Source organism: Candidatus Villigracilis saccharophilus, assembly GCF_016711665.1.
Genome location: NZ_JADJSO010000049.1, coordinates 57672 through 143480, shown reverse-complemented (window position 1 = coordinate 143480; position 85809 = coordinate 57672). Strand labels below are relative to the sequence as shown.

The 85809-nt window shown below is 48.9% G+C and carries 79 protein-coding genes, 2 tRNA genes and 1 pseudogene (1 of these 82 cut by a window edge); 34 read left to right on the top strand and 48 right to left on the bottom strand.

What is annotated here, in order from left to right:
* From IPL17_RS15590 to IPL17_RS15565, 6 genes are all read right to left on the bottom strand, one after another.
* A partial coding sequence (locus IPL17_RS15590; protein ID WP_345308000.1) for an RtcB family protein occupies nt 1-462 on the bottom strand: 462 nt, incomplete at its 3' end.
* A gap of 255 nt (nt 463-717) precedes the next feature.
* Complete coding sequence (locus tag IPL17_RS15585) at nt 718-924, bottom strand: hypothetical protein (RefSeq protein WP_345307999.1); 207 nt, start codon at nt 922-924, stop codon at nt 718-720.
* A 57-nt stretch (nt 925-981) separates the two neighbouring features.
* Nucleotides 982-1320: a hypothetical protein gene (locus tag IPL17_RS15580; RefSeq protein WP_345307998.1), complete on the bottom strand. Its 339-nt coding sequence runs from the start codon at nt 1318-1320 to the stop codon at nt 982-984.
* Between the two features lie 12 nt (nt 1321-1332).
* Nucleotides 1333-3198: an ABC transporter ATP-binding protein gene (locus IPL17_RS15575; RefSeq protein WP_345307997.1), complete on the bottom strand. Its 1866-nt coding sequence runs from the start codon at nt 3196-3198 to the stop codon at nt 1333-1335.
* 53 nt (nt 3199-3251) lie between these two features.
* Entirely contained in the window at nt 3252-4994 is a 1743-nt protein-coding gene (locus IPL17_RS15570) for an ABC transporter ATP-binding protein (RefSeq protein ID WP_345307996.1), read from the bottom strand.
* 305 nt (nt 4995-5299) lie between these two features.
* Nucleotides 5300-6970: a glutamine--tRNA ligase/YqeY domain fusion protein gene (locus tag IPL17_RS15565; RefSeq protein ID WP_345307995.1), complete on the bottom strand. Its 1671-nt coding sequence runs from the start codon at nt 6968-6970 to the stop codon at nt 5300-5302.
* A 171-nt stretch (nt 6971-7141) separates the two neighbouring features.
* Here IPL17_RS15565 and IPL17_RS15560 point away from each other — a divergent pair, with 171 nt between their 5' ends.
* The 3 genes from IPL17_RS15560 to IPL17_RS15550 all read left to right on the top strand — a co-directional run bounded on the left by IPL17_RS15560 (nt 7142) and on the right by IPL17_RS15550 (nt 8055).
* Nucleotides 7142-7498 carry a hypothetical protein gene (locus tag IPL17_RS15560; protein ID WP_345307994.1) on the top strand — a complete coding sequence of 119 codons (357 nt, stop codon included), beginning with the start codon at nt 7142-7144 and terminating at the stop codon, nt 7496-7498.
* A gap of 51 nt (nt 7499-7549) precedes the next feature.
* Nucleotides 7550-7620 (top strand) — tRNA-Gln (locus tag IPL17_RS15555).
* A 99-nt stretch (nt 7621-7719) separates the two neighbouring features.
* Nucleotides 7720-8055 carry an FKBP-type peptidyl-prolyl cis-trans isomerase gene (locus IPL17_RS15550; protein WP_345307993.1) on the top strand — a complete coding sequence of 112 codons (336 nt, stop codon included), beginning with the start codon at nt 7720-7722 and terminating at the stop codon, nt 8053-8055.
* A 132-nt stretch (nt 8056-8187) separates the two neighbouring features.
* Here the strand turns inward: IPL17_RS15550 and IPL17_RS15545 are convergent, their stop codons facing one another.
* The 8 genes from IPL17_RS15545 to IPL17_RS15510 all read right to left on the bottom strand — a co-directional run bounded on the left by IPL17_RS15545 (nt 8188) and on the right by IPL17_RS15510 (nt 20073).
* On the bottom strand, nt 8188-12189 hold the full coding sequence (locus tag IPL17_RS15545; RefSeq protein WP_345307992.1) for a S8 family serine peptidase: 4002 nt from the start codon (nt 12187-12189) through the stop codon (nt 8188-8190).
* Nucleotides 12190-13115: 926 nt separating this feature from the next.
* Entirely contained in the window at nt 13116-13802 is a 687-nt protein-coding gene (locus IPL17_RS15540; protein ID WP_345307991.1) for an endo alpha-1,4 polygalactosaminidase, read from the bottom strand.
* Between the two features lie 230 nt (nt 13803-14032).
* Nucleotides 14033-14983: a protein translocase subunit SecF gene (gene secF / locus IPL17_RS15535; protein WP_345307990.1), complete on the bottom strand. Its 951-nt coding sequence runs from the start codon at nt 14981-14983 to the stop codon at nt 14033-14035.
* An 11-nt stretch (nt 14984-14994) separates the two neighbouring features.
* Entirely contained in the window at nt 14995-16395 is a 1401-nt protein-coding gene (gene secD, locus IPL17_RS15530) for a protein translocase subunit SecD (protein ID WP_345307989.1), read from the bottom strand.
* Nucleotides 16396-16463: 68 nt separating this feature from the next.
* The gene (locus IPL17_RS15525; RefSeq protein ID WP_345307988.1) at nt 16464-17951 is read right to left on the bottom strand and encodes a M1 family metallopeptidase; all 1488 of its coding nucleotides are present in this window, start codon (nt 17949-17951) and stop codon (nt 16464-16466) included.
* Complete coding sequence (locus IPL17_RS15520) at nt 17948-18313, bottom strand: AAA family ATPase (protein WP_345307987.1); 366 nt, start codon at nt 18311-18313, stop codon at nt 17948-17950. Before IPL17_RS15520 ends, IPL17_RS15525 begins: the two co-directional genes overlap by 4 nt.
* The gene (locus tag IPL17_RS15515; RefSeq protein WP_345307986.1) at nt 18306-19373 is read right to left on the bottom strand and encodes an NAD-binding protein; all 1068 of its coding nucleotides are present in this window, start codon (nt 19371-19373) and stop codon (nt 18306-18308) included. The genes IPL17_RS15520 and IPL17_RS15515 overlap by 8 nt, the downstream gene beginning before the upstream one ends.
* Complete coding sequence (locus IPL17_RS15510; RefSeq protein ID WP_345307985.1) at nt 19366-20073, bottom strand: SpoIIE family protein phosphatase; 708 nt, start codon at nt 20071-20073, stop codon at nt 19366-19368. Before IPL17_RS15510 ends, IPL17_RS15515 begins: the two co-directional genes overlap by 8 nt.
* Before the next feature lie 277 nt (nt 20074-20350).
* On the opposite strand from IPL17_RS15510, the gene IPL17_RS15505 reads away from it, so the two are divergent.
* A complete protein-coding gene (locus tag IPL17_RS15505) occupies nt 20351-22444 on the top strand; it encodes a multicopper oxidase (protein ID WP_345307984.1) in 2094 nt (697 codons plus the stop codon).
* Between the two features lie 132 nt (nt 22445-22576).
* Here IPL17_RS15505 and IPL17_RS15500 read toward each other — a convergent pair whose 3' ends face one another.
* The 6 genes from IPL17_RS15500 to IPL17_RS15475 all read right to left on the bottom strand — a co-directional run bounded on the left by IPL17_RS15500 (nt 22577) and on the right by IPL17_RS15475 (nt 28596).
* Nucleotides 22577-22969 carry a VOC family protein gene (locus IPL17_RS15500; protein ID WP_345307983.1) on the bottom strand — a complete coding sequence of 131 codons (393 nt, stop codon included), beginning with the start codon at nt 22967-22969 and terminating at the stop codon, nt 22577-22579.
* Between the two features lie 9 nt (nt 22970-22978).
* Nucleotides 22979-23383 carry an alternative ribosome rescue aminoacyl-tRNA hydrolase ArfB gene (arfB, locus tag IPL17_RS15495; protein WP_345307982.1) on the bottom strand — a complete coding sequence of 135 codons (405 nt, stop codon included), beginning with the start codon at nt 23381-23383 and terminating at the stop codon, nt 22979-22981.
* Between the two features lie 91 nt (nt 23384-23474).
* Nucleotides 23475-24803 (bottom strand): MFS transporter, encoded by a 1329-nt coding sequence (locus IPL17_RS15490; RefSeq protein ID WP_345307981.1) that lies wholly within the window; start codon nt 24801-24803, stop codon nt 23475-23477.
* Between the two features lie 75 nt (nt 24804-24878).
* Nucleotides 24879-25934: a 2-oxoacid:ferredoxin oxidoreductase subunit beta gene (locus IPL17_RS15485; RefSeq protein ID WP_345307980.1), complete on the bottom strand. Its 1056-nt coding sequence runs from the start codon at nt 25932-25934 to the stop codon at nt 24879-24881.
* Between the two features lie 79 nt (nt 25935-26013).
* Nucleotides 26014-27738, bottom strand: coding sequence for a 2-oxoacid:acceptor oxidoreductase subunit alpha (locus tag IPL17_RS15480; protein WP_345307979.1), 1725 nt, complete (start codon nt 27736-27738; stop codon nt 26014-26016).
* A 171-nt stretch (nt 27739-27909) separates the two neighbouring features.
* The gene (locus IPL17_RS15475; RefSeq protein ID WP_345307978.1) at nt 27910-28596 is read right to left on the bottom strand and encodes an FCD domain-containing protein; all 687 of its coding nucleotides are present in this window, start codon (nt 28594-28596) and stop codon (nt 27910-27912) included.
* A gap of 99 nt (nt 28597-28695) precedes the next feature.
* On the opposite strand from IPL17_RS15475, the gene IPL17_RS15470 reads away from it, so the two are divergent.
* Nucleotides 28696-28869 carry a hypothetical protein gene (locus IPL17_RS15470; RefSeq protein WP_345307977.1) on the top strand — a complete coding sequence of 58 codons (174 nt, stop codon included), beginning with the start codon at nt 28696-28698 and terminating at the stop codon, nt 28867-28869.
* 30 nt (nt 28870-28899) lie between these two features.
* Here the strand turns inward: IPL17_RS15470 and IPL17_RS15465 are convergent, their stop codons facing one another.
* Nucleotides 28900-29289, bottom strand: coding sequence for a c-type cytochrome domain-containing protein (locus tag IPL17_RS15465; protein ID WP_345307976.1), 390 nt, complete (start codon nt 29287-29289; stop codon nt 28900-28902).
* 155 nt (nt 29290-29444) lie between these two features.
* Between IPL17_RS15465 and IPL17_RS15460 the strand changes: the two genes are divergently transcribed.
* The 15 genes from IPL17_RS15460 to tatA all read left to right on the top strand — a co-directional run bounded on the left by IPL17_RS15460 (nt 29445) and on the right by tatA (nt 42595).
* Complete coding sequence (locus tag IPL17_RS15460; RefSeq protein WP_345307975.1) at nt 29445-31010, top strand: hypothetical protein; 1566 nt, start codon at nt 29445-29447, stop codon at nt 31008-31010.
* Between the two features lie 2 nt (nt 31011-31012).
* A complete protein-coding gene (locus tag IPL17_RS15455; RefSeq protein WP_345307974.1) occupies nt 31013-31426 on the top strand; it encodes a hypothetical protein in 414 nt (137 codons plus the stop codon).
* A gap of 45 nt (nt 31427-31471) precedes the next feature.
* Nucleotides 31472-31544, top strand: a tRNA-Arg gene (locus IPL17_RS15450).
* Nucleotides 31545-31584: 40 nt separating this feature from the next.
* Nucleotides 31585-31983, top strand: a complete 399-nt coding sequence (locus tag IPL17_RS15445) for an Hsp20/alpha crystallin family protein (RefSeq protein ID WP_345307973.1) — start codon at nt 31585-31587, stop codon at nt 31981-31983.
* Between the two features lie 4 nt (nt 31984-31987).
* Complete coding sequence (gene lon / locus IPL17_RS15440; protein WP_345307972.1) at nt 31988-34615, top strand: endopeptidase La; 2628 nt, start codon at nt 31988-31990, stop codon at nt 34613-34615.
* A complete protein-coding gene (locus IPL17_RS15435) occupies nt 34581-34946 on the top strand; it encodes a response regulator (RefSeq protein ID WP_345307971.1) in 366 nt (121 codons plus the stop codon). Before lon ends, IPL17_RS15435 begins: the two co-directional genes overlap by 35 nt.
* A gap of 6 nt (nt 34947-34952) precedes the next feature.
* On the top strand, nt 34953-35375 hold the full coding sequence (locus IPL17_RS15430; RefSeq protein WP_345307970.1) for a GNAT family N-acetyltransferase: 423 nt from the start codon (nt 34953-34955) through the stop codon (nt 35373-35375).
* Nucleotides 35372-35866, top strand: a complete 495-nt coding sequence (locus IPL17_RS15425; protein WP_345307969.1) for a MogA/MoaB family molybdenum cofactor biosynthesis protein — start codon at nt 35372-35374, stop codon at nt 35864-35866. The genes IPL17_RS15430 and IPL17_RS15425 overlap by 4 nt, the downstream gene beginning before the upstream one ends.
* 161 nt (nt 35867-36027) lie before the next feature.
* Nucleotides 36028-37602, top strand: a complete 1575-nt coding sequence (locus tag IPL17_RS15420; protein ID WP_345307968.1) for a hypothetical protein — start codon at nt 36028-36030, stop codon at nt 37600-37602.
* A 105-nt stretch (nt 37603-37707) separates the two neighbouring features.
* Nucleotides 37708-38265 carry an elongation factor P gene (efp, locus tag IPL17_RS15415; RefSeq protein ID WP_345307967.1) on the top strand — a complete coding sequence of 186 codons (558 nt, stop codon included), beginning with the start codon at nt 37708-37710 and terminating at the stop codon, nt 38263-38265.
* Nucleotides 38266-38333: 68 nt separating this feature from the next.
* The gene (locus IPL17_RS15410; RefSeq protein ID WP_345307966.1) at nt 38334-38663 is read left to right on the top strand and encodes a hypothetical protein; all 330 of its coding nucleotides are present in this window, start codon (nt 38334-38336) and stop codon (nt 38661-38663) included.
* Between the two features lie 27 nt (nt 38664-38690).
* Entirely contained in the window at nt 38691-39881 is a 1191-nt protein-coding gene (locus IPL17_RS15405) for a DinB family protein (RefSeq protein ID WP_345307965.1), read from the top strand.
* A gap of 118 nt (nt 39882-39999) precedes the next feature.
* On the top strand, nt 40000-41241 hold the full coding sequence (gene fabF / locus IPL17_RS15400) for a beta-ketoacyl-ACP synthase II (RefSeq protein WP_345307964.1): 1242 nt from the start codon (nt 40000-40002) through the stop codon (nt 41239-41241).
* Nucleotides 41242-41251: 10 nt separating this feature from the next.
* Nucleotides 41252-42355 (top strand): beta-ketoacyl-ACP synthase III, encoded by a 1104-nt coding sequence (locus IPL17_RS15395; RefSeq protein WP_345307963.1) that lies wholly within the window; start codon nt 41252-41254, stop codon nt 42353-42355.
* Nucleotides 42356-42412: 57 nt separating this feature from the next.
* Nucleotides 42413-42595, top strand: a complete 183-nt coding sequence (gene tatA / locus IPL17_RS15390) for a twin-arginine translocase TatA/TatE family subunit (RefSeq protein ID WP_345307962.1) — start codon at nt 42413-42415, stop codon at nt 42593-42595.
* 498 nt (nt 42596-43093) lie between these two features.
* On the opposite strand, the gene IPL17_RS15385 is transcribed toward tatA, so the two are convergent.
* The 5 genes from IPL17_RS15385 to IPL17_RS15365 all read right to left on the bottom strand — a co-directional run bounded on the left by IPL17_RS15385 (nt 43094) and on the right by IPL17_RS15365 (nt 51382).
* Nucleotides 43094-43291, bottom strand: a complete 198-nt coding sequence (locus IPL17_RS15385; protein ID WP_345307961.1) for a hypothetical protein — start codon at nt 43289-43291, stop codon at nt 43094-43096.
* 34 nt (nt 43292-43325) lie between these two features.
* Nucleotides 43326-45380 (bottom strand): thioredoxin domain-containing protein, encoded by a 2055-nt coding sequence (locus tag IPL17_RS15380; protein ID WP_345307960.1) that lies wholly within the window; start codon nt 45378-45380, stop codon nt 43326-43328.
* Between the two features lie 482 nt (nt 45381-45862).
* Nucleotides 45863-48763 (bottom strand): MFS transporter, encoded by a 2901-nt coding sequence (locus IPL17_RS15375; protein WP_345307959.1) that lies wholly within the window; start codon nt 48761-48763, stop codon nt 45863-45865.
* A 49-nt stretch (nt 48764-48812) separates the two neighbouring features.
* Nucleotides 48813-49892, bottom strand: coding sequence for a DUF2652 domain-containing protein (locus IPL17_RS15370; protein ID WP_345307958.1), 1080 nt, complete (start codon nt 49890-49892; stop codon nt 48813-48815).
* Nucleotides 49893-50236: 344 nt separating this feature from the next.
* On the bottom strand, nt 50237-51382 hold the full coding sequence (locus IPL17_RS15365) for a major facilitator superfamily domain-containing protein 6 (RefSeq protein ID WP_345307957.1): 1146 nt from the start codon (nt 51380-51382) through the stop codon (nt 50237-50239).
* A gap of 317 nt (nt 51383-51699) precedes the next feature.
* Between IPL17_RS15365 and IPL17_RS15360 the strand changes: the two genes are divergently transcribed.
* The gene (locus tag IPL17_RS15360; RefSeq protein ID WP_345307956.1) at nt 51700-52203 is read left to right on the top strand and encodes a hypothetical protein; all 504 of its coding nucleotides are present in this window, start codon (nt 51700-51702) and stop codon (nt 52201-52203) included.
* A gap of 43 nt (nt 52204-52246) precedes the next feature.
* Here the strand turns inward: IPL17_RS15360 and pabB are convergent, their stop codons facing one another.
* Complete coding sequence (gene pabB, locus IPL17_RS15355; protein WP_345307955.1) at nt 52247-53995, bottom strand: aminodeoxychorismate synthase component I; 1749 nt, start codon at nt 53993-53995, stop codon at nt 52247-52249.
* Between the two features lie 12 nt (nt 53996-54007).
* On the opposite strand from pabB, the gene IPL17_RS15350 reads away from it, so the two are divergent.
* Nucleotides 54008-54397: a VanZ family protein gene (locus IPL17_RS15350; RefSeq protein WP_345307954.1), complete on the top strand. Its 390-nt coding sequence runs from the start codon at nt 54008-54010 to the stop codon at nt 54395-54397.
* A complete protein-coding gene (locus IPL17_RS15345) occupies nt 54372-55802 on the top strand; it encodes an FAD-dependent oxidoreductase (protein WP_345307953.1) in 1431 nt (476 codons plus the stop codon). The genes IPL17_RS15350 and IPL17_RS15345 overlap by 26 nt, the downstream gene beginning before the upstream one ends.
* A gap of 56 nt (nt 55803-55858) precedes the next feature.
* On the opposite strand, the gene IPL17_RS15340 is transcribed toward IPL17_RS15345, so the two are convergent.
* Nucleotides 55859-56632 carry a segregation/condensation protein A gene (locus IPL17_RS15340; protein ID WP_345307952.1) on the bottom strand — a complete coding sequence of 258 codons (774 nt, stop codon included), beginning with the start codon at nt 56630-56632 and terminating at the stop codon, nt 55859-55861.
* A 34-nt stretch (nt 56633-56666) separates the two neighbouring features.
* Here IPL17_RS15340 and moaC point away from each other — a divergent pair, with 34 nt between their 5' ends.
* The 5 genes from moaC to fabF (IPL17_RS15315) all read left to right on the top strand — a co-directional run bounded on the left by moaC (nt 56667) and on the right by fabF (IPL17_RS15315) (nt 59842).
* The gene (gene moaC, locus IPL17_RS15335) at nt 56667-57143 is read left to right on the top strand and encodes a cyclic pyranopterin monophosphate synthase MoaC (RefSeq protein ID WP_345307951.1); all 477 of its coding nucleotides are present in this window, start codon (nt 56667-56669) and stop codon (nt 57141-57143) included.
* A gap of 21 nt (nt 57144-57164) precedes the next feature.
* Nucleotides 57165-57413, top strand: a complete 249-nt coding sequence (gene moaD, locus IPL17_RS15330; RefSeq protein WP_345307950.1) for a molybdopterin converting factor subunit 1 — start codon at nt 57165-57167, stop codon at nt 57411-57413.
* Between the two features lie 36 nt (nt 57414-57449).
* Nucleotides 57450-57923 (top strand): molybdenum cofactor biosynthesis protein MoaE, encoded by a 474-nt coding sequence (locus IPL17_RS15325; RefSeq protein ID WP_345307949.1) that lies wholly within the window; start codon nt 57450-57452, stop codon nt 57921-57923.
* Between the two features lies 1 nt (nt 57924).
* Complete coding sequence (locus IPL17_RS15320; protein ID WP_345307948.1) at nt 57925-58476, top strand: GNAT family protein; 552 nt, start codon at nt 57925-57927, stop codon at nt 58474-58476.
* Nucleotides 58477-58597: 121 nt separating this feature from the next.
* Entirely contained in the window at nt 58598-59842 is a 1245-nt protein-coding gene (gene fabF / locus IPL17_RS15315; RefSeq protein ID WP_345307947.1) for a beta-ketoacyl-ACP synthase II, read from the top strand.
* A gap of 38 nt (nt 59843-59880) precedes the next feature.
* On the opposite strand, the gene IPL17_RS15310 is transcribed toward fabF (IPL17_RS15315), so the two are convergent.
* From IPL17_RS15310 to cysK, 3 genes and pseudogenes are all read right to left on the bottom strand, one after another.
* Nucleotides 59881-65862 carry a PAS domain S-box protein gene (locus IPL17_RS15310; RefSeq protein WP_345307946.1) on the bottom strand — a complete coding sequence of 1994 codons (5982 nt, stop codon included), beginning with the start codon at nt 65860-65862 and terminating at the stop codon, nt 59881-59883.
* 226 nt (nt 65863-66088) lie between these two features.
* A complete protein-coding gene (gene cysE / locus IPL17_RS15305) occupies nt 66089-66796 on the bottom strand; it encodes a serine O-acetyltransferase (protein WP_345307945.1) in 708 nt (235 codons plus the stop codon).
* 64 nt (nt 66797-66860) lie between these two features.
* Nucleotides 66861-67800 (bottom strand): annotated as a pseudogene (gene cysK / locus IPL17_RS15300) (cysteine synthase A).
* A 484-nt stretch (nt 67801-68284) separates the two neighbouring features.
* Here cysK and IPL17_RS15295 point away from each other — a divergent pair.
* Nucleotides 68285-68758 carry a low molecular weight phosphotyrosine protein phosphatase gene (locus IPL17_RS15295; RefSeq protein WP_345307944.1) on the top strand — a complete coding sequence of 158 codons (474 nt, stop codon included), beginning with the start codon at nt 68285-68287 and terminating at the stop codon, nt 68756-68758.
* Between the two features lie 79 nt (nt 68759-68837).
* Here IPL17_RS15295 and IPL17_RS15290 read toward each other — a convergent pair whose 3' ends face one another.
* The 3 genes from IPL17_RS15290 to IPL17_RS15280 all read right to left on the bottom strand — a co-directional run bounded on the left by IPL17_RS15290 (nt 68838) and on the right by IPL17_RS15280 (nt 71247).
* Nucleotides 68838-69989 (bottom strand): acyl-CoA dehydrogenase family protein, encoded by a 1152-nt coding sequence (locus IPL17_RS15290; protein WP_345307943.1) that lies wholly within the window; start codon nt 69987-69989, stop codon nt 68838-68840.
* Nucleotides 69990-70212: 223 nt separating this feature from the next.
* Nucleotides 70213-70407 carry a hypothetical protein gene (locus tag IPL17_RS15285; RefSeq protein WP_345307942.1) on the bottom strand — a complete coding sequence of 65 codons (195 nt, stop codon included), beginning with the start codon at nt 70405-70407 and terminating at the stop codon, nt 70213-70215.
* A gap of 9 nt (nt 70408-70416) precedes the next feature.
* Nucleotides 70417-71247: a YwiC-like family protein gene (locus IPL17_RS15280; RefSeq protein WP_345307941.1), complete on the bottom strand. Its 831-nt coding sequence runs from the start codon at nt 71245-71247 to the stop codon at nt 70417-70419.
* Between the two features lie 83 nt (nt 71248-71330).
* Between IPL17_RS15280 and IPL17_RS15275 the strand changes: the two genes are divergently transcribed.
* On the top strand, nt 71331-72065 hold the full coding sequence (locus tag IPL17_RS15275; RefSeq protein ID WP_345307940.1) for a peptidylprolyl isomerase: 735 nt from the start codon (nt 71331-71333) through the stop codon (nt 72063-72065).
* A gap of 83 nt (nt 72066-72148) precedes the next feature.
* On the opposite strand, the gene IPL17_RS15270 is transcribed toward IPL17_RS15275, so the two are convergent.
* The 14 genes from IPL17_RS15270 to IPL17_RS15205 form a co-directional block, all read right to left on the bottom strand.
* The gene (locus tag IPL17_RS15270) at nt 72149-72421 is read right to left on the bottom strand and encodes a hypothetical protein (RefSeq protein WP_345307939.1); all 273 of its coding nucleotides are present in this window, start codon (nt 72419-72421) and stop codon (nt 72149-72151) included.
* A 67-nt stretch (nt 72422-72488) separates the two neighbouring features.
* Entirely contained in the window at nt 72489-73274 is a 786-nt protein-coding gene (locus IPL17_RS15265; RefSeq protein WP_345307938.1) for a DUF1349 domain-containing protein, read from the bottom strand.
* Nucleotides 73275-73403: 129 nt separating this feature from the next.
* Nucleotides 73404-74738 (bottom strand): class I SAM-dependent methyltransferase, encoded by a 1335-nt coding sequence (locus IPL17_RS15260; protein WP_345307937.1) that lies wholly within the window; start codon nt 74736-74738, stop codon nt 73404-73406.
* A gap of 31 nt (nt 74739-74769) precedes the next feature.
* Nucleotides 74770-75447, bottom strand: coding sequence for a hypothetical protein (locus IPL17_RS15255; protein WP_345307936.1), 678 nt, complete (start codon nt 75445-75447; stop codon nt 74770-74772).
* 47 nt (nt 75448-75494) lie between these two features.
* Nucleotides 75495-76772: an FAD-binding oxidoreductase gene (locus IPL17_RS15250; RefSeq protein WP_345307935.1), complete on the bottom strand. Its 1278-nt coding sequence runs from the start codon at nt 76770-76772 to the stop codon at nt 75495-75497.
* Nucleotides 76773-76781: 9 nt separating this feature from the next.
* Entirely contained in the window at nt 76782-77465 is a 684-nt protein-coding gene (locus tag IPL17_RS15245; RefSeq protein WP_345307934.1) for a hypothetical protein, read from the bottom strand.
* Nucleotides 77462-78136 (bottom strand): hypothetical protein, encoded by a 675-nt coding sequence (locus tag IPL17_RS15240; RefSeq protein ID WP_345307933.1) that lies wholly within the window; start codon nt 78134-78136, stop codon nt 77462-77464. Before IPL17_RS15240 ends, IPL17_RS15245 begins: the two co-directional genes overlap by 4 nt.
* A gap of 16 nt (nt 78137-78152) precedes the next feature.
* Complete coding sequence (locus tag IPL17_RS15235; RefSeq protein WP_345307932.1) at nt 78153-78779, bottom strand: hypothetical protein; 627 nt, start codon at nt 78777-78779, stop codon at nt 78153-78155.
* A 141-nt stretch (nt 78780-78920) separates the two neighbouring features.
* Nucleotides 78921-79145, bottom strand: coding sequence for a hypothetical protein (locus IPL17_RS15230; protein WP_345307931.1), 225 nt, complete (start codon nt 79143-79145; stop codon nt 78921-78923).
* Between the two features lie 127 nt (nt 79146-79272).
* On the bottom strand, nt 79273-80334 hold the full coding sequence (locus IPL17_RS15225) for a phosphotransferase (protein WP_345307930.1): 1062 nt from the start codon (nt 80332-80334) through the stop codon (nt 79273-79275).
* A gap of 228 nt (nt 80335-80562) precedes the next feature.
* Entirely contained in the window at nt 80563-80685 is a 123-nt protein-coding gene (locus tag IPL17_RS15220; RefSeq protein WP_345307929.1) for a hypothetical protein, read from the bottom strand.
* Between the two features lie 3 nt (nt 80686-80688).
* Nucleotides 80689-81096, bottom strand: a complete 408-nt coding sequence (locus tag IPL17_RS15215) for a hypothetical protein (protein WP_345307928.1) — start codon at nt 81094-81096, stop codon at nt 80689-80691.
* A 144-nt stretch (nt 81097-81240) separates the two neighbouring features.
* Nucleotides 81241-81783 carry an HNH endonuclease signature motif containing protein gene (locus IPL17_RS15210; protein ID WP_345307927.1) on the bottom strand — a complete coding sequence of 181 codons (543 nt, stop codon included), beginning with the start codon at nt 81781-81783 and terminating at the stop codon, nt 81241-81243.
* A gap of 118 nt (nt 81784-81901) precedes the next feature.
* Entirely contained in the window at nt 81902-83224 is a 1323-nt protein-coding gene (locus IPL17_RS15205; RefSeq protein WP_345307926.1) for an endonuclease NucS domain-containing protein, read from the bottom strand.
* Between the two features lie 227 nt (nt 83225-83451).
* On the opposite strand from IPL17_RS15205, the gene IPL17_RS15200 reads away from it, so the two are divergent.
* The 4 genes from IPL17_RS15200 to murI all read left to right on the top strand — a co-directional run.
* Nucleotides 83452-83691 (top strand): hypothetical protein, encoded by a 240-nt coding sequence (locus IPL17_RS15200; RefSeq protein ID WP_345307925.1) that lies wholly within the window; start codon nt 83452-83454, stop codon nt 83689-83691.
* A gap of 63 nt (nt 83692-83754) precedes the next feature.
* The gene (locus tag IPL17_RS15195; RefSeq protein WP_345307924.1) at nt 83755-84270 is read left to right on the top strand and encodes a hypothetical protein; all 516 of its coding nucleotides are present in this window, start codon (nt 83755-83757) and stop codon (nt 84268-84270) included.
* A gap of 98 nt (nt 84271-84368) precedes the next feature.
* Nucleotides 84369-85637, top strand: a complete 1269-nt coding sequence (locus IPL17_RS15190; protein WP_345307923.1) for an MFS transporter — start codon at nt 84369-84371, stop codon at nt 85635-85637.
* Nucleotides 85638-85664: 27 nt separating this feature from the next.
* Nucleotides 85665-85809 carry the start of a glutamate racemase gene (gene murI, locus IPL17_RS15185; RefSeq protein WP_345307922.1) on the top strand. It continues 677 nt past the right edge of the window, so only the first 145 of its 822 coding nucleotides appear in the window; its start codon is at nt 85665-85667; its stop codon lies off the right edge, out of view.

Below are 85809 nucleotides of genomic sequence, written 5' to 3'. Positions count from 1 at the left end.
CGGCTTATAAGCCTGCGGAGATTCGTCCATGCCGCCGCCGAGCAAGGTGACGTTATTCTTTTTGAGATACTCTTCCCGCGCAACCCTGCTGATCGAGTTGATCGCAACCCTCCGACTCATCTGTCTGCCCGCGCCATGTGACGCAGACTCCAGCGACGATGCGACTCCCTTGCCGCGCACAAGATAACCCGCATCTCCCATGGACCCTGGAATGATTCCCAATACACCAACGCCGGCAGGTGTTGCGCCCTTGCGATGAACAATAACCGTTCTGCCATCAGACAGTTTTTCCTTCCAGGCGAAGTTGTGATGATTTTCAACCACGGCAACTTCCTTGAGGCCGACTGCGGCTGCAACACGGTGGTGAATAATGTTGTGATTCGCCGACGCAAACTTTCCCGCGAGTTCCATCGAAAGCCAATATTCCTGACCATCTTCTGAATCAAGCGACAGCCATGCCAAGTAGCGTCACTCTTATCGAGATCGGGATGCTTCTCTCTTGCCAACTTGCTATAGCGGTCTGCGATTTTTGCGCCGACACCCCTTGAGCCGCTGTGCGAAAGAAGCGCAAGATAAATACCTGGCTCCAAACCAAACATGGACTCGTTTAGTTGAAACGAGCCCCATTCAACAAAGTGATTGCCCGTTCCGCTTGTACCGAGCTGATTCATTGCCGTATCCTTCAACATCTTAAGTTGAGGGGTGGCATACCAGGAGTCATCGTCCAGGACCATGCTGTGCCTTCTTACTGCCTGTCCATTTTGCGCCCATTCCAAAGGCGGTTTCGTTCCACAAGGAATCTTCGAATAAACCTTTCTTTTGTCCAAGCAAATGTGGTGAGACATCATACAGTGAGAGTCTCATCCGGCAGGCAATATCCACGCCAACGGCATACGGGATAACCGTGTTATCTGTTGCAAGCACGCCGCCATGGGAAGCCCATAACCAACATGGGCGTCGGGCATTAATGCACCAGCCACTCTAACAGGCAAAGCCGCATGGTGCTGTCCATTTGCTCGACTGCTTCATCGTCAATTTGCTCCCGCCCCAAATTGGGAAAGATTGGGCCTCTAGCGTGTGTATATCGGGTGAAGGCTCAGCCTTTTGAGTCAACCGAATGCACTCGCGCGCGAGGTCTGCCAGTAATGGATCGGCGAGAAAGGGGCCGGGGTCTTGCCGAACAGCATCCAGTTGACTGAGAACCGCTTCGCGACTTAACCCCTGAGCTGATAACTGCTCCGAAATACTTTTTGCGATCCCGATAATTTTTCCGTCGGGCCAGTTATTTAACTTTAAAATCTTGCCAGTGATAATGTCCATTTTTGTTTTCCTTCATGTCATGGAGAGGCGCGCGAAGCAATCAACTTTTTGGAGGCTGTCGGAAAAGCCCCCTCGCACGATATTCCATTTTTCTTCCAATTTCCACAGCTCGCGCATTTCTGAGCTGGTTTCGAGTAATTCATCCAGCGTGCCTTCGGATTCGACTCTTCCGTCTTTCAGCACAATGATGTGGTCTGCACGTCGTAGAAGCGGACGGCGATGGGAGACAACGAGACAAGTTGTATTTTGTTTCTCGAAGATGCGTTCCCATAGCAGCTGCTCGGTTTCGACATCCAGCGCGCTGGAGAGATCATCGAAGACGACGAGTTCGGGTTCGCGGATGAACATGCGCGCGGCCGCGGCTCGCTGCGCCTGTCCACCCGAAAGTTTCACGCCGCGCGCTCCGACCAGAGTTTCGAGATTGTCGTCCATTTGCTCAAGGTCACGATCCATGACGGCGAGTTTTGTCGCTATGTAAATTTCATCGTCGCTTTTGTTCAGGCCGAGCAATATGTTGTTACGCAGGGTATTGCTGAACAGTCGCGGAACTTGTGCGGTGTATGCGCAGCGCGGCGGGATGAGAAAATCTCCGGGGGATGTAAGTATGTTTTCATTCCAGCGTATCTCTCCTGATTCAAGCGGAAGTAATCCGAGCAGGGCGCGCAGTAAGGTTGTCTTGCCAGAACCAATGCGGCCAGTGATCACTGTCAGCGTGTTGCGTTTTATTTTGAGCGATATGTCATCGATGCCGTTCGATGACCCAGTGTAGTGAAATGTCAGATGGTCAGCGGACAGTTCATTCAGTCGGTCTGATTCGCTCTTTGTTGGGTAGATCACTTCGGGCAGTGGACCTTCCAAATTAATGAGGCTATGCTCGACCAAGGCATCCAGCGGTGCATTTTCCATGAGGTGATACATGCGCTGGACGGAGACGTTGAGTTGTTTGTAACGCGCCCATAACATACCGCCAAAAGTAGTGAGATCACCCATGCTTTGAAGCAGATAAACGAAGAGCGAAAAATCGCCGAGAGTGAAATTGCCCGTGCGCATGGATTGGCCAACGAGCACGAGAATAACGCCCGTGCCAAGCGTGGACATGTTGCGATAGATCGAACCGAGCACTTCGTCGAAAAGTTTTTCACGGATGGTCAGAATGCGGCGCTCGTCGTTGAGCTTGTGAAAGTAGCCAATGACATTTTTTTCAGCGGTTGCAACTTTGACAGCCTGCACGGCGCCGAAGAATTCACCGATGAAGCCAGTCACTTTGCCGCCAGCCTGACGCGATGTTCGGCGATAATGTTCGATGCGGCTTGTTGCGAGATTTGCGACGATGCCGACGATCACCAAAGGAATCAATGCCATGACGGTCACCGAAGGGCTGATCTGTGTCATGAGAACAATGGCGACAGCGATGATGACAAGCCCAACCATGACATCGTTGATCAAAATAACGAACAACGGGATTTCATCCACATCCTTTTTAAAACGGCTTACTGCTTCCCCAGGCGAATCAGGGAGTTGTGACGCGCCGGGCCGCTTCAAGATATAGCGTAAAAGATTCTTGCGCAACAGGGTGTTCATGTCGGCAAAGATGGGTACATCGGCATAGTAAAAACCGTAGCTTGCGATGACGCGTCCGATCCATGTGGCGGCTAAAAATGCGACGATGGCCCAGATGCCAAAGGTTAATTGCGCTTCGCCCGTGACCATGTCGAAGAAGGCTTTGATGATGAGCGCAGGCGCGACCTGCCAACAGAAGCGAATGAGTGACACGCTGATCAAGTCGACAAACCATAACCACGGTCGAAAACGCAACATTTCCCAGATGACTTTCCATGCGGGGAGCGCGGGGATTTTTTGTGTGAAGGTTGTTTCCATGATATTGTCCTTGTAGGGGCGGATTGCGATCCGCCCCTACGGATGATGGCATATTAAGCCAAAACTTCTTCCATGCCAGTTTGCAGCAGTTGATAAAAACGCGAGGTTGGGTCTGCGGCCAATTGTTTGCGCTCGCCATATTCGCTCGCTTTACCGTTATCCAGGATCATGATTTCGTCAGCGCGATGGATCGTGTCCAGCCGATGTGCGATGATGATGGCGGTTCGGTTTTGCAGCAACTTGTCAATCGCGCGTTCGAGTTTTTGTTCTGTTGCAGGATCGAGACGCGACGAAGCTTCGTCGAGAATCACCAGTCCCGGATTTCTTAAAAAGACTCGTGTGAACGCCAGCAACTGCGCTTCACCTGCGGACAGGGATCTTGATCCTGTGTCGAGTTCAGTGTCCAAGCCTTTGGGCTGACTCCGCAGCCAATCGCCGAGTTCCAATTCTTCGAGAGTCGCGATGATCTTTTCATCAGGTATCGAGCGGTCAAAGAAGGTCAGGTTGTCGCGGATGCTGGCGCGGAACAATTGAACATCCTGTGTGACGATGGCGATGTTGCGCCGCAATGTTTCGAGATGCGCTTCACGCAGATCCGAGTCGTTGACTTTGATCCTGCCAGCGTTGACATCGTAAAGGCGGAAGATCAATCGTCCGAGTGTGGTTTTGCCGCTGCCTGTGCGGCCGAGCAGCCCAAGGATGGAGCCAGGTTTCAGGTCAAAGGAAAGATCGCTGAGAACTGAGTCCGCTCCGTTGTAGGAGAAAGATACATCTTCAAAACTCAAGAAAGCGGTTTGAAGGGATCTCCACGCCATGCCATTGACTACTTCCGCTTTGAAGTTGCGGAACTCGGTGAGGCGCTCGACACACGCGCCGATGGTTTGGAAACTTTCGATCTCATGCGTCATTGCCCAAAAGGTTCTTCGAGCAGATTGATGTAATGTACAAATAAATATACAGTGCCGATAGTGACCAAGCCTGCGGAGAAAAGCCAATATCCGCTGGTGATGGCGAGCAGAGTTCCCAGAGTGAGCGCAAAGCCCATTGCGTTTTCGATGATCCAGCGTTTGAAATGCGACTTGCGGTTGTGACCAAGGATCGTGCTTTGGTGGCGGAACAATTCGCGGATGGAAAAGTCCACTGCGCCGCTGGAGCGGATATCTTCCGTGCCAGCCAGTTGCTCTTCGATGAAAGCCGTATAACTGCGCTTCTGCTTCACGGCGGGCCTTTTGGTGCGGAACGGCAATATCCTTTAGCCGACCAAGAATAGTGATGGTCAGGAATGAGTAAACAGTAAAGGCCAGGCCTGCGCGCCAATCTTCGATGAATAAGGCGATCAAAATTCCGATGAGGAGTAGCCCATTCGCGATCAGGTTCAATGCGAACTGCGAGAAGAAGGTCGCCAGCTCGGTGACGTCACCGTCTATGCGCTCGATTAGTTCACCGGGAGTGTGGTCATTGTGGAATTTCATATCCAGGTGCAGGGCATGTTCTGCCAGTTCTGCGCGCAGGTCATTGGTGGCTGTCCATGCGACATTTTCGCCAAGGTAGGTCACGCTCACTGCAACAGCTTGCTGAATCAATGCGATACCGATAAAGGCCACCGCCGTCCATGTGAGGGTTTGTAAAGCTTCACCAGCCAAAGCTGAGTCGATAAATTTCCGCATGATCTGAGGCGCATAGATGCGCAGACCGATACTGCCGAACATCAAGATAGCCAGCAGGACAAACCGTCCCTTTTGCGGGCGGATGTGGTCGGAGAGTAAGTTCCAATAAGATTTGAATGATATGTTCATGATGTTATTCCGTTTACTACGTCATTGCGAGGGCGACCCGCCAATGTTGGTCAAGCGACTTGGTCAATTCTGACGGGTCGCACCCCTGCGTGAATTACACAATAAAAGCCACGGTGCAGAAGCGCACCGTGGCTAAAAAGACACAGAAGATGAAGACCTTTTAATGGTCTACAGGCGCACTTCGAGATGGATTCATTTTTCGTTCACGTTTAGCTATGATGATATGTTTCTGCATTTGAAGCGCGCTCCTTTCTTTAGATTTAATTACGCTGTCAGTTTACATTAGAGCAGGATGAGTGTCAAGGCTATTTGCCTTTTTTCTCGAGTTTTGCCCATGCATCCTTGAGATTCACTGTCAGATTGAATACTGGCTTCTCGGATGTCGAGTCGGCGTCAACGCAGAAATATCCCTGGCGTTCAAACTGATAACGGGAACCAACTTCCGGTGAAGAAAGAGACGGTTCCACATAGCCCGTTGAAATGATCAGCGAATTCGGGTTGATGCACGCGAGGAAGCCCTCATCGCCTTCCTCGGGATCTTCTTTCGTAAAGAGACGGTCATAGAGTCGTATCTCCGCTTCTTTGGCGTGTTGCGCAGAAACCCAATGGATCGTTGATTTTACTTTGCGCCCATCGGCCGAGTCACCGCCGCGTGTGGTGGGGTCGTATGTGGCATGGACTTCGATCACTTCGCCTTTGTCATCTTTGACAACGTGCGTGCATTTGATGAAGTACGCATAGCGCAGTCTCACTTCATTGCCGGGGAACAGTCGATAATACTTCGGCGGGGGAGTCTCGCGGAAATCATCCTGCTCGATGTAAAGCACTTTCGAGAACGGAACTTTACGGGTGCCAGCATTCGGGTCTTCTGGATTATTGACCGCGTCCATCTCTTCGGTTTGGCCATCGGGATAATTATCGATCACCACTTTCAAGGGTTTGATGACAGCCATGCGGCGCAGGGATGTTTTATTTAAATCTTCACGTACGCATGCTTCAAGCAAGGACACATCACTGACGCTATAATTTTTTGCCACGCCCACTTTGCGAATGAATTCAAGAATGGCATTTGCGGTATATCCGCGGCGGCGCATGGCACGCAGGGTCGGCATGCGCGGATCGTCCCAGCCGTTGACGACTTTCTCTTCCACAAGCCGTCGCAGTTTGCGTTTGCTCATTACAGTGTAGGTCATATTCAAACGCGCAAACTCGATCTGACGCGGCTTGAACACGCCCAACTGTTCAGGGAACCACTCGTACAGCGGACGATGATTTTCATATTCCAACGAACACAACGAATGGGTGATACCTTCCATCGAGTCGTTCTGTCCGTGTGTCCAATCGTACATCGGGTAGATCTTCCACTTCTCGCCTGTGCGGTGATGCGGCTGATGCACAATGCGATACATGGCAGGGTCGCGCATATTGATGTTCGGATGCGCCATGTCTATTTTGGCGCGCAAGATGCGTGAACCGTCAGGGAACTCGCCATTCTTCATGCGCTCGAGCAAGTCCATGTTTTCTTCCACATCGCGGTCGCGGAATGGCGAGTTTTTTCCTGGTGTGGTCAATGTGCCGCGGTTGGCGCTGACCTCTTCGGGCGTTTGATCGTCCACGTAGGCTTTGCCCATCAACACCAGTTTCTTCGCCCACTCATACAACTCGTCAAAATAATCCGAGGCGTAAGTCACCTTCACCCATTCAATGCCGAGCCAGCGCGCATCATCTTCAATCGCTTCCACAAACTCTGTCTCTTCCTTCGCGGGGTTGGTGTCATCGAAGCGCAGGATCAACTCACCGTTATTTTCCTTCGCGATGAGGTAGTCGATCATGAACGCCTTGACATGTCCGATGTGTAAATAGCCATTCGGTTCAGGAGGCAGGCGTGTGCGAACGTAATTGAAGCGTCCGCTCTTCAAATCTTCCGCAACCGCCTCCCGGATAAAATCTGTGGGTCTGGTTTCTTCGTCACTCATGGATGGATTGCCTTCAAAATGAATTTCAGGGAGATGTGGAACCGCCTCTTTATAACCTTTGATTTGATACGCTAAAGAGGAATATTCTCTGCCCTGATGGTTGGTGTGTTATCGTCCGCAATTATAACAAACGACAGGGATGATTTATAATTTCAAGCGGAGGAACATCCCATGACTGAATCTGATAATTCAAAGACAAATTTTGCGGGTACATATTTTGACCGCGACTCTGTCCTGCGCATTGCGCGCCTCGCCAATATTTTTGCCTGGGCTTCGTTGATCTACTATGCGGTGCAGGTTGGGCTGGCGTTGACTGTCTTCACGCTCCAGATCTTGCGCGGATTGATCACTCTCCCAGGTTTCACTGATATTATCCAGCAACTTATGTGGATACTTCAACCCGCGCTGCCCGCTTTATGGAACTTTATCGGTTTGCAGGCGGTTGGCAAAGTACTGCTCATCTTCATGGATATGGAAGACAACACTCGCCGCGCCGCGCGCGCTGTCCGCTCTGACGCGGGCAAATAAATCCCTTGCCTATGCCCTGACTGCATGATAAAATACCGTCCGCTGGTTTATTGGGGAATCGTACAACGGCAGTACACGTCCCTCTGGAGGATGGTATCTTGGTTCGAATCCAGGTTCCCCAGCTAAGAGACTCTCTTTTTTTGGAGAGTCTCTTTTATTTTTAAGCTTGTATATGCTAAATACGCAGGTAAAATAACTCAAAATTATAAACAGGAGAATTCATGAAAACTGAAAGCGGTTTGGAATACGTTGAGATCGAAGCAGGCACAGGCGATCAGGCCAAAGCGGGGAAAACTGTCCGCGTACATTACACAGGGAAATTCCTTGACGGTAAAGTCTTTGACAGCTCGGTCACTCGCGGCGATCCGCTTGAATTTCCGCTCGGCGCGGGGCGTGTGATCAAAGGCTGGGATGAAGGCATTGCCTTGATGAAAGTCGGCGGCAAGGCGCAATTGACCATCCCGCCGCAACTGGCCTATGGAGCGAGCGGCGCTGGCGGCGTTATTCCGCCCAATGCCACACTTGTTTTTGATGTGGAATTAATTTCCATAAAATAATCGACTGCTCTACCTTACATAACTTATATCGCGATATTTAAAAAATCCACTATGTGAAAAAAAAATAATGGCTATGCTGGTAAAACAGCATAGCCATTATTTTTACATATTATAAAAGACGATCAAAATCTACTATGGGATGGGGAGTCCATCCCAGTTTCCTGCGATCGGTACATCGCCAGGCAGGCCAAAGGCGAATGTGACATCTGCAAAGCCAAGCGTGTTCGAATTTCGCAGATAGAATGAGCCGTTACGATAAATTCCGATCGTATCTAACCCATCATTGTTCCAATCGCCGACAATTGGTTGGTCGCCCGGCAAGCCGTAGCTGATCGCTATATCCGCAAAACCGCTTGCGTTCGTATTTCGCAGGTAGATTGCGCCGTTGCTCGGCCGGAATACGCCGGCAGTATCAAAGCCGTCACCATTCCAATCGCCCGCGACAGCTACATCTCCCGGATTACCGAATGTGAAACTTACATCAGCTATTCCGGCATTATTACTGTTGCGCAAAAGGAATGAGCCATTGCGGTAAACGCCGATCGTGTCAACTCCGTCGTTGTTCCAGTCTCCCACCACGGGCTGGTCGCCAGGCAGGCCAAAGGCAAATGAAATTTCTGCAAAGCCGACTGTGTTGGAGTTGCGCAGGTAGAACATACCGTTCCGGTACACACCGATCGTGGATGTGCCATTACCATCCCAATCACCGACTACTGGAACATCTCCAGCGAGACCGTAATTAATCGCTACATCCGCAAATCCTGGCGTATTATCGTTCTTGAGGTACAAAAGGCCATTGGTTGGGCGGAATACCCCGACTGTATCTTTGATAACGGTAGGTGTGATGAAGCGCAGAACTTCGGCAGTATTGACCGCATTGTGTTGATGCAGCAGCAACAAGCCTTTGGAATGATTTACCACGATATTGGTCTTGTTGTAGCTGATATCAAGTGTGGGCGCGTAGAGCGCGTTATCGTCCCAGGCTGGTGATCCGAAAATTCCGCTGGTAGAGAAGGATTGATTTGCGACATCGTAATGCATGATGTCGCTCATGTCCACCACGCCAGCTGCTTCACGTGTAAATGTCACCACGTAGAAGTCGAAATCAGTATTAACACCTTCTGCCAGACCAAGGCTTTCCAAATACACATTCATGGTCATGGCGTTGTTGTTGAAAGCGTTGGTGTTGGTTGCGCCGCCAAACCAATTAATGAAATCTTCAATACCGCAGACAAAGGATGGGATTGAGCACAGCACTGAAACCATTGTGTCTGTGCCGCCGGTGTTGGTATTGTAAAGCACGTAATCGTCAAAACCATCCTCATTGGTATCGATATAGATATCGAATTCAACTGCGCTAAGGGTGTCCCAATCGCCATGGGTGGCAATGCTAAAGAACGCAGCTTTGCCAACGACCGTGGATGTGAAATCGGAGGTTGCGCCGATATATTTCAGGTCCCCCGCGTTATTGGAGAAAGTGCTCGAAGGTTCATTGGGGCTCTCTCCCATCAATTCGCTGATATAAACCAGGGATCCGTCATCCACTGTGTCTACCGGGATGCCGCTCGGGGTCAAGCTCAAAGTTCCAATTTCAGGGGCTGGCAAAGTGATGGTGGTTTCAGCTACGCCCATGTTAGAAGCGGGTCGCGCGGCAATATGGACCGGCACACGCACCATTGGGGAGGAGCCTGTTGAAGTCAAGACAACATAGCCGCCGCCTTCGCTGAAGCGCTCACGTCCGGTTACGATCGTTGCGTCGCGGGCACGGGTGAGCAGGGCAGCGTCAAGGCTTACTTGAACCTTGATTTCTACTGTGCCATAAGCTGGGATGGTTACAGGGTTGGAAATTGCAACATTGCCGGCGCTTAAAAGTGTGAACGTAAGTCCGGGGTTCGCTGCTGAAAGATAGCGTGAATCAAAGGTCACGTTGTAGCTTTCTGAAGCACCGCCCATATTGGACAGGGTGATGCTTTTTACGATGGTCTTGTCAACGCCGGTCAAACTATTTACTACTTCAACGGAACCAAAGGAAACATTGACCTGTCCGGGATCGTTCTTGTAGTAAGCCACTACATTCGATAACGCGGCATTGGGAACATTCACACGGCCGGCGCCTACACGGGTGGGTGTGTGTTTGTTTCCGGTTAGGCTTGGCCCGGTAAAAAGATCATTGGTGGCGGTATTCATGGCCAGAGCCTTGAGTTCAGCCACAGTCCAGTCTGGGTGGATTTCCCTTAGGAGGGCCATCACGCCTGCAATATGCGGCGCAGCCATTGATGTTCCGCTAAAGTTGTCACCTTTATTGCCCGTACCGGTCGCTGTTGAGAAAATAGTATCACCAGGGGCGGAGATATCAGGCTTTAGCATCGTGCCGCCGCGTGCTGGTCCGCGGGAACTGAACGATGAAACGGTGTCCGTAATGGTCGGATCTGACATGATAACTGAATTCGGGTAAGCAGTTGTCAACAAAACAGTGACCGTACCGGCTAACATATCAGCTTTGAGGGCCGTGCCGATAGCCTGGGTTGTCATCATGACCGGAATTGTTGGGTTAGCCACCGTGCCGCTGGCTCCCATACCGCCGGGGAATCCGTTGTTATTGTTGGCAAGCAATACGCCAATCGCGCCCGCGTTTTGAGCGTTTGTTACCTTGACATCAAAGGAACAGCTGCCGCGGTTGATCAGCGCGATTTTGCCGGTAAATGTGCCGGCTGCGTAGGCTGAACAGCCAAGGTCCGTTGGCGTGGAATAAGTTAGATCGCCGGATTGGTTAAAGCTTTGGGGCCCAAAGGAGGCTGTCGAGGCAGGGTAAAGGTCAACAGGTGCCTGTGGAGTTAGGGCCGTCGTTGCTGTTACTTCGAACGCGCTCAAGACCGCGCTTGAATCGACGCTGCTGGCAACGCTGATTGCGTAAGGTGCAACGGCCGGGGAACCGGTAACATAGTACACATCGCCGCTATTGCCGGCCGAAGCTACCACGATCACGCCGGCTTTCGCGGCATTGTCAGAAGCGACTGCGTCTGGGTCTGTGACAGAGCCGTAGGATGAACCCAAGGACATGTTGATCACGTCCAAATGATCGCTAAGATCACCATCATTATTGGGATCCATGGCCCATTCGATTGCTGAAACAACTACATCCGTTGAACCATCGCAGCCGAAAACGCGCAGGGCATACAGATCAGCTTTGGGAGCTACACCAGGACCAATGCGGAATTTGGAAATATAGTTACTCGAAGTCAGGTCCTTAAGCGCTGCGTAAGTATCAGGGCCGGCTTCCACATAGGTGCTTCCGTCTGCATTGACACCAAAACCAGCCGCAGAGCCTCCTACATGGCTGCCGTGCCCGTTACAGTCCATTGGGTCTGCGTCAGGAACAGGAATAGGATCATAGGTGGGTGAAGTGGGATCCGCATTGTAATTATCGCCGACAAAGTCCCAACCACCGACAACTTTGGCTGTCGGGAAAAGGTTGCCCGTTTCGCCAAGTGTTGTGAAATCCTGTCCGGTGTAAATTCCTGAACCGCCAAAGTTGGTGTGGATATAATCGACGCCGGTATCAATGATGCCGATCGTGATATTGTCTCCTTGATAAGTACCCGAACCGCCCCATACTTGCGGTGCGCCGATCAGGGGTACGCTGGTGGAGTGATCCACTTCTTTGGAGATGATGGGGTGGATTGCCTTAACCCCAGGCATGGCTGCCAGTTTTTTCAGGACGGAGGTGTCAACCCGCATCCAGATACCATTGTACGCTTTTTGCGCTCGGAACATTTCAGTGGATTGAATGCCCGCTTTTCGAAGCGCGCTCATAAAGCTTGTTTGTTGTTCTTTGATTAAATTTACCTGGCTGATGGTGGCCTGCGCCTCTCTTTGATTTTTATCAAAGAGGACTGCGGCAGGTGTATCAGTCATTTCAACCACAATGCCGACCGGGCCTTTTCGGGTTGCCAGACTTCCGTAAAAATTTTGTACCTCATCCAAGGTAACCTGGGAAATTGGTGTTTTTTCCCTTACTGGCGGGGTCGCCCCTTGTGCGTTCGCCACACCTGCGACTTGTGATAATGCCATGACAAACACGATCATGGCCGCAAGGATGCGAAAAAGCCTTTGGGAGGTTTGTTGCTTAATCATAGATAATTCTCCTTGTTACGAAAAATATGAACCAGTGATATTCGAACTCCGCGCATAGCCTATCTTCTTGTTCTACGGACGCGTACCTCCTTGATTAAATTAAGTTTTTAAATTCTCCTGCCGGTCAAGGCAAGATCAACTCACTGGTAAAAATCATATTTATTAATGGATTTACCAGAAAATTTAATATAAACGAAAAAAACAATTACCTGACAGGGAATTGTTTTTTTGATGAGTTTAAATTTTCACACAGAGGGTTAAATCCTCTGAAAATAATAATGGAAGAAATAGATAGGAAATCAAATAAAATCAAAGCGTCTCCCAAATAAGCTCGACTTTTGTTGCTTTTGCCAACAGATCAATAATATTTTTTGCTTGCGCCAATAATAGATTTTTCTAGATACCTGTCCGAGAAAACTCAGATATTCTTTTAAAAAATAGGTTAACTTCCCACTTGCCTATATTGTCTGCCAATTAATAAAATCGATAAAAATTGATACCACTTCTGTTTGTAGTCAGGTCAATTTTTAATTCTAACCTTACGATTTTGCAAGTATAACATAAGAGATAATTGCTTACAAACATTTGACTGAGGCGGTATTTTGATGGTTTTGTATGCGGGGGACACCCAAATTCCCGTAAACAAAATCCAATATCCTCAATTTCTTCCGGTCAGGAAATCAGCGCGAAGAACCCAAAGCTGAATATGATTAAACCCGAGGCACGGTTTATCCATAGCGAAAGGTTTTGGTTTAAATGATCGCGTATCAAGCCTGCGCCGAAGCTGAGTGCCAGCCACCAGTATGATCGGAGAGTTTGTGTTGCCTATGAACATGGTGCCCGAAAAGATCGCCGCGAAGGAAAGATGGTCATTTGGAAATTCCAATAATTACCCCGCGTAGAAAAACGGAAAGTTATCTGTCATATCAATTGCAGGGAATGCGAAATGCATCCAGCTCCCAATGTTTTTGTAACGCGTTGAAATTCAACTTGTTTGCCTGCGGACAAAAATCCTCCGCCTTGGTCTCGTATTCGATCACAAAGACAGGCTTCCCTGCTTGTATGAATGGCAAAAGCATTTGACATTCATTAAAGGAGAAACATTCTTCGTTGAGCGCCCAATCAAAATAGCGGAGCAGGTCGGGAATTTGTGCGAGATCGTTTTTTAGCCCGATTGCCAGCCCGCGTTCGTGAGCCGCATTTGCGAGGAAGATATTAAAGCTGAGCTGGTCTTCGTAAGTCAACGGGAACCCCGTGTCATTCTCGTATCCGTTTACATTGTCCGGGTCAACACCGTCACAATTTTTTTGTAACGCAATTTTGAGACGGGCTGTCATGATTGGTTTCAAAATTTCGATTTGACGAATGTCCAGCCATTTTTCACCCGGCCAGCCTTTCAGATCCTTTCCCAAAATCGCTTGTGGGAATTGGCTGGCGTCTCTCCGCCAATCTTCAAATGAACCGCCGCTGAAATAGCACATGACAAAAATTCCACGTTCATGCAGTTGGGCAATGATAGAACTGTCAGTGTCAAACAGGTCGAGGTTGTAAATATCCACATCAAGGATCGGCTCGATCTCGCCTGAATATTGGATCTGCCAGGAGCTATTCACGGGCAGGATTGGGATAATTTTTTCACTGGGATTGATCGCAGTTAAAGATGCGGAAGGATTTATTTTAATTGGCGGTGTCTCTGTATATTCAGGCGCAGGCGTGCACGAACTAATCAGGCAACAGGCCGCAAATAGAATTTGTGCAGGCATTTTCATGTCTGGATTTTATCAAACAACGCGCAGGATGATAAAAAAGAGACATCGGGTCTCGATGTCTCTTTTTGAACGAATTATGCAGCTGGCGCTTCTTCTTTTCGCTTGAACCAGGTGGTCCATTCGCGGTTTTCCCAGACGACCAGGATCGGAGCTGCGTTGAAGATGGAGGAGTAAGTACCGCTGAAGATACCGACCAGCAGGATGATCACAAAGTGACGGATGCTGTCACCGCCGAACAAGACCAGCGCGAACAATGTGAACATCACAGTGAGCTGCGTGGTGATGGAGCGGTCCAGTGTTTGGACGATGGAGTGATTTACCATTTTTTCATATTCAACACGGCGATAGATCAATGAGTTTTCGCGCACACGGTCAAATACCACGATGGTGTCGTGTACCGAGAAGCCGATAACGGTCAGGAGCGCGGTTAAGAAGAGGGCGTCCGCTTCCCAGCCGAGGAGATAGCCGAGAATGGCTTCCACGCCGATAACAACCAGGACATCGTGCAGCATGGCGATGATGGCGGCTGTGCCGTAGCGATAGGCATGTTCCACGCTGCGGAATGCCCACCAGATATATCCCAGGATCGCGGCGGCGGCTAACAGGATGGCGTATCCAGCCGCGCGCGTTACTTCGGCTCCTACTGAAGCGCTGACGGAGGTAAAGTTAAGCACGATCACCTTTGAGGAAAAACGGCTTTCCATTTCCGCAACGATCTTGCCTTTGGTCTCATCGGTCATTGTTCTGGAGCGGATGGAAAAACCATCTTCTCCAAGGGATTGGACCAGCGGGTCGGCGATCGGTTCCTCGGAAGTTGAAAATTCCTCATACAGCTTTCCAATCTCTGCGTTGAGCGGACGCGCCCCTTCGAATTGCACTTCGAGCAGGGAACCGCCGCGAAAGTCAACGCCGAGGATCAATGGACTGGCTGATTTCTGCAAGTTCAACCCCATAAAGATAATGCCGGGGATGATCACGAGCAGGGAGATGAAAAAATAAACGTAACGATTCTTAATGATATTCATTGCGCGCTCTCCTAAAGACCGAACCAGCGCGGGTGCTCCGCGAGTTTGAGATTGTCCATCACGGTGTGCAGGAAGGTCCGCGTAACGATGATGGCAGTGAATAAGCTGATCCCAACGCCCAGAGCCAGTGTTACAGAAAATCCCTTTACCATACTGGCGCCAAATGTATTACCGAACAGGAACAGGATCACACAGGTGATGAGCGTGGATGTGTTTGAGTCGCGAATGGATGGCCATGCGCGGCTCCAAGCCAGGTCAATTGCCTGACGGAGATTTCGTCCGCCGCGTAGTTCCTCTTTGAGACGTTCAAAGATCAGCACATTCGCATCCACTGCCATGCCCACGCTTAGGATGAAACCGGCAATGCCAGGCAGGGTCAGTGTGACCGGAATTAGTTTGAAAAGCATCAAGCTGAATAAGGCGTAGCAGATCAAGGCCAGGTCTGCTACGAGGCCAGGCAGACGGTAATTGAAAGCCATGAAAAGGATGACAACCACCAAGCCGATGATGCCGGCCAGTACGCTCTTGCGAATGCTTTCTTCGCCGAGGGTCGCGCCAATGGTGCGGCTTTCCACCACTTTGATCGGGATGGGCAAAGCGCCGGAGCGAAGTTGGACCGCTAACGTTTGAGCTTCTTCTTGAGTGAATTGTCCGGTAATGACGCCCTCGCCGCTTGTGATCGGATCGTTGATGGTCGGGGTGGAGATGACCTGTTTATCCAGCACGATCGCAAGATACTGTCCGCGATGCGAGGTGGTGTATTCGCCAAAGACATTGGTTGAGTCAGGCTTTAAGACGAAGGAGATTTGATACTGGCCGGCGGTGTTTCTGGTCACACTTGCGGTTTCCAAACCAGCGCCGGTCATGACCGTGTTGTAGATGATCTCTTCTGGCGCGGCAGCGGGATCCGTCGGCGCGGCCGCTGGATCGATTGGGGTGGGAACAGCGGTCGGCGCTGTGGTAGACGCGCCACCGGCATCTGTTTTGATAATTGTTCCAACCGGGACAGGGCTTGTACCCATATCAACAAATTCCAATAAAGCGGTCTGTTTCAGGGTTGCGACAACTTCTTCAGGGTTTGTAATGCCGGGGAACTCCGCCACAATACGGCGGTCGCCCGCGGTTTGCATGGTGATCTCGCTTACACCGAGGGCGTTCGCGCGATTTTGCAGGATGTTCTTGGCGTTGGTAAGTTCTTCTGTGGTGATAACCGTTTCGGCTGGCACATCAGCTTCAAGCAGAGCCTGAAGCCCGCCGCGTAGATCCAGACCGAGTTTCACATCCACGTTGCGTTCTACCAGCGGCTTATCGTTAAATGGATTGATGATCGCTATATTTTTGCTTAGATCAATCCAAAGGGAAAAAGCCACCAGTATTACAATAAAAATCAACCAGTTATTTCGATTTCGCATATCTCACTCCATCCAAAAAAAATGCCAGTCGTTGACTGCGCGGACGCCATTATACTCGGTTGATTGGTTTACGGGAATATCCAATCGTTAAATAGGTCAGTCAGGTCGCAGCCACAGACCAGTTCGGCCTGTGACTGAAATTTTTGCGGCGTGGCGATATCCCAGGCATTTGTTTTGACGTATTCTTTCATGAACGCATCGAATTTCTCACTTCCCATTTCATCACGCAGGGCTTCGAAGAATAATCCGCCGCGGCCATAGACGATGCCGCTATACTCCGAGCCTGTGTAATCGCGTACGGGCAGTCCCACTGGAATTTCCGCCTGCCCGATCGAATTCCACCGTCCCTCCAAATCCAGACGAAAGCCTAGTGCGCCAGTTTGTCCGTATGTGTCGGAAAAATATTCCAGGGTGGCAAACTGTGACAGGGACTCGTCCAGCCACGGGTCATCTAATTGATCGTTGCCGACCAGGTTGTAGAACCATTGATGCGCGATCTCGTGCGCGACTGTGGCTTCCAAATAACTATTATCTGGGTCCACGATCCATTCTGTAATGGCGATCATGCCGGGATACTCAATTCCAAGCGCATAGGTGGGTGTGGTGACAAAATCCAATTCTGAATATGGATAGGGCGCGTATCTTTTTCCAAAGACTTCGAGTGACTTTGCCGCCGCCTCTAAAGCGGATTCTGCGCCGCGTTGAAAATTGTCGGGGGCATAAAAGCGGAGCGTAACGCCATTAACTTTTTTGGATACAACTTCATAATCTGGACTTGCCGCCAGATAAAAATCGCGTACCGGTCCCGCTTCATATCTGACCGTTTGCCTGTTCCCGGTTCGCTCCGCGTGACGGCTGATTTCCCGCCCCGAGCCGACAAGCGTTAGATTCTTTGGCGCTTCCACGGTGACGAGGAAGAAGGACATATCTGCATAGGTCACATCGCCGGATTGCGGGGGGATCTCCGCGTTCCAGCCTTCGTCATCATAGACCGAGATCATGGGGTAGGCATGGGCGAGGGCGAGTACATTTCCATAGTAGGCCAGCACCCCATAATTTAAGTCAATGGATTGCGGTACAGTGATATTGAACTCCATTCTCAGCGTGGTGTTCTCTTTGGGTTGAAGTGGTTTTTTTAAAGGCACGGTCAGCAGGCTGTCGTCCAGGGTGTAATTAGGAATGATCGCTTCATCATTAACAAAGACTTCATTCACATGCATATCGCCGCCGAGGATGTTGGGGAATAAACGGAACTTTACTTCTTTCAGTTCAACATCTTCGGCGTTGCTGTAGATCACGGTTTCACTGCCAGTGATATGGAACAGGTCATCTGCGATATTGAACCTTATGTCATACATGCTCGCGTACGGCAATTGATCTAGTATGGGTTGATATTCAGAAGTGAGCCCGTCTCTGTAAATGCTGCGGTCATTGGGAGATGTGGCGGTTGCTGTGGGTGGGATCTGCCCGGGCGTGGACTCTGTCGGTTTTGAAAAGAGCAGGCACGAGGTCAGGAAAAGAAGCGTCAGGTTTGAGAATAGGAATATTGGTTTCATGAAAAGTATCCCTGTAAATACGATAATGCGCTGGCGAAAACATCATCCGCATTTAATTTGTTGGTGTCAATAATGAGATTGGCGTGTTCGAACGCATGTGATAGTCTGCGGAGTTGTTCTTCGTGATCCGCGCGTCTCCAATTTAAATTTCGGCGTGTAGTGGAGTTTTCAAATGAGCATTGTAGATAGATCAAGACATCAGGTTTGGTGATGACCTGCCACATATGCTTGACATAAGAATGTTCCTGGGCGATATGGCGGCAGTGATAGCCGCGTTCTTCAAGCTTGTTTATAAGCGTGGACTTGCCTGAGCCGCAAGGCCCGACAATACCGATCAATAATTGTTTATCAGGCTCATTCATTATCGTGAACTAGGCGATGCAGTTCATCGGGTCCGCCAAGCACAGCCAGGGTGTCGCCCGCGTGAATCGGGCTGTTATCGGTGGGGTGCATTTCAGATTGATGGTCGTGGCGGATCAACACAATGCTGAGATGATAGTGATCTTCAAGATAGCCGACGGTCTTGTTTACAAAGGCTGCGTTATCGGATGTGACGATGCGTGCCAGGCTGAGTAATTGACCTTCAATTGAAATTGGATTGGTGACATCAGTTCCAGTGGCGGCGGCGGCAAAAACCGGAGCCGCCATTTCAGTGGCACTTAAAGCAATAAAACCAAATTGTTCCTGAAGCGAGTGCGCAAAATCCTCATCAAAGATTCGGATGACCACTTTGATGTTTTTATTCATACTGCGCGCCTTGAGGGCGATCTGTAAATTCATCGCGTCATTTTGGCTGGCCAGGATGATGGTGCGCGCATCTTTGATGTTGGCCGCTTCGAGTGCGGCAGGGCGGGTGGCGTCATCGTGGATGACGGGAATCCCCAGTTCGCGCACCGCGCTAAGCGTATCTATGTTTGCGTTGAATTCGACCACTGATATCTGTTCGCCTGTTTCATGCAGTTTGAGAGCCACACGATAGCCGAGATGTCCCAGACCGACGAGGATGACATGCTTATTTAATGTGGATGCGACTGCCATTTCCCATTCCTTATTGCGCGTGCGGCGATTGAAGATCAAGCTTCCGAAATCTGCCAATCCCTGCGCGAGCATGACGACCCCGACCAGCGGCATGATAAAGTGAAATGATTGTAAAACGAGATTCTGTGGAAAGTCACGGTTGGGGGGCTGTAAAAATGTGATGGTGAGAACGATGTAAATTGCTTCGGTCAAACTGCCGACCGGCTCGTTAAAAAGATTTGAGAGAAAATAAAAAAGTGCGCCGCCGCCCAGGATTGCAAATGAGAACCATAACAGCGCCGAGCGAAACTCGCTCAGTAAAATAGTCGTATCTCGCAGGGATGCGCGCAGGTGTTGCCAGCGATGACGGCGCGAACCCGATTTAGCGTGTCGCGTTTTAGGCATTGATGGGTAATCTAACACTCATGCGCCGGACATCGTCGCCTCTGCGGGCTGAGACTTTGAACACGAGCACGCTGATATCGTCAGCGGGGCGGTTGTCATCCAGGATGACAGCGTGCGCGAGCAGGGAGTCGGCGAGCTGCTGTGGCGTAGGGTCTTGGTCTTCCATGATCGAGCGGATGGTTTCTCCGACATTCATGGGTTGTCCGCGTCTTTTGCCGGCGTGAATGATACCGTCGGTGAAAAGCACAATGGTAAGGTCGGGCTCGATCTGCAGTTCAGTAATGACCGGACGGACATTCCTTGATGTACCAAGCGATAGGCTGTCTTCACTATGTGAATCGATTTGCTCACCACGGCAGATGAACATGGGCGAGGGGTTGTTGCGTGTTAGTACGATGGTTTTGCTATGAAGGTCCACGGAGGCGATATTTAATGTGCAGGTTACTTTGCCTGCTTTATCCGTGAATAATGCGTCTGAAGCGGCGCGCGCTGCAGCGCCATCACGGACGCCTTCAGCCAGCAATCCGATCACTTTGCGAACAACAAGCTGGGAGACAGCCTTCGCGCCGCGTCCGCTGGTCTGTCCGTCTGCAAGCACAACAGATAATCCGCCGGTGGGGCGCTCGATGACTTCAAGCGTATCGCCACTTTCAGAAACCGCATACTTGTTGATCTTTGCAACCGCGATTTGTATTTCCATGTTGGTAAGTATACATTCTGAATCGTAAAAGCGTAAAGCAGTTTATTCAAAAAATGTGATCAATCAAAATTATTGCAAGCGGCAGTTAATTTGTCATATGACAAGGGATTAATCCTTTGTGTATAAATTCACTAAAAACGCCTACCTATATCCCATCACGGATTAATTACAGAATATTACATCCCATTGTTCTAACTATGCGTATAATTTTCATTGGTTAGATTCATTTGATTAACCGATTTAAATTCATCTGCTCTCATATAATTTTGGAGGAATCATGATAACTAGAAGAGATTTCATAAAAGTTGGTGCTATTAGTGGTGCGGTAGGTTTATTGGTTGCTGTTGGATATACGGTTGGTGAAAAATTAAAACCATCCGGCCTTAAATTTGTCCCGGTTGATCTGCTTGGACCTGAACAGATCAATAAGTTCAAAGCGGCTCTACTCATCCCGCCAGTCATGCCGAAAGCCGGTACGGTTGGTTCAGGTAGTTCTGAGATCGATTATTACGAGATCTCAATGCGGCAGTTTGAACAGCAGATCCTGCCTGACAATATGCCAAAGACAACAGTTTGGGGCTATGGTGCGGTCAAGTCGGCCAGTCCGAATGGTTTATTGCTGCATAATGCCCCATCCCTCACTATTGAGGCTGCGTCAGGAAGACCCGTGCGTATTAAGTGGATCAATGAACTCGTGGATGAAAAGGGCAACTACCTTCCTCATATTCTTCCGGTTGACCCTACTTTACATTGGGCTAACCCGGGCGGTGGCGAAGCGGAGCGCGATTTTCGTCCGAAATTTGCGGTCACTCCTGAAAGCTATACTGGTCCCGTTCCGATTATTGCGCATGTTCATGGAGCGATCGGTGTGGAAGATGACAGTGACGGCTATGCCGAAGCTTGGTATCTTCCTGCGGCTGCAAACATCCCGAGTGACTTTGCAAAGGTTGGTACTTGGTATGACTTCTTTGCTGACAAGGCCGGGAAAGGATATGATGTGCAGTGGGAGCCCGGGTCAGCCGTTTTTCAGTATCCTAATCTTGGACGCGCGGCCACTATTTGGTATCACGATCATGCATTAGGTATGACCCGCCTCAATGTTTACGCAGGGCCGGCAGGATTCTTTATTATTCGTGGTGGGGCGGCGGGCGATGATGTTATTATAGATAGCCGTACAGATAAAAAAGCCGTACTGCCCGGGCCTGCTCCAAAAGATTCAGATCCATTCCCCCCAGATAAGACATATTACGAAATTCCCATGGCCATTCAGGATAGAGCCTTCAACGCCGATGGTTCATTATTCTATCCCAATAGCCGCGAATACTTTGATGAATACGAGGGACCATACATCCCAGAGACAGATGTTTCGCCCATTTGGAATCCTGAGTTTTTTGGAAATACTCTTATCGTCAATGGGAATACTTGGCCGTTCCAGACTGTCGAGCAGCGTCGCTACCGTTTGCGCATGCTCAATGGCTGTCAGTCGCGTTTCTTGATCCTGGACTTTGCCGGCATCCCCGGCGTGGAAGTCTGGCAGATCGGTAACGAGGGCGGTTTGCTGGTCGAGGCGGTTAACTTGACCGGCGCAAATGAGAATCGACTTTTGATGTCGCCAGCCGAACGCGCTGACCTGATCGTGGACTTCACAAAAGTTCCGTTGGGAAATTTTGTTCTGCGGAATCTCGGTCCAGATGAACCGTATGGCGGCGGCATACCCGGTGAAGATTTTGAGATCGCTGACCCCGAGACAACTGGGCAGATCCTTGAGTTCCGTGTGGTCGCAGCCACAGGGAAGGATGAAAGCACTCCACCGCAATACCTTAGGATGCCAGTGATCCAGGAGTTGCCCACACCCACTTTCACCCGTCGCCTGGCGCTGATGGAGGAGATGTCCATGGTCCACGATGGTCCTTCTGAGGCCAAGTTAGGCGTTGTTTCTGATGACGGGAAGCCCACTGCGCAAGAATGGATGGAGGAAGTCTCTGAAAATCCAGCCGTCGGCGCCGTTGAGGTCTGGGAATTCTACAATTTCACAGCTGATGCTCACCCTATGCATGTGCATGAGATCGCCTTCCATGTGATCAACCGTGAGAAGCTTGTGCTGGATGAAGAATCGGGCGAGGTCAAACTTCCGGTCCAGTTGAGCGGGGAAGTCCGACTTCCTGAGCTGTGGGAAAATGGTTTGAAAGATACCGTCATTGCTTATCCGGGTGAGGTGACCCGCATCCATGCTCATTTTGAAAAAGCGGGTCAGTTCGTCTGGCACTGCCATATTGTTGAGCATGAAGATAACGAAATGATGCGTCCATATCGTATTGGACCCCTGCAGCCGGGCCAGCCTCTCGCCCGTGTTCGTGGGCAGGGAATGTAGAGACTCTATATAGAAAAAAATCAAAAATATATTCAAATAAAGTGCCTCCCCTTGAGTTTTTATCAGGGGAGGCACTTTATGGATTCTTGAATGCTGGTTATAGCCAAAACACGATTCTTGTACTGTCCGGATTTATCTGGTTGATTTGAGCAGGTCCCATTTGTTTCCGTAAAGATCTGAAAACACTACTACCATTCCATAAACTTCCTGGCGCGGCTCTTCAATAAACTGTACGCCCCTGGATTTCATCTCGTGATAATCCCGCCAAAAATCATCAGTGTGTAGAAATAAAAATACCCTCCCGCCTGTTTGATTTCCAATACGCTCTTCTTGTTCGGGCGAATCTGCCTTGGCAAGCAGCAAACAGATGCCGTTTGACCCGCGCGGAGAGACGCGTACCCAACGCTTCCTGTCGCTGAGTGGAGTATCTTCGGTCAATTCGAAATTCAATTTTTGAGTGTAGAACTCGATCGCTTCATCGTAATCTCGAACGACCAATGTGATGTTTATTATGGATTGTTGCATGATAACTATTCACTCAAAAATATTTTTTGATTTTTCGCGATTCTTTTTTGTTTCACCCCGCTTCTTTTTTCCCTTCAATCTTGCTTCTTTTGACGCCTTTGTTGGTCTTGTCTTTTGGCGTAGTATTGGTTTTTCGCTTGCTTTTCTAACCAGTTCTTTTAGCCGGTCAATTGCGTCTTCGCGATTCTTTTCCTGCGTTCTGTACTTGCTTGCCTCAATGATCAACACCCCGTCATTTGTCATGCGTTTGCCGGCCAGTTTGATCAGGCGCGTTTTTACATCTGATGGGAGGGAGTGGGAGTTTTCTACGTCGAAGCGTAACTGTACAGCCGTGGCAACCTTATTTACATTCTGCCCCCCAGGCCCGGATGCACGGATATATTCCAATTGAAATTCAAGATCCAAGGATTGCATGGGTAAATTATACGTGTAATAGGTGCATAAGTAAAAGCATGGGAGAGCGTTCGGCTATTCCATGCTTTTGCTTGCCTAAATTTCCAATTTTTTATTTCGTTGCTTTTACCACCCTGGGTGCGTATAACCATAGAATTGCAAGTATCCCTCCACCGACCAAAAATGGAACAGGTCCGCCAAACCATTGGAATAGCACGCCATAGAATAAGGGGGCGACTGCATTTGCCAGACTGTAGACGGAGGTGGCTACGCCCAGCATTCCGCCGACTTCGCTTTTATCTGATGCCTTTGTGATCAAGCTGTTGATTGCAGGGTGGAGAACACCTCCGCCAAGTGCGGCAGGAAAACTTGCGATCATGAGCCATATAATTCCCAGCCAGCCGCGGGCTGATTCGTCAGGTAGGTGAATGTTAATGCTTGAAATCGCCACGCTGAATTGGCCTTCCCCGGCCATGCTTTCCAGCACTTTGGCTTTGTCATACCACGGGACCGCTACTGGGGGAGTCAGCCCGGTTCCGATCAACCCAATTGCCAGCGTGGAAAGACCGAGCAATACCAGCCAGCGGTCTCCTTTTTGTTTCGACCATTTTCCGATCAATCCGCCCTGCACCACGATGATGAACAGTCCGGCCAAAACAAATAACCCCGATGTATCGCGTGCGTCCATTCCCAATCGAGTCAGCGTAAATAATGAAAAAAGTTGTTCGTATCCGCCGAATGCGATCTGATAGAAGAACATGATGATTAAGAGAAACCCGATGGCGGGACGTCCCAATGCTTGCCTGATCGCGCCAAGTGAGAACGGCCTCTTGCGTGCGGCGGCGGGGTCCACACTATCGGTCAGTGTTTCGTGAAACCAGAATGTGGTTAGAAGGATGGATGTCAGCGAGAAGAATGCCGCAGTGAATGCGACCGCCTGATAATTTTGTCCTGTTGCGGCAAGCACAACGAACGCGATGATCGGACCCAGTACGAACCCTACCCCAAACGCCGCGCCCACCAATCCGAGTCCTTGCGTGCGTGTTTTTTCATTCGTGCTGTCTGCGATGGCTGCTTGCGCGGTGGAGATGTTCGCGCCTGAAAGTCCGTCAATAATGCGGGACAGGAACAACAGCCAAAGTGAATTTGCAAAACCGAGCAGGATGAAGCCCGCGAATGTTCCGATCTGACTCGCGACCAGGATTGGTTTGCGTCCGAAGCGGTCTGAGAGACGGCCTAGAATTGGTGCTCCCAAAAATTGCATCAGCGGATAGGCGGCTTGTAAGATTCCGATCACCAGCGGGGATGACCCAAAGCGCGCCGCGTATAACGGCAAAAGTGGAATGATGATGGACAATCCCATCAAATCAACAAGAACAATGACCAGCACAGGAAGAATGCGTTTGAAGTTAAGTTTTTCGGAATCCGTTTCAGTTGTCATATTTTTTCTCATAGAAAAACCCTCCCCCAGATCCGCTCTTTGGATTTGGGGGAGGGCAGGGTGGACGGTGTTTGTTTAGAACATCAAAGCGTTGACTTTATCGATCGCAGAACGCTCAGGTCTCAGGTCCGCTTCGGTCAGGCGGTTAAGAGGTGTGTCAACAAGGTTGTATTGTGAAGTCAGGTTTGGCTTGGATGTATCCAGATACAGCAACCCGGTCAGCATCCATTTGTTGCTCTGTGCTTCTTCCATCACTCGCAAAGCTTCGATGCGGCTGGAGGTGTCATAGCCTTTTTCAAGATTTTTCAAGATCACAGTTGAACCGTCATGCATGGCAACTTCGCGTACTTCACCTTCCGCCATTTCACGCTCAAGCATGATCTCACTGCGCGGTGCGATGTAGGAGATTTCCTGCAAGGGTTCTTCGTGATCTTTGCCCCACGCGTAGGAGTGGAAGGCATTTACCTGATTGTTGAACGTAACGCATGGGCTGATGATGTCCAGCAATGCGATACCGTCATGCGCCAACGCCGCCTTGATCAATTCCTTGACCTGTTTGGGGTTGCCCGCGAACGAACGCGCAACAAATGTCGCATTCGATACAAGCGCTTCCATGCAGATGTCGATCGGCATATATGGGTTTTCGCCCTGCTTCTTCAGGCTCAGACCTTTTTCGGCGGTTGCAGAGAACTGCCCCTTTGTGAGTCCGTACACGCCATTGTTTTCGACGATATAGACCATGTTCACATTGCGGCGCATGACATGTTTGAATTGGCCCATGCCAATGCTGGCCGAGTCGCCGTCACCGGAAACGCCAATGCCTTTGAGTCTGTGATCTGCGAACAGAGCGCCTGTTGCGATGGATGGCATGCGTCCGTGCAGGCTATTGAACCCGAAGGAGCGGTTCAAAAAGTAAGTCGGTGATTTGGATGAACAACCGATACCGCTGAACTTGACAACATCTTCAGGTACCACGTTCATTTCATACAATGCGGTTACGATCTGATTTGAGATCGAGTTATGTCCACAGCCCTGGCATAGTGTGCTGGGAGCGCCGCGATAATCATTTTTTGAGAGGCCGGCGAAATTGACGTTTGCCGTTGCGCCAGCCATGGGAAGAGTTTCTGTCATTTGTAATACTCCTTCTTAATCTACTTTCGCTTCGCTTTTGACTTTTGGCCTGCTACGGCTTTCTTTGTCACTTTCTTAGCTAAAACCTTTTTGCGGGCGCAGCTTTCTTGGCGGCTGCTTTCTTTACGACTTTCTTTTTACCGCTCACTGCCTTCTGTTTTCCGCCAACATACTTGGCGAGGATGCCTTCACGTACCCATTTTGCAGAAGCAGGCATGCCATCACCGAATGCCACAGATTTCAGGTTTGGCGCATATTGCGCGTATTCGGTCAAAAGAATTTGGTGCATTTGACCATCACGGTTCATTTCCACAACGAAGACCTGATCGTATTTGGCGAGGAACTCGTCTACTTCCTTGGTGAAGGGCAGGGCGCGGATGCGCAGGAATTCGGTCTTGATGCCATGTTCTGTTTCAAGTTGATGTCTCGCTTCTAGCACTGCCGCTTCCGTTGAGCCGTAGGCAATGATGCCGACTGTCGCGCCTTTCATCGAGTGCAGAACAGGAGCGGGAACATATTGCTTGGCAGTTTCATGTTTTCTCTTTAAGCGGTCCATGTTACGTAAATAAGTATCGGGTTCTTCCGTGTACTTGGCGTACTCATCATGCCCTGTGCCGCGTGTGAAATATGAACTTAATGGATGTTTATTGCCGGGGAATGTGCGATATCCAATTCCATCGCCATCTTTGTCAAGATATCGTCCCCAATTCCCTTTGAGTTCTTCAAGATCGCTTTCCATTAACACTTTGCCGCGGTCCATGGGTGTATCGGGATATTGGAATGGTTTGCTGATCCACTGGTTCATGCCCATGTCCAGATCGCTTAATACAAATACAGGAGTTTGGATCCGTTCGGCGACATCGAAGGCTTTCCAGCCGAATTCAAAACATTCATAAACATCCCCGGGCAGCAGAATTACTGAATGCGAGTCGCCGTGTCCGATGAAATGTGTGAAGGTCAGATCGCCTTGTGATGTGCGTGTCGGCAAGCCTGTGCTGGGTCCGATGCGCTGCACATCCCAAATTACCACAGGCACTTCAGCGTAATACGCGAGTCCTGCAAACTCGGTCATCAGGGAAAGGCCCGGACCTGAGGTGGATGTCATGGAGCGTAATCCAGCCCAGCCCGCGCCAATTGTCATGCCTAACGCGGCGAGTTCATCTTCCGCCTGTATAACTGCGTATGTGTGTTTGCCGTCTTCACGTTTACGCAGTTGGGGCAGGTATTCATTCAATCCTTCAGCAAGAGAGGAGGCAGGGGTGATCGGATACCAGCCCACGAATTGCACTCCGCCGAAGATCGTGCCAAGCGCGGCGGCGGTGTTGCCGTCTGCCATGATCAATCCATCCGTTTTGTTCATCGGCTCAAGATAGAACGGGTCTTTCTTTACAAGGTTTGCTTTTGCCCACTCAGCGCCAGCCTTGAGCGCGTTGTAGTTCATGTCGATCGGTTTTTGTTTCCCTTTGAAATGGAAGGTCAACGCGGCAAGGATCTTGTCCATATCCATATCGATCATTTGCGCGAGAACGCCCACGTAAACCATGTTACCGACTAGGTCGCGATAATCCGTTGGGATGTTCGGATCATTTCGGACGATGGATTTTATCGGCATCGGGTAAACAGCGATGTCATCCCGGTTGATGGACAGCTTGATATCATCAGCGTAGTAAAATGCTCCGCCGGGCGTGACAGATGCCAGGTCGCGTGCGAACGAGTTGACATTCAAAGTGATCACAATGTCTCGTTTTTCATCGTGCGCGATAAATCCATCCTTGTTCGCGCGGATGGTGTACCAGGTCGGCAATCCCTGAATATTGGAGGGAAGAGGTTCTTGCCCGATACAGGGATGCCCATTTTGAAAATGGTGCGCAGGATCGTGTTGTTGGCCGTGGAACTGCCTGAGCCATTTACTGTGCCGACTGTAATTGAAAAATTGTTGACGATCTTATTCATGTGTCTCCTATTATTGGATTCGTCATTGCGACGAAGAAATTAATTGATGGATCAGATCGGTATGTTCCGAGAGGGCTTTATAGCCTGCCTCGACATCGTTTGTGCAAATGGCGTCAACCATTTGTTGATGATAATTCCAGACTTCTGTAAGATAGTTGTAATCGGTAAAGAAGTTCAATCCAACCGTTTCGTAGGCGTTCCAGTAGGATTGTAATAATCCTGCTACAAAAGGATTGTTTAGGCGGTGATAAATGGTCAGATGTAATTCGCGATGCTCAGAGTGGGGGATCTCAATTGGGGTGCCGCGCAGTTTTTCCCAGGCGCGCTTCACCAGTGCTTTTAATTTTTCGTGGTCTTCACTGGTCAGTAACTTCACCGCCTCATGCCAGTATGCGGTTTCGATATGCTGACGTAAATCTGCGAAAGCGATGAAATGATCCTTATTTAATGCGATTGCATAATCCAGGCTATTTAATACAGCCGGTGTAAAAGAATACGGTTTTCTTCTTATGCCAGTTCGTGGTTTTACTTCTACAAGGCCAAGTGCGCGTGCTACTTCCAGCTGTTCTCGTAATCCCGCCAGGCTAATTCCCAGCTCGCGGCTTAGATCATTTAAGGATGGCAAGCTGCCTTCTGCTTCTTCGTGTGAAGCCAGATAGCGTAGGAATTCGGAGATCTCTGGGGAAGTTCGTTCGCGTAATATCGTCATAGTAATCTGATTAATCTGATTAATTGCATTTTACGACCGGCTAGGTGAAAAGTCAAGAGAACATACGTTACTGAATTGTCACAAAAAGAGAACAGGAGAATGGATTGGTCATCCTCCATTATCCTGTTCTCTGACTTTGAAACAAATTTGACCCCCAAAAAAATTTTATTAAAAAGAAAAAAAAAAAAAAAAAAAAAAAAAAAAAATTTTAAAAAAAAAAAAAAAGAAACCTTTGGTGCACCCCCCCACCGGGGGGGGGGGGGGAAAAAATAAACTTAATTAAGCAAGAGATCTTTTTTATAATTAATTATTTTCCGCTCCAGAGTTAACCCAATCAATAAACAGCTGTGTCTCTTCAGGGGTAAGCTTGTTTCCGCGTTTTGGCATTTTTTTATTCACGATGGATTCGATGAGCGGGCTATTATCAGCGTTGCCTGGCTCGATTACAACTCCATTGGTGGATCCTTTCATTACCCCTTCGTAGGTTGTCATGTCAAGGCCTTTCTTCACTGATTCTCCGCCATGGCATTTAACGCAGCGGCTTTCAATGATCGGCATCACATCATTGGCGAAACTTACGTTGCTGTTGGTTGGCACAGTGGATACCAGCGGAGCTTGGGTGGCTTGTCCGCCGCATGCAGATAATATGGTTAATACAAAGAATGCCGTAACCAATAATAATTTTTTGTTCATCTCGTCTCCTGATTGAAATTTACTTTATTTTGTTTCAAACTGGATGTGAAAATCATGTGTTTTCTTACCCGTGATTTTTTTCGCAATAACAAAAAAGGTAAGGTATAATTCGTAACTACGCATGGTTATCGCGTAATTTCATTTCAAGGCTGAGTATGTCAGGCGCATTTAAACTTCCCAACGATTTTTGGTCTTCGCTTCAAGTCACCCCGCAGGATGTTGAAAATCTACACAGCTTTTTATTTGAGCGTGAGACTCCACTGACTCTGCGTGATCTCACTGCTGAATTTGTAGATGCCCGTATCAAGGAAGAACGAGCTGCTGCAGAACTTAAACAAAAAGCCAATGGTAGGAGCTTTCTTCCGAAAGAAACTTATCAGGTTGGTGATCAGATTGTGTTTCCAGCATTGGATTGGAAACCAGGTAAGGTTATTGGAGTTCGCGAAGGAGTTAATCCATCGATAGGTGATTTTGACGTACTAACTGTGATGATGGATGATCAATCTGAGCGGATGTTTGCCTCAAACCTTCGTTCGCACTTCCTCAACGAGGCTCCAATTCCTGTGCCCGAAAATGATGATCTGGTGCCTGCCGCTATTTTGCGTGAGTATGGCGATGTGATCGATAAAAAACTGGAAGCTGCCTTTCACGCAGATGAAAGTCTTGTCAAGATTGCCGGGCGTTGGTTCCCAAGCGCGCTGTTGGTCGATATTAATCGCGGACAGTTGAATCTGGCAGAAGCTGTGTTGGATATGTCGGGCGGGGAACCGCTTCCGACAGCGGCATTGATCAAGGATATTGAACTTCCTGCCGGCATAAATACCAAGCTGGCCGAATTCTCTTTGAATTATGCTCTGCAGGATGATGATCGCTTTGATGAAGTTGGCCCCGCTGGTCAGGTGCTTTGGTGCTTGCGCCGCCTTGAGCCCGATTATGTCCGCGAAATTCCACCGCCATTGCAATATACCCCAATTGAACATGACCGCGATGTATTGAGCGGAGCGATGAAAAATCTTGAGGCGCAATTGGACGATGAGCTGACTCCTGTTGCGGAGGGTGACCTGCGCGAAGATATTTCGGTTGTTACGATCTCTTTGATCTACCCCCATTTACGTGCAGGAACCTTGCCCATGTCTGCCAGAGCGCGCAGGTTATTTCCTACCGCCTATGAATCAGAACGCGTGCGCTTTACACTGGTTGATGGTAAAACCAAACAACGCATCCCGGCCTGGGTTGTGCTTGAACATGGTTATGTATATGGCTTGCGCGAATGGTACAAGTCTCATCAGTTGATCCCCGGGTCTCTTGTTCAGGTAAAACGCGGCGAAAACCCTGGTGAAGTGATCGTTGAAGTCAAAAGCCAGCGTTCTTCAAAAGATTGGGTGCGCACTGTTATGGTCGGTAAAGATGGCGGCTTTGTCTTCGCAATGTTGAAACAGGCCATTACCGCTGAATTCAATGACCGTATGACCATTCACGTTCCAGACTTCAAATCCCTTGACCCTGTTTGGGAGAAGAAACGTTCCTTTGATGAGCTCGTTTTGTTGGTAATGCGTGAACTGACAAAATCCAACCCGCAAGGTCATGTGCATGCTCAGGAGTTATATGCCGCAGTGAATCTTGTGCGCCGCGTTCCGCCTGCGCCGCTCTTTTACCTGCTGGAGACTAATCCTGTTTTCAAGCACGTAGGCGACTTGCATTATCGCCTGGATGAGGAATAAGAATGAGTCTTCTAAAACCTTCAGTAAAGACACCCTTTCATATTGATTTTGATTGGTGGAAGAAAAATGAAAGAGATTGGCACGTCTTCCTGCGCTCCCTGTTATGTCCTGAACATCAGGCCGTTTTCGCAGATGCAGAGGAAGGTACGATGATCGATTGGGTCGATCTCCAAACTGCGGAAGTTAAGCCTGTGGATGGAGTTCAGCACGCATTGATGAGTCATTGCGCCCTGCTTCCCGATTTTTCGGATGCTCATACCGCCTTGGTGGAGGCTGTCTTTAGAATTTTCCTGGTAAATGGAAACATCCCCATGTCAGCCGAGGATCTTGCAAAAAAACTTAATAGATCTGCGGATACCATTTTGCGAACGATTTCCGGTCCGCGTGTCTATCGAGGATTAAGGCCTTACCAATAACTTGTTCTTTATAATTGAAAAAAGAGGACAGTGTAATTAACAAAAGCCCCCGTAGCTCAACGGACAGAGCGCCTGCCTTCTAAGCAGTAGGTTGAAGGTTCGATTCCTTCCGAGGGCACTATAAATTAAATCCATCGTGCATAGTAAGGAGAAAACCTATGCCTACGGTTATTCGTAAGTCAAGCGCAACACTTTTGGATACCCGACGTGAAGTTCTACATGCCGTGAGTTGGCAGGTTCGCTCTCATGTATGGAGTCCGCCCACAGACGAATATGAGAATGAAGAGACATATGTCGTTCTCGTTGAAATAGCGGGGATGCGTGACGATGATTTTGAAATCTCCCTTGAAAACAATATATTGCTGGTTTCGGGCACACGTCCCGATTTTCTTGAACGACGCGCTTATCAGCAAATGGAAATTCGTTTTGGAAAATTTGAGACCTCGGTACACTTACCCGGCCCTGTAGATATAGAGCAGGCGCGCGCAGAATATCAGGATGGGTTTTTAACAATTATCCTCCCTAAAGAAATTTCAGATCGAAATAAGGTTGAATAACACTATGGCCGCAGAACGCTGGCAATCAGGTATCCACGAATTCTTTCAATCCATTGGCGAGACTGACGACGAGCTAACCAGGATGTTCATGTCGTCGGCATTTTCGCGCATCCCGAAAAAAGATGACGCATCTCCCGCCCCGGAAAATGGCGAGAAAAACGAAGAGCAGAAGTTCCCCGATATCATTCCCATTCTTCCATTGCGCGGAGTTGTGGTATACCCCAATACTGCGGTCCCGTTGACGGTTGGGCAGGCTCGTTCGATCAGATTGGTGGATGATGTTGTCGGTGGGGATAAGCTGGTTGGTCTGGTGGCGGCTCTTGACCCCGAAAAGGAAACGCCGGGCCCGAACGAACTCTATCAGATCGGCACCATTGCGACGGTTCATCGCTTATTGCGTGCGCCGGATGGCACCGTGCGCCTGCTGGTTCAGGGCATTGAACGCTTCCGTCTTGGCGAGTTTGTCGCGGAGGAGCCGTATCTAAAAGCGCATATACACCTGCTTCCTGAGACCGATGAAGATAACCTTGAGACCAACGCCTTGGCGCGTAATGCGCGGGATCAATTCCAACAGATCACGCAGATGATCCCTTCTTTTCCGGATGAACTGGTTGGCTCGATCACTTCTCTTGAAGACCCATTACAAACTGCGTATACCATCGCCAATTTTCAGCGCATTAACTTGAAGGATGCGCAAGAGATTCTTGAGTTGGATTCAGTTTATGAAAAATTAAAAAAACTGATCGGGCTGCTAGTGCGCGAATCTGAAGTACTGACGATCGGACAAAAGATCCAGAACGAAGCGCGCGGAGAAATAGAAAAAGTACAGCGCGAATATTTTCTGCGCGAGCAAATGAAAGCCATTCAACGGGAATTGGGCGAGCGGGATGATCAGTCTGAAGAGGCGGAAGAGTTTCGCAAGAAGATCGAAGATGCGAAAATGCCCGAAGAAGCGCTAAAACAGGCCAAACAGGAGTTGGATCGTTTATCCCGTTTACCGACCGCCGCTGCTGAATACGGAGTCATCCGTACTTATCTGGATTGGCTGGTGGCGCTTCCATGGACAAAATCTACAGAAGATAATCTTGATATTTCCCATGCGCGCGAGATTTTAAATAAGGATCATTTCGGACTTGAAGATGTGAAAGACCGTATCCTTGAGTTCCTTGCGATCCGAAAATTGCGTATTGACCGGAAAGATGACAAAAAGGAAGCTTCGACCGATGAAATCCGTCATGAGCGCGAAGGTGTAATTCTGTGCTTTGTTGGTCCGCCTGGGGTCGGCAAAACATCCTTGGGACAATCCATTGCGCGCGCCATGGAGCGCAAGTTTATCCGCGCATCTTTGGGCGGCGTGCGTGATGAGGCCGAGATCCGCGGACATCGGCGTACTTATATTGGCGCGATGCCGGGGCGGATTTTGCAATCCCTGCGGCGGGTTGATTCCAAGAATCCTGTCTTTATGCTCGATGAAGTGGATAAGCTTACTTATGATTTCCACGGCGATCCCGCTTCGGCATTGCTTGAAGTGTTGGATCCTGAACAAAATGTTGAGTTTCGAGACAATTATCTCGAAGTCTCTTACGATCTTTCGCAAGTTTTCTTTATTACCACCGCCAACACGCTGGAAACCATTCCGCGCCCATTGCTTGACCGCATGGAGCTTATTTTCCTGTCGGGTTATACTGAAAATGAAAAGCTGGCTATTGCGCGCGGGTATCTTATTCCGCGTCAGATCCGAGAGAACAGTTTGCGGGCTGGGGAGATTACTTTCACAGACGATGCCTTGAAAATGATCATCCGTCAATATACGCGCGAAGCGGGCGTGCGTAATCTGGAGCGCAAGATCGGCGCGGTCTGCCGCAAAGCGGGTACAAAGATTGCGGAAGGTAAAATTGAACAATTTGATATTACCCCTGAACTTTTAGATGAATATCTTGACCACCCAATTTTCTTTGGGCCGGAGGAATTGAATAAACGCACATCCATTCCTGGCGTGGTGCCTGGTCTTGCATGGACTTCCTTTGGCGGGGATATATTATTCATCGAATCAACCGCCATGCCTGGCGGGCGTGGTTTTCAGGTGACAGGCTCGATTGGGAATGTTATGCAGGAATCAGCGCGCGCGGCATTGTCATATGTTCGTTCACGCGCCCCGTCGCTGAAAATCCCGCAGGAATTTTTTGAGAAATTTGACATCCACATGCATATTCCATCTGGGGCGCAGCCGAAGGACGGGCCGTCTGCCGGCGTGACCATGGCTACCTCCCTTGTGTCGTTGATCTCAGGACGTAAGGTCAAACCTCAGGTTGGCATGACTGGAGAGATCACATTACGAGGTCAGGTTCTTGCGATTGGCGGCGTCAAAGAAAAGGTACTGGCGGCGCATCGCAATGGTCTTAGGACCGTGATCCTGCCCAAGCGTAATGAACTGGACCTTGATGATGTCCCTGACGAGATCAGGCAATCCATGAAATTTATTTTCGCAGAATCAGTCGATGAGGTTATCAATGCCGCGCTGGAAAAAGCTAAGCCTGTAAAGAAATTGACAGCGAAGCCGCAAAAGAAAAAAATCACAAAAACGAGAGCGAATAAGAATGGCAAAGTCAAAGGTACTGCTCGCAGAAGATGATGTGACAATGGTCGCCTTATTGAAGATCCTGCTAAAAATGGAAGACTTCGATGTGGTGGCACTTCAAGCGGATGCTGATGTCCTGGCGTCTGCTCGTATTGAGAAACCAGACGTGCTCCTGCTTGATCTTCATCTGGCAAATCAGAATGGATTGGATATTTTGGACCAAATTCGAGGCGCGCAGGATGTTTGTGATCTGCCCATCATAATTTCCTCGGGGTCAAATTCGAAGGAAGAATGCCTTAGGCATGGCGCAAATGGTTTTGTGTTAAAGCCCTATATGCCTGACGAGTTGATCACTGCCTTGAAGCAAACGATCAAGGCTTTGTAATGTTCCGTGAAGATACGCGAATTTTGCTTTCCTGAAGACCATGAAGGCGCGCTGGGACTATGGCGCAGCATGGAGATTGGCGTGCAGGTGGGGCGTTCAGATACACTTGAAGAGATAAAGAAAAAACTTCAACGCGATCCCGATCTTTTTTTAATTGCAGAAATTGATAATGAAATTGTTGGCACAATTATCGGCGGCTATGACGGCCGTCGCGGAATGATCTATCATCTTGCGGTTAAGTCAAATTTTCGAAAACATGGGATCGGAACCATGCTTCTCGAGGAAGTTGAAAAACGATTGCGGGATAAGGGCTGCAAAAAATGTTATTTGCTCATCACTGCTGAAAATGCGGCCGCTGCTCAATTTTATGAACGAAACAACTGGCGTGAAATGAAAGAGGACCGTATCTTCGGAAAAGAATTTCCATGACAATTCGATTTGGGATTTTGACTCTCTCTGACCGCTCTGCGCGCGGGGACCGCCCAGATACTTCTGGTCCCGCATTGGCGGATCTGCTCCGCGCTCAAAATTGGGCTGTCGTTGAACAGCTGATCCTTGCCGATGATGAATCCGCCATCCGCGTCAAGCTCGCAGAATGGGCAGACAGTGCTCGATTTGACGTGATCCTGACCACAGGCGGTACAGGTTTTGCGCCGCGTGATGTCACTCCGGAGGCCACTCGTGCAATCATTCAACGTGAAGCTCCAGGGCTTGCTGAATGTATGCGTGCAGAAAGCCTGAAGAAAACTCCCCACGCCATGCTTTCCCGGGCTGTTGCGGGAATTCGCGGAAGGACGTTGATCGTAAATTTGCCGGGCAGTCCAAAAGGTGCCGTAGAGAATCTACAGACCATCCTGCCGATATTGGCTCATGCAGTTCAATTGCTGGGGGATGACCCTGCTTCAGAAGCGACTCATTAAAATTTTAATTTAATTAAATAGAAGGTTGCAATATAGGGAATAAAAAAACAGCAACCGCTTACAATGGTCCATGCAGAAAATGTGATGCGCACTGGAAATTATTTCCCCATTCTGGAACGATACAAAAAACTTTTTCCACCCAACGAATCGGAGTCTACTAAATGGCAGTCGATCAAAAACATTTCTCGAACAGGATGATATTCTGGTTGTTGTGGGTAATGTCTATATCGGTTTTGATTCGTACTGCGTGGTTGGGAGATGATTCATTTATTACCATGCGCACAGTTGACAATTGGATTAATGGGTACGGGCTGGTTTGGAATATTGGAGAAAGAGTACAAACATACACACATCCGATGTGGATGTTGATGTTAAGTGTGGTTTATTTCTTTGTTCGTGATGGATATTTTACATTGTTGATTTTAAATATCTCGGTTTCTATTTTTGTCTTTGCCATTTTCTTCAAATATTATTCAAACGATGATTTTTCCCTCTTGTTCGGTTTTGGAATTCTTGTTTTGTCAAAGGCCTTCATTGATTATTCAACTTCCGGGTTGGAAAACGCATTGACTCATCTCCTACTATTAATATTTGCAATAGAGTTCCTTAAGCCTGTTATTTCCAATAAATCCTCCCATTTATTTATGCTTTCCCTGGTCGCTGGCCTGGCTGCCACAAATAGAATGGACTCTGTTTTGTTTTTCATTCCCGCCTTGATATATGCTTGGGCTAAAGATTTTCGCAATGTTCGCGGAACTGGTTTGTTGTTGGCTGGTTTTTCACCTTTCATGCTTTGGGAGGCGTTTTCTCTCTTTTATTATGGATTCCTTTTCCCAAATACTGCATACGCCAAACTTAATTCAGGAATTCCTGAGCAGGAGTTGCTCCGTCAGGGCATTCTCTATTTTATTAATTCTATTACATGGGATCCCATGACATTAATGGTAATTAGCATAGCTTTGCTGGTTACGGTTGTTTCGAGAGGGAGCGGTGAAAAAATGCTGGCGGTAGGCATTGGTTTGTACCTGATGTACATTTTATATATTGGTGGCGATTTTATGAGCGGCCGTTTTTTTTCGTCAGTGTTTATCCTGAGCGCCTTTCTGTTGACAAAATATGTCAAAGAATTAGATATGAGAAACAGACTGATAATTTCAGGTCTCCTGTTGGTTGCTGGGATTCTATCCCCGGCTTCAACGGTTACCTATTTTTTGAAAGTGCCTGGCTCGACAAACAATCTAAGAGATAATATAGATGCATACAGCATGATTGCCGATGAAAGACAATCCTATTATCAAAGCACAAGCCCGCTTCTGTTGGATAGAGGTATGGAGATGCCAAAGCATCCATGGGTGGAAAATGGAGTTCAATACAAAAAAAATAAAAGTTTGGTGGCTGTTGAAGAAGCGGCTGGGTTCGTGGGGTATTTTGCAGGCCCAGATGTTCATATTATAGATATTTATGCTCTTGGAGATGCTTTATTGTCCCGTCTTGAAGTTGTGGATTACAAACCTTGGCGTATTGGACATTTCCAGCGCGATTTGCCGAATGGATATATTGATACGATAAAAATCGGAAAGAATAAGATAAAAAATCCGGATCTGGCACAATTCTATGACAAATTAAAAATAATTATCAGCGGTGATTTGTACTCAATTGAACGAATAAGGACGATTTTTGAAATGAACACAGGAAAATATGATTACCTAATTGAACGGTATGGACAACTTCCATAGAGTATCGAAAAATATTTTGTGTGATTTGACCTAGCCACGACCCGCAACTCGTTGGTATAATCCGCCCGCTAAAATAAAAAATCAAACAACAAGGAAAGTGCAAGCATGATAGATGTAAATGAACTTCGCAAGGGCGTCACGTTTGAATTGGACGGCAATCTCCTGAAAGTATTGGATTATAGCCATAACAAGACCGGACGCGGTAATGCCAACATTAAAGTAAAAGCCCGTAATTTGTTAACCGGTTCCACCATTGAGCGGACTTTCAGTTCAGGCCAATCTGTGCAGGATGTAAGCCTTGATTTTGCAAATGTCTCGTATTTATATAACGATGGCGATCTGTACTATTTTATGGATAATGTGACCTTCGAGCAGCCCGGCATTAAGAAGGAATCCTTGGGCGAAGCTGCCCAATATCTCAAGGAAGGCATGGAAGTCAAACTCACCTTTTATAAGGGTGAGGCGATTGATGTTGAGATCCCCACCTCTGTCGATCTTAAGGTCGTTGCCGCCGATATGGCGATCCGCGGCGATACTGCCACGGGTGTTACAAAGAAAGTCACCACAGAAACCGGGATTCAGGTGCAATGCCCGAATTTTGTTAACGTAGGTGATACTATTAAAGTAGATACACGTACAGGTGAATATCTAACGCGCGTGTAAATTAATGACCATGGTAAATAAGGAAATTAGTAGGCAGGTACTGGTGCTTGTCTGCTTAAATATGTAATATGAAAACCCCATCTGGGCGTGAATGCCCGCATTTTTTTGGAGATTATTATCGCGGCCGTAATATCGAAGAATGTCGCTTGTTGAAACTTCATGGTCAGGCATGGTCTTCTGACTTGTGCAAGACCTGTCCAGTGCCTGATATTGCGCGCGCCAACTCCTGTCAATATATGCAGTTGAGACTTACAGTGGTGCGCCCCATCACTGCTATGTTTCAGCGCCGTGTTCAAGTGACAGCATTTTGCGAAAAATCCAACAGTAGTGTTGCTGAACCTCAAATAGGCTGTAAAGATTGTCACTCCATGCTGTCAACGTTTGAAGTAATCGAATAATCCCTGCTTCCGGGGGAGGCAAAATAAATGACGCTTACACTGCTGTTGGACCTCGATGATACTCTTCTCGACACAAATCTAGATTCTTTTATCCCGGCTTATTTTCAGGCTTTGGCGAAATATCTCACACCGCAGGTCGCGCCTGAGAAAATGTTTCGCGCCTTGATCTCCGGTATGCGTTCTATGAGCGAAAGTGAGGATTTCTCCCGCACATTGGCGCAGGTTTTTTACGATGATTTTTACTCACAGATCAATGTTCAGCGCGAAGAACTTGATTTTGCCATAGAAAAATTTTACGATAATATATTCCCCACTCTTTCAACTTTGACAGCTCAAAAACATGATGCGAAGCCGTTTGTTGATTGGGCGTTCGCTCAGGGGTTTCGAATTGCTATTGCCACCGATCCGCTGTTGCCGCGCAAAGCCACTCATCATCGCTTGCGTTGGGCCGGATTTGAGCCTGAACAATTTGAGATCGTTTCGACATTTGATCATTTTCATTTTTCGAAGACGCATCCAGCGTATTATGCCGAGATGCTTGGGCGCATGGGCTGGCCGGAAGGTCCCGTGCTTATGGTGGGCAATGATATGGAGCGCGATATCCTTCCCGCGCAAAAGCTTGGATTGGCAACTTATCATATTGACTCCGAATCCGCTTCCAGTCCCAGCCCCGAGACGGGTGCGCGTGGTAAATTGCAGGATCTGCGTCCCTGGCTTGAATCCTCCGATCTCTCATTCTTGATTCCATCCTTTAAGACCGTTGATTCCATCCTTGGAATATTAGCGGCAACCCCAGCCGTGCTGAATGGATTTTCGTATCCTCTCGATACATCTAGTTGGACACATGAGCCAACTTCCGAGGATTGGTCCTTAACTGAATTGGTTTGCCACTTGCGGGATACCGAACGTGAAATACATCATATGCAGATCAAGCCGTTCAAGGAGCAAAGTGAGCCATTTATTCCGCGCCCGGATACGAGTATATGGGCAAGCCAAAGAGATTATCTACATGAAGATGGCAGGCTTGCGTTGGCGGAATTTAATGATGCTCGGCGGGAGTTATTGGTGTTGCTTAAGAATATTGAGGTGGATGAATGGGGGCGCAAAGCACGTCACGCGATTTTTGGCCCGACGGATTTCCTCGAAGTGGTCGGTTTTATTGCTGAGCATGATCGAATGCACATCCAGCAGGCATGGAATACTCTGAAGAATATGTAGAATTTTGGCGTGTCTTCCAGGCGGAATCAGTGTTATAAGCACAGCAAGGGACGAGTTAACCTCTTGTCCCTTTTTTATTTTATTTGAAGATTACTGTTTATTTTTAAGGAGAACTTGTATGACAAGACGTGTAGTTGTAACAGGGCTGGGTTGTATAAGCCCGGTGGGAAATAATGTAAATGATACGTGGCAGGCGCTGCTGGCTGGGAAATCTGGCGCTGCTCCTATCACTGCTTTTGATGCGAGCGCGCATAAAACAAAATTTGCCGCAGAAGTAAAGGGGTTTGATCCTGTGGCATTATTTGGCACGCGTGATGCCCGCAAGATGGACCGCTTTGCGCAGCTTGCGACTGCCGCTACTGTGCAGGCTATGGAGCAATCTGCGTTAAAGATAGACGATGCCAATCGTGACCGCGTCGGCGTTTTGATCGGTACAGGCATTGGCGGCATCATGACCATGTTGGAGCAGTACGAAGTAATGCGGGAACGCGGCCCCGAGCGCGTCAGCCCATTTCTTATTCCCATGATGATCTCTGATAACGCGGCTGGCAACATCGCCATCCGCGTAGGTGCGCGTGGTCCCAATATGGCAATTGCAACTGCATGTGCTTCTGGAACAAATGCTCTGGGCGAAGCCGCTGAAATGATTCGCCGCGGTGCTGCAGATGTGATGATTGCCGGAGGGGCTGAAGCTGCCATCACTGCGCTTTCCATGGCTGGCATGAATGTGATGACCGCTTTGTCCACTCGCAATGATGATCCACAGACAGCTTCGCGCCCTTTTGATAAGAACCGTGATGGATTTTTGATGGGCGAAGGCGCAGGTATGCTGATTCTTGAATCTATTGATTTTGCCCTGGCGCGTGGCGCGAATATCCTGTGTGAATTTTCAGGCTATGGCACAACTGATGATGCGCATCATATCTCCGCCCCCGCTGAAAATGGGGCAGGCGCTGCGATATCAATGAGCCTTGCCCTGCAAAGCGCGGGGTTGATGCCTGCGGATATTGGATATATCAACGCGCATGGAACTTCCACATATTTAAATGACAAAAGTGAGACTGCCGCGATCAAAACGGTATTTGCGGAACAAGCCTACAAGATCCCTGTCTCTTCTACAAAATCCATGACAGGTCATTTGCTGGGCGCATCTGGCGCGGTGGAAGCCGTGTTCAGCGCGATGGCGATCATTAATAATATTTTGCCACCTACGATCAATTACGAGACCCCCGACCCTGTTTGTGATCTTGATTATGTACCCAATCAACCGCGCACAGCTGAGCCAGATTATGTTATGTCGAATTCATTTGGGTTTGGCGGTCATAACGCCACGCTGATCTTGGGTCGTTACAACCCCTAAAGGAGTAAACATGCCATTTGCGCATATTACGGGCTGGGGCATGTTTGTCCCGGAACCGGTATTGACCAATCATGATCTTGCCAAACTCATAGATACCAATGACGAATGGATTCGTGATCATACTGGGATTGGCGAGCGCCACATTGCCCGTGAAAATGAGTTTCCGTCCACGCTCGCGGTCGAGGCATCCCTCAAAGCGTTAGCAGTTGCCAATCTCGCCCCGACCGAACTCGATCTGATTATTTGCTCGACTTCTTCGCCTGAATATATTTTTCCAGCGACGGCCTGTCTAATACAAGACCAGATCGGCGCCACCAGGGCCGGGGCATTTGACCTGCTGGCTGCCTGTTCGGGTTTTATCTTCGCATTGAACATGGCCGCTCAGGCTATTCGCAGCGGTTCCATAAAAAGTGCACTGGTGATCGGATCGGAGACATTATCCCGATTTGTGGATTGGAAGGATCGCAATACCTGCATCCTCTTTGGAGATGGGGCGGGCGCTTTTGTTTTACAGGCAAGCGACAAACCCGGTGGGGTTTTATCCGCAGTAATGCATTCCGATGGCTCGGGCGCGGATTCTTTGACATTGCTTGGAGGCGGTTCCCATCATCCTGCCACAGAACTGACGCTGCGCGAGGGCAAGCATTTTGTCCAAATGGATGGGAAGGCGGTATTCCGTTTTGCCACGCGTGTTATGGGGCGGGCCGTCATAGAAGCGTTGGAAGCAATAGGAATGACAACCAGTGATGTGCAATGGATTATCCCGCATCAGGCGAATTTTCGAATTATTGAAACAGCTGCAAAATTCTTAAAAATGCCGCTTGACAAATTCGTCATCAATGTGGAGCATTATGGAAATACTTCCACAGCCTCAATCCCGATCGCAACTGTGGAGGCTGCTCAAAAGGGACAGCTTAAATCCGGTGACAAAGTTGTGTTTGTCGGTTTTGGCGCGGGTCTTACCTGGGGAGCCATGGTTGTTGAGTGGACTGGACCTATCCCGACCAAGAAACACATTAACCCTGAGCAATATCGGTTCTTCGCGCGTTTGCGCAGATTCGTTCGCCGCGCTATCCGTTACATAGAAAGCTTCTACTCGCGCAAGGAAGTTTAATCATTTTTTTAATCAATTGTGGTAGCATAAGGTCGAAATAAAAAAAAGGAGTGTACTATGGGACTACCACGTGGTGCTGAATGGATCATCATTCTTGTTATCGTCATTCTCTTGTTTGGACCTGGCCGCATCGGCAAGATCGCCGGTGAACTCGGAAAGGGAATTAAAAACTTCCGTGAAGGGCTGGGTGCAAAAGATGAGCAGGTGGCGGAGCCTGAGAATAAAGAAGAAAACAAGTGATTTGCAAAATAAGGCTCTCTGAAAAGAGAGCCTTATTTTTTATTTTGGGCATGTTTTACGCAGCGGATATTTTAAGCTCTTAATTGAGTTACAAGCTCTTCAGGATCTGTAGCAGGCAGCTTGCAAACAAAGTCCTCACAAATATATGCATTTGGTTTTCCATCTGCTGGGCGCCGTTCGGGTCGGTAAATTTTCTGTTCATTTCGTCGGTCAGTTCATGGGCAGATACGAACCATTTATTATTAAAATCTGTTTGATATAGCTCAAGTAATCCCAATATGAGGCGTAGTCTTCAAGAAAAACCGCGCTTGTTGCTGCGTAGTTGTGCCATGCGCGGACCAATTGATTATTTGGTCTCAATGCGGAAAGCAGAAAATCTGCGCTGCGGGTAGCCACCTTGTAGTATTTGTTCTCAGGTGGAGAAACATTTTTTTCTGTATCGGAATATTGGGGGGATCGCCAGTTTGGCGGGGACACTTCGTTGATCTTGAAGCGGCTTCAGCAAAAGTTGCTAGTATAAGACCATTCCATCTCGCGCATGACAAAGTCGAGGGTTGCTTCAACGATCCGTTTATAGGCGGGATCCTTGGTGACCTGCCATGCCCGCAGATAAATTCGTGCGAGCATGGCATTGTCATAAAGCATTTTCTCGTAATGGTGTACCCAATCGCACAAACGGAGTTTTGTTTTCAGCACGATTATCTGTCGGTAGTTATGGTCTAATGGCTCACTAAGGATTTGAGATACCAGCCAGTTGTGTCTCCATCTCAGTTGGCGAATTGACTGGCTGTAAACAAACAAATCCTTGACATACGTATGCTGTTGGAAGATCATTCAATAGAGGTCTATCTTTCAGCAAGGCTGGCGCATCCGGCTCCGGCGGGTAATTGGAAATCGCAGTTACCTGTCGGGGTCGGAACGTTTTCCAAAGGGTGTTCAATAATTCTTTGGTTTCGGTATGCTGTGAGTCGCCGATAATTGCCACTTCACGAGTCGGACCAACGGCAAAATCAGCCGCGCACAACCATTGTGCGAAGGCAGTTGGATAACGTAGCATGGCTCCATATACTGAGGAAAGCATCTCCTCGGCAAGATCTCGCCAATCCGTCCTATCCCCATACGCTGCCAGCTCGAGTAGGGCAGTAGCGGCGAGTGCATTCCCAGACGGGGTGGCATTGTCCTGAATATCTTTCGGACGTACAAGGAGGGTTTCATGGTCGTCGCGGGTATCGAAAAAACCTCCATTGGGATCAACGAAGTGTTCAACCATTTCATCGGCGAGTTTCAAAGCCGAAAGATACCATTCTTTATTCGGATCGGATTGGTACAACGCCAAAAGCGCCAAGATCAGACCGGCATAGTCTTCCAGGTAGGCATTGTGCTTTGCCTGTCCCTCCCGCCAGGATCGGTGTAGCCTATTATTTACATATAGATTATTCAACAAGAACTGTGCGTTACGAATGGCAACCTGTAAATAATCCAGCCTATTAAGATAACGTCCTGCCTCTGCAAAGGCTTTGAGCATCAGGGAATTCCACATCACCAGCACTTTGTCGTCGGTGGCGGGGCGGATGCGTGAACTTCTTGCTTCTAAAAGTCTTGCATGACATTTGGATAATTTCTGCCAAAGTTCTACTTGCTCCATTTTGAAGCGGGCTGCGAGTGTCGAATCATCCAGGGCACGTTGCAGGATGGTGTTGCCTTCCCAATTCCCTGAAGGGGTAATGCCATATGCGGCTTTGAAAAAGTCGAAATCAGAACCTAGGACTCCTTCAAGTTCGTCCTGTGTCCAGACATAGAATTTCCCTTCTTCACCATCTGAATCGGCATCCAAGCTGCTGAAAAATCCACCATCTGAATGCGTCATTTCGCGCAGGACAAAATCCAGCGTCTCCTCGCAAACCCTGCGATAGTCGGTGTTGCCAGTGACCAAATATCCATGTAGATAAGCCAAGGCTAACTGGGCATTATCATATGTCATTTTTTCAAAATGTGGTGTTCTCCAAAAATTATCGACGCTATAACGGGAAAATCCGCCGCCGACAACATCATACATCCCGCCGCGTGACATTGCACTTAAGGTATGAATGACAGCCTTTATTATTTGTTCGCGTTGAGTTGTATCGATGGTAGCTCGACGTAAAAGAAATTCGATGGTCATGGGTTGCGGAAACTTTGGCGCCGAACCCCAGCCTCCATATCCCCAATCGTAAGATTCAATCAGGTTCTTTATAGCTGCTTGGAGAGCATCTGTAGTTATTTCATTTCTATTCTCAGGCTTGTGTATGGGCGGACGAATGTGTTCGAGTACCTGATTCCCAACTCGATCCACTTCCTGAACATCTTCATGCCATGCCTTGGCGATGTTTGATAATACTTCTTTGAAGGAAGGCATGTTATATCGACGAACAGGGGGGAAGTATGTGCCGGCGTAAAATGGACGCAAGTCAGGTGTTAAGAAGACAGACATTGGCCAGCCGCCAGATCCGGTCATGGCAACGGTAGCTTGCATATAAATTCCATCCACATCTGGGCGTTCTTCTCTATCCACCTTGATGCTGATAAATTCTTGATTCATTAGCGTAGCGGTTTCACGGTCCTCAAAACTTTCCTCCCTCATGCGGTGGCACCAGTGGCAAGCTGCATAGCCAATACTCAGAAAAATGGGTTTGTTTTCTGCCTTTGCCTTATCGATGGCTTCCATGCCCCACGGATGCCAATCCACGGGATTATTTGCGTGTTGAAGCAGGTAAGGAGAATTTTCCGAGGCAAGATGATTAGGCATAAGATACCTCTATGAGTAAAATCAAAATTAACTTTTAAAAGATTATAGCCCATGCTGATAAAGTGTAAGTGAGAATGTTGATTCAAGATTAGTTCTGGATGTTGTTTATACGGGTACTTATACCCGTATACCAGATTTGTGCCCCGCCAGCCGGATCCGATTGCGGTTGTGAGATGGAAAAATACAGCGTTTATGAAAGCTTGTTGTTAAATATAACCAAAATCGTTCACTTCAAGACGAGGAGGTGCATGTTTGGAATTCTGTCTGCAAACAGGTTAGCCATAATCACTTGGAAACACGGCTACTAGAATTACCTGATCGTTTTCTGAATAAGTTTAATTCAGGAATTTTCAATGATACGTTTCTGGCTCGCTATGGCCACACTGTTTGTCCGTTGTTTATTTGATTTGTCCATTAGAAGTTGCCCTATCATCAATTTCGGATGAGAATTCAATTACCTATTCAAGTCTATGATCCCGGCGTTAACCTCTCTCCTTTAATCTTTTGCAAAGCTCACGCATTACAGCCAGGCTTACTTCCGGGCGTTCACGCAGCAGGCTTTCGAAATTCAATCGGTCAATGCATAGCACACGCACATCGCCGAGGGCGATCACTGAAGCAATGCGCGTGTCGCCGCTGATGAGCGACATCTCGCCGACCACATCGCCTGTTAGGCGGCGGGCAATTTCCTTTTCAGTCTGGCTCTCATTGTTCACCACGATCCGCACTTTGCCGGAGACGATCAGATACATTTCATCTCCCGCCTCCCCTTGTTCGCAAATGATTTCATCATTCACAAAATCGTACTCGGTGGCGATCGCGGCCACACGCTGCAAGTCTGCGGGGGAAAGATCGACGAGCAGGGGCACGCGGCGCAGCAACAACACACGTTCCATTGTTGAAAGGGTGGTTAAAGTTTCCATGGGTTCCTCCTTTGCAAAATTCGCGCAGGCACACAGCCAGCCATCTTTTTCGTTTGTCAATTCTGCAAGCGCATCATCCACGCTCATCGTGGGGCGCGTATTGTCAACACTTTCCCAAACGCGAAACAACGGACGAATGAGCGCAGCCTCGCGAATCGATTCGAGAGTTTCGAGTGCATTCGAAACTTGATGATTCAAATTCTCGATCGCCACCAAGATCGTTTCGCGGTTATCGAGCAGGCTCAATGCTTTCAATGCAAAAGTCCCATCGCGGCGGGCGCGGTTCTGTAATGAATCGGCCAGCATCTGGATTCTTTCATTTTTATTTTGATGAATGGCTAGCCGCAGATCTTCGAACCGAAGCGACGACTCGACGCGGAGTTTGATATGCTTGCGGATTTGTCCCGCTTCTTTCCACGCCGATAATTGATCCAGCGCAAGGAGCGCTCCCTCTTCTGAATCGAGTTTCGCCAAAGAACCCAGCACCGCGGGCAGACTTACATCTCCGATCTTTCCCAATGCGGATGCCGCGCCAGCTTTGAGCGAGGTATGTTCTGCGGCTAATGAGGTTATTAGTTCTGGAATGGCGAAAGTTCCGCACGAAGCCAATGCTGAAGCCGCGGCGCATCGCACAGCAATTGGCGCATGTTCATCACTAAGTTCAGTGGAGAAAAGCACGAGCGCGTCAGGGTCGCCAACTTCTGCGAGCGCGTTCAAGGCCATGACGCGTTCATCCACATTTCCGAGCATGGATAATTTACGGAGCTGGCTTCGGGACGGATGAGTTGGGTCCACCGAAAGCAAGGCGACGATGGCGCGCACTTTCACAAGCGGATCTTGGTCATCAAGCATTTTTGTGAGCAAGGCGCTCAGGCCGCGCGGATAGGGAGTCAGTGCCCGAAGGGAATCCACTGCCTGGGCGCGGAGAGCAGGCTGAGGGGCGGAAAGAAGCGCGGCAATATCGAGCAGGGCGGAAGATGCTTGCAGGCGTGAAAGTCCCTTTAATGCGGAAATGCGAACATCGGTGTCTTCATCAAAAAGCGCATGAACGAGTGTGTCGGCTGCGGAAGAGTGTGATGCGATGATTTCCGTCGAGACACGGCGCACAATTGGGTCGGGATTCTTCATGCCGTCAAGTGCGGCGTGGATCGCAACCGCGTCAGGACGATTGCTTGCATTGAAGAGTGTGGGACGTCCCTTGCGCAGAGAATCAACGAGGGCGAAGTTATAAGCGCGGCTCGCAGACCAAATGATAAAAGTCGCGATAATCGCTGAGGCAAGCCCAACAAGGGCGAGTTGATGTGATGCAAAAACGATGGTGACGAGACCCGCGAGGAATGTCCCTGCCTGCTCGGGGATACCGCCAATGAAAGCGCGAACTTGATCACGCCTTGCGGGTGGAATCGCGTTGAACATGGCTTGATAGGCTGAATCTGCAATGCCCAAAAGCCAAAGCATTTGTATGAAACGAAATGCAATAATGACAGCGAATGTATTTGAAATGACGAGGCCGCCAAAACCGATCAGGTAAATGACAGGCAGGGAAAGGATGGCGTTCATGATGCCGAAGCGCACATACAGGCGATTGGCAATGAAGGTGGATGCGAGAAATGCTGCAGCGGTGCAGATGCCTTCGAAGAGACCGAGGAAACCCGCCAATGCTTTTTCATCTCCCAGATATTGCGATGTGGCGGCTTGCGCAAAAGGCAGGTCAATACAGCGATATAAAATGGAAAATAGAATCGCGGCGATGGAAATCCATTTCATCAGCGGGGAACCGCGCACGAATAGGTAGCCTTGCTGCATTTCTTGAATTAGAGTGAGTTGTTTTTGTTTGCCATGCGCTTTGCGAGGCTGCTCAACAGGGACTCGGTCTCTCATCAGGGCGCGGGTAAGGGCGAATGCGAGGAGCAGCATCCCCACCCAAACCAACAGAAGGTTTTGCGTTCCGATTTGGTTGACCAAAAAGCCTGTGCCAAATCCGCCGATGACCGCGCCGAGAATGCGCCCCGCGCTGAACAGCGGAAAGAGCCGCTTCGATTGGCGCGTATCGCAGACGGTGCTCGCGATTCCCCACACCACCAAACTGACGAGTGAGTTGATGACTTCCTTGCCAAGCCACAAAATCGGATAGATGATTCTCCATGTGCTGAAAAGAGCCAGCCACGCGAAAACGGTCAAGATGGCAATACCGATGGGAATGAAGATGTACAGTGTTTCGCGGCGGACTCTCCCAAGCAGGGCGGTGATCCCCAATGATGTGACGAGGGAAATAATTCCCAATGGCAGATACATGTAGGGCAGATATTCCACGCCATAGCGCGTGAGAAATAATGTCCCGATGCTGGTGCTGCCCAATGTGAATCCAGCCGAGGTCAGCAGCATCACACCGATGACGAGCAAAGCCATTCGGCTTTCGTCTGCGTGGATGTTTAAGAGGGTGCGGATTCGGGATGGCATTGAATTAGTGAATGGATATCAGTCGGCAGTAGGAAGGAATCAAAGCACGTTATGAGTTTGTTCTCATCAGGTGCTTAATGCTCTCAAACCATGTGAGGTACGGTTTTTCTATGGCAAACATCATTTTGACCATGATGCGGGCCAGCCATAAGGGTTTAGGTCGGAAGAGTTTCATACGCAATTCAACATGTGTCCGATGTCCATCATCGAGCGGTGTGAAAATATACATGCTGCGATATTCGCTGCTGCCATCCACGCTGTGGCAGGTGGCGTATTCGAACGGCCTCCAATCCACCATAACTTCCTCGGTGGCGCCTTTGCCATGCGCGCAATGATTCTTCGCGCCGATCCCGTTCCTTCCATTTGGGCGAGCAATAGCCGACCAATGGCCGTTATCCCCCATGGCCTGCGAGCGGCGCTGGATGTCCATTAGCCAATCCCAGACAATGTGAGGCGGCGCATCGAAATCAAATTCGAAGCTGTAATCCGCCTCCTCGGGCGAAATGATCACGCGGTTGGCCACGACCATTTCATAGTACCGCGGATGAATATCCATGCTGAGAGTTGAGATATCGCCAAGATGTTCGTAGGATTCAATCTGCGCGTGTAAGCCTTCGGGATGGATGTTGATATGTTCCAGTGCTTTTTCGGTGAACAATGTGTATGCGCGCCAGCCTGTCTTTTCGACAATATGATTTTTAGTCAGGCGGTGGATCAGGTTGATATCCGAGCCGACCAGTTCGCGGATCCCTGAAATATTCTGGGTAATGTAATCGCCGTGATGAACGAAGAATTTGAGATCGAGAGATGGGATGGCTGCGCAGGCGCGGCAGGTGCAGGTGGTTTGCCGTTCGCACATATCACGGCGTTGGCGAAAAGCGAAATAGGTACCTTCGATTAATTCTAAAAGCCGCTCGCCATTGGGCAGGTTGGATTCGTTTACGTTAGCGAAGATCGCGTCACCCTCCAACTTGGATATGGTCAGCGCCTGCTTGAATTGGTCAACGATGGTTGCGAGCAGATCGGTCAGGATTTCCTGCGCATGTTCGAGTTCCACCTGCGCGAGGTAGGATGTGTAGCCGCTGATGTCAGCGAGGACAAGATAGCCGTGCTCGGTTTCAGATGTCATTTTTCCTCGTGATGGAATAAATAAAAAATTGTCATATGCATCTTTTCAAGGTCAATAAGACAAACCAGTCTGCAGGCGCGGCGCTTCCTTAAGTTTTATCGGTTCTTCAATGTCGCTGAAAAGGAAAGTGACTGTTCCAATTGGAGCATGAGATATTATGACAAGTTTGTGTTTGCGAGATGGTTGACCATAAATTACCTTTTAAGAATCTGTAAGAATTATTCCTGCATTATAGCGTGGTCTGTTTTTGGATGGAGAATTACCCGATGCTCAACTTTATTTCGATCGGATTTTACATTACAAATCAGATTGAAATTAGTTTCATTTGGAGCGAGGTGCAAAATTTAGAAATGGTGTGATTTTTTGATCTTTCCTTCGAGCAACAGATATGTTATTAGGGTGACCAACATCATTACGCCAAAGATCGTGTACATTTGTGCGCCGCCCGCATTCTCAAACAGGAGTGCGCTAAGGTAGCCCCCGCCTGCTGATCCAAAGCCAAAAAGCATGGCGCTAAAAACTCCCTGTGCAGTCGCGTTTAAACCAGCTGGTGCATTTTCATTTGCGTAAGAAACACCGGCTACCCATAAAGCCGAAAATGTAACCCCATTAATTAGTTGGAAAACGAGAATACCCTCGGCAGAATCAAATATGACATACAGGAATAGCCGTAGTGTTGTTGCGATCATGGCAATGACCAATAGCCCATGTGGTTTGAATCGCGCAAGCAGGCGGTCTGAAAAAAATAGGACGGGTAATTCAGAAATTGTGGCGATGCCCAGGGCGGCGCCCATCAGGCTTTTGCTGATTCCGAGTTCATCCATGTATGCAAACAAATATAGATTGATGCTCGTGAATGCGATACCGCAAATAAGGGTGGTAATAAGAAAAAGGATCAGCCTCTTATTTGAAAATAAAGCGCGCAATCCATTTCTATAAGATGTGTCCTGCTTGATTGGATTGAAAACAAATTTCTGGCTGACCAGAAAGCCAAGGAACATTAGGAACGCGTAGGACCAGAATGCCCAATTCAATCCCAGTTTGCTGATCAATATGCCTGCAATTGGTGCGGCGATACCCCAACCAAACGTTCCGCCCACCCGCACACGCCCATACATATGTTTATCGCCCCCGAGCATGGAAATGGTGGCGGTATCTGCCAGTGAATTAACAGGCGCTCCCAAAAAAGAAAACACCGCTATAAGCAAAAAAACAGCCGTAATCGTTTTTATGGATGGAAATATTAGAACCAAAGCCAGCGAAAGCAGCAGTGTGGAACTCAGTACAAGTTTATAGCGGTGGCTTATATCGGCGATTCCCGTCCAAAACGGTGCGCCGACCAAAGTGATCAATGGAGAAATTCCAAAAAGCAATCCGATCTGGGAGCCCGTAAAATTCAGACTCTGATAATACAAAACCAGATAGGGTAAAAAGCTGGCGTTTGCGGCAAAGTACAGGAAATAAAAGGAGAATGGCCAGATTTTCTTCATTGTGAGTCAGGGGCTTGTAGTTGTCCGCGTGATTTAATGGTGGCAATGGATTTCGTTATAAGGCGGCAGGCTTGAAAAGACTGCGGATTGAAAGTTATGGACATTTTTGTCTCCATGTAACCAGAATTATATGTTCTGTGTGAATTTTCTTGACACTCGGATTATGCCGTGCGTTGCCGCCTTGCGGATTCGTTTTCTTTACTCGTAAACGAAGTTTACCCGTAAAATTATTTTTGACAGCCTAACTATATGGGGGATTAACAATCGATGGCATTTGGCTATAATTACACTATCTTATAAACCCTGAGGAGAAAGAAATGAAGAAAATTAATATATTGTTCGCGGTCATCGTTCTTGTTCTGGCGTCCCTTGCCTGCCAAACTGTAATGGGTGGCGGCGATGAGGATGGCGGGAATAATAGTTTTGAGATTCCAGATTTGCCCGAGATCACTGAAGTTCCCCAAAGCAATGGAAATGACGCCGAAGTCCCTCCGACGCTTCCTCCTGAACTTGGCGGAGATGGTTTTACTCTGGGTGGTGAAACGGATTTCCCTTTGCCCGATGATGCCTCCAACCTGATCAATATGGGCAATGATATTGTTAACTTCCAGACGAATTTATCTCTTGCTGATGCGATGAATTTTTACCGTGATGAATTTGGCAAGCTGGGTTATACCGAAAGGGATGGATTGACTGTGACTTCAGACACCACATTCAGTATGGTCTATGATGGACATGAAAGCGGTATGGCTGTCACAGTTCAAGGTGTGGACCTTGGGGATGGCACAGTTAATATTTCCATTACGCTTGTAGATATGTAGCTCTTGTACGAAAACAGGGTCGGCTTATCGTTGCTCTGTTGTATCATGATTTTGATAGGCCGCCCCTGCTGCCACTCATTTCGACTTTGACCCATTGTCGTACCGAGTTGACCAGGAATATTTTTGAGCATTTCGATAATTCCTTCAGATGGATAATCCGCTCCCGGATCTGTTTTGTTTCTAGCAGGTATCCACGGAATGTCCCAGCCAGCACTCCGCAGGAAATTGGAGGTGTTAGTAATTCGCCATTGATTTCGACGACAAGATTGCCAATGCTGAATTCGGTCAACTCTCTTTTTTCATTGTAAAGTAAAGTGCCGTCCATACCCGGCTGGGTGGTGGGCGGGTAGAAGTTTCGATTTGTAGTTTTATGATATAGAAAAATTTCATCTGAATTCACAGGATGCTTGGCCAGGCATGCTTTGAATGACTTTTCCGTTGTCTGGAAAGGATGAGCTTCAGAATCGATTAGTCCGGTTCTGTTAACTAAAACCCGTACGCGTTGTGGCGAATTAAATCTGGCTGACAATTTTTCCAGATGGTCGGTCAGGTGCTCTCTGGAAAACGTATAACTAAAGTAATCGGCTGAGTCTCGCATTCTCTCGATATGCTTCTCCAGCAGGAAATATCCATTCTGTGAAGTCCATAAAATGGTTTCGAGGAGTGAAAACTCTTTGGGAGGTTCCCATAGAACACGGGCTTTGAGCAGTGCTTCGCTGTATTCGTCTGCGCTGGTTGAGTCCCATACGATGCCCCCCCCGACGCCATATTCTGCTTTGCTGGTTTCCCTGTCTATGAGCGCTGTGCGGATGGCCACGCTGAACTGAGCCTTGCGATTTGGAGCGATATACCCGATACTCCCTGTATATATCTTACGAGGTGTTGACTCTAACTCTGCGATAATATTCATGGTGCTGACTTTTGGCGCGCCAGTGATGGAAGCGCATGGAAAAAGCGCGGAAAATATCTCATCCAGCGATGCGTCGGTATTTGCCTGCACCGTCGAGGTCATTTGGAGCAGGGTGGGATATTTTTCAATTTTGAATAACTCGGGCACTTGTACACTGCCAACCCGCGCAATTCGGCCGAGATCATTACGGATCATGTCCACGATCATCACGTTTTCAGCGCGATTTTTGACCGAGTTGTGCAGCCATTCGGCTTGTATCAGATCTTCGGAAGTTGTGCGCCCGCGTTTGGCTGTTCCCTTCATGGGGCAGCTGAAAATTTTATCTCCGTTTAACTTGAAAAATAATTCAGGCGAGGCGGAGCAGATCACATGGCGGCCAGTGTCGATGTAAGCTGCATATTTATTTTGGGTTTGCGCGAGATTAAGAAAGAAATCCCATTCCCTGCCTTTGAAGTTTGCATCCAGCCGCATGGTGTAGTTGACTTGATATGTTTTGCCCTGCGCGATATAGTCTTTTACTTTTTCAATTGCGGTGTTATAACTTTCGCGGGTGATGCCTGCCTGCCAATCCAATACGGGCAGGCCGCTGAATTCTCTTAAGCTCTCCAGTGTCTTGATCGCTTGCGGCTGTGGGTACAGTCCAAACCATAGCAACGGGAAATTGCCTGCATTTTTAACATTTAATGCGCTGTCGAACGCCGGCGCGGCTTCATAGCTGATAAATCCCGCCGCGTGCCAGTTATTAGTGTTGATCAATCGCTCTACTTCCTGCAGTGCAGCACGCACACTTTCAATATGGTCCGTGCTGATAAGGTGATGCGGATTTGAGAAATACAGCCACTCGTTATTGCTTTTCAATAAAACTTCATTTTTTTGGATCAAGGCAGCCTCAAGGTGAAAAAATTCCTTTCAATTGTACCTCGCTGGTTTCCAGCGCTTTTTATGATGATCGTGATCTTTGTGATCTCATCTCAGTCTGGAAATGACCTTCCCAGCTTTCGGAATTGGGATTATGCCATCAAAAAGGCGGGTCATGCGCTTGGTTATGGTTTGCTTGCATTGTCCTATTTTCATTATTTGAAATACAACGCAAGGCGATACTGGCTCGCGTTGTCCTTGGCGCTTGCGTATGCCATAACCGACGAATTCCACCAGTCATTTGTATCAGGAAGACATGCGTCAATATTTGATGTTGTGATCTTCGATGGTCTCGGGGCGTTTGCTGCGCTCTGGATATTTTCACGTTTTTGGAGCAAACATGAGGAAGAAATATTCACGCCGTGATTTTTTGAAAGCGGCATCCATTGGCACGGCTTCTGTGATTGCCTTGTCTTGCGGATTGATCGACCCCGCGCTTCTCTCTGCGACTGAGGAGCCTGTCCCAGCGCCAATGGATATTCCCCGGTCTGGCTCCGACCTGCGAACAGCCGAGGTTCTCATCCTTGGCGCGGGTATTGCCGGCCTCGCTGCTGCTCGTATGCTCGTGGATGATGGGGTGAGTGTGATCGTCCTTGAAGCTCGTGACCGCATTGGTGGCCGTTTATGGACGGATTTTTCTCTTGGCTTGCCGCTTGATCTCGGCGCGTCCTGGATTCATGGCGTGAATGGGAATCCGATCAGCCAATTGGCAAAACAATTTGACGTGCAAACTACTCCAACAGATTACGATAACAGTATGCTGTACGATTTTGACGGACGTGGAATGTCCGATGCGGAATATGCGCAGGTCGAAAGTTTGTATGATTCCATTTATGCTGAAGTTGAAGCGATGCAGGAAGATACTGAAAACGATACTTCTCTTCAACAGGCATTCGATAAAGTCATATCCAGTCAAGATCTCTCCAAAGAAGAGCTGCGCAGGCTGAATTTTTATATTCAGCAGGAGACCGCTCTTGAATACGGCGCTGACCCGGATCATCTCTCCTTGTGGGAATGGGATCAGGATGAGGTATTCAGCGGTACTGATGTAGTCTTCCCAAATGGATATATCCAGATCGCAAATGGATTGGCGGCAGGGTTGGATATTCGTCTCAATGTGAAGGTGGCGGGTATTTCTTACGGAGTAAACGGCGTGGAGGTGGAAACTTCATCTGGCGTGTTCGCGGCAGATAAAGCTGTCCTCACGTTCCCGCTTGGGGTGTTGAAGCAGGCCGTAGTTAAGTTTGATCCGCCGCTGCCAGTGTGGAAACAAGCCGCAATAGACCGGCTTGATATGGGCGTGTTAAATAAGGTGTATTTGAAATTCCCCCAACTGTTTTGGGATGAAGAGATTGAAACAATTTCATATTTGGGCGAAAGCATTGGGGAGTGGTGTGACTGGCTGAGTTTTGTGCCGTACACGGGTGAGCCTGTTTTGATGGCATTTCACGGCGGTGCAAAAGGGTTTGCGATCGAAGGTTTATCGGATGATGAAATTATCGCGGGTGCGATGAAGACTTTACGTGTGATATATGGTGAGCATATCCCAGAGCCTGCTGGGTTTCTCGTCACCCGTTGGGGAAGGGATCCTTTTTCGTTTGGCGCATATTCCCACATCCCGCCTTACGCCAGCGGTGATGATCTTGACGCGCTCTTTGAGCCAGTGGATGACATTTTATTTTTTGCGGGCGAGGCAACAAACCGTAAATATCCTGCCACTGTGCATGGAGCGTATCTGTCAGGCTTAAATGCGGCGGGGAAAATCAGGTAATTAATGAATCAAAAAAGAGATGACCATAAAGGACATCTCTTTTGTTTTATCTCACATTACTCAAATTCAATTTCGATCTCTTCATCCTCTTTCCACTCATCCATCTTCTCGAATTCGATATCCCCGAACAGTTCATTTTGGATCGCGGAAATGCGGTAGCGTTTGATCAATTCCAGCATTGCTAAAAAAGTCACCACAATTTCAATCCGTGTGGATTTGTCCGTGATCAATCCGCTAAAAGACATGCGCTGAATATTCTTCATGGTTTTCGTGATGAACTCGATCTTCTCGCGGATGGTCACGCGCGGCGCGGAGATGATCGTGCCGAGCGCTTTCTTTTCCTGCCCCTTCGCGAAAGCCGATGCCGCCGCGGCCAGCAGGCCTTCCAATGTCAAGTTGGAAAGATCCAGTTTTGCCTCCACTTTAGGGGGCGGCGCAACACGTAAATGTGTACGCAGGTTTTGTTCCTGGCGTGTCAGCAGCCAGCCGGCGATTTCCTTGTAGCGCTTATATAATATCAATTGTTCAACAAGGTCTGTGCCGGGGTCTTCTTCGCCGGGTTCACGCACGATGGGGCGCGGCAATAATGCCTCTGACTTTATCTGCACTAATTTTGCCGCGATCACAAGGAATGATGATATTTCATCAGGCTTCATTTCCTCAAGCCCGTGCAGGTAGGAAAGATATTGGTCCGTCACGGTCGCAAGTGAAATGGCGGTAATGTTTAGCTCGGAGCGTTCGATCAGGCTGAGTAAAAGATCGAGCGGTCCCTCGTAAACAGGGGTTTGAACTTTGTATCCGGCAAGCTGATTTCCTAACAGGTTTTCCATGGAGCGCGAATTATACCAGTGTATAATCCTGCGCATGTCAAAACTAACCCATCTCGATCAACATGGTCGTGCTGCCATGGTGGATGTCGGCGCGAAGCCCGATACTGAAAGAATCGCCGTTGCGAGCGGTGAAGTCCATATGAAAAAAGAGACATTTGACCTGATCCGCGCCGGTCAAATCAAAAAGGGTGATGTCCTAACTGTGGCTCAGATTGCGGGCATTAGCGCTTCAAAACGGACCTCGGATCTGATCCCGTTATGTCATCCGCTCTTTCTTTCAAAAGTGGATGTAGACCTCGTGCTGGACGAATCTCTGCCTGGTGTTGTCATCACCGCCACCGTAAAGGTCACAGGCAAGACGGGCGTGGAAATGGAGGCCTTGACTGCTGTCTCTGTCGCAGCCTTGACCATTTATGATATGGCCAAGGCCGCCGAAAAGACCATGCGAATACAAAATATCCGCTTGATCGAAAAACATGGCGGGCAATCAGGTGATGTAGTCAATACTTAAAGTTAATGTTTTAGGAGAATAATGAATCACATAAAACTTTTGTTTTTTGCAACCATTCGCGACCGTGCCGGGACAAAATCTCTTGAGATTGATATTCCCGCCGACCTGACAATTCTTGGCTTAAAGGAAAAACTATCAACAGATTACCCTGACCTCAAAGACTCTTTAAAATCTGTCTTGATCACCATCAACCGTGAATATGCATTTGACGAAGCGATTGTGCCGCCCAGTGCGGAAATCGCACTGTTCCCGCCCGTGAGTGGCGGATAATATTTTGGAGTCCGGCAGCTCGCTGTCTTAAATAACATGCAACCTTCAACGTCAAACCTTCCCACTATTTTCTCCATCACAGAATCTGAAATAGACTTGAACGATCTATTGGCGCAGATCACACTCACCTCCACCGGGGCGGCGGCGATATTCACCGGTATGGTGCGCGGCGAAACCACTCGCGGCGAGGCGCATGTGACTGAATATCTTGAGTATGAAGCCTATGTGCCAATGGCTGAACAAAAAATGAAGCAGGTCGCAGATGAGATCCGTGAACGCTGGCCGGTCATCGAGGGGATCGCTGTTGTTCAGCGCATTGGCAAACTCTACCCAAAGACGCCGACAGTGTTGATCGCCTGTACTGCAGCCCACCGTGATACGGGTGTTTTTGATGCCGCCCGCTATGGCATTGACCGTTTGAAGGAGATCGTGCCGGTTTGGAAGAAGGAAGTTGGACCCGGCGGCGCGGAATGGGTGGAGGGAGCGTACACCCCAAAGCCGGGAGAGTAGCATGTATTTACACACGACCCGCTTGATCCTGCGTAATTTTATTGAAAGTGATCTTGAGAATTTTTTAGCGTATCGTAACGATCCTGAGGTTGCAAAATATCAAGGCTGGGGGCTTCCATATCCGCGCGAAAAGGGTGAGGCTTTTATTTCATCCATGAAGGATAGGATCGCCCTTAAAGAGAATGATTGGATTCAATTTGCTGTCGCCTTAAAAGAGACAGATGAATTAATTGGCGATCTGGGTTGTTATATTAAAAAGGATGATATCCGCCAGGCGAGGATCGGATTTTCGCTTGCTGCAAAATATTGGCGCAGGGGCTATGTCAGTGAAGTGGTCCCGTATTTATTGAAATACCTTTTTGAAGACATGGATATTCATCGTGTTGCCGCGGATTGCGATGTGGAAAATATCGCTTCGTATCGGACCTTGGAAAAACTTGGTTTCCGCCGCGAGGCGCATTTTGTTGAGAGTTATTTGGTCAATGGGATTTACGCGAGCGAATATCACTATGCCTTGTTGCAGCGGGAGTGGCGGGAAAGATCCGGGAAATGATAAGGGGCTGCCATAAGGAGCAGGCTTGGCAAGAGTGGGGAACAGAGAATTTTAGAGCGTCACGCTTTTTATCCAATGGGGTTTTATGTGCAGTTATATCTGTACATATTTTGGAGGAAGAATGCAGGAACGAATCGTTATTACCGGTATGGGGACGGTCAACCCCCTTGGACTGAACGTAAAAGAAACATGGACTAATTTGATCGAGGGCGTATCCGGGGTCGGGCCGATCACTTTATTTGATTCACATGCGGCGGGTGTGCAGGTCCATATTGCCGCGGAAGTAAAAGGATTCAAGCCTGAAAATTTCATGGATCCAAAAGAGGCGCGCCGCCGCGACCGGTTTGAACAATTTACAATTGCGGCGGCTCGTGAGGCTGTCACACATTCCGGCTTGCAGATCACCGAGGCCAATGCCGGGCGCGTTGGCGTGATTATTTCTTCGGCGATTGGCGGGTTATCTTCATTGCAGGAGGCGATTTTGACAACTCATACTGAGGGACCACGCCGCGTTAGCCCATTTCTGATCCCTATGCTGATGGCGAATGGCGGCGCAGGCATGACGGCGATTGAGTTTGGAATTAAGGGTCCGTGCTTTTCCGTGGCGTCCGCTTGCGCATCTGGTTCGGACGGCATCGGTACTGCCTTGATGATGCTGCGTACTGGAATGATCGACGCCGCGCTTACAGGGGCGGCTGAGTCGACGATCACAACCACAGGCGTGGCTGCCTTTGATCGCGTGGGGGCAATGTCGCGTCGTAACGATGACTACTCGATGACTCCCCAGCCTTTCGATAAAAATCGTGATGGATTGGTGATGGGTGAAGGCGCTGCGGTGCTGGTACTTGAGCGGGAGTCGGATGCGAAGGCGCGCGGTGCCGTGATTTACGCCGAGCTGGCTGGGTACGGTGCCACTGCCGATGCCTTCCATGTGACAGCTCCGCAAGACTCTGGGGAGGGCGGCGCTTCCGCGATCCGCATGGCATTGGCCTCTGCGCGGGCAAATATTGATGAGGTTGGTTATATCAATGCGCATGGAACGGGAACGCTCCTGAACGATCAATCTGAGACTCGCGCGATCAAAGCCTCATTTGGCGATCTGGCGTATAAGATTCCAGTTTCGTCCACCAAATCCATGACCGGACATATGATGGGTGCGACCGGAGCTTTGGAAGCGATCTTTTGTGTCCAGGCGGTGCGTGAGGGCATCCTTCCGCCTACGATTCACTACGAAACCCCCGATCCCGAATGTGATCTCGATTACATCCCCAATAAAGCGCGCGAGATTAATACAACGCTTGTCATTAGCAATGCCTTTGGCTTTGGCGGACATAACGCGGTTCTGGCTTTGAGAAAATATTCATAAAATGACTGGTCATATAAACCACAATAAAATAACGTGAGTTAATCCCCGATCTCAGTGCGATTACGCCCGCCTTGCTTGGCGGCGTACATGGCTTCATCTGCGCGGTGGAAAATTTCCTCAACAGACTCTGATGGGACGTTGTAACTCTTTTCAACGATCCCGATACTGAGCGTAACAAAGGTATCGCCTTTTTGGGTTGGCACGTTGGTTGCCGCCACCGCCGTGCGGATGCGTTCCGCCAGCGAATAGGCTTGTTCCGCGTTCGTCATGGGCAATAGAATGATAAATTCCTCACCGCCATAGCGGCCGATCGTATCTGCCGAACGTAATTCCTTGACCGCGGTATCTGTTACGATTTTCAGGATCTGGTCGCCCAGCATGTGCCCAAAGGTATCGTTGAATTTTTTAAAATGATCAATATCATACATTAGAACAGAGAGCGGCTGTTGATAGCGCTGGGAAATTTCAAATTCCCGCTCGGCGAGTTCGTACAGGTAACGGCGGTTATTAACTCCGGTCAGCGGATCTGTGCGCGCCAATTGCTTTTCGAGTTCCAGGGCGTTCTTCAATATCAATTGAGACGCCTCGAGCGATTGCTGCGCCAGCTTGCTCTCGGTAATGTCCTGGTGAATGGCGATCACGCCTTGTCCGTGTTGATACAAGGGAACCACGGTGATGGTGAACCAGCGCTGCTGGTCGGGTGAATTGCATGCATACTCGGCTTTGAATTGCGATCGCATCCCATTTAATACCGCGCGTATGCCCAGGTCAACCTGATTTGCGGTCTGGTCGCCATTTTGGATCGCCACTTCACAGGCAGCGAGATAGTTGTCTCCCAAATACGCATCGGGATCGGGACTGTTATTTTCCTGCGCAAATTTTTTCCAGGCTTCGTTAACGGCGATGATGACGCCGTTCTCATCCAATACCGCAATATGTGCGGTCAGTGAATTTAGAATGCTTTTGTTAAAGAGTTCGCTGGCGCGCAGTGCTTCTTCCGCCCGCTTGCGCTCTGTGATGTCGTGCGCGGCGGCAAAGACACCCTGCGTTTTCCCGTATTCATTCTTATAAACCGAGGCATTGTAAAGCACGTCTGTTGTCTTGCCCGAGATATGTTGGATGGTGAGCGGATAATCCTTCACGAATCCTTCCGCCAGGACCGTCTGATAGCCTTTCCGCGCTTTTTCTGGATCTGTGAAATAATTGGAAAACTCGTCGCCGATCAATTGTTCGCGCAATACGCCTGTAATGAGTTCTGTGGCTTCATTTGCATCCTGGATCTTGCCATCCGGCCCAATGGTTACGAGCGGGTCGAGACTGGCTTCGATCAGCCGCCTGTTATATTCACTGGCTGCCTGCAATGCCGCTTCCGTTTGTTTGCGTTCGGTGATATCAGTGGCAACGCCAAGGATCTTTTCCACCCTGCCTTTTTGATCAAGGATGGGAGAGTAAAGAACATCAAACACCAAACCTTGAATTTTTGTTTCATGCCGCTGACTTTTGCCGCCAAGTGTGTCTTTCACTGCGTTGATAATGTCCGGGTAATCTTTATACACATCCAGGACCGACTGACCAACCACCTGGCCGGGTTTTAAGCCAAGATTGACCAGACCTTTTCCTTCTGAAAGCGTGAATACCCCTTTTTCATCTGTCACAAATATGATGCCGGGTGCATTGGATACTACTGTGCGATAACGTTCTTCATTTTCACGCACAATGACCTCAACCCGCTTGCGCTGGACGACATCCCAGCTAAAATTTGCCAATTGGGTGACAGTGGAAATATCTTGATCTGTATAGGCGGTCGGTTTATTCCCCACGCCCACGATCATCACGATCTGTTCGTTTCGCATGATCGGAACGACCAGTTCGCGCAGAACAGGCGCATGTCCCTCGGGCAGGCCTTTGCGGTGTGCAAGGTTTGGATAATCATTGTGTATCACTGCCGCGCGGGCATGAACCGCATCCACCCACACCCCGGCCTGGTCAATCGAATAATGACTGCCCTTTCCTTCAGCTGTGCACATATTGTTCAGTGTGTTGGTAGACCACATTTGCAGCTTCAGTGTCTTCTGGTCTGCTTCAAGGAAATGCCCAAAGCCGATCGTACTGCCGGTTAAGGCTTCGGCTTCGTCAAGCGTCATTCGCAATAATTCGTCCAGGGTATGAGAGTCCGCGAATTGACTGATCTTCATGCGCGCTTGCAGGATGATCTCAGCTTGTTTGCGCTCGGTGATATCACTGCCGTACACATAGGCTTGACCCATGTTTGGTACGCCGCGCATCGTCAAAAGGAAAACGCTCTCCCTTAATTTCACCTCATATGTGTTCGTGGACCCGCTGCGAATGCAATCGATCAAATCATCTGCCGCGATTTCCGGAATGATCGAACTTATATCTATGTCCGTTTCAAGACCAAGGCTTAAAGCGGCTGGATTTGCCTGTCTGATAAAACCGGAACCATCAATACGCAGGGACGGTCCCGGATTAAGTGCCGGGAAATAGGCGAATTCTTGCAAAGCCTCTTCCGCCTGCTTGCGTTCCGTGATGTCACGAATAAATACCAGATCACAAGCCTGTCCCTGCCAGATGGTGTATGTGCCCGCTATTTCCGCGTGGAAACTTGAGCCGTCCTTGCGGCGGATAATCGTTTCATATCTGGTGGGCACATCCAGCCCCGCGATCCGATCCTCGAGCCGTTGTTTTAATTGCGGGTACACGGATGGATCAGCCAGGTCTTTTTGGCTGGTTTGTAAAATTTCATCTTGTGTGTACCCCAGTAGTAACGCGGCTTGGCTGTTTGCATAAATATGCCGTCCTGCGGCGGTGCCGATCAGGATGCCGTCTGTGATGTTCTCAGCCAAATTGCGGAAGTTTGCCTCGCTCATCCGCAGTTTCTCATCCGTTTGTTTGCGCTCGGTGATATCCTGGAAGAATCCATAGACGCGCCGTTGTTCCAGATCGGCTTTCCCAATGGCATGCACCCAGCGTTGATTGCCTTTTGCTGTGATGATTTCCAACTCTTCATTGAATGGTTCGCCGTTCTCTATTGCGCGCTGTACGGCTTTTTCAATGATCGGTCTGGATGTGGGCGTATAGAAATTGATGCCTTCTTCCACAGTCGGTTGATAGCTCAGATCCAATTCATGGATGCGGTAGATCTCTTCCGTCCAGGTCTGTTCTTTTGTGTCAATATTAAGTTCCCAGCCGCCAACATGTCCAATAATTTCTGTTTCTGAGAGTAAATTTTTTATTTTTTGTAATTTCTCATCCGCTTGTTTGGTTTCAGTAATGTCTTGGATTAGAAGTACCAGATAATCCACGGCGCCATTGGTGTCCCGCACACAATGGGCGGCAATATGCGTGTAGAGCAGCGTGCCGTCGCGGCGGATGAAACGCTTATCCAGCGAGTATTGATCGCTCTTTCCCGCTATTACTTCTTCCAGCAGTTGAATATTCCTATCCACATCTTCGGGATGCGTTAACTCGACCCAGGTCATGCCGACCAGTTCCTGCGTTGTGTACCCGAACATGTCTGCCAGTTTCTGGTTAACTTCAATGAAGCGCCGCGCGGGGGAGGTGATCGCCATTCCAACCAGCGGCAGGTCCCAGAAGCGGCGCAGGCGTATTTCGGCTTGTTTACGCTCGCTGATATCTTTCACGGTTGCTGAATAGCTAACAACGTTCCCAAGTTCATCCTTTATGGCAAATGGGCTGACGATGACCGGAAAACGCGCGCCGTTCTTGCGCTTAAATATTAATTCAAAAGTTGCCGCCGCGTTTGCCAGTGTTTGTTGAAATGCCGATTGAATATGCTCGTATTCTTCTTCAGGCCAGTAAGGATGCGGAATTCCCGTGTTTATGATCTCTTCACGTGAGAAGCCGGTCATGCGGCAAAGGGCAGTATTGACATCCAGGTGCACGCCGTTTTTATCGAGCACTGAAACGCCATCCTGCATGGAATTGATCAGATCGTTTGAAAAATTCAGCGCGGTCTTGAGCGCCTCCTCCGCCCGTTTGTACTCGGAAATATCCTCGATAAAGCCCTCAAAAATTTCGTTTCCAGTCACATATTTTATGGTGTGTATGTGCAGACGGCCGATGAACGTACTGCCGTCTTTCCGCCGATATAGATTTTCAAATGTATTCAACTCCGGGTTTTCTGTTCGCAGGCGGATGATCTCCAGGCGGCGCTGCGGGTCGGCAAAAATGTCTGTGGATACATTCTTGATCTTTTCCCGAACTTCTTCAGGGGATGCGTAGCCGAACATTGTTGCGAATGCCGGGTTGACCAGGACAACCTTTCCTTCCGGCGTGGACTGAAAGATCCCAAGTGTGGCTTTTTGGAACAGGTCGCGATATCTTTCTTCGCTTTCAAGTAAAGCGTCTGCTCCACGCTGACGCGCCATCAATAAATTACTTATACGTGCGAGTAATTCCTCCACAGTAAAAGGCTTGTTGATATAGTCTTCCACCCCTGCTTGCAGCATCTCCACCCTTAATTTTTCATCCGCCTTGGCGGTCAGCATCACGATCGGAACATCCTTCAATTCGCTATGTTTACGGATTGCGGCCACCATTTGGTCGCCGCTCATGATCGGCATCATTACATCCGTCAGGATCAAATTGGGCTTCAGTGCGAGCGCCTTTTCCAAACCGATCTGGCCGTTGGCGGCGGTGAAGATGCGGTACTGCTTTTTGAGCGCGCTGGAGATGAATTCATTCATGTCCGGACTGTCTTCCACCACCAGGATCGAAGGCGCGTTTGAATTTTCCCTGGTGACTGGGTCTTGTATGTTCACATGTTCCATGAACAGTTCATCTACTAGCTCCAGGCTGGTTTCATTCTCCATATTATTGGAGGATAAGTCCACGCTTGTTCCTGCGGGCGCTGAAAGTGGAATTCGAACAGTAACCATGGCGCCGTTGTCCGGGCTGTCGCCTATTGTTATGTCGCCATGATGCAATTCGACAAATTCCTTAACGATCGCCAGTCCAAGCCCCGTCCCTCCATGCTTGCGAGAGGCATTTCCCTCTAATTGGTGAAACCGTTCAAACACAACTGCTCGCTGGGCAATCGGTATGCCTGGACCGTTATCGGACACCTGGGCAATTGCGTCTTCCCCTTCAACAGCCAATGCCAACTTTATCCTGCCCCCGTCGGGCGTAAATTTGAACGCGTTGGACAACAGGTTGAGAAGAATGCGCTGGTATTTTTCTGCGTCCACCTGTGCTGTGAAGGATCCCTCTGCTTCCACTTGATATTGTATGTTCCGCTCATCTGCGACCACGTTGAACTGGGACGCCAGCATGCGGACCGATTGCACCAGGTCAATTTGAGAATAATGAAGGGCCATCTGACCGGCATCCAGCTTGGATACATCCAGGAGGTCATTCACGTGCCGATGCAGGAAACGCGCGTTGCGCCGCACGACATCCAGGTCGTGGCGTAATTCAGGGTCAAGATCGGGCGAGTGCAGTGCCTTTTGTACAGGACCCAGGATCAGTGTCAGGGGGGTGCGAAGTTCGTGGCTGACATTGGCAAAAAATTGTGTCTTAAGTTCATCCAGCTCGCGGGTCTTTTCGTATAGCTTTGTAATTGTTTCATTCGCTGTCTGTGTTTCACGCAAGGCGTTTTCTGTGCGCTTGTTCGCCGCCCAGAACCGTTCCTGGACATCGCTGAAAAGATACCCCATAATGACGAACATTGCCACTGAAAACAAATTATATGGATTTTTCACCTCCCAGGAAAGCTGGGGCGGCATGAAGAAATATACGACCATAAGGGCGGAAAGCACCGTGCTGACCAACCCGCCTTTTAAACGCCCGAGTTTTGCGCTGATAAAAACTGCCGGGAAAAATAGGAACCAGACAAAAGGGGAGATATATTGCCAAAATACCCATTGCAGTCCCAAGCCAATAAATGGGATCAAAATTGCAAGAAAAAAGTCACGCCGTTCTTTTCCATGCAAATCAAATACTGACCGTGAATTGGATTCTTTCAAGGTTTCTTTTTTCATGCTAACCGCCCTTTATGATTACAGTTTTGGTAATGGTTTTCTGGCATATTCACCATATCTAAAGGTGAAAATCAAGATGATCTATTTGTACTTAAGCTTATCATGAAACCTCCAGCCAAAATATGACAAAATTGTAATGTTTTATTATGGATCAGCCTCCTTTGTTTGCGGCTCACAAACCTCAGGCGGGCGAATTAAAGCAAAATCGCTGTAAAAGGGCGGTTGTTTATATTTCAAAATCATTCCAATTCCAAATACCCTTATCGGGCGCGTGTAGCGCGGGGATATTCTTTCCGCCGCCATTGACCCGTTTCTCCAAAGATTCGACATGCGCAATTAATGCTGCCAAGGTCTCCCCGATCGTATCGGGCAGGCTGCCGTGCTCAAGGTCGGCTTTTTCATCTGGCAGATGGATGGGATGGTCACGTATCACAACCTGGCCCGGTACGCCGACAACGACCGAATCTGATGGTGTTGACCTGACCACGACCGCATTGGCGCCGACGCGGCTGTTCGCTCCGATGGTTATCGCGCCCAATACTTTTGCGCCGGCCCCGATCACCACATGGTCCTCAATGGTCGGATGGCGCTTTGTTTTGTGCAGGCTGGTGCCGCCCAGTGTCACGCCGTGATAGAGCGTGACATGATCTCCAACTTCGGCTGTCTCGCCAATGACCACTCCCATGCCATGGTCGATGAAAAAATTGCGCCCGATCGTTGCTCCAGGGTGGATCTCGATCCCGGTCACTCCGCGCATTAATTGTGATATCCAGCGCGCGATCAGCTTAAATCCGCTTCTCCATAAACGGTGGGACAGGCGGTGCGCCCAAATGGCATATAACCCGGGGTAACATAGTAATACTTCCAGTGAATTGCGCGCGGCAGGGTCGCGGTCTAAAACAGATTGAATATCTTCGCGAATTATTTTGAACATTTTGGATCTCTACAAAATATTAAAGGGAGTGCTTCAAGGCGAAGCACTCCCTTTAAACGGGAAATTAAACTTCCGCCAGATCGGCGAACAATGGGGTGGATAAATAACGTTCGCCAAAAGAGGGGAATGATCACAACAATGATCTTGCCGTTATTTTCCTCGCGATTGGCGACCTGTAAAGCTGCCCAGGTGGCTGCCCCTGAGGAAATTCCCACGAGCAATCCTTCTTCGCGTGCCATGCGGCGGGCGGTTTGGAAGGCATCTTCATTTTTGACACGGATCACTTCATCATAAACTTTGGTGTTGAGGATGTCCGGCACAAAGCCCGCTCCAATACCCTGAATGGGATGCGGGCCTTTTGTGCCGCCAGAAAGTACGGGAGACGCGTCAGGTTCCACGGCAATGGCTTTGAACGAGGGCTTGCGCGATTTGAGCACTTCGCCCACCCCGGTGATCGTTCCGCCTGTTCCAATGCCTGCCACAAGGAAATCCACTTTGCCGTCTGTGTCGCGCCATATTTCCTCTGCGGTGGTTTTGCGGTGAATTTCCGGGTTGGCTGGGTTCTTGAATTGCTGTGGCAGAAAGTATTTGGATGGGTCGGACGCGGCAATCTCTTCAGCTTTGCGGATTGCTCCGCCCATGCCATCAGGGCCGGGTGTCAGGATCAATTCTGCGCCGTAGGCCCGCAATAACATGCGTCGTTCCTTGCTCATGGTTTCGGGCATGGTCAGGATCAATTTATATCCGCGCGCTGCGGCGACCATGGCAAGCGCGATGCCGGTGTTGCCGCTGGTCGGCTCGACCAGAATGGTGTCTTTGTTGAGAAGACCGTCTCTTTCCGCCGCGTCTATCATCGCTTTGCCGATGCGGTCCTTTACCGAATGGGCGGGGTTATAGAATTCAAGTTTGGCGTAGATCTCCGCCTTTGCCCCTTCGGTGACCCGATTTAATCGGACAAGGGGGGTGTTTCCAATTAATTCTGTGACGTTATTTGCAACCTTCATTTTAATTCTCCTGTTGTTATTAAAATAATAAAACGGCTGTCTGCCAGTCAGTGATATATCCTGACCATTGCAAACGGTGGGACAGACCATCAAGCCATGCATTGATGACTTGTGAATTCTGCGGGGTCAAGCCCACCGTCAGCGGCAAACAGCCGTTTTTCTCTGGGAAAAGGAGCGGTGGTTTAGTGACCCCGCTGTGTACAGATGCAGTTCAATGTGATTTTCATATTCTTTCCTTTATAGAAAATGCGGAGTGGAAATTTCTTACCTGGCCGAAGGACTTTCTTCATGAATTATAGATCATCCCTTATTCGGATCGGTCACAAAGAAAGTTTTTTCGATTTTAGATAGCATGTTGTGGATGGAAGTTTTAGATCGTACACGGGTTCTTGTTGTTATAATTCGGGCATGATTGATCTTAGCTTGATCCCCATGCTTTTTTATGCAGACTGCGGGCGGCAGGATGTAAAACGGATTCCTGACCATGCCTAAAATTTTATTTGTATGTACCGGTAATATGTATCGTTCTCCGCTAGCGGCTGAAATTTTCATTCGAAAATTACTGGAGGATGGAAAATCGGGCAATTGGGTTGTCGCAAGCGCCGGTACCTGGACCAAGCCGGATCAACCCGCTCCACAGGATGCCCGATTGGCCGCTGAAAAATTGGGTCTTGATCTTGGAATGCATCGGACAAGGCTGGTGGATGCGGACATGCTTGATAACCAGGATTTGATCCTGGTTATGGAAAGCGGTCATAAGGAAGCGCTTGCTGTTGAATTTCCAATCGCGCGTAAAAAGATCTATTTGCTTTCCGAGGTGGTCGATCAGCAGGTCTACGATCTGCCCGACCCAATGAAATCTGGACAGGGTATTGATGAGTTGGCGGCGGATATTTCCGCACTGATCGATCGCGGCTACGCCAATATTCTTCGCCTCGCAAAAAAGTCTTTAAAATAGAACTTTAGAAAAAATTCTGTTTTCCAAAGAGCGCACAGAGGAAAGTTTCTGTGCGCTCTTTGGTGATATTGTGTAATGGTTACTCGCTCGCCAGCACGTGCCTTGCGATCACCAACCTTTGAATCTCGCTTGTGCCTTCGCCGATGGTCATCAGGCGCGCGTCGCGGTACATTCTTTCCACGTTGTATTCGCGGCTGTATCCGTTCCCGCCGTGGATCTGGATCGCGTCATAGCAGACCCGTTCTGCCATTTCGGTTGCGTATAGCTTTGCCATGGCGGCTTCTTTGTTGTAGGGACGTCCCTGGTCTTTCAGCCAGGCGGTCTTGTGGATCATCGTGCGGGCTAATTCGATCTCCATCGCCATGTTGGAAAGTTTGAATTGAATGGCCTGGAATTCAGAAATGGACTGCCCAAATGCCTTGCGTTCGCGGGCGTAATCCACTGCGGCTTCAAACGCGGCCTGTGCCAGCCCGACAGAGATCGCACCGATGCTGATGCGCCCCGCGTCGAGGGTGGCCAGTGTTTGCTGTAAGCCGCGTCCTTCCACGCCGACCAAATTCCCAAGCGGCACACGCACGTTGTCATAGGTCACGCCGTGAGCGGGCGAACCGCGCAGCCCCATCTTCTTTTCGGCGGGACCGATCGTTAATCCTTTTGAATCAGTTGGGACAAGGATCATGCTTAAGGATTTCGATCCGCCTTTTGGATCTGTCCTGACAAGTGTGATGATGTACTCCGCGATGCCCGCGTTGGTGCACCACATCTTTGCGCCATTGATGACCCATTCATCGCCCTGTTTTTCGGCTTTGGTGATCACGCCGCCTTGAATATCAGATCCCGCTCCGGGTTCGGTCAATGCGAGCGCGCCGAGTTTGTTCCTGCCGTCAGCGACCAGCGTCAGCCACTTTGATTTCAATTCCTCCGAGCCGTATAATGTGATCGGGGAGGTTCCCAGTCCGTTATGGGCAGTGAGCGCCAGCGCGGTCGAGCCGCAGCCCCAGCCCAACTCTTCCATTGCGATGGCCGATGAGATCGAATCCACGCTGGAACCGCCATAGGCTTCGGGGATGTTCATGCCAAGCAAACCGAGCGGCCCGCCCTTGCGGACCGCGTCCCAATTGAACGATTCTGTTTCATCCACTTCACGCGCCTTGGGCTTTACAACTTTCCCCACAAAATCGTGGACGGATTTTTTCCAGGCTTTTTGTTCGTCATTTAGATCAAAATTCATTTAAGATTCTCCTGCATTAATTTATTTTATATTTCGCCATCGTACACCTCAGGCATTGATGTCTTTGCGAACCGCCGTTTTTGTACTTCGGCGGTGTGGCAATCTCATTGTGTACTGAAACACATCATAAAATTGGAGATTGCTTCGTCCCGATAAAAACATTCGGGATGGCATTGGTAAGGGCAAGAACCTCATCGCAACGACATTTGTACGATAGAGGATTTTATATTGTAATCACTTTGGATGCTTTTGTTTGCGCCTCGATGATCACACCTTCTGTATTGTAAAAACAAATAGCGGAAGGTAGTTCATTGTTTTGCGAAAGCAGCTCAAAATATTTCACTGCCAGTTTTTGTTGCAGGGGTATATCTGCGTTTCCCAACCCGTTGTTCGTGACCAGGATGATGCTGTCTTTCATGGTGCTCCTTTAAGACCGATTAACCAGGATGAATAATAAAGTCCACAATGTGCTGACTGCGAGTTGTCGTATTCCGATGCGCACGGGTTTCCAACCGATGGAAGGATGCGTGATTCCCCACAGCGTTTCAAGCCATTGAACGAGAAAAGGGATGAAAATAAAAAATGGGATCAACTTTGCCAGGCCAAGTATAAGCGATGCGATTAAATTGAAGGTTGTGTAAAGCAAGGCTCTTTTCCCCATCTTCCATAACTCGCTTCTTTCCAGCCCTGTTGCCTGATCCTGTTTCAATTCGCGTTGATCGAGCCTGAGATATGCGTAGACGATACTTGCCGCAGATTGCAGCCATGCCCATAGGAAGAGCCACCAGCCCAGCGGATCATATCTGCCGATCCCGACCCAGTATGCGGCAGGCGCTGCCAGAGCGAGTACGCCGGTTGCGATGACTTCAACACCCGCCTGTTTGCGTTCCGCGCGCCGGCTGACCAGCTTCAAATGCCATGCAAAAACAGCCAAGCCGGGTACTGCTAAAAACAGGAGAAAACCAAAGCCCTGCAGCATCAGTCCGAGCAAAGCCAGGCACGCGACACTGCCATAGAGCAGCAGCCAGAAACGGGCGGCGGCAAGATCGCTCTTGGGGCGTCTGCCGGAATATGCTTTGACAAGCACCGTCATCGGTTGGCGCATCATGAATGCAGACATCGCCGCGAGAACAAGGTTGAAGGCGGCAAACGTGAAATTTCCTCCAGCGAAAATGCCGACCAGTAACGGGCTAAGAATAAAGACCCATGAGCCGTGGTCTTGTGGAAGCGCGATCTGCTTTTTGAAATAATCTCGCATGGTCAGGCAAGCATACAAGAAAACCTTGGTACGCGCAAGGTGGTTATAATATGGGACAAATTTAATCCAAGGAGAAGTTGAGCATGTCTAAAAAGAAACCTGTCAGTAGAAAGAGCAATACCAGCACCCAAACTCCCGAGAAGACCATTCAGTACGCCGCTCTTGCGATCGTCGTGATCGGCGTTCTAGTGGTTATTTTTTCCTTCCTTTCGAAACTACAGAATAAGGAAACCGAGACGACAGCCGGCGGCGGAGAGGTCGTTGCCAGCACTTCGCCTGCCTGCGGAATTTTTGACGCGATCCCCGCAGCCGAACAATATACCGAAGCGCCCGCGCAATTGATCGATGAGGCCAAACAATATTTCGCGACCTTTAAACTGGCCAAGGGCGGGGAATTTGTTGTGGAGTTATACCCTGCCAAAGCCCCGATCACCGTCAATAGTTTTGCCTTCCTTGCTTGTAAGGGATATTTCAACGGCGTGACTTTCCACCGCGTGTTGGAAGGCTTCATGGCGCAGGGCGGCGACCCCACGGGGACAGGCATGGGCGGACCTGGTTATGAATTCGTGAACGAAAATAGCGATCTTGTCTTTGATAAGGCTGGCGTGTTGGCGATGGCAAATGCAGGCCCGGACACCAATGGCAGTCAATTCTTTATCACCTTTGCCCCCGCTGACTTTTTGAACGGCGGCTATACCATCTTTGGTCAGGTTGTTGAAGGCATGGATATCGTGAATGCCATTACACGCCGCGACCCCGACCAAAACCCGTCATTTGCCGGTGATGCGATCGAGACGGTCACGATCACGGAGAAATGATCTCTGGCGCTTGGATGGAAATAAAATAAGAAGGATGAGGTCAAGCGGCCTCATCCTTCTTATTTAAAAATCAATTGTAAATTTCAAATTTCCAGATCCTCATCATCCACGAGGATCGGAGGTGCGGAATTCAGAGCGTAAGACCACATGCCGTTTTCGTACATCATTTCAGCCGCCTCGTATGGAGTGGGCAGGAATTCAAAATTCTGCGCTTCAATAAATTCCAGAATTAATTTATGGGGCGGTCTTTCAGTCTTGAAACTTTTTTGCACGCGCCCGAGGAAATATTTGGCGCTTTCATGCGAGATCTGAAATTGTGAGGCGATCGTTTCGAAGGGCTTGATCTTGTTTGTCATGGGCTCAACCGTGATTGCAATATTAAGAGTGGGGAAGACAATAGTGTAAGGATAATAAGAACCTTTATCACTTCAAAGCTTTGATCTGAAAATAATCAAAGGTCACAGGAGACGGGTCTTTCAAATTCTGGCTTGCCACCAGTCCCACTTGTAAAATATCAAAGTTGACCGGGCTCGCGCTGATGCGATACCAGGCAGATCCATCCGGGCTGACCAGAAAGACAAGCAGACCGTCTCTGAATATCAGCCGCAGGTATACGCTGTCCTGGTCGTATTTTTGTGCAACATAAGGTTCCATCAGGACAATTCCCTGATTATATTCTTCCAAATAGATTCCATCCCCCACACAGCGGTTGACCGGGTTGCAATAGGCATGACCCGCCTGGATAAAGTTCTTTTCAGATTCGTATAGGAGCAATCCCGCAAAGTGGGTACGGTTGTTTTTGGGAAAATTAAGGCTGGTTTCCAATTGGAAATTTCCCTCAGGCGCAGTTTGCAGCAACACATTGGATGCGTTCTTGAGGTTTAAAAAACCATTTTCTATGGTGATCTGCAAAGAACCAGGCACGGCTTCCAAAGACCAGTTGGCAGGATCTTCATTTAGCCACTGCCAGTTTTCGTCCAGAAAGCCCAGGAAATTATCCTGAAAAATGATCCTCTCAGTCTCGGCTGTGGCGGTTGGCTCCGGGCTTGGGGATGGCGATGGAACTTCACTGGAAATGGCATCCGTCGCCGCTGGTGGGACGCTGACCGGGACATCTGTTAAATTAGGTGTAGCATCGGGTGGCTTTGGTGAGGGTGCGCATGCGCTGATCAATAAAAATACCAATGAAAATAAAATGCTGCGTTTCATGGTTTCTCCTTGTACGGTTAATTGATTATAGCGGAGATTGCGATCTTTTCACTATAACCCGTTCTTTTGCCGCGCGGTAATTCCAATCTCGTGAAAGACAAGTGCGTATTACGTGAAAAGGCAAAAAAATCAGGCTTCCTTTGTTTGCCGCTGGGCAATGATGGCATATTTGTAGGACAGCCTCGGTGTCTTATTCATATCCGGCGCGGGATAAGGGGACGCGGGAAATTGTTTGATGTGCTCCTCGTACCATTCTTTTGCGCCGTTGTACCATCTTTCGATGCCTGCTTGTTTTTCTTCCTCTGGCGTGACATCCTGCGCTTTTAACACTTTGAAATAGCCGTGTTCCTCCAGCGCTTGTACGGCTTCATCCATGCCGTATGTCCAGACCCACATCCATTCTTTAATATCGACTTGATACGGTTCTCCGCGCCACCTGGGATGCAGATCGTAGGCGTGCAGAAATAAAAATCCATTCGGTTTGAGCGCGTGATATATGCGGTATAAACTGTGAGACAGGTCGATCGGGTCAAGATATAGCAGCGAGGAAAGCGAACAGGCTCCGTCGAATTCGGCTTCGTAGGTCATTTCGCTGGCAAGTTGATTTACGAACGAGACATTGGGGAAGCGGTCTTTTGCTTTTTCAAGCATTTTGGGGGAGAGATCCGCGCCGCTGACGGTATAGCCTTTTTCAAGCAGGCGCGCAATAACCGGCTGGCCGTGTCCGCAGCCCACATCGAGGATGTGACCGCCTGCGGGGATGTCCTTGAGCCATGCGTCGAAAATTTCCGTCAATGGCGGCTCAGAGAAATAGTTCTCTGAATAATCCAGGGCGATCTTGTCGTACGCTTTTTGGTTGACCAAACGGACAAACGGCCAATCGCTTGAGCCTGACGGAATATCGGCCGGGTCGGGATGTTTCTCCAATGAAAGGGACTCGATCTCTTCTGTGAGCTGACGCATAAACTCGATGCCATCTTCGATTGCGATGTGTTTGATCTTGATCTCGATGCTGCGCTGCCCGGGTCCTGCCTTGCCAAATATGGCGCCTGTATCAGCCGATATTTCGAGGGAATAATTAACATAGAGATTATCTTCATTATTCTCATCTTTATAGGAATTTTTTTCGCGTCGAAAGAAAATGGAGGTCTCCGGAAGCATATCGCCAAAGCCGTACCAGTCGTGTTCTCCGTTCCTGAAATCTTCGATCCAATCGTTGTCTTCAGGAACAGGCAGGCCATAATCTATATGGTGGATAAAATTACGCGTGTAAAAGAATTGCACATCGTTGACTGAGTAGATGATCTCGACCAGGATGTTGCCTGAAGCGTCGAAATTTGACCCGCCCCCGATCACAAATTCCTGATGGCTTTTACCGCCCAATCGCCAGGGGCGCACTTCAATGCGCTCAACAATGGAAGGGTTGTCTTCATTTTCTGCTAATCTATGTTCATACGTAGCCATAGTTTTCTCCAATTATCAGATTTACGCCCGTCTATTGCAGCGGACGATAAATATGGGGTGCGATCCAGAGACCATTATCCTGTTGGGAATTCTCGATGGTATGAAAGAGTCGAAGCGTTAGAACAAAATCCACTGTTTGACCAGTCAGCGAAGCCAGGTCGGCATCCACATTGATCGGCGAATCTCCCGATTTAAAGTCCCATGCCATAAACTCGCCATTATACTTTCCATCAGCATCGTAATATTCCAAAGCAAATTGCACATCACACCGCGTTGATGCCGGACAACGCAGCGTGGCGCGGAAACGATCGCTTGCGCCTACTTTGAATGGCGGGTAACGTAGGAATAAGGCATTGGCATTTGGGATCATTTTCAGCACAGGTGTATCAATGGGTAAACCCTCTGAGACAGGGTCAAGCACGGTTGCGTAACCGCCTGAAATGTCAGCGCTGGGATTCGGACAAGGTGTGAGTTTGATTCCGCCATTCATCCATTCTGCGTTGCACAGGAGGGCGGTGAAGTCCAAAGCAACAGTTCCCAAAATGGCGAATGGTGTTGCTGTTGGAACGGGGCTGGCTGTAAAAGTTGGGATGGGCGTAAATGTTGGCGAGGGTTCAATGACGGGTGTAGTCGTTATTGTAGGCGCTGTCATTGGCGCGCAAGCGGAAACAAGCAAAGTGATAAAGCCAAGAACGGAAATATAACGCATCGAAACTCCTTGGGGAATTAAATAAGTTGTAGAAATAATTGCAGCACTTACGGGATCATATCGAGTAAGCGGTACCAGGTTTTTCCAATATTCTCCATCCATGAATTACCCCGCAGAACGGGCATGAGCGGAATATTTAAATTTGCAAAGGGATTGTAACTTTCCCTGCCAAGAATTGCATTTGCTAATTGCTTTCCTAAATAAGTGGCGAGGGTTACGCCATGCCCAACATAGCACATCGAATACCACATGCCGTCGATCTGTCCTGCGTGGGTATTTTCGTCAAACGTGATACCAAGCGTCCCGCTCCAAAAATAGTCTGTTTTGAAATCAGCTAATTCAGGAAAGACCTTGATCATGCCCCGCCTCAATATATTGATATTCATTTTGGGACTCGCTCCCTTGATGGTCCCTTCACCGCCCCAAACCATGCGCCCATCGGGCGAGAGACGATAATAGGCAAGTACATTCCTTGTATCGTAGGCGACACGGTTATTGGGGATCAGTCGTTTTGCCAGTTCTTTGGGCAGCGGTTCGGTCGCGATCACGAAACTGTCCACAGGTAGAACACGGTGGCGAAATTGCGGCGCGATATTCCCGATCCAGGCATTGGCTGCCAGTACCACTTCTTTTGAGGAAATAATTCCCCGATCCGTTTTGACGATGAAATGGGTCCCGTCTAAACTGTCGACTCTTTCGATTGCAAGCACGCGCGTGCCTTCGTGGATATCGGCGCCTGCGCGCTCGGCTGCGAAGGCCATGCCTTGAACGAATTTCGCCGGCTGGACTGATCCGCTGCGGGGGTTGACCATCAACCCGAAATACGAATCAGTTCCCAGCTCGGACCGGATCGCGTTCTTTGGCAGGATGCTGACATCGAAGCCTGCCACTTCATACAGGGTTTCCTGCTCCCGTTTCAAGGCTTCAAAATGAGCGGGTTTGCTGGCCGCTTCGATATTTCCACAGCGCACAAAATCGCAATCCAGTTTTTCATCATGAACGATTTGTTCAACAGTGTTCGCGGCTTGCACTGCGGCTTGGAACATCTCCCGCGCCAGTTCGCGCCCGTGGATCTTTATGGACTGTTCGAGGGTGTGATGCAGGCACGAGAGCGCCTGGCCGCCATTGCGCGAACTGGCGCCCCAGCCAATGGATTCCGCCTCAACGAGAGTGACGCGCGCGCCGCCTTTTGCCAGTTGCAGCGCGGCAGATGTGCCGGTGAAGCCGCCCCCGATAACAACAACATCGGTGTTTTTGGGGAGGGGTTTGTTTGGGTAGGTTTTAGGCGGCGAATCCACCGACCAGAAACATTCGTGTTGTGTCATGAGGTTTTTTTATGCTACTAAAATTAACAATGTCCATGCGCTGGCCGCCAGCAATATGACCAGGCCGAAGACCGCAAACACCAGCCGCATTCGTCCTTTCACTGCCTGCGCAAGACCAAAAAGGAAGAAGGCAACCGCAATCACGGTCAGCACGCCCACATACGCGTCGGATTTATTGTTCCACTTGTGATATTCATCCGCGGCGGCATTTTGTTTTTCGAGAATTTTATTTGCCTCATCGCTTATATCTGTCAGATACGCGCCAGCATCCGGCAGGCCGTCTGTGGTTTTGGGCGCGTAGCGCGGGTCTGTATAAAATATGGAAAAATTGATTAATTTATCGGCACGCGCCTGAGCCGCCAGCGCGCTGATATTGTTTAACGCGGTTCCCAGTTTGTCGGCAGATTGTTCGCTTTGCAGCGCAGTGAATTGCATCATCAAAGCGGTCTGCTTCTCGAGCAATACCTTTGAAAAAGTATTCAGGTCGTAACTGCTTTGCAACCCCGAACGCACCAATTCGCCTGAGACGAGGATCGCATAATATTGCGAATCGCGGTTGGCATTGTTCGCGCGGATATTCGCATCCGCCTGCAGCGTGGCGATCATGGCAGTGATGACGGTTGTGATCAGCGTCAACACCACGATCAAAGTCTTATAGCGCTCAGGGGTTTCAGGAATGGGCGTTTCGTTCATAGCGCACCTCCGCGGATGGAAAAGAAGATCAGTTCAACCAGTCCGAACCAGATCAGGCCGAACAGGTAGATGCCTGCGCCGATGGCGAACGTGACCAGACGGGAACTTTTCACACTTAACTCGGAGAGGGCCAGCCAAAATAAGCTGATCGCCAGCAGGATGACTCCCACCGTCAGCCAGCGCTGTTCCGAGGAATATTGATCGGATAGTTTGAACGAGGCTTCAGGGTCAAGCGCTGCCAGGTCAGGGGTAGCCGCTTCAAGGTCCGCGAAGCGCAGATCGAGATCGTAGGTCCCGTCACTCATCAGATATTTTTCATCGGTGGTGAGCGGATCGGCGACCAATTGCAGATTCGGCAGAAGATATTGGCGCATGGTGCTGGCTTGTGCCTGCGCAGTTTTGTCACTGCTGTTTTCAAAGGCTTCCACTTGCGCCAATGCCACCGCGTATGTCTGGGCGTAGCCTGCCTCCTCATACATTTTGCGCCAGTCTTCGTTCGTGGACGCCTGTTTCTTCAACGCGTCGATCAACCCCTGGCGGATCGCGTCTCCCGCCGCCGAGCTGACCATGCTGGCGCGCCATGCCGCGAACGCGGTTGTGACCGATACGACCGCGATCACGATCGCGATGATAATATCCAGCCGCGGTGATTCATTTAAACGCTTAAGCATAATTCCTCCGTTATCTTCACAGAAAAAATTTGACTACAGCCAGTGCCAGTGCGATCAGCGCGTAGGTAAATGTGACTGGTTTGTTGGCGATGCTCAGATCCATCCAGTCGTCGGGCTTTTTCTCTTCGCGCGGAATTTCCTTGGTTTCCAGCCGTGTGCTTTCAAATTTTGCCAATAGCCTGATGGGGGAGTTTGAATATATTCTGCCTGGTCCGCCAAGAAACAAAATTAAAAAATATTGGATGGGGACGATCATGATGATCCAAACTGCGGATAGCAGCATGATCAGGATGCCGAAAACAATGAATTGAAGAGAATCGAGCAGCAGTATTAATGGAGATTCCCCTTCAGTCTGTCTGCGTTGATTGCTCTTCCCGCCACTGCCAAAGGCTAGCAGTTGAGCGCCGATCAATTGAAAGTATGCGCCGCAGTACTGGCGCGGATTGGCAGAGATCAAGCCGGGGTTCTTGTTCACATCCCAGGCAAAGGTCACCAGGGCTGCGCCTATGCTGATCAATGAGCCGTTTTTTAAATACCACTCAAAATACGAGAGCTTAAAGAAGAAGTTGAAAAAAAATTGATCCAGGGCGATCAATGCCAGAATGATCAGGAAATAGAACCAGCCTCTTTGATGGATCTTCATCGGATGCTCCTTGGCTTATGAACGATCGCGGCGCATGCGCGTACATCCTTTCAAGGTAATGATCGTGCGCCTGGACAAATAAAACTGGAAGGCGCGGAGACTTCCAGTTTTATTTGTAATTCTATTTGCGAAGGGATTCGCTTATTTCTTCAGGGCGTTGATCTCTGTCAGCACTTTCTTGACCATTTCTTCAGTGATGCCGGCGTCTTTGGCTTGCGGCATGGCAAGCAGGGATTTTAAGGTCATGCCCTTTGCCAATCCGATCATGGGATTCTTGGAAACCCCCGGCGCGTATTTCTCCAGGATTTTCACAGCGCCCGTGTCTTTCAAAATATCGCCAACCTTTGTGTCCAGTGTGTATGCCATTTTATTCTCCTTGGTATTATGGAATCTCGGAAAACTCAATACAATCTTATTGCCATGTATAGTATAAGGCAATAATGGCAGGTTGAATCACCTGAATTCTGTAAGATTCCTCCCGCCGTGACGATGTTTACATCAACGACTCAAAATCATAATCAATAAAAGACGATCCCTGTTCGATGCGGGTTTTGCGGTTTTTCATGAAGTTGGCGATCCATATGTGGCCGCCGTTGTTGACATCGAAACCGGGGATCTGCATAAAGCTTTCCAGTATCCAGTGCTCAACCCCTTTGATCTGGAAATCGCGATGGACAACGGCATAGAGTTCAAGTTCGCGCAATTTTAGAAATGCGGGCATCTCCTTGAGCCAGGCAGGGGACAAGGTAAAGGCTTGACGATACCCGCGCAGAAAATGGGTCATAAATTCGTGGGTGAAGGAAGCGCTGTCTTTGAATCCAAGTTCTTCGGCATCCATTGAAATATAGAAGAGCACAATGGCGATATCGTTGATAAACCAACTGTATGCGCAGTCGTCGAAGTCAAAGAGAGTGAGCGTCCCATCCGTATCCATGAAAAAATTGTTTTGATGGGCATCCTGATGGATAAGACCATATGAAGCAGGGTCTTTGGGCAGGGCATGGATATGTTTCAGCACGGCTTCATAGGTCTGATGTGCGATGGCTTCCGTCTTGGGCAGGTACAGCTCAATAAAATTCAAGCTGGCATCGTTCCATTCTGGGCGCCGCCAGGCAGGGACAGGTTGATAGTCCACTGCCAGGGCGTGCATCTGGCCAAGCAGCCTGCCGTAGTTTTCGTACCGTGTGGATGTCCACCCGGCAACCCAGGGCTGTTGACCTTTCGCTTTGATAAAAGCAGTGGCTAAAAATTGACCACCCTGCGTGTCGTCAATGACTTCCACGAGCTTTCCCTTTTCAGATGGGATCGCTTGCGCCACCGAGACGCCGCCCCGCGCCAGATGGTTGATCCAATCCACTTCGCCTTGAATGAGCGCTTCGCTCTTGCGCAAGCTGTGACCGATGCGCAGAATGAAATCTTTTCCCCCGCGCTCAAATTCGTAGATGAAACTCTCAAAGGCATCGAGCGGCTTGATCTGATCTTTTCGAATGCCATAGCGGCGCATGGCTTTGTGCAAGATGGTGTCGTTGAAACGGGCGATGATTTGTTGGTCCATGCGGCTTATGCTACTCGATTGTGTAGAAATTACACACCCCGACGTACCCAACTATCCCCCCCGTAGCGGACTGTAATATCACCCCCTTGTGGGGCTCCCGCAGCGACGCCAACCGCGCATCACCAACTCCAGACCTGACAGGTTTCATCGTGACCTGAGTCGACCGTAACCCATGAACGGGCATGGATTCGAGTCGGAAGTCGTTCCGTGGAAACCTGTCAGGTCTTTTCACAACTCTCCCTTAAACGCCCTGCCCAGCACGGACGGTAACAACGTCCGCCCAAAAAGCGGGCGCAATTCCTCCCCCGTAGCGGACTGTAATTCCCGCAGCGCATTAATCTTAATCATCATAGTTCACCCAGTTATTAGTGACCATTTATGCAAGAATTGTTGACCATCTGCTTTTATCTTTGCACGTGAAATCACTATACGAGTCTCATATTTCTTGATAAACGGGCTCAATTTTTCAGATGGAATTATCCATACAGATGGCGGGAATAAAGGATCAGTTATCTTTCCTTCAAAGCACACTAATACATAGAAGTGTTGAGAATCTAAAAAATTGTGAATATTATCTGCAGGCCAATCATAAGCCTTTGCAAGTCCTTTTACCTCAACTGTGGTTATTGTTCTATTCTCACTAGCCACAATAATGTCAACAGCCTTCTTATTACCTAATGTTAGTGCTGCGTCTGCGCCAAGACGATGAAGCATTGAAAGCACATAAAACTCAGCGGCAAGATTTGTATTGTATGTTGTCATAGTTGACCCTTAAACGCCCTATCCAGCACGGACGGTAACAACGCGTCCAACTCCTCCCCCGTAGCGGACTCTAATATCACTTCCTTATGGGGCTCCCGCAGCGATATCATCTCCTTGTGGGGAAGCCAACCGTGCTGGACGCTATCAAGATTTTCCATTGATCCTCTTGTTGTACTCTGCAATCAAATCCTCGCATTCTTTGCGAGTTTGTAGGATGGATATTCTGACTTGTTCCAATTTCGTAAGTTCATCGGCTGTCAAGCGAGTTTCTAGTGGTCGAATTTTATACTCAAAATGTTGAATATAAGCATTGATGTGTTCGATTCGTTCTTGAATGTTTTCAATGCCTCTGCTTTTGGGCGAATTGGGAAAGTCACTTTGCATCCAAACATCAAAAGCAATGTCGCGTTTGGAATCATCACATTTTGAGCATGCAGGAACCATGTTGCCAAGCACTGTTTCACCACCATTTTTGACAGCAACTAGGTGATCCCATCGTTTAATTTCAACATTTCCGCAATAAACACACTCGAGCGCCTCAAACTCAAAAAATTCAAGAACCTTTCTCATGTCATCTTGACCAAATTGCCGATTTGCCAAACTTTCTTGAAGAGCGCGCTCTACATAGGAAAACGCAAACCCAGTGGTTGTTCTTTGTGGAGATAGAGGTAATTTCACTTTATCCATCACAACTCTCCCTTAAACGCCCTATCCAGCACGGAAGGTAACAACGCATCCAATTCCTCTTGCGTTTCAGACTTTAACTCCCGCAGCGACGCCAGCCGCTTGGCGTGAAAACTTGATATCATCTTCTTAGTTTTCCAATTTTTTCCCATTCGCCAGTTGACGGGTTGAGATAACGCCAGAAATCCCAACCATTCACTTCTTTCCAATCAGTGATAATAACTTTTGCTGCGGTAGTTGGTGTTTTATATTCTTTGTTGTTAAATCGAACTAGACCTTTTATATTGAGTAGCTCTGCCTGATATGTCCCACCTTTATGCGTCGCCTTGATAGGAACAGGATATTCGGTTTTGACTTGTTCAATGCCTTGATCTAATTTGAAAATTTCAGTTAGCCGTTCCACGGTGAATTTATTGCGTAACCTGCACGCAGAATTCTGATTGGAGAACATTCCTTTTTCCCAAACGGCTTCTTTTGTTGGCTTTGTGGCTATCCAGTCTATCCTTACTAAATATTCACTGAGTTCTGGATCATTTGAATCTTTGCCCATGTCTGGTGCTTTGTGAGGGAGTTGTAGGATTGGAGTTGGTTTTCCATCAACTTTCACCATGAAGTCATTGATTCGGACAATCTCCTCTTTCACCATGCCAACCCCTACATATCCGACTTTTGGAATGTAAACAAATACTCTTGCACCGACAGGTAATAAGGAAAGTGTATTGCTGTACCACTTGCCTCCACCTGCAGCAATGAATCCATATTTAACTGCATCTTCCCAATTTCGTCTTTTATCATCGCCAAAGGAAACGTAAAAATCAATTCCGTTCCATTGTTCTTTTCCACGTGACTTAACAGCTTTACTTGCTTGCGTTTCAACTTGAACTGGGTCAATTAGCCATGAGCGGGACAAGAATTCGTTTTGCCCTTGTTTGAAATATTGGAAGAAAACAGCATTAATTGGCACACCATAATTCGACGATAGATAATTAACAATTCGTTCTGTGTGATTGTCCAATTCTGCTGCAACAATTAGTAGTCTGTGATCCTCGTTCAAGGTTTCTGGCGGAGGAGTGCCAAATGTTTGCTCAAAGGCGGATTCAAAATTTCTTGTGGTGTCATAAGTAGCGTAGATTTTTACAATATCATCGTAAGTCAATCCCTGCACCCACGAAGCATAGTCAAGTGTTTGTGCAACGATGTCCCGTGGAGTTTTGTCTCTTTTTAATTCAAGTATTGCGAGATGACCTTCTGAGTCAATCGCAAGCAAATCAATGTACTTTCCAAATGCAGTTGTAACTTGTCGCCCTATAACCATCAAACCAGGGTCAACAATTGAAATATCTCTATCAAGAATAGACTCAAGTTTCATCTCTGCATCCAGAGATGAAAAAGATACTTTTTCCAGTCCATTATTAATGCGCCAGATTTCAGTTTTTATTGGCATAATTCTCTCCTCTTAACTCTTCCGTAAAGTACTTAGAGTTCCCTCTTAAACAAACGCCCTTCCGAATCGTCGTATCACGGATGGCAATAGCGCAAATAAGCAGACTGTTATTACCGGCAAGCATACAGGAAAACCCCTGATTGGACAAGTGATATAGATAACTTCTATCGCAAATCCCAATATTTCATCAAAACTGATGTATATTTAAATTATTCTTGGAGGCTTTTATGACAGAAAAACATACCAAAGGCGAAATGCACGGATGTATTGTGTGCGGAAAGCTGTATCAGCTTTATGTGGTCAATGATGCGAACGGAAAATTTGTAGATGCCAAGGTCATGAGCGTGGGCGGGAAACTTGTGCCGCATACCGCGCGTGCGCTGGTGGCATGTGAAAAGCATACTGACGCGGAGATCGAGTCCGCGATGGCGAGAACGTACGGTTTGCAAACTGAAGATGACGAGTAGCCGTTCAATTCATATGTTTAAACTATTGTTACAATATCACCAGCTACGCTTTGGAGGTGTTGTGTGAATAGTCCCATTTTGCGAATGATTTCCGCCCTGCTCTTACTGACCTTGGCTGCGCTTGCCTGTAATCTGCCGCAGGCTACACAGATCCCCATCCCAACAACTACCAACACGCCGACGGTCGCAGCCCTCGCATCAGTTACAGATGCTCCTTCATCTGCAACTCCCGTACCGACAGACACGGTCTCGCCTTTGCCCGTACCGACTCCGCAGGATCCGCTCGTTGCGCGCGCCGCGCTGTGTTGGTGGGGACCCGGCCCGGTGTATGATGTTATCAGTTCATTAAAACAGGATATCCGCGTCAAGCTGGCTGGGCGCGGCAGTATTCCAGGCTGGCTGTTGGTTGATAATCCCACCTATCACGTTCCTTGCTGGGTGCAGGATATATATTTGCAAGTTGATCCGAATACCGATCTCTCCACCCTGCAGATTTTCACTCCGCCGCCCACGCCTACGCCCAGCCCGACCAATACAAGAACACCCACGCCGACGGCGACCTGGACTCCGGGGCCATAGCGTAAAAAGTAACAATGTTGGGATAAGGTTGCGGCGGGACAGCAGGAAAGGTTCCGCTGCGATCATCTCACTACTCACTGCTCTCCAAAGGAAATTAATTGATCAATACAAATCGGTTTTCATCCATCCTGCGCATGTATGCAGGCAGCTTTGCTCCGCTAAAAAACCGCAACTTGCGGATTTATCTCGGCGGTCAAGCCGTCTCTCTGTTGGGTACCTGGATGCAGTCCACTGCCCAGAGCTGGGTGGTTTGGGAATTAACCCAGTCAGAAAGCTCGTTGGGGATCGTGGTCATGCTCAACAGTTTGCCGCTCCTTTTGATGGCTCCCTGGGCTGGCAGTATCGCGGACCGCTTCAATCGCCGCATGATCCTGCTGGTGACACAGTCCATCGCCATGCTTCTCGCTTTTTCTCTCGCGCTATTAATTCAAACCCATCTTGTGCAGATCTGGCATATTTATATTTTTGCTTTCATTCTCGGCACGATCAACGCCCTGGATTTTCCCGCCCAGCAGGCCTTTATCGGCGATCTCTCGGGAATGAGCCAGGTGCGCCAGGCGATCACACTTAATATCATGGGGCTGCAGGTCGCACGCATGTTGGGGCCGGCCATTGCGGGAATTCTGCTTAAAGTGGTTGGTTCAGCCGCCGCGTTTTGGATCAATGGATTTAGTTTCATGGTGGTCTTGTTAAGTATCTTTATGGTGCGCTCTCATCAACAGGAAATTAACAAGCACAATGGCGGGCGCGGTCAATTTCGAGAGACAGTGGATTATATTCGGGTGCAGCCGCGCATGATCGATTTGATGGTCTTCGCCGCCCTCGTGACCTTTTTTGGGTTGTCCATCATGAACATTCTCCCCTCTGTGGCAGACCACGTCCTCAATGGCGACTCCCAGACATTTGGCTTGCTATTCGGCGCGTCGGGTGCCGGCGCATTGATCTCCACGCTGATCCTGCTTCCATTATCCCAGGCCTCCAAACGGGTTGGGTTGATTATCAGCGGCGCCGCGGTTTGGATGGGAACTTTTTATTTTCTCTTGTCACGCTCCACATGGCTGCCGCTTTCGATGGTGGCGATTTTCTTTGTCAGCCTCGGCGCGCCGTTGGTGTTGACCACAGGTTTGGGCGTCATGCAATTAATGGCGCCCGCTAACATGCGCGCCCGCATTATCAGCCTCTTCACCATGTTGACATTTGGCTTGCAGCCATTGTCCTCACTCTTTATTGGCTACACCGCCGAGATGCTTGGCACGCAAACCGTCATCATGATCAATTCTTTATGTTTGGCCGCCGGCGCGCTGCTCATGTTTTTCTTTCGAAAAGGATTGCGCGATTGGGAATTGCAGCCTGTCGAAAAACATTGATATTTCCGAAAGAAGTAAAATAACCTTATGCCACTATTAGAAAATCCCATCGGTATCTTTGACTCTGGCGTAGGCGGATTATCCGTCCTGCGTGCGATGCGTGAACAAATGCCAAACGAATCCATGGTCTACTTTGGCGATCAGGGACATGTCCCGTATGGGCCGCGCTCGA

Bases quoted from the DNA above. Each gene is read 5' to 3' on its own strand.
- IPL17_RS15205 (WP_345307926.1), bottom strand. From the start codon at position 83,224: ATGCCAATAAAAACTGAAATCTGGCGCATTAATAATGGACTGGAAAAA.
- IPL17_RS15460 (WP_345307975.1), top strand. From the start codon at position 29,445: ATGTCAGGCGCATTTAAACTTCCCAACGATTTTTGGTCTTCGCTTCAA.
- IPL17_RS15365 (WP_345307957.1), bottom strand. From the start codon at position 51,382: ATGAAGAAAATCTGGCCATTCTCCTTTTATTTCCTGTACTTTGCCGCA.
- IPL17_RS15370 (WP_345307958.1), bottom strand. From the start codon at position 49,892: ATGACATCTGAAACCGAGCACGGCTATCTTGTCCTCGCTGACATCAGC.
- IPL17_RS15255 (WP_345307936.1), bottom strand. From the start codon at position 75,447: ATGCGTTATATTTCCGTTCTTGGCTTTATCACTTTGCTTGTTTCCGCT.
- IPL17_RS15570 (WP_345307996.1), bottom strand. From the start codon at position 4,994: ATGAACATATCATTCAAATCTTATTGGAACTTACTCTCCGACCACATC.
- IPL17_RS15325 (WP_345307949.1), top strand. From the start codon at position 57,450: ATGCAACCTTCAACGTCAAACCTTCCCACTATTTTCTCCATCACAGAA.
- IPL17_RS15515 (WP_345307986.1), bottom strand. From the start codon at position 19,373: ATGCCTAAAACGCGACACGCTAAATCGGGTTCGCGCCGTCATCGCTGG.
- IPL17_RS15565 (WP_345307995.1), bottom strand. From the start codon at position 6,970: ATGAGTGACGAAGAAACCAGACCCACAGATTTTATCCGGGAGGCGGTT.
- IPL17_RS15420 (WP_345307968.1), top strand. From the start codon at position 36,028: ATGGCAGTCGATCAAAAACATTTCTCGAACAGGATGATATTCTGGTTG.
- IPL17_RS15280 (WP_345307941.1), bottom strand. From the start codon at position 71,247: ATGCGAGATTATTTCAAAAAGCAGATCGCGCTTCCACAAGACCACGGC.
- IPL17_RS15270 (WP_345307939.1), bottom strand. From the start codon at position 72,421: ATGACAAACAAGATCAAGCCCTTCGAAACGATCGCCTCACAATTTCAG.
- IPL17_RS15510 (WP_345307985.1), bottom strand. From the start codon at position 20,073: ATGGAAATACAAATCGCGGTTGCAAAGATCAACAAGTATGCGGTTTCT.
- IPL17_RS15225 (WP_345307930.1), bottom strand. From the start codon at position 80,334: ATGGACCAACAAATCATCGCCCGTTTCAACGACACCATCTTGCACAAA.
- moaC (WP_345307951.1), top strand. From the start codon at position 56,667: ATGTCAAAACTAACCCATCTCGATCAACATGGTCGTGCTGCCATGGTG.
- IPL17_RS15425 (WP_345307969.1), top strand. From the start codon at position 35,372: ATGACAATTCGATTTGGGATTTTGACTCTCTCTGACCGCTCTGCGCGC.
- secD (WP_345307989.1), bottom strand. From the start codon at position 16,395: ATGCGAAATCGAAATAACTGGTTGATTTTTATTGTAATACTGGTGGCT.
- IPL17_RS15210 (WP_345307927.1), bottom strand. From the start codon at position 81,783: ATGGATAAAGTGAAATTACCTCTATCTCCACAAAGAACAACCACTGGG.
- tatA (WP_345307962.1), top strand. From the start codon at position 42,413: ATGGGACTACCACGTGGTGCTGAATGGATCATCATTCTTGTTATCGTC.
- IPL17_RS15435 (WP_345307971.1), top strand. From the start codon at position 34,581: ATGGCAAAGTCAAAGGTACTGCTCGCAGAAGATGATGTGACAATGGTC.
- IPL17_RS15500 (WP_345307983.1), bottom strand. From the start codon at position 22,969: ATGCAACAATCCATAATAAACATCACATTGGTCGTTCGAGATTACGAT.
- IPL17_RS15290 (WP_345307943.1), bottom strand. From the start codon at position 69,989: ATGAATTTTGATCTAAATGACGAACAAAAAGCCTGGAAAAAATCCGTC.
- IPL17_RS15230 (WP_345307931.1), bottom strand. From the start codon at position 79,145: ATGGCATACACACTGGACACAAAGGTTGGCGATATTTTGAAAGACACG.
- IPL17_RS15455 (WP_345307974.1), top strand. From the start codon at position 31,013: ATGAGTCTTCTAAAACCTTCAGTAAAGACACCCTTTCATATTGATTTT.
- IPL17_RS15310 (WP_345307946.1), bottom strand. From the start codon at position 65,862: ATGAAAAAAGAAACCTTGAAAGAATCCAATTCACGGTCAGTATTTGAT.
- IPL17_RS15560 (WP_345307994.1), top strand. From the start codon at position 7,142: ATGACTGAATCTGATAATTCAAAGACAAATTTTGCGGGTACATATTTT.
- IPL17_RS15240 (WP_345307933.1), bottom strand. From the start codon at position 78,136: ATGCTTAAGCGTTTAAATGAATCACCGCGGCTGGATATTATCATCGCG.
- IPL17_RS15445 (WP_345307973.1), top strand. From the start codon at position 31,585: ATGCCTACGGTTATTCGTAAGTCAAGCGCAACACTTTTGGATACCCGA.
- secF (WP_345307990.1), bottom strand. From the start codon at position 14,983: ATGAATATCATTAAGAATCGTTACGTTTATTTTTTCATCTCCCTGCTC.
- IPL17_RS15475 (WP_345307978.1), bottom strand. From the start codon at position 28,596: ATGACGATATTACGCGAACGAACTTCCCCAGAGATCTCCGAATTCCTA.
- IPL17_RS15410 (WP_345307966.1), top strand. From the start codon at position 38,334: ATGAAAACCCCATCTGGGCGTGAATGCCCGCATTTTTTTGGAGATTAT.
- arfB (WP_345307982.1), bottom strand. From the start codon at position 23,383: ATGCAATCCTTGGATCTTGAATTTCAATTGGAATATATCCGTGCATCC.
- IPL17_RS15320 (WP_345307948.1), top strand. From the start codon at position 57,925: ATGTATTTACACACGACCCGCTTGATCCTGCGTAATTTTATTGAAAGT.
- IPL17_RS15220 (WP_345307929.1), bottom strand. From the start codon at position 80,685: ATGATGATTAAGATTAATGCGCTGCGGGAATTACAGTCCGCTACGGGG.
- IPL17_RS15490 (WP_345307981.1), bottom strand. From the start codon at position 24,803: ATGACAACTGAAACGGATTCCGAAAAACTTAACTTCAAACGCATTCTT.
- fabF (WP_345307947.1), top strand. From the start codon at position 58,598: ATGCAGGAACGAATCGTTATTACCGGTATGGGGACGGTCAACCCCCTT.
- lon (WP_345307972.1), top strand. From the start codon at position 31,988: ATGGCCGCAGAACGCTGGCAATCAGGTATCCACGAATTCTTTCAATCC.
- IPL17_RS15545 (WP_345307992.1), bottom strand. From the start codon at position 12,189: ATGATTAAGCAACAAACCTCCCAAAGGCTTTTTCGCATCCTTGCGGCC.
- IPL17_RS15520 (WP_345307987.1), bottom strand. From the start codon at position 18,313: ATGAATGAGCCTGATAAACAATTATTGATCGGTATTGTCGGGCCTTGC.
- IPL17_RS15525 (WP_345307988.1), bottom strand. From the start codon at position 17,951: ATGAAACCAATATTCCTATTCTCAAACCTGACGCTTCTTTTCCTGACC.
- IPL17_RS15575 (WP_345307997.1), bottom strand. From the start codon at position 3,198: ATGGAAACAACCTTCACACAAAAAATCCCCGCGCTCCCCGCATGGAAA.
- IPL17_RS15295 (WP_345307944.1), top strand. From the start codon at position 68,285: ATGCCTAAAATTTTATTTGTATGTACCGGTAATATGTATCGTTCTCCG.
- IPL17_RS15505 (WP_345307984.1), top strand. From the start codon at position 20,351: ATGATAACTAGAAGAGATTTCATAAAAGTTGGTGCTATTAGTGGTGCG.
- IPL17_RS15405 (WP_345307965.1), top strand. From the start codon at position 38,691: ATGACGCTTACACTGCTGTTGGACCTCGATGATACTCTTCTCGACACA.
- IPL17_RS15285 (WP_345307942.1), bottom strand. From the start codon at position 70,407: ATGAAAGACAGCATCATCCTGGTCACGAACAACGGGTTGGGAAACGCA.
- IPL17_RS15360 (WP_345307956.1), top strand. From the start codon at position 51,700: ATGAAGAAAATTAATATATTGTTCGCGGTCATCGTTCTTGTTCTGGCG.
- IPL17_RS15340 (WP_345307952.1), bottom strand. From the start codon at position 56,632: ATGGAAAACCTGTTAGGAAATCAGCTTGCCGGATACAAAGTTCAAACC.
- IPL17_RS15275 (WP_345307940.1), top strand. From the start codon at position 71,331: ATGTCTAAAAAGAAACCTGTCAGTAGAAAGAGCAATACCAGCACCCAA.
- IPL17_RS15345 (WP_345307953.1), top strand. From the start codon at position 54,372: ATGAGGAAGAAATATTCACGCCGTGATTTTTTGAAAGCGGCATCCATT.
- IPL17_RS15380 (WP_345307960.1), bottom strand. From the start codon at position 45,380: ATGCCTAATCATCTTGCCTCGGAAAATTCTCCTTACCTGCTTCAACAC.
- IPL17_RS15265 (WP_345307938.1), bottom strand. From the start codon at position 73,274: ATGAAACGCAGCATTTTATTTTCATTGGTATTTTTATTGATCAGCGCA.
- IPL17_RS15470 (WP_345307977.1), top strand. From the start codon at position 28,696: ATGGATTGGTCATCCTCCATTATCCTGTTCTCTGACTTTGAAACAAAT.
- IPL17_RS15235 (WP_345307932.1), bottom strand. From the start codon at position 78,779: ATGAAGATCCATCAAAGAGGCTGGTTCTATTTCCTGATCATTCTGGCA.
- IPL17_RS15200 (WP_345307925.1), top strand. From the start codon at position 83,452: ATGACAGAAAAACATACCAAAGGCGAAATGCACGGATGTATTGTGTGC.
- fabF (WP_345307964.1), top strand. From the start codon at position 40,000: ATGACAAGACGTGTAGTTGTAACAGGGCTGGGTTGTATAAGCCCGGTG.
- IPL17_RS15245 (WP_345307934.1), bottom strand. From the start codon at position 77,465: ATGAACGAAACGCCCATTCCTGAAACCCCTGAGCGCTATAAGACTTTG.
- IPL17_RS15550 (WP_345307993.1), top strand. From the start codon at position 7,720: ATGAAAACTGAAAGCGGTTTGGAATACGTTGAGATCGAAGCAGGCACA.
- IPL17_RS15215 (WP_345307928.1), bottom strand. From the start codon at position 81,096: ATGACAACATACAATACAAATCTTGCCGCTGAGTTTTATGTGCTTTCA.
- cysE (WP_345307945.1), bottom strand. From the start codon at position 66,796: ATGTTCAAAATAATTCGCGAAGATATTCAATCTGTTTTAGACCGCGAC.
- IPL17_RS15250 (WP_345307935.1), bottom strand. From the start codon at position 76,772: ATGACACAACACGAATGTTTCTGGTCGGTGGATTCGCCGCCTAAAACC.
- efp (WP_345307967.1), top strand. From the start codon at position 37,708: ATGATAGATGTAAATGAACTTCGCAAGGGCGTCACGTTTGAATTGGAC.
- IPL17_RS15395 (WP_345307963.1), top strand. From the start codon at position 41,252: ATGCCATTTGCGCATATTACGGGCTGGGGCATGTTTGTCCCGGAACCG.
- IPL17_RS15465 (WP_345307976.1), bottom strand. From the start codon at position 29,289: ATGAACAAAAAATTATTATTGGTTACGGCATTCTTTGTATTAACCATA.
- IPL17_RS15260 (WP_345307937.1), bottom strand. From the start codon at position 74,738: ATGGCTACGTATGAACATAGATTAGCAGAAAATGAAGACAACCCTTCC.
- IPL17_RS15485 (WP_345307980.1), bottom strand. From the start codon at position 25,934: ATGACAGAAACTCTTCCCATGGCTGGCGCAACGGCAAACGTCAATTTC.
- moaD (WP_345307950.1), top strand. From the start codon at position 57,165: ATGAATCACATAAAACTTTTGTTTTTTGCAACCATTCGCGACCGTGCC.
- IPL17_RS15375 (WP_345307959.1), bottom strand. From the start codon at position 48,763: ATGCCATCCCGAATCCGCACCCTCTTAAACATCCACGCAGACGAAAGC.
- IPL17_RS15580 (WP_345307998.1), bottom strand. From the start codon at position 1,320: ATGGACATTATCACTGGCAAGATTTTAAAGTTAAATAACTGGCCCGAC.